General features: G+C 36.1%; 107 protein-coding genes (2 of these 107 cut by a window edge). 58 read left to right on the top strand and 49 right to left on the bottom strand.

Annotation, left to right across the window (positions count from 1 at the left end):
• Together DDY94_RS07955 and DDY94_RS07950 are read left to right on the top strand one after the other, a co-directional pair.
• Nucleotides 1-2,376, top strand: the 3' portion of a protein-coding gene (locus DDY94_RS07955) for an amidohydrolase family protein (RefSeq protein WP_232817840.1). Its footprint begins 603 nt before the window's first position; only the last 2,376 of its 2,979 coding nucleotides appear in the window; the start codon falls outside the window, past its left edge; the stop codon is at nt 2,374-2,376.
• 11 nt (nt 2,377-2,387) lie between these two features.
• On the top strand, nt 2,388-3,695 hold the full coding sequence (locus DDY94_RS07950) for an amidohydrolase family protein (protein ID WP_111683572.1): 1,308 nt from the start codon (nt 2,388-2,390) through the stop codon (nt 3,693-3,695).
• A gap of 52 nt (nt 3,696-3,747) precedes the next feature.
• Here the strand turns inward: DDY94_RS07950 and DDY94_RS07945 are convergent, their stop codons facing one another.
• Nucleotides 3,748-4,536: a DUF6503 family protein gene (locus tag DDY94_RS07945; protein WP_198658929.1), complete on the bottom strand. Its 789-nt coding sequence runs from the start codon at nt 4,534-4,536 to the stop codon at nt 3,748-3,750.
• A 69-nt stretch (nt 4,537-4,605) separates the two neighbouring features.
• On the opposite strand from DDY94_RS07945, the gene DDY94_RS07940 reads away from it, so the two are divergent.
• The 15 genes from DDY94_RS07940 (at nt 4,606) to DDY94_RS07870 (ending at nt 22,585) form a co-directional block, all read left to right on the top strand.
• A complete protein-coding gene (locus tag DDY94_RS07940; protein WP_111683571.1) occupies nt 4,606-5,406 on the top strand; it encodes a TrmH family RNA methyltransferase in 801 nt (266 codons plus the stop codon).
• 41 nt (nt 5,407-5,447) lie between these two features.
• Entirely contained in the window at nt 5,448-5,792 is a 345-nt protein-coding gene (locus DDY94_RS07935; protein WP_198658928.1) for a four helix bundle protein, read from the top strand.
• Nucleotides 5,793-5,830: 38 nt separating this feature from the next.
• Nucleotides 5,831-7,063, top strand: a complete 1,233-nt coding sequence (locus tag DDY94_RS07930; protein ID WP_111683569.1) for a M48 family metallopeptidase — start codon at nt 5,831-5,833, stop codon at nt 7,061-7,063.
• Between the two features lie 141 nt (nt 7,064-7,204).
• Nucleotides 7,205-8,407, top strand: a complete 1,203-nt coding sequence (locus DDY94_RS07925) for a hypothetical protein (RefSeq protein ID WP_111683568.1) — start codon at nt 7,205-7,207, stop codon at nt 8,405-8,407.
• Between the two features lie 257 nt (nt 8,408-8,664).
• On the top strand, nt 8,665-10,872 hold the full coding sequence (locus DDY94_RS07920; protein WP_111683567.1) for a RelA/SpoT family protein: 2,208 nt from the start codon (nt 8,665-8,667) through the stop codon (nt 10,870-10,872).
• Between the two features lie 103 nt (nt 10,873-10,975).
• Complete coding sequence (locus DDY94_RS07915; protein ID WP_111683566.1) at nt 10,976-11,428, top strand: Fur family transcriptional regulator; 453 nt, start codon at nt 10,976-10,978, stop codon at nt 11,426-11,428.
• A gap of 13 nt (nt 11,429-11,441) precedes the next feature.
• Nucleotides 11,442-12,722 (top strand): adenylosuccinate synthase, encoded by a 1,281-nt coding sequence (locus DDY94_RS07910; protein WP_111683565.1) that lies wholly within the window; start codon nt 11,442-11,444, stop codon nt 12,720-12,722.
• A gap of 84 nt (nt 12,723-12,806) precedes the next feature.
• Nucleotides 12,807-14,606, top strand: a complete 1,800-nt coding sequence (locus DDY94_RS07905; protein ID WP_232817839.1) for an OstA-like protein — start codon at nt 12,807-12,809, stop codon at nt 14,604-14,606.
• Nucleotides 14,607-15,782 carry an aspartate aminotransferase family protein gene (locus DDY94_RS07900; protein WP_111683563.1) on the top strand — a complete coding sequence of 392 codons (1,176 nt, stop codon included), beginning with the start codon at nt 14,607-14,609 and terminating at the stop codon, nt 15,780-15,782.
• A 243-nt stretch (nt 15,783-16,025) separates the two neighbouring features.
• Nucleotides 16,026-17,432 carry a tetratricopeptide repeat protein gene (locus DDY94_RS07895; RefSeq protein WP_111683562.1) on the top strand — a complete coding sequence of 469 codons (1,407 nt, stop codon included), beginning with the start codon at nt 16,026-16,028 and terminating at the stop codon, nt 17,430-17,432.
• A 36-nt stretch (nt 17,433-17,468) separates the two neighbouring features.
• Nucleotides 17,469-18,437: a DUF368 domain-containing protein gene (locus DDY94_RS07890; RefSeq protein WP_111683561.1), complete on the top strand. Its 969-nt coding sequence runs from the start codon at nt 17,469-17,471 to the stop codon at nt 18,435-18,437.
• Nucleotides 18,437-19,456 carry a DUF368 domain-containing protein gene (locus DDY94_RS07885; RefSeq protein ID WP_111683560.1) on the top strand — a complete coding sequence of 340 codons (1,020 nt, stop codon included), beginning with the start codon at nt 18,437-18,439 and terminating at the stop codon, nt 19,454-19,456. The genes DDY94_RS07890 and DDY94_RS07885 overlap by 1 nt, the downstream gene beginning before the upstream one ends.
• A complete protein-coding gene (locus DDY94_RS07880; RefSeq protein WP_111683559.1) occupies nt 19,425-20,186 on the top strand; it encodes a shikimate dehydrogenase family protein in 762 nt (253 codons plus the stop codon). Before DDY94_RS07885 ends, DDY94_RS07880 begins: the two co-directional genes overlap by 32 nt.
• Before the next feature lie 230 nt (nt 20,187-20,416).
• Complete coding sequence (locus DDY94_RS07875; RefSeq protein WP_111683558.1) at nt 20,417-22,396, top strand: DUF349 domain-containing protein; 1,980 nt, start codon at nt 20,417-20,419, stop codon at nt 22,394-22,396.
• A gap of 3 nt (nt 22,397-22,399) precedes the next feature.
• Nucleotides 22,400-22,585 carry a hypothetical protein gene (locus tag DDY94_RS07870; protein ID WP_111683557.1) on the top strand — a complete coding sequence of 62 codons (186 nt, stop codon included), beginning with the start codon at nt 22,400-22,402 and terminating at the stop codon, nt 22,583-22,585.
• 335 nt (nt 22,586-22,920) lie between these two features.
• Here the strand turns inward: DDY94_RS07870 and mazG are convergent, their stop codons facing one another.
• The 4 genes from mazG to ruvX are packed head-to-tail and all read right to left on the bottom strand — an operon-like array spanning nt 22,921 to nt 25,213.
• On the bottom strand, nt 22,921-23,694 hold the full coding sequence (gene mazG / locus DDY94_RS07865; protein ID WP_111683556.1) for a nucleoside triphosphate pyrophosphohydrolase: 774 nt from the start codon (nt 23,692-23,694) through the stop codon (nt 22,921-22,923).
• Between the two features lies 1 nt (nt 23,695).
• Nucleotides 23,696-24,127, bottom strand: a complete 432-nt coding sequence (locus tag DDY94_RS07860) for a DUF5606 family protein (RefSeq protein ID WP_111683555.1) — start codon at nt 24,125-24,127, stop codon at nt 23,696-23,698.
• A 42-nt stretch (nt 24,128-24,169) separates the two neighbouring features.
• Nucleotides 24,170-24,760, bottom strand: a complete 591-nt coding sequence (gene def / locus DDY94_RS07855; protein ID WP_111683554.1) for a peptide deformylase — start codon at nt 24,758-24,760, stop codon at nt 24,170-24,172.
• A 39-nt stretch (nt 24,761-24,799) separates the two neighbouring features.
• Nucleotides 24,800-25,213, bottom strand: a complete 414-nt coding sequence (ruvX, locus tag DDY94_RS07850; protein ID WP_111683553.1) for a Holliday junction resolvase RuvX — start codon at nt 25,211-25,213, stop codon at nt 24,800-24,802.
• 366 nt (nt 25,214-25,579) lie between these two features.
• Between ruvX and DDY94_RS07845 the strand changes: the two genes are divergently transcribed.
• Complete coding sequence (locus DDY94_RS07845) at nt 25,580-26,395, top strand: 2,3,4,5-tetrahydropyridine-2,6-dicarboxylate N-succinyltransferase (RefSeq protein ID WP_111683552.1); 816 nt, start codon at nt 25,580-25,582, stop codon at nt 26,393-26,395.
• 81 nt (nt 26,396-26,476) lie between these two features.
• Nucleotides 26,477-27,541, top strand: a complete 1,065-nt coding sequence (locus tag DDY94_RS07840) for a glycosyltransferase family 9 protein (RefSeq protein WP_111683551.1) — start codon at nt 26,477-26,479, stop codon at nt 27,539-27,541.
• Nucleotides 27,542-27,553: 12 nt separating this feature from the next.
• Here the strand turns inward: DDY94_RS07840 and DDY94_RS07835 are convergent, their stop codons facing one another.
• Together DDY94_RS07835 and DDY94_RS07830 are read right to left on the bottom strand one after the other, a co-directional pair.
• Nucleotides 27,554-28,375 (bottom strand): glycosyltransferase family 2 protein, encoded by an 822-nt coding sequence (locus tag DDY94_RS07835; RefSeq protein ID WP_111683550.1) that lies wholly within the window; start codon nt 28,373-28,375, stop codon nt 27,554-27,556.
• A 3-nt stretch (nt 28,376-28,378) separates the two neighbouring features.
• The gene (locus tag DDY94_RS07830) at nt 28,379-29,200 is read right to left on the bottom strand and encodes a glycosyltransferase family 2 protein (RefSeq protein WP_111683549.1); all 822 of its coding nucleotides are present in this window, start codon (nt 29,198-29,200) and stop codon (nt 28,379-28,381) included.
• 40 nt (nt 29,201-29,240) lie between these two features.
• Between DDY94_RS07830 and DDY94_RS07825 the strand changes: the two genes are divergently transcribed.
• Nucleotides 29,241-30,002, top strand: a complete 762-nt coding sequence (locus DDY94_RS07825) for a glycosyltransferase family 2 protein (protein WP_111683548.1) — start codon at nt 29,241-29,243, stop codon at nt 30,000-30,002.
• On the opposite strand, the gene DDY94_RS07820 is transcribed toward DDY94_RS07825, so the two are convergent.
• Nucleotides 29,999-30,772, bottom strand: a complete 774-nt coding sequence (locus DDY94_RS07820) for a lipopolysaccharide kinase InaA family protein (RefSeq protein ID WP_111683547.1) — start codon at nt 30,770-30,772, stop codon at nt 29,999-30,001. The two genes, DDY94_RS07825 and DDY94_RS07820, sit on opposite strands and share 4 nt — an antisense overlap.
• A 70-nt stretch (nt 30,773-30,842) precedes the next feature.
• On the opposite strand from DDY94_RS07820, the gene DDY94_RS07815 reads away from it, so the two are divergent.
• The gene (locus DDY94_RS07815; protein ID WP_111683546.1) at nt 30,843-31,694 is read left to right on the top strand and encodes a glycosyltransferase; all 852 of its coding nucleotides are present in this window, start codon (nt 30,843-30,845) and stop codon (nt 31,692-31,694) included.
• Between the two features lie 9 nt (nt 31,695-31,703).
• Here the strand turns inward: DDY94_RS07815 and DDY94_RS07810 are convergent, their stop codons facing one another.
• Both DDY94_RS07810 and DDY94_RS07805 read right to left on the bottom strand, forming a co-directional pair.
• Complete coding sequence (locus DDY94_RS07810) at nt 31,704-32,816, bottom strand: glycosyltransferase family 4 protein (protein WP_111683545.1); 1,113 nt, start codon at nt 32,814-32,816, stop codon at nt 31,704-31,706.
• Nucleotides 32,817-32,823: 7 nt separating this feature from the next.
• Nucleotides 32,824-33,711: an ATP-grasp fold amidoligase family protein gene (locus tag DDY94_RS07805; RefSeq protein WP_111683544.1), complete on the bottom strand. Its 888-nt coding sequence runs from the start codon at nt 33,709-33,711 to the stop codon at nt 32,824-32,826.
• 115 nt (nt 33,712-33,826) lie between these two features.
• On the opposite strand from DDY94_RS07805, the gene DDY94_RS07800 reads away from it, so the two are divergent.
• Genes DDY94_RS07800 through DDY94_RS07785 form a run of 4 tightly spaced genes read left to right on the top strand, consistent with a single transcriptional unit; the run spans nt 33,827 to nt 37,286 of the window.
• Nucleotides 33,827-35,245: a CCA tRNA nucleotidyltransferase gene (locus DDY94_RS07800; RefSeq protein WP_111683543.1), complete on the top strand. Its 1,419-nt coding sequence runs from the start codon at nt 33,827-33,829 to the stop codon at nt 35,243-35,245.
• Nucleotides 35,242-35,700 carry a GNAT family N-acetyltransferase gene (locus DDY94_RS07795; RefSeq protein ID WP_111683542.1) on the top strand — a complete coding sequence of 153 codons (459 nt, stop codon included), beginning with the start codon at nt 35,242-35,244 and terminating at the stop codon, nt 35,698-35,700. The genes DDY94_RS07800 and DDY94_RS07795 overlap by 4 nt, the downstream gene beginning before the upstream one ends.
• Nucleotides 35,697-36,740, top strand: a complete 1,044-nt coding sequence (locus DDY94_RS07790) for a COX15/CtaA family protein (protein ID WP_111683541.1) — start codon at nt 35,697-35,699, stop codon at nt 36,738-36,740. Before DDY94_RS07795 ends, DDY94_RS07790 begins: the two co-directional genes overlap by 4 nt.
• A gap of 30 nt (nt 36,741-36,770) precedes the next feature.
• A complete protein-coding gene (locus DDY94_RS07785) occupies nt 36,771-37,286 on the top strand; it encodes an IS1096 element passenger TnpR family protein (protein WP_111683540.1) in 516 nt (171 codons plus the stop codon).
• 3 nt (nt 37,287-37,289) lie between these two features.
• On the opposite strand, the gene DDY94_RS07780 is transcribed toward DDY94_RS07785, so the two are convergent.
• On the bottom strand, nt 37,290-38,345 hold the full coding sequence (locus DDY94_RS07780) for a hypothetical protein (protein ID WP_111683539.1): 1,056 nt from the start codon (nt 38,343-38,345) through the stop codon (nt 37,290-37,292).
• Nucleotides 38,346-38,468: 123 nt separating this feature from the next.
• Here DDY94_RS07780 and DDY94_RS07775 point away from each other — a divergent pair, with 123 nt between their 5' ends.
• The 6 genes from DDY94_RS07775 to uvrB all read left to right on the top strand — a co-directional run bounded on the left by DDY94_RS07775 (nt 38,469) and on the right by uvrB (nt 52,903).
• On the top strand, nt 38,469-39,371 hold the full coding sequence (locus DDY94_RS07775) for an ABC transporter ATP-binding protein (RefSeq protein ID WP_111683538.1): 903 nt from the start codon (nt 38,469-38,471) through the stop codon (nt 39,369-39,371).
• A gap of 74 nt (nt 39,372-39,445) precedes the next feature.
• Nucleotides 39,446-40,273: an ABC transporter permease gene (locus DDY94_RS07770; RefSeq protein WP_111683537.1), complete on the top strand. Its 828-nt coding sequence runs from the start codon at nt 39,446-39,448 to the stop codon at nt 40,271-40,273.
• A 106-nt stretch (nt 40,274-40,379) separates the two neighbouring features.
• Complete coding sequence (locus DDY94_RS07765; protein ID WP_111683536.1) at nt 40,380-43,772, top strand: T9SS type B sorting domain-containing protein; 3,393 nt, start codon at nt 40,380-40,382, stop codon at nt 43,770-43,772.
• Nucleotides 43,773-43,808: 36 nt separating this feature from the next.
• Complete coding sequence (locus DDY94_RS07760; RefSeq protein ID WP_232817838.1) at nt 43,809-45,590, top strand: T9SS type B sorting domain-containing protein; 1,782 nt, start codon at nt 43,809-43,811, stop codon at nt 45,588-45,590.
• A gap of 438 nt (nt 45,591-46,028) precedes the next feature.
• Complete coding sequence (locus tag DDY94_RS07755; protein WP_111683534.1) at nt 46,029-50,861, top strand: T9SS type B sorting domain-containing protein; 4,833 nt, start codon at nt 46,029-46,031, stop codon at nt 50,859-50,861.
• Between the two features lie 35 nt (nt 50,862-50,896).
• Entirely contained in the window at nt 50,897-52,903 is a 2,007-nt protein-coding gene (uvrB, locus tag DDY94_RS07750; protein WP_111683533.1) for an excinuclease ABC subunit UvrB, read from the top strand.
• A 93-nt stretch (nt 52,904-52,996) separates the two neighbouring features.
• Here uvrB and DDY94_RS07745 read toward each other — a convergent pair whose 3' ends face one another.
• Nucleotides 52,997-53,398: a TerB family tellurite resistance protein gene (locus tag DDY94_RS07745; RefSeq protein ID WP_111683532.1), complete on the bottom strand. Its 402-nt coding sequence runs from the start codon at nt 53,396-53,398 to the stop codon at nt 52,997-52,999.
• A gap of 141 nt (nt 53,399-53,539) precedes the next feature.
• On the opposite strand from DDY94_RS07745, the gene DDY94_RS07740 reads away from it, so the two are divergent.
• The 3 genes from DDY94_RS07740 to DDY94_RS07730 all read left to right on the top strand — a co-directional run bounded on the left by DDY94_RS07740 (nt 53,540) and on the right by DDY94_RS07730 (nt 55,381).
• Entirely contained in the window at nt 53,540-54,346 is an 807-nt protein-coding gene (locus DDY94_RS07740; RefSeq protein WP_111683531.1) for an alpha/beta hydrolase, read from the top strand.
• A gap of 8 nt (nt 54,347-54,354) precedes the next feature.
• Nucleotides 54,355-54,597 carry a DUF1456 family protein gene (locus tag DDY94_RS07735; RefSeq protein WP_111683530.1) on the top strand — a complete coding sequence of 81 codons (243 nt, stop codon included), beginning with the start codon at nt 54,355-54,357 and terminating at the stop codon, nt 54,595-54,597.
• Between the two features lie 82 nt (nt 54,598-54,679).
• Entirely contained in the window at nt 54,680-55,381 is a 702-nt protein-coding gene (locus DDY94_RS07730) for a phosphoadenylyl-sulfate reductase (protein WP_111683529.1), read from the top strand.
• A 49-nt stretch (nt 55,382-55,430) separates the two neighbouring features.
• Here DDY94_RS07730 and DDY94_RS07725 read toward each other — a convergent pair whose 3' ends face one another.
• The 4 genes from DDY94_RS07725 to DDY94_RS07710 form a co-directional block, all read right to left on the bottom strand.
• Complete coding sequence (locus DDY94_RS07725) at nt 55,431-55,772, bottom strand: hypothetical protein (protein ID WP_111683528.1); 342 nt, start codon at nt 55,770-55,772, stop codon at nt 55,431-55,433.
• Between the two features lie 159 nt (nt 55,773-55,931).
• The gene (locus DDY94_RS07720; protein ID WP_111683527.1) at nt 55,932-56,627 is read right to left on the bottom strand and encodes a hypothetical protein; all 696 of its coding nucleotides are present in this window, start codon (nt 56,625-56,627) and stop codon (nt 55,932-55,934) included.
• Between the two features lie 106 nt (nt 56,628-56,733).
• Nucleotides 56,734-57,924, bottom strand: coding sequence for an ADP-forming succinate--CoA ligase subunit beta (sucC, locus tag DDY94_RS07715; protein WP_111683526.1), 1,191 nt, complete (start codon nt 57,922-57,924; stop codon nt 56,734-56,736).
• Nucleotides 57,925-58,026: 102 nt separating this feature from the next.
• Complete coding sequence (locus tag DDY94_RS07710; RefSeq protein ID WP_111683525.1) at nt 58,027-58,689, bottom strand: hypothetical protein; 663 nt, start codon at nt 58,687-58,689, stop codon at nt 58,027-58,029.
• 105 nt (nt 58,690-58,794) lie between these two features.
• Here DDY94_RS07710 and lysA point away from each other — a divergent pair, with 105 nt between their 5' ends.
• From lysA to DDY94_RS07690, 4 genes are all read left to right on the top strand, one after another.
• The gene (gene lysA / locus DDY94_RS07705; RefSeq protein WP_111683524.1) at nt 58,795-60,000 is read left to right on the top strand and encodes a diaminopimelate decarboxylase; all 1,206 of its coding nucleotides are present in this window, start codon (nt 58,795-58,797) and stop codon (nt 59,998-60,000) included.
• 79 nt (nt 60,001-60,079) lie between these two features.
• On the top strand, nt 60,080-61,267 hold the full coding sequence (locus DDY94_RS07700) for a DUF1624 domain-containing protein (protein WP_111683523.1): 1,188 nt from the start codon (nt 60,080-60,082) through the stop codon (nt 61,265-61,267).
• A 39-nt stretch (nt 61,268-61,306) separates the two neighbouring features.
• A complete protein-coding gene (locus DDY94_RS07695; RefSeq protein ID WP_111683522.1) occupies nt 61,307-64,003 on the top strand; it encodes a S9 family peptidase in 2,697 nt (898 codons plus the stop codon).
• 121 nt (nt 64,004-64,124) lie between these two features.
• The gene (locus DDY94_RS07690; protein WP_111683521.1) at nt 64,125-64,847 is read left to right on the top strand and encodes a DUF6090 family protein; all 723 of its coding nucleotides are present in this window, start codon (nt 64,125-64,127) and stop codon (nt 64,845-64,847) included.
• Here the strand turns inward: DDY94_RS07690 and DDY94_RS07685 are convergent, their stop codons facing one another.
• Nucleotides 64,848-66,386, bottom strand: a complete 1,539-nt coding sequence (locus DDY94_RS07685; RefSeq protein ID WP_111683520.1) for a carboxypeptidase-like regulatory domain-containing protein — start codon at nt 66,384-66,386, stop codon at nt 64,848-64,850. It lies immediately after the preceding gene.
• A 55-nt stretch (nt 66,387-66,441) separates the two neighbouring features.
• A complete protein-coding gene (locus tag DDY94_RS07680; protein WP_111683518.1) occupies nt 66,442-66,819 on the bottom strand; it encodes a glyoxalase superfamily protein in 378 nt (125 codons plus the stop codon).
• Between the two features lie 52 nt (nt 66,820-66,871).
• Between DDY94_RS07680 and DDY94_RS07675 the strand changes: the two genes are divergently transcribed.
• Nucleotides 66,872-67,681 (top strand): M23 family metallopeptidase, encoded by an 810-nt coding sequence (locus tag DDY94_RS07675; RefSeq protein ID WP_111683516.1) that lies wholly within the window; start codon nt 66,872-66,874, stop codon nt 67,679-67,681.
• A gap of 16 nt (nt 67,682-67,697) precedes the next feature.
• Here DDY94_RS07675 and DDY94_RS07670 read toward each other — a convergent pair whose 3' ends face one another.
• The 10 genes from DDY94_RS07670 to DDY94_RS07625 all read right to left on the bottom strand — a co-directional run bounded on the left by DDY94_RS07670 (nt 67,698) and on the right by DDY94_RS07625 (nt 78,815).
• Nucleotides 67,698-69,263 carry a carboxypeptidase-like regulatory domain-containing protein gene (locus tag DDY94_RS07670; RefSeq protein ID WP_111683514.1) on the bottom strand — a complete coding sequence of 522 codons (1,566 nt, stop codon included), beginning with the start codon at nt 69,261-69,263 and terminating at the stop codon, nt 67,698-67,700.
• Nucleotides 69,264-69,273: 10 nt separating this feature from the next.
• Entirely contained in the window at nt 69,274-70,695 is a 1,422-nt protein-coding gene (locus DDY94_RS07665) for a M20/M25/M40 family metallo-hydrolase (RefSeq protein ID WP_111683512.1), read from the bottom strand.
• Entirely contained in the window at nt 70,688-71,566 is an 879-nt protein-coding gene (locus DDY94_RS07660; RefSeq protein ID WP_111683510.1) for a PPK2 family polyphosphate kinase, read from the bottom strand. The genes DDY94_RS07665 and DDY94_RS07660 overlap by 8 nt, the downstream gene beginning before the upstream one ends.
• Before the next feature lie 126 nt (nt 71,567-71,692).
• Nucleotides 71,693-72,856 carry a sigma-54-dependent transcriptional regulator gene (locus DDY94_RS07655; RefSeq protein WP_111683508.1) on the bottom strand — a complete coding sequence of 388 codons (1,164 nt, stop codon included), beginning with the start codon at nt 72,854-72,856 and terminating at the stop codon, nt 71,693-71,695.
• A gap of 1 nt (nt 72,857) precedes the next feature.
• A complete protein-coding gene (locus tag DDY94_RS07650; RefSeq protein ID WP_111683506.1) occupies nt 72,858-73,718 on the bottom strand; it encodes a DUF6268 family outer membrane beta-barrel protein in 861 nt (286 codons plus the stop codon).
• Between the two features lie 31 nt (nt 73,719-73,749).
• Nucleotides 73,750-74,628 carry a mechanosensitive ion channel family protein gene (locus DDY94_RS07645; RefSeq protein WP_111683505.1) on the bottom strand — a complete coding sequence of 293 codons (879 nt, stop codon included), beginning with the start codon at nt 74,626-74,628 and terminating at the stop codon, nt 73,750-73,752.
• A 3-nt stretch (nt 74,629-74,631) separates the two neighbouring features.
• Entirely contained in the window at nt 74,632-75,945 is a 1,314-nt protein-coding gene (locus tag DDY94_RS07640; RefSeq protein WP_111683503.1) for an ABC transporter permease, read from the bottom strand.
• A gap of 2 nt (nt 75,946-75,947) precedes the next feature.
• A complete protein-coding gene (locus tag DDY94_RS07635) occupies nt 75,948-76,874 on the bottom strand; it encodes an ABC transporter ATP-binding protein (RefSeq protein ID WP_111683501.1) in 927 nt (308 codons plus the stop codon).
• Nucleotides 76,875-77,120: 246 nt separating this feature from the next.
• Nucleotides 77,121-78,233, bottom strand: coding sequence for a molecular chaperone DnaJ (gene dnaJ / locus DDY94_RS07630; protein ID WP_111683499.1), 1,113 nt, complete (start codon nt 78,231-78,233; stop codon nt 77,121-77,123).
• 33 nt (nt 78,234-78,266) lie between these two features.
• Nucleotides 78,267-78,815 carry a nucleotide exchange factor GrpE gene (locus tag DDY94_RS07625; RefSeq protein WP_111683497.1) on the bottom strand — a complete coding sequence of 183 codons (549 nt, stop codon included), beginning with the start codon at nt 78,813-78,815 and terminating at the stop codon, nt 78,267-78,269.
• A 165-nt stretch (nt 78,816-78,980) separates the two neighbouring features.
• Here DDY94_RS07625 and DDY94_RS07620 point away from each other — a divergent pair, with 165 nt between their 5' ends.
• Nucleotides 78,981-79,634, top strand: a complete 654-nt coding sequence (locus DDY94_RS07620) for a YceI family protein (protein WP_111683495.1) — start codon at nt 78,981-78,983, stop codon at nt 79,632-79,634.
• A gap of 173 nt (nt 79,635-79,807) precedes the next feature.
• Here the strand turns inward: DDY94_RS07620 and DDY94_RS07615 are convergent, their stop codons facing one another.
• Nucleotides 79,808-80,320 carry a fasciclin domain-containing protein gene (locus tag DDY94_RS07615; RefSeq protein WP_111683493.1) on the bottom strand — a complete coding sequence of 171 codons (513 nt, stop codon included), beginning with the start codon at nt 80,318-80,320 and terminating at the stop codon, nt 79,808-79,810.
• 126 nt (nt 80,321-80,446) lie between these two features.
• On the opposite strand from DDY94_RS07615, the gene DDY94_RS07610 reads away from it, so the two are divergent.
• The 3 genes from DDY94_RS07610 to DDY94_RS07600 all read left to right on the top strand — a co-directional run bounded on the left by DDY94_RS07610 (nt 80,447) and on the right by DDY94_RS07600 (nt 82,911).
• Complete coding sequence (locus tag DDY94_RS07610) at nt 80,447-81,001, top strand: RNA polymerase sigma factor (RefSeq protein WP_111683734.1); 555 nt, start codon at nt 80,447-80,449, stop codon at nt 80,999-81,001.
• Nucleotides 81,001-81,786 (top strand): anti-sigma factor, encoded by a 786-nt coding sequence (locus tag DDY94_RS07605; RefSeq protein ID WP_111683491.1) that lies wholly within the window; start codon nt 81,001-81,003, stop codon nt 81,784-81,786. The genes DDY94_RS07610 and DDY94_RS07605 overlap by 1 nt, the downstream gene beginning before the upstream one ends.
• A 105-nt stretch (nt 81,787-81,891) precedes the next feature.
• Nucleotides 81,892-82,911, top strand: a complete 1,020-nt coding sequence (locus DDY94_RS07600; protein WP_111683490.1) for an SseB family protein — start codon at nt 81,892-81,894, stop codon at nt 82,909-82,911.
• Between the two features lie 5 nt (nt 82,912-82,916).
• On the opposite strand, the gene DDY94_RS07595 is transcribed toward DDY94_RS07600, so the two are convergent.
• The 4 genes from DDY94_RS07595 to DDY94_RS07580 all read right to left on the bottom strand — a co-directional run bounded on the left by DDY94_RS07595 (nt 82,917) and on the right by DDY94_RS07580 (nt 85,739).
• A complete protein-coding gene (locus tag DDY94_RS07595; protein WP_111683488.1) occupies nt 82,917-83,834 on the bottom strand; it encodes a TIGR01777 family oxidoreductase in 918 nt (305 codons plus the stop codon).
• A gap of 274 nt (nt 83,835-84,108) precedes the next feature.
• Nucleotides 84,109-84,792: a tRNA (5-methylaminomethyl-2-thiouridine)(34)-methyltransferase MnmD gene (gene mnmD / locus DDY94_RS07590; protein WP_111683486.1), complete on the bottom strand. Its 684-nt coding sequence runs from the start codon at nt 84,790-84,792 to the stop codon at nt 84,109-84,111.
• A 4-nt stretch (nt 84,793-84,796) separates the two neighbouring features.
• Nucleotides 84,797-85,258, bottom strand: coding sequence for a hypothetical protein (locus DDY94_RS07585; protein WP_111683484.1), 462 nt, complete (start codon nt 85,256-85,258; stop codon nt 84,797-84,799).
• Nucleotides 85,236-85,739, bottom strand: coding sequence for a DUF4920 domain-containing protein (locus DDY94_RS07580; RefSeq protein WP_111683482.1), 504 nt, complete (start codon nt 85,737-85,739; stop codon nt 85,236-85,238). Before DDY94_RS07580 ends, DDY94_RS07585 begins: the two co-directional genes overlap by 23 nt.
• A 117-nt stretch (nt 85,740-85,856) precedes the next feature.
• On the opposite strand from DDY94_RS07580, the gene DDY94_RS07575 reads away from it, so the two are divergent.
• Nucleotides 85,857-86,927, top strand: coding sequence for a branched-chain amino acid aminotransferase (locus DDY94_RS07575; RefSeq protein WP_111683480.1), 1,071 nt, complete (start codon nt 85,857-85,859; stop codon nt 86,925-86,927).
• A gap of 41 nt (nt 86,928-86,968) precedes the next feature.
• Here the strand turns inward: DDY94_RS07575 and DDY94_RS07570 are convergent, their stop codons facing one another.
• Nucleotides 86,969-87,355 (bottom strand): pyrophosphohydrolase domain-containing protein, encoded by a 387-nt coding sequence (locus DDY94_RS07570; RefSeq protein ID WP_111683478.1) that lies wholly within the window; start codon nt 87,353-87,355, stop codon nt 86,969-86,971.
• Nucleotides 87,356-87,532: 177 nt separating this feature from the next.
• Between DDY94_RS07570 and DDY94_RS07565 the strand changes: the two genes are divergently transcribed.
• Nucleotides 87,533-87,718, top strand: a complete 186-nt coding sequence (locus DDY94_RS07565) for a hypothetical protein (RefSeq protein WP_111683476.1) — start codon at nt 87,533-87,535, stop codon at nt 87,716-87,718.
• A 219-nt stretch (nt 87,719-87,937) separates the two neighbouring features.
• Here DDY94_RS07565 and DDY94_RS07560 read toward each other — a convergent pair whose 3' ends face one another.
• On the bottom strand, nt 87,938-89,977 hold the full coding sequence (locus DDY94_RS07560) for a dipeptidyl-peptidase 3 family protein (protein ID WP_111683474.1): 2,040 nt from the start codon (nt 89,975-89,977) through the stop codon (nt 87,938-87,940).
• A 102-nt stretch (nt 89,978-90,079) separates the two neighbouring features.
• Between DDY94_RS07560 and DDY94_RS07555 the strand changes: the two genes are divergently transcribed.
• The 3 genes from DDY94_RS07555 to DDY94_RS07545 are packed head-to-tail and all read left to right on the top strand — an operon-like array spanning nt 90,080 to nt 91,790.
• The gene (locus tag DDY94_RS07555) at nt 90,080-91,093 is read left to right on the top strand and encodes an SRPBCC family protein (RefSeq protein WP_111683472.1); all 1,014 of its coding nucleotides are present in this window, start codon (nt 90,080-90,082) and stop codon (nt 91,091-91,093) included.
• A complete protein-coding gene (crcB, locus tag DDY94_RS07550; protein WP_111683470.1) occupies nt 91,094-91,459 on the top strand; it encodes a fluoride efflux transporter CrcB in 366 nt (121 codons plus the stop codon).
• A 16-nt stretch (nt 91,460-91,475) separates the two neighbouring features.
• Complete coding sequence (locus DDY94_RS07545; protein WP_111683469.1) at nt 91,476-91,790, top strand: hypothetical protein; 315 nt, start codon at nt 91,476-91,478, stop codon at nt 91,788-91,790.
• A 7-nt stretch (nt 91,791-91,797) separates the two neighbouring features.
• Here the strand turns inward: DDY94_RS07545 and DDY94_RS07540 are convergent, their stop codons facing one another.
• Nucleotides 91,798-92,397, bottom strand: coding sequence for a DUF1684 domain-containing protein (locus DDY94_RS07540; protein ID WP_111683733.1), 600 nt, complete (start codon nt 92,395-92,397; stop codon nt 91,798-91,800).
• Nucleotides 92,398-92,632: 235 nt separating this feature from the next.
• Here DDY94_RS07540 and DDY94_RS07535 point away from each other — a divergent pair, with 235 nt between their 5' ends.
• Genes DDY94_RS07535 through DDY94_RS07525 form a run of 3 tightly spaced genes read left to right on the top strand, consistent with a single transcriptional unit; the run spans nt 92,633 to nt 94,987 of the window.
• Nucleotides 92,633-93,844, top strand: a complete 1,212-nt coding sequence (locus tag DDY94_RS07535; protein ID WP_111683467.1) for an MDR family MFS transporter — start codon at nt 92,633-92,635, stop codon at nt 93,842-93,844.
• Nucleotides 93,844-94,227 (top strand): VOC family protein, encoded by a 384-nt coding sequence (locus DDY94_RS07530; RefSeq protein WP_111683466.1) that lies wholly within the window; start codon nt 93,844-93,846, stop codon nt 94,225-94,227. Before DDY94_RS07535 ends, DDY94_RS07530 begins: the two co-directional genes overlap by 1 nt.
• Before the next feature lie 7 nt (nt 94,228-94,234).
• A complete protein-coding gene (locus DDY94_RS07525) occupies nt 94,235-94,987 on the top strand; it encodes a DJ-1/PfpI family protein (RefSeq protein ID WP_111683732.1) in 753 nt (250 codons plus the stop codon).
• Between the two features lie 4 nt (nt 94,988-94,991).
• On the opposite strand, the gene DDY94_RS07520 is transcribed toward DDY94_RS07525, so the two are convergent.
• Nucleotides 94,992-95,435 (bottom strand): Lrp/AsnC family transcriptional regulator, encoded by a 444-nt coding sequence (locus DDY94_RS07520; protein ID WP_111683465.1) that lies wholly within the window; start codon nt 95,433-95,435, stop codon nt 94,992-94,994.
• Nucleotides 95,436-95,550: 115 nt separating this feature from the next.
• On the opposite strand from DDY94_RS07520, the gene DDY94_RS07515 reads away from it, so the two are divergent.
• Nucleotides 95,551-95,946: a hypothetical protein gene (locus DDY94_RS07515; protein WP_111683464.1), complete on the top strand. Its 396-nt coding sequence runs from the start codon at nt 95,551-95,553 to the stop codon at nt 95,944-95,946.
• A gap of 55 nt (nt 95,947-96,001) precedes the next feature.
• Nucleotides 96,002-96,577: a hypothetical protein gene (locus DDY94_RS07510; protein WP_111683463.1), complete on the top strand. Its 576-nt coding sequence runs from the start codon at nt 96,002-96,004 to the stop codon at nt 96,575-96,577.
• A 7-nt stretch (nt 96,578-96,584) separates the two neighbouring features.
• Here DDY94_RS07510 and DDY94_RS07505 read toward each other — a convergent pair whose 3' ends face one another.
• Nucleotides 96,585-100,019, bottom strand: coding sequence for a methylmalonyl-CoA mutase family protein (locus DDY94_RS07505; protein WP_111683462.1), 3,435 nt, complete (start codon nt 100,017-100,019; stop codon nt 96,585-96,587).
• Between the two features lie 145 nt (nt 100,020-100,164).
• Here DDY94_RS07505 and purU point away from each other — a divergent pair, with 145 nt between their 5' ends.
• On the top strand, nt 100,165-101,019 hold the full coding sequence (gene purU, locus DDY94_RS07500) for a formyltetrahydrofolate deformylase (protein ID WP_111683461.1): 855 nt from the start codon (nt 100,165-100,167) through the stop codon (nt 101,017-101,019).
• A 2-nt stretch (nt 101,020-101,021) separates the two neighbouring features.
• Here purU and DDY94_RS07495 read toward each other — a convergent pair whose 3' ends face one another.
• The gene (locus DDY94_RS07495; protein WP_111683459.1) at nt 101,022-101,987 is read right to left on the bottom strand and encodes an MBL fold metallo-hydrolase; all 966 of its coding nucleotides are present in this window, start codon (nt 101,985-101,987) and stop codon (nt 101,022-101,024) included.
• 40 nt (nt 101,988-102,027) lie between these two features.
• Between DDY94_RS07495 and DDY94_RS07490 the strand changes: the two genes are divergently transcribed.
• Both DDY94_RS07490 and DDY94_RS07485 read left to right on the top strand, forming a co-directional pair.
• Nucleotides 102,028-102,732, top strand: coding sequence for a DUF4197 domain-containing protein (locus tag DDY94_RS07490; RefSeq protein WP_111683458.1), 705 nt, complete (start codon nt 102,028-102,030; stop codon nt 102,730-102,732).
• A 98-nt stretch (nt 102,733-102,830) separates the two neighbouring features.
• The gene (locus DDY94_RS07485) at nt 102,831-103,028 is read left to right on the top strand and encodes a Lacal_2735 family protein (RefSeq protein WP_111683456.1); all 198 of its coding nucleotides are present in this window, start codon (nt 102,831-102,833) and stop codon (nt 103,026-103,028) included.
• Here DDY94_RS07485 and DDY94_RS07480 read toward each other — a convergent pair whose 3' ends face one another.
• The 4 genes from DDY94_RS07480 to prfA all read right to left on the bottom strand — a co-directional run bounded on the left by DDY94_RS07480 (nt 103,029) and on the right by prfA (nt 106,508).
• The gene (locus DDY94_RS07480) at nt 103,029-103,535 is read right to left on the bottom strand and encodes a hypothetical protein (protein WP_111683454.1); all 507 of its coding nucleotides are present in this window, start codon (nt 103,533-103,535) and stop codon (nt 103,029-103,031) included.
• A gap of 176 nt (nt 103,536-103,711) precedes the next feature.
• The gene (locus DDY94_RS07475) at nt 103,712-104,497 is read right to left on the bottom strand and encodes an ABC transporter substrate-binding protein (RefSeq protein ID WP_111683452.1); all 786 of its coding nucleotides are present in this window, start codon (nt 104,495-104,497) and stop codon (nt 103,712-103,714) included.
• The gene (gene pyrF / locus DDY94_RS07470; RefSeq protein ID WP_111683450.1) at nt 104,497-105,321 is read right to left on the bottom strand and encodes an orotidine-5'-phosphate decarboxylase; all 825 of its coding nucleotides are present in this window, start codon (nt 105,319-105,321) and stop codon (nt 104,497-104,499) included. The genes DDY94_RS07475 and pyrF overlap by 1 nt, the downstream gene beginning before the upstream one ends.
• A gap of 110 nt (nt 105,322-105,431) precedes the next feature.
• A complete protein-coding gene (gene prfA, locus DDY94_RS07465) occupies nt 105,432-106,508 on the bottom strand; it encodes a peptide chain release factor 1 (RefSeq protein WP_111683448.1) in 1,077 nt (358 codons plus the stop codon).
• A gap of 692 nt (nt 106,509-107,200) precedes the next feature.
• On the opposite strand from prfA, the gene DDY94_RS07455 reads away from it, so the two are divergent.
• Complete coding sequence (locus DDY94_RS07455) at nt 107,201-107,848, top strand: ATP-binding cassette domain-containing protein (RefSeq protein WP_111683446.1); 648 nt, start codon at nt 107,201-107,203, stop codon at nt 107,846-107,848.
• Nucleotides 107,849-107,855: 7 nt separating this feature from the next.
• Here the strand turns inward: DDY94_RS07455 and DDY94_RS07450 are convergent, their stop codons facing one another.
• The 5 genes from DDY94_RS07450 to DDY94_RS07435 all read right to left on the bottom strand — a co-directional run bounded on the left by DDY94_RS07450 (nt 107,856) and on the right by DDY94_RS07435 (nt 113,490).
• On the bottom strand, nt 107,856-108,863 hold the full coding sequence (locus tag DDY94_RS07450) for a DUF3078 domain-containing protein (protein ID WP_111683444.1): 1,008 nt from the start codon (nt 108,861-108,863) through the stop codon (nt 107,856-107,858).
• A gap of 9 nt (nt 108,864-108,872) precedes the next feature.
• Nucleotides 108,873-110,051 carry an AIR synthase related protein gene (locus DDY94_RS07445; RefSeq protein ID WP_111683442.1) on the bottom strand — a complete coding sequence of 393 codons (1,179 nt, stop codon included), beginning with the start codon at nt 110,049-110,051 and terminating at the stop codon, nt 108,873-108,875.
• Nucleotides 110,052-110,099: 48 nt separating this feature from the next.
• Entirely contained in the window at nt 110,100-110,768 is a 669-nt protein-coding gene (locus tag DDY94_RS07440; RefSeq protein WP_111683440.1) for a porin family protein, read from the bottom strand.
• Nucleotides 110,769-110,950: 182 nt separating this feature from the next.
• On the bottom strand, nt 110,951-111,088 hold the full coding sequence (locus DDY94_RS16120) for a hypothetical protein (protein ID WP_157957276.1): 138 nt from the start codon (nt 111,086-111,088) through the stop codon (nt 110,951-110,953).
• Nucleotides 111,089-111,303: 215 nt separating this feature from the next.
• Nucleotides 111,304-113,490 carry a glutamine synthetase III family protein gene (locus DDY94_RS07435; RefSeq protein ID WP_111683438.1) on the bottom strand — a complete coding sequence of 729 codons (2,187 nt, stop codon included), beginning with the start codon at nt 113,488-113,490 and terminating at the stop codon, nt 111,304-111,306.
• 173 nt (nt 113,491-113,663) lie between these two features.
• Between DDY94_RS07435 and DDY94_RS07430 the strand changes: the two genes are divergently transcribed.
• A complete protein-coding gene (locus DDY94_RS07430) occupies nt 113,664-114,680 on the top strand; it encodes a glutamine synthetase beta-grasp domain-containing protein (protein ID WP_111683730.1) in 1,017 nt (338 codons plus the stop codon).
• A 45-nt stretch (nt 114,681-114,725) separates the two neighbouring features.
• On the opposite strand, the gene DDY94_RS07425 is transcribed toward DDY94_RS07430, so the two are convergent.
• Nucleotides 114,726-115,343 carry the 3' portion of a calcium/sodium antiporter gene (locus DDY94_RS07425; RefSeq protein ID WP_111683437.1) on the bottom strand. 333 nt of this gene lie beyond the right edge of the window, so the window shows 618 of its 951 coding nt (coding positions 334-951); its start codon lies off the right edge, out of view; it ends in the stop codon at nt 114,726-114,728.

Raw genomic sequence — 115,343 nt, 5'->3', positions numbered from 1 at the left:
TATCCGTCTTCAATTATGGGAAGTATGGCACTTTTGCGTCAGATGTATAATGATGCTAAATGGTATGCCGATGGAAATGTAAACACAAAAGATCTGTCTTTAGAAGCATTAAATGGAAATACCTCATTGCTTCAAATATTCGAAGCAGGAAGCAGAGCCAATCTGATGAGAGCAGATAAAGTTGGTGATGAAGCTAACGTACAATATACTATTGTAGGTGGCGGCGATGAATATGAACGTATTGATGAAGTTAAGCAGACCAATGCAACTCTCATTTTACCAATTGATTTTAGATTGGCTTATGACGTTGACAACGCTTTTCTAGCTTCAACACTATCATTAAGCGATATGCGTGCTTGGAATCAGGAACCGCATAATCCACGTTTGTTATCTGAAAATGGGATTCGGTTTGCACTTACAACGCATGGTTTGAAATCAAAAAAATCATTTAAGGCGAATCTGATGAAGGCTATTGAAAGTGGTTTATCTAAACAAACAGCACTTGAAGCTTTAACAACAGTCCCTGCTGAATTGCTAGGTATGTCTAACGAACTTGGCACACTGAAAGCAGGCAGTTATGCCAACTTCTTAATTACTTCTGGCGATATTTTCGATAAGAAAACTAAGCTTTTTGAAAACTGGGTACAAGGAACCGCTCATGTTTTGGAAAATATGAATGTCAAAGATATTGATGGGGATTATTCATTTAAGCTCGCAGGAAATGACTATAAACTGTCTATTTCAGGTAGTACGAGCAAACCAAAGGCTAAACTTGAAAGTGGTGATAAAAATCTCGGAACCAAAATCAGTTACGCAGATGATTGGGTTAATCTAACGTTCAAAACTGCTGATAGTACTAAGAAAGAATTCATAAGAGTGGTTGCCAATGCAGCTAGTGGTAATAGTTTAAATGGAAAGGCCATTATGCCAAATGGAAATGAGTTTACCTTTTACGCGCAAAATTCAGGAAAAATGGAATCTTCCAAACCAAACATGGCCGCGAAAGCAACTACTCCACCAATGATGTATCCAATAACCTATCCTAATTTGTCTTTTGGATTTACTGAAAAACCAAAATCTGAAACTTTACTCTTTAAAAATGCCACAATCTGGACTAATGAATCTGATGGCATATTAGAGAAGACAGATATTTTGATCAAAAACGGAAAAATTTCGCAGATCGGTAAGAATCTTTCTGACCGCGGTGCAAAAGTCATCGACGCCACAGGGAAACATATAACTGCAGGTATTATTGATGAGCACTCGCATATTGCTGCGGCCTCCATTAATGAAGGTGGGCAAAACTCATCTGCTGAAGTTACTATCGAAGATGTTTTAGATGATGAGGATATTGATATCTATAGAAATCTTGCCGGAGGCGTAACCTCTATCCAAATTTTACATGGTTCGGCAAATCCAATCGGTGGACGTTCGGCAATTATAAAGTTAAAATGGGGTGAAGCTGCCGAGGATTTAGTTTACGATAATTCGCCTAAATTCATCAAATTTGCCTTGGGTGAAAACGTTAAGCAGTCACGTTCAACCAGAAACGAGCGTTTTCCGCAGTCACGTATGGGTGTAGAGCAGGTTTTTATGGATTATTTCACAAGAGCTAAGGCCTATGACGAATTGAAGAAAAGCGGCAAACCTTACCGCAAGGATGCTGAAATGGAAGTATTAGCAGAAATTTTGAATAAAGAACGCTTCATTTCTTGTCACTCTTACGTTCAAAGTGAAATTAATATGTTGATGAAGGTTGCAGAGAAATTCGATTTTAATGTGAATACGTTCACACATATACTAGAAGGTTATAAAGTTGCAGATAAAATGGCTGAACATGGCGTAGCTGGTTCAACCTTTAGTGATTGGTGGGCCTATAAATACGAAGTAAATGATGCCATACCATACAATGCTGCTATTATGCACAATGCAGGTGTTGTAACTGCTATTAATAGTGACGATGCTGAAATGTCTCGTCGTCTAAATCAGGAGGCTGCAAAATCTGTAAAGTATGGTGGTGTTAGTGAAGAAGATGCCTTGAAATTTGTTACACTCAATCCAGCGAAAATGTTACACCTCGATGATCGTGTCGGTAGCCTTAAAGTTGGAAAAGATGCGGACATCGTTTTATGGTCTGATCATCCTTTATCTATTTATGCTAAGGCAGAAAAGACCATTATTGAAGGTGTGACCTATTTTGATATTGATCGCGACAGACAAATGCGTGAAGCCATCAAAAAGGAGAAAAGTGAACTTGTTAATCTCATGCTTCAAGAGAAAAATAAAGGCTTAAAAACACAGCCTGTGAAGAAGAAAGTCAAAGAATTGATGCATTGTGATACCATGGATAATCAAGAGTCAACACATAACCACTAAAATTACAAATCATGAAAACATTAAATAAATTTAATATCATCATATTGTTGTTGTGTGTTTCATTGAGTTTCGCGCAGCAAACACCCGCAGACCAACAAACTAAAGACTTTGCCATCATGGGTGCAACAGCACATTTGGGTAATGGCACAGTAATAGAGAATGCAGTTATCGTTGTAAGTAACGGAAAGATCACCACTATTGGTCCAGCTGATTCAACGCCATTAACTAAGCAGGCTATGGATTTTATAGATGCAAAAGGCAAACATGTGTATCCTGGATTTATCGTATCTAACGGTACCCTTGGTTTGGTTGAAGTTGATGCGGTTAAAGCATCGAATGACCTTTCGGAAATGGGAACTTACAACCCACATGTAAGAAGTATAATTGCCTATAATGCCGAATCTAAAGTCGTAGAATCGATGCGTCCTAATGGTGTACTGCTCGGTCAGGTTGTACCAAGAGGCGGACGTATAACTGGAACCTCATCGATCGTACAATACGACGCTTGGAATTGGGAAGATGCCACCATCAAGGCAGATGACGGAATTCATATCAATTGGCCTAGTAGTTTTTCACGTGGTCGCTGGTGGCTAGGTGAAGACCCAGGTTTAAAACCCAATAAAAATTATGCCAAACAGGTTAAGGAGTTGAATGATTATTTCAACGAATCTAAAAGTTATAATAACGGAAGCAAAGATGAACCTCATTTACCATACGAAGCCATGGCTGGACTTTTTGACGGTTCAAAACATCTTTATATTAATGCAGACGATGAAAAAAGCATTACTGATGCCGTAAATTTTGCAAAGGCTCAAGGAGTTTCTAAAGTAACTATTGTAGGAGGATATCAGGCGAGTAAAGTGGCTAATTTATTGAAACAGAATAATGTTTCTGTAATGCTACAGCGTGTTCATACAAGACCAGAATCGGAAGATCACGATTATGATTATACCTTTAAGCAAGCGAAGGCTTTAGTTGATGCCGGCGTATTAGTTTCACTAGAAACAAGCGGGCAAATGGAACGAATGAACTCGAGAAACTTACCCTTCTATGCTGGTACAACCGTGGCTTACGGATTAACCAAGGAACAAGCCTTGCAACTCATTACAGAGAACGCTGCCAAAATTATGGGTATCGACGACCAATATGGAACTCTTGAAGTTGGTAAAAGTGCTACGTTATTTATAAGCGAAGGCGATGCATTAGATATGCGCACCAATATAGTAACTCACGCTTTTATTGATGGTAGAAATGTGAGCTTAGAAACGCATCAAACCGAACTTTGGAAGCGTTATGCTAAAAAGTACGGACAGGAATAGAAATAAAAAAAGCGAGCTAAATAGCTCGCTTTTTTTATGTGATTTTCAAATTTTATTCCATCGGTTGAACGCCTTCAGGAATTTCAAACATCGCATCAGTAGGAGTTTCTTTTGATAGAATAATATCGTTAAACTCAACTGTATTTCGTTTCGCTACCGGTTTAGAATTTTCGTAGGTGTACCAATCAACACTTTTTGGCACCTTCAAACCTTCAACAGTTTGCCAATTGTTATAGCGAATAAAATGGAAATCTTTACTCTTTTCATTTTTTCCAAAAGTCACTGTATAACCCAGCCATTCCATTTGTCCTGTTTCAGCATCATAGTAAATTATGTACTGATCATCTGGTGAGACTCCTATCCCCGATTCATAAGAAATTAATATTCCAGAATAGGTTTTACCTTCAAAAGTTAAGGGCTCGGCATCCTCGTAATAAATGCCGTCGTCGCCAACAATAAATGGCATGGCGTAAAAATACATCATCAATCCTTTATAGAATTTAGCGTTACCCTTATATTCGCGTCCTTTTTTCTCTTGAACCCATAAATTTTCACCATCGAACCCTAAAGTATATGTAGGTGCATCAATGCGTTCAGCTCTTGTTTTAAGGTTAGTAGTAGTTACCTCTTTACCATTTGGTTTCTCCATGGTAAATGAAAGTGTTTTCATAGTATTCCATGTATCGATCCCACCATGAGCATCAAATACTTTGGTGATATTATCTGGATAAATACTTGTGGTTATTTCAAGATCATCATTTGAATAATCTGTTTTATTTTTTGCTTGTTGACAGGATATGGTAACAACAAGAATGATTAATAATCCGATTAAATTTTTCATGTTTAGGTGGTTTAGTTGATGGGTTGGACGTTTTACATCCTGTAAAATTACACTACTTTTGTTTTAATTATGTCAAAATTTATTTCAAGCTCACAAAATCCCTTAATAAAACGCCTCGTACTCTTGAAAGAAAAATCGAGAGAACGCAAAAAAAGTGGCACCTTTTTAATTGAAGGTAAGCGCGAATTATCTCTAGCAATCAAAGGTGGCTATTCTATTGATACCTTATTGTTTTATCCCGATTTATTTTCTGAAAGTGAAGCACAGGCTATGAGTCGTTACGGGATTGAAATCATAGAAATCTCGAAAGATGTATTTCAGAAATTAGCACATAGAGACACCACTGAAGGTGTAATTGCAGTTGTGAAATCTAAAGCACACGAGTTGGAAGACCTTAACTTAAGGTCTAAAAATCCGTTGATCTTAGTTGCCGAAGCCCCAGAAAAACCAGGCAACATTGGCGCGTTACTGAGAACTGCCGATGCCGCGAATTTAGATGCGGTAATTATTGCTAATCCAAAATCTGATCTTTACAACCCCAATATTATTAGATCTAGTGTTGGCTGTGTGTTTACGACTGAAATAGCCATGGCCAGTTCGGAACATGCTATTGCTTTTTTACAGAAATATAATTTCAATATTTTTTCAGCCATTCTTCAAGAATCAGAACCTTATCACACTCAAGATTACACGCTGCCAACCGCCATCGTTGTTGGTACAGAAGCTACTGGCCTAACTCAAATCTGGCGCGATTCAGCCAATAAAAATATTAGTATTCCTATGCAAGGTGTTATAGATTCTATGAATGTCTCAGTTGCTGCGGGAATTCTTATTTTTGAAGCCGTTCGTCAAAGACGAATTAATGAATAATGAACAATCTGTAATTAATAATTAAGAATTTGTAATTAATAATGAAGGAAAATATTATTGCCATCAAAAGTTATGATTTCGCAGTTAAAGTAGTTTGGTTGAGCAAGGAATTGATGGCAAAAAATGAATATGTTTTATCTCGTCAAATTTTAAAATCTGGCACTTCAATAGGAGCCAATGTTGAAGAAGCAATTGGTGGAATCTCAAAAAAAGATTTCAGAGCAAAAATGTCAATTTCATATAAAGAAGCACGAGAAACTCATTATTGGCTAAGAATCTTAAAGGATACGAAGTTCATCTCAGAAGAAAAATATAATGAACTTGACGCTGAATTATCGAGTATTTTGAAAATATTATTTAGAATCATTGAATCATCCAAAAATTAATTATTGTCAATTATTCATCACTAATTACAAATTAACCTATGACAGCAGAAGCTCTATTCTACATTATAATCGGGATAATTCTAATAAATTTTATCAAAGACAAAATCTTAAATGCCATAAATGCAAAGCATTTTAATGACCCAATTCCCGAGGAATTAAATGATGTTTACGACGCTGAAGCGTATAAAAAATCTCAGACCTATAAAGCCACTAATTACAAGTTTGGTATATGGTCTTCGTTATTTTCATTGTCATTAACCCTGGCATTTTTGTTCCTCGATGGCTTTGAATATGTCGATGATATTGCCAGAAGTTATTCAGATAAACCCGTGGTGGTTGCCCTTATTTTCTTCGGAATTATCATGCTAGCCAGTGATATTATCACAACACCCTTTGCCTATTATCGAACTTTCGTGATCGAAGAACGCTTCGGCTTCAATAAAACTACAAAGACCACTTTTATCCTCGACAAGTTCAAAGGCTTACTTATGATGGCCATAATTGGAGGTGGAATTATTGCACTGATCGTCTGGTTTTATCAAATCACAGGTCAACAATTTTGGTTATATGCCTGGGGGATTGTCACCGTTTTTACAGTTTTTATGAATATGTTCTATTCTCGTCTGATCGTACCCTTATTCAATAAGCAAACACCGCTGGAAGAAGGCGATTTACGCCATAAAATTTCTGAATATGCCAAGTCTGTTGGGTTTAGTTTAAACAAGATCTTCATTATAGATGGCTCAAAACGTAGTACGAAAGCAAATGCATACTTTTCTGGATTTGGAAGTGAAAAACGCGTCACACTTTACGACACACTAATAAACGATCTTGAAGACGAAGAAATTGTTGCCGTACTAGCTCATGAAGTTGGCCATTATAAACGAAAACATATTATATTCAATTTAGTAACCTCGATTTTACTGACCGGATTAACACTGTACGTTCTTTCAATTTTTATTTCAAATCCATTGCTTTCTAATGCTATTGGGGTTGAAATTCCCAGTTTTCATGTCGGATTGATTGCTTTTGGTCTCCTCTACTCACCAATTTCTGAAGTCACTGGCTTAGTGATGAACTATGTGTCTCGCGTATTTGAATACCAGGCCGATGATTACGCCAAGAGCACCTATAAGGCAGAACCTTTAGTGAGTTCGTTAAAAAAATTATCTAAGAATAGCCTGAGTAACCTTACGCCGCATAAGGCTTATGTATTTATGCACTATTCTCATCCTACACTATTAGACCGTGTTAAAAATCTTTTGAGTTAGTTCGTAACTCTTCATTTGATTAACTTAACTAACCGACTACTGTCCTTTACTCATTGGTTATTTGGTGTAATTTTTGATGATTTTACTTTTATATCACAATAATTGAACCTCTTCTTTCATTATTAATATAAATCAATCATCATGAAAACGATCATCACCTCTTTCATTTTTATCCTTTATGGGTTACAGGTTAACGCACAATACAATGAATTCAAAACCCACTCTAACGGACTGATATACGATGAACAGACCGTAGCGCAATTAAGGTTTATTGTTGATTCTCTCAATCTGAAATTCAAAGCCTGTGAAATCACAGAAACCTATTACGCCTTACCTCAAGCTAAGGTTTTGGTAATTGATATAAATTCGAGATCGGTAAGACGCGATATTAAAAATGGTATCACACTCGAAGCCTTCAAAGAAAAATATCCAAATCGAAGTTTTAGCAAACCAGAATTGCTTGTTTATGATGTTTATGAAAATTACCAAGATAAAATGGTTACAAGATTTAGTACTAAATCTCTGGCTAATGAATACGATCGAGTTCTTACTATTGAGAAAGAATTAGATCCAATGACTCTTTATTCTAAAGGAAGCTGGATTTACGACAAGGATAGTGACAGAATATTTTATCTACTCGAAGACTTCAAAAAAGAGCCTCTAAAAGACGAATACGCTCATATGATCCAATATGCAGATTGTATGATCGATACAACCTCAACAAAAATTTATGAAAAGGCAGAACACGGATATATTGGTATGCCAGAAGATTATAGGAAACTCTCAAAACAGAAGAAAGAAGAACTGTTAGAAAAGATGAGAAATACTAGAGTTGTTGGTAGTTGTAGTATGGATAGTAGCCCTAGAGTTCACGCCATGAATATTGCAAAACTTTCGGCCGAAACTGTTAACTGGGAAGTCTTCTTAAAAGCGCATCTCGATATTATGAATGACAGATTCGATCGTGTATCAGATGGTAGTTATGCCTATGCTGCAAGAAAGACCTACCTCAAAGAACTAGAGACCTTAGATATTGACATCAACAGCCTAATTTTTGGTATCAGTTTTAGAGCTGAGAATGTACATGAAAATCACTATTACGGATCCATTAGTAGAATCGGAAGAGCCATCGCCGATGCCGAAGACAAAGCATCGATAGAGCGTAAACTTATAAGTTTAATCTCAGATTCAGAGTTAGATGATTATAATAGATATCTCATGTATTGGCTATATGCTAACTATCTTTACTATCTCAATGAAGACCCAAAAGACACTTCCGAAATCAATGAAAAGCTAAAAATAGCTAAGGATAGTCTACCAGATTATTTAGTTGGAAACAGCTGATTAATTGATTGACATAACACATTAAAAGCATCCTTGAGATTTTATAAGTATCTTTCGTTATGCAATTTTTCATGATTAATACATTTTGATGAAAAGAGGGAAAAATCGATCTCGATTTTACACCACGAGGTAAACCAGCCTCCAAAATTATTGCTAAAAGATTTACAGAATAATCTCATTTCCTGACAAAAAATCACTCCCTCCTTTATCTATAAATTCGCTTGCAGGTTAAAACTCTATTGACTACTTTAGTTCTTATGACTGAAGTGGATATTGAAAAAGAAAACGCTGCTATTGCTAAGGCTTATAAAGAGCTACTTAGAGTGAGCTATCAGACCTTAACCAAAGACGATAAAAAGCTAATTCGTCAGGCGTTTGAGGTGGCTTTAGATGCGCATAAAGATCAGCGGCGAAAATCTGGCGAAGCCTATATTTTTCATCCTATTGCAGTTGCAAAAATTGTGGCGCAAGAAATTGGTTTAGATGCAACTTCCATTGCTTCTGCTCTACTTCATGATGTGGTTGAGGACAATCCGAGTTATACCATTGCAGACATTGAACGACTTTTTGGTGAAACCGTTGCCAGAATTGTAGATGGGCTCACAAAAATTTCCTCTTTAAAAAAGGATATGGATGTCTCGCTTCAAGCAGAAAACTTCCGCAAGATGTTACTCACACTAAATGAGGATGTTCGGGTAATCATTATTAAAATCGCCGACCGTTTGCACAATATGCAAACGATGGATTCTATGCGTGACGATAAGCAGGTTAAAATCGCTTCTGAAACCTTATACATCTATGCACCTTTAGCCCATAGAATTGGGCTTTACAATATTAAGACAGAGCTCGAAGACTTAGGTTTAAAATATACTGAACCTGAAGTCTATAATGACATTGAGGAGAAAATGCAGGAAAGTAAGGAAGAACAAGACGCTTACATTAAAGCATTTTCTGAGGTCATTGAAAAGTCCTTGAATAAGGAAGGCCTTAATTACGAAATTAAGGGACGCCCAAAGTCCATTTTCAGTATCCGTCGGAAGATGGTAAAACAAGGCGTTGCATTTGATGAAGTTTACGATAAGTTTGCTGTTAGAATTATCTATAAGTCCGATATTGAAAATGAAAAATTCCTCGCTTGGAAGATCTATTCGATCGTAACAGATCACTTTACACCAAACCCAATACGATTGCGCGATTGGATTTCATCGCCCAAATCTACAGGATATGAAGCCTTGCACATCACTGTAGTTGGACCAAAAAGTCGCTGGGTTGAAGTTCAAATTCGTAGCGAACGCATGAATGAGATTGCCGAAAAAGGTTATGCGGCGCATTATAAATACAAAAATGCCAATGATAAGGAAGATAACCTAGATCTGTGGATCAATAAACTCCAGGAGGCATTAGAAAATAATGAAGCTGATGCTGTAGATTTCGTAGAGCAATTCAAACTCAACCTTTATTCAAAAGAGATATTTGTCTTTTCACCAAAGGGCGATTTAAAATCGCTTCCAAAAGGTGCAACGCCTCTCGATTTTGCGTTTAGTATTCACACTGAGGTCGGGATGACCACGCGAGGTGCTAAAGTAAATGGCAAACTTGTCCCATTAAGTTACGAACTACAAAGTGGAGATCGGGTAGAGATATTAACTTCAGAAAATTCTAAGCCCAATGCTAACTGGTTAGATTATGCCACAACAGCAAGAGCACGAAGTAAGATCAAATCGGCCTTAAATGCCCATACTAAAGAGATTGCCGAAGAAGGTAAGGAAATATTAAGACGCAAATTAAAGCAGCTGAAGATTACTTTAAATGAAAAAGCGGTTAATGAATTGGTGAATTACTTCAAACTAAAAACCTCTTTAGATCTTTTTTATCGCGTTGGAATAGGAACTATCGACAATGCAAAACTCAAAGCTTTTGCGTCTTCGCGCAGCAATGCTTTTATGAGTTACATTAAAAACCGAATTCGTAAGCCCGAAGTACCGAAGGATATCGACAAAGAAGAAATCACTTCTAAGTACGATATGTTGGTTTTTGGTAAGGAGGAAGAGCGCCTAAGCTACACTTTAGCGAACTGCTGTAACCCAATACCTGGAGATAAAGTGTTTGGATTTCTAACGGTTAATGATGGCATAAAGGTGCATAAAAAGAATTGTCCAAATGCAGTAAGTCTTCAGTCTAATTATGCCTACCGAATCATGTCGGCCAAGTGGATAGATTCGTCGCAACGCACCTATACATCTAGCATTAAGCTGTCTGGTATTGACAACCTTGGATTAGTTAACGATATTACAAAGCTGATTTCTGAAAACCTTCATGTAAATATGAAAAGTATCAGTTTTTCTAGTGAAGATGGGATTTTTAATGGCGATATTACTGTTGAAGTGAAGAATCAGAACATGCTTAAAAACCTTATCGATAAACTCAAAAAAATAAACGGGATAGATAAAGTGACTAGGGTATAGTTTAATAAGATTTAGAATCTTGAAAACTTGTTGATTTCTTTCAACTTAAAACACAAGGCTCGCTTATTAATTCCTTAAATTTTACGTAAATTTGCACCTTATTATGAATGCAACAACAGAAGAAAGTAATCAGGAAATCGTAAAGCGTGTGTTTACACAATTCCTTGAAGAAAAAGGACATAGAAAAACACCTGAACGCTATGCTATACTTCAAGAAATTTACGATAGTGAAGAGCATTTTGATATCGAATCCTTGTATATCAAAATGAAGAATAAAAACTATCGTGTAAGTAGAGCAACGCTCTATAACACCATAGAATTACTCTTAGATTGTAATTTGGTAAGAAAGCATCAATTCGGACAGAATCAGGCACATTACGAGAAGTCTTATTTCGATAAGCAGCACGATCACGTTATATTGACAGACACTGGAGAAGTTATAGAATTCTGTGATCCTCGCATTCAATCTATTAAAAAAACCATCGAAGAGGTTTTTGACATTGAGATAACTAATCATTCACTATACTTTTACGGCAACCGTAAAGCAGACGACTAACTAACTTTTTAACATGGCGGTAGATTTACTACTAGGTTTACAATGGGGTGACGAAGGCAAAGGAAAAATTGTTGATGTATTCACCTCCAAATACGACATTATTGCAAGATTTCAAGGTGGCCCTAATGCAGGTCATACCTTGGTATTCAACGGACGAAAACACGTCTTACATACAATTCCTTCTGGGATTTTTCACGATAACACAATTAACCTTGTAGGTAATGGTGTTGTCATTGATCCTGTGATCTTTAAGAAAGAACTTGATAAGCTCGACGAGCAAAATGTAGATTATAAAAAATCCCTTTACATTTCTCGTAAAGCTCATATCATTCTGCCAACACATCGCCTTTTAGATGCAGCAAGCGAGGCTTCAAAAGGGAAGGCAAAAATTGGTTCGACTTTAAAAGGAATCGGACCAACTTATATGGACAAAACAGGAAGAAACGGCATAAGAGTTGGTGATATTGAATTGTCTAATTGGAAAACAAAATACAGAGCATTAGCTGACAAGCACGAAGCTATGATCGATTTCTACAATGTAGATATCCAGTATGATTTAGGAGAGCTTGAAACAGACTTCTTCGAGGCCATCGAAACTTTGAAAACTCTCAAATTTATTGATTCAGAAGAATATATTCATAAGGCACAGACCTCGGGAAAATCTATACTAGCGGAAGGTGCCCAAGGATCGCTTTTAGATATCGACTTCGGAACCTATCCGTATGTAACCTCATCGAATACAACTGCGGCTGGTGCCTGCACTGGTTTGGGTGTTGCACCTAGCAATATTGGTGATGTCTTCGGAATATTTAAGGCCTACACAACACGTGTTGGTTCTGGGCCATTCCCTACTGAGTTGTTTGATGAAGACGGCGAAACCATGGGACGTGTTGGTCACGAATTTGGAGCTACTACTGGTCGCCCAAGACGCTGTGGTTGGTTAGATCTAGTAGCTTTACGTTATGCATGCCAGGTGAACGGTGTTACCCAACTTATTATGATGAAAGGTGATGTGTTATCTGGTTTTGACACGCTAAAAGTGTGCACCGCGTACTATTATAAAGGGGAAACGATCCATCATCTTCCTTATAACATCGAAGAGGAAAACGTGTCTCCAATCTACACTGAAATGAAAGGTTGGTCTGAAGATCTCACAGGTATGACGGAGGCATCTCAATTACCTAAAGAATTTAATGACTATGTCGAGTTTCTAGAAAACGAATTACATATTCCTATTACAATCGTTTCTGTAGGACCAGATCGTAAGCAAACTATTGTGAGGAAGGAGCTTTAGCAGTTGATTTATTTACTGTTAAAAAAACTGTTAACCCATACTAAAGCAATTCTATAAATGTTAACTTGTAAAAAACATATAGTTTTGAATTCTAGTAAAAGTTTAATTTTTCTTCTCCTTGTTGTCTTTTCATTTTTAGGATTTTCACAAGAAAAACAAAGAATAACTGTTCAGTATTCGGGGAATACATCTTCTAGTCCAGAGATCGAAGAAGGTGCACTGGTTTTTCTCCGCGATGCTTCACAGCAAGTCCATTTTGTTCATAAAGGTGTGAACCTGTGGTGCGATAAAGCCATTTATTATCAAGATCAGGAGTATATAGAAGCCTTCAGCAATGTTGTACTGAAGCAAGGTGACTCCATCAATATGGTGGCCAAATATGTTGAATACAGTGGTAAAACCGAATTGGCCTTTGCGCAGGGTGATGTGGTTTTAACCGAACCAGAATCTGTACTTACCACCGACAAACTTTATTTCGACAGAACAAGGCAGTTGGCCTATTACGATACGAAAGGAAAGGTTGTTAAGGATTCTTCTGGAACGATTACAAGTCAGATCGGACGGTACTACATGAATGCCAAAAAATATCAGTTCACTAAAAATGTTGTACTCGTCGACCCAGAATATACATTAAACACAGAACGTCTTGACTTCTTCCCCGATAGTGGCCATGCACATTTGTTTGGACCTTCAACCATAGTTGGTGAAGAAAGTAAAATTTATACCGAACGTGGTTTCTATGATACTAATGCCAATGTTGGGTATTTTCAGCGCAATGCCCGAGTAGATTACGACAATCGAATCATTGAAGGTGATAGTATTTATTTCGACCGAAATCGCAGTTTTGCTTCTGCGAGTAACAACATCACGGTAACAGATACAATTAACAATAGTATAGTTCGAGGTCATTATGCGGAAGTGTGGCGCGATCGAGACTCGGTATTTATTACCAAACGAGCACTAGCGATCACTGTTCAAGAAAAGGATTCAGTGTATTTGCATGCCGATACACTCATGGTAACGGGTAAGCAAGACAATCGCATTACCAGAGCTTATTACAATGCCAAACTATATAAAAGTGACTTAGCTGGAAAAGCTGATTCTATCCATGTTAATCATAAAACCGGACTGACACAATTGATCAATCTGGCAAGGTATAGCTCTACTGATGCCTTTGCTACTGCCCGAAAACCTGTGCTCTGGAATCTCGGCAATCAAATGACAGGTGACACTATTCACTTAATTTCGAATGTAGAAACAGAAAAATTAGACTCGCTCAAAGTGTTCAACAATGCCTTCTTGGTGAGCAAAGACACCCTAAGTGAAGACGGATTTAATCAAATAAAAGGACAGCGTCTCATTGGATTGTTCAGAGATAATGAAATTTACAATGTAGATATTATTAAAAATGCTGAAACCATACGCTATATGCGTAATGACACCAACGAACTCATTGGTATTCAGAAATCGAAATCGGGTAGTATAAATATTCAACTCGTTGATCAAGAAATAGATGAAGTACGGTTTATCAATCAGATCGACGGTAACATTTTCCCGGAAGCAGATTTCCCCAATAGTTCGAAACGCCTCCGAGGCTTTGATTGGCGCGGCGAAGAACGACCAATTTCTGTTGAAGATCTCTTCAAAGACGATCCACCGTTGGTATTACCAGTCATTAAAGGCCTTGAGGACTATGTTCCTCCTGAAGATTTTGTAGATGAAAGTGTGAAAGAACGCATTGAAGAAGCTGGTAAGGCCACTCCGAACAAGCCAAATAAAGCAGCACGAAATTTACCGACAGACAACAAACTTCCGCCATTAAAAACCAATCAGGTAAAAAAGGACGGAACATCTAAAACGAAGAAAAAACAAGAAGGTCCATAATTGCACGAAGACTTTTTAAAATATCAGGCACAAACCACACCACATCCCTTGGCCATGGAAGTAAGTCATGCCAAAGGCTGTTATATTTATGACACTGCTGGCAAAGCTTGTCTCGATTTTGTAGCTGGAGTGTCAGCTTGTAGTTTAGGGCATTCCCATCCTAAAGTTGTTGAAGCAGTAAAAACCCAATTAGACAAGTATCTGCATGTTATGGTTTATGGGGAATATATTCAAAAACCAGCATTAGAGTTAGCACAACTTTTGGCCAAGCATTTACCCAATCCTTTAGAAACAACATATTTAGTCAATTCAGGCACTGAAGCCATTGAGGGAAGTATTAAACTGGCGCGGCGTTATACAGGACGTAGTGAGATCATTGCTGCTAAAAATGCCTACCATGGCAATACCATGGGCTCTTTAAGTCTAATGGATTATGAAGAGCGTAAAACACCTTTTGAACCCTTAATACCAGACATTAAACATATTGCGTTTAATTGTGAATGGTGCCTGCAAGAGATCACTGAAAATACAGCCGCGGTAATCTTAGAAACTATTCAAGGTGGTGCAGGATTTATTGAGCCGATAAATGACTTTTTAAAAAAAGTACAAGAACGATGCAATGAGGTTGGTGCGGTTTTCATTTTAGACGAAATTCAGCCAGGAATCGGCAGAACGGGCAAACTTTTCGGATTTGAAAATTACAATTGCCAGCCTGATATTGTTGTAACGGGTAAAGGTCTTGGCGGCGGTTTACCTATTGGTGCGTTTACCGCATCGAACGAGATGATGACCACATTAAGTGACCAACCAAAACTTGGACATATAACTACCTTTGGAGGTAATCCGGTAATTGCAGCGGCTGCATTAGCAACATTAAAGGAGATCACTGAAACAAATTTAATGGCTGAAGCCTTAGAAAAAGAACAACTCGTTCGTAAACATCTTCAACATAAGCATATTAAGGAAATTCGAGGAAGAGGCCTTATGCTAGCTGCTTTTACTGAAAGTGCGGAAATAACCAATCAAGTTATTCTTCGGGCACAGGATGAAGGTCTCATTTTATTCTGGCTACTTTTTGAACCGAGAGCCATAAGAATTACCCCGCCATTGACGATTTCAAACGAAGAAATCATTAAGGGTTGCCAAATTATTACTTCAATTTTAGATGGGATTTAGAAGTTAATTTGAGTCTAACCGTTTCTAAATCAATTCAAACTAAATTCAAACAACGCTTATCTGAATGTTAATTATTTTGTTAAAAACAAAAACTCAATTCTTTATGACCGTAAGCCGATAACTGTAATTTTAGATTAATGAATCACATCGGGTAAAACGTAATTTAACGGAACGCCCCTTGAATTTGAATGATCAAATTGGTGTATTTAAGTCTCGATAATCGAGTGAACCTATAAACCGCTTATGAATTACAGTCACGACGACGAAAACTTTCCGCTTACCAGATTTGAATCGATGTTAAAGACAAATGATATTTTGTTTTTCGATTCAAATGAATTTGAAAACATCATCCACCACTATCTCGAAAATGGTAAAATTTCTTTAGCGAAACGTGCCATTAAACTTGGGCTTTCACAGCATCCAAGCTCCGTTAACTTGAGATTATTTCAAGTGGAAATTTTGGTGATTGAAAACAAATTCACTGAAGCCGATGACATTCTAGATATGCTCCATGACCTCGAACCTAATAATGAGGAGATCTATATTCAGAAGGCGAATGTATTATCAAAACAAGATGAGCACGAAAAAGCTATCAACATCTTACTTACTGCAATAGATATATCGAGCACACCTGCAGAAGACTCCGATCTTTATGCCCTAATTGGGATGGAGTATTTGTTTTTAGATCAGTTTGATAATGCCGTGATCTATTTCAAAAAGTGTTTAGAATCAGACCCTTCAGACTATTCTGCCTTACATAATATTGTTTACTGTTATGACTTCTTAGATCTTAACCAAGATGCGATTTCGTACTTGAATAATTTCTTAGATTCTAATCCCTATTGCGAGGTAGCTTGGCACCAATTAGGTCGTCAGTATTTTGCAATTAAAGATTATAATAAAGCGAATGCAGCCTTCGATTTTGCGATTATATCAGATGATACATTTGTAGGTGCCTATATTGAAAAAGGAAAAGTTTTAGAGAAACTTAAACAGTATGAAGAAGCTATTGAAAACTATAAAATTACACTGGCCCTAGACGAACCAACTTCTTTTGCTCTGCTTCGTATAGGATACTGTTATGAAAAGCTTGGACAGGAAGACATGGCGTTGCAGTTCTTCAAGAAAACTGTAGAAGACGATGCCTTATTAGACAAAGGCTGGATTGCCATTACAAAATTCTACATGAAGCGCTTAAACTATCAGAAAGCGCTGCATTATATTAATAAAGCGGTACATATTGATGGTGAAAATGTGTTATACTGGAAACTATTTGCCACGATCAATAAGCGCTTAAACTTTTTAGAAGAAGCTGAAATTGGTTATAAGCGAACTCTAGAATTAGGTAATTACGAACTCGACACGTGGTTAGACCGTTCAGATATTTTAATCGCTTTGGGAGAATACGATGCTGCAATATTCAATCTCTTACAAGCAGCAGAATTTTATCCTGAAAACTCGGAGATCGAATATCGACTTGGTGGGTTATATTTTACAACTCTTCAAACGGAAAAAGGACGATTCCATCTTAAAAATGGTTTGCGTCTTAATATCGATTATTCCTTTATCATTACTGAGTTGTTTCCGAAGCTCATTGACCGACCAATTATTAAGGCTATAATTTCAGAGAGTAAAAAGACTTCCAACTAAAAAAATGCATACCTTAGCGTTTCTTATATCAATTAAATGCAGAGACGTTTATTAGACTATGTGATCATTGCTTTTAAAGGCGTTGCCATGGGCGCTGCTGATGTTGTTCCGGGTGTTTCTGGAGGAACAATTGCTTTCATTTCGGGCATCTATGAAGAGCTTATTGAAAGTATAGACAAAGTGTCTCTAGCTGTTTTCAAAATTTGGAAAAAAGAAGGGTTTAAAACCGCCTGGAAGTCTATAAATGGAACATTTTTATTGGCGCTTTTTTCAGGAATTGCCATAAGTATTTTGTCTCTCGCCAAGTTAATAAAATGGCTTTTGCACAATGAACCTATTTTACTATGGTCTTTCTTTTTTGGTTTGGTGCTGGCTAGCATCTTATACATTGCAAAGCAAATCTCGAATTGGTCTGTTAAAACCGTAGTAGCGATCATAGCCACCTCTGCCCTATCTTACTATATTACGCTTGCAGAACCTTTCGCCTCACCAGAAAGTCCTTTCTATCTTCTATTTTGTGGTTTCATAGCCATTATAGCAATGATATTGCCTGGTGTTTCAGGCGCTTTTATCTTGTTAATCCTTGGTGCTTATCAAACAGCAATTGATACCGTAAATAATCTTCGAGAAGGGTTAGTCAATGGTGATATGGAACTGTTCAAAGATGCACTTTTGAAATTTACACTTCTCGGGATTGGCGCCGTTGTTGGTTTGAAAGTTTTCTCTAAAGCTTTGAACTGGATGTTTAAACATCAAAAAAATCTAACGCTCGCCATTCTCACCGGATTTATGATTGGTTCGTTAAATAAGATTTGGCCTTGGAAACAGGTTTTAAAAACGCGTATAAATTCAGAAGGTGAAGAAGTCACTCTCCTCGATAAAAGCATATTACCGTCTAGCTATGAAGGCGATAATCAGTTAGTATTAGCCATCATTTTTATAGCCCTAGGCGTCATTGCCATATTAACTTTAGAATATTTCGGCCGCAATAAAAATAGAGCTTAATGCAAAGTACAAGAACTTTAAAAGATCGTATTTTTTTGGTCATTAAAGGGTTAGCTATGGGAGCTGCTAATAAGGTTCCAGGTGTTTCTGGTGGTGTGGTTGCCTTTGTTGCCGGATTCTATGAAGAATTCATATACTCCCTTCAACGTGTTAATAAAACCGCGTTCAAACTTCTTATTAACGGAAGATTCAGTAGTTTCTATAATTATATCAATGGCAGATTTATAGGGCTTTTGTTCTTAGGTATGGTGATCAGTTATTTTAGTGTTTCAAAACTATTAGACTATCTCATCGTAAATTATGAATTATACGTCTGGAGTGCTTTCTTCGGAATGATCCTAGGTTCTATTTATTATATCAGTAAAGATTTTAAAGCTTGGAATCGAAATACAATAATTGCTCTAATACTTGGTACCGCCATCGGAATAAGCATTAGCTTTTTAGATCCTGCCACAGAAAATGATAACCTTTGGTTTGTATTTATCTGCGGAATTGTAAGTGTATCTGGTATGACCCTACCAGGGTTTTCGGGATCATTTATTCTCATTTTACTCGGAAACTATGTGTTGCTTTTAGTAGATTCGGTTAACGCCCTATATGACTCCATTACTGATATTTTTTCAGGAAATTTTGATTTTGTAAACGATCCTGTTAGAGTAAGAATGCTGAAAGTTTTAAGTGTATTTACTCTGGGTTCAGTCACCGGATTAGTCACCTTTTCTCATATATTGAATTATATCTTAAAACACTATAAAAATATTACTCTGGCAACATTAGTTGGGTTTATCGTTGGATCACTCGGTTTAGTTTGGCCCTGGAAAAAAACTATATATAAAACCAATAGCGACGGTAGTTTTATTCTGGATTCTACTGGTTCACAGATCGTTGAAAATTACATACGTTTTTTCCCCGAACCAACCACCGAAACTTATATAGCAATTGCTTATATTGTCGTTGGAATCCTGATTGTTTTAGGGCTAGAATGGTATGGACAACGAACAAGACAAATCAAAGCTTAAATTCGGACTGGTAGGAAGAAATATTTCCTACTCATTTTCAAGAGGTTATTTCGCCAAAAAGTTTGAAAGCGAAGCATTACCACATTCGTACGTAAATTTTGATTTACAATCGATCTCAGAACTCGATGAGATTATTAAAAACACTCCCAATCTTAAGGGCCTGAATGTTACGATTCCTTACAAAGAGGAAGTGATGCCATTGTTAGATAACGTAGATAAACGCGCACGAAAAATTGGCGCCGTAAATACCATAAAAATTACGCGTTATCAAAATTTAATCGGCTATAATACCGACTATTACGGATTTAAAAAATCACTCGAACCGCACTTAAAAAAATATCACAAACGCGCTCTAATTCTAGGTACTGGCGGCGCTTCGAAAGCCATTGCTTATGCCTTAAAAAAACTAAAAATCCAGTTTGATTATGTATCACGTTCAGAAAAAGAGGGTGTTAAATTCCTATATTCAGATCTCACTGATGATATTATTTCATCGTATCCAATTATAATCAACTGTACACCTATCGGCACCTTTCCAAATGTCAATGAATGCCCTGATATTCCTTATGATGCTATTACCGAAAAACACATTTTATTCGACCTAATCTACAACCCTGAACAAACCAAATTTTTAAGCTGTGGTGATATAAAAGGTGCCACTACCATCAATGGTTTGGAGATGCTTGAACTTCAAGCTGAAAAATCCTGGAAAATTTGGAATAAGACTTGAGGTCCTTTAAGTGTAAAGTAGTAAGTGGTAAGTGGTAAGTGGTAAGTGGTAAGTGTAAAATAGTTTATGAATTGTAATTTAAACTCCTAAACGTCTAAACTTATAAACTCCCAAACTCCTAAACTTTTAAACTCATATACTCCTAATCTCCAAAACGAGCTCTATATGCAATTCCTTTGAAGTTCGAAGAGTTGTTAGTATCTTTAACATTCGAACAAAATTTTTGACACATGTCTGAGAATGATAACCTGCACGAAGCAGATGGAAAAAAAGAAGTAGAAATTAAAGCTACTCCAACAGAAGAAAGCACAGCCGAAGTGGAAACATCAACTGAAGCTGATAAGGCAACAACTGAATTAACCGAAGTAACAGAAACTAAAGTTGAAGCCGAAACTGCAGTTGAAAACGACTCTGAAGCTCATGCCGAAATTGAAGCATCAAACGCTGAGGATGCCGAAGACGAAACCAATGCCGAGCGTCATGAGGTTGAAGAGAAGGATTACCACGCCATGTCCTTGCAAGATCTGGCAACAGAATTAAACCGACTTCTGAAGCATCATAAAATTCAGACCATTTCTAAACAGGTAAATCAAATAAAAGCTGAATTTAATGCGAAGTTCAATCAACTATTAGAAGAGAAAAAAGAGGAATTTATCAATGATGGTGGCAAGGAGATGGACTTCTATTACACCAATGATTCAAAGAAGCTTTTCAATCAACTCTACAAAGATTACAAGCAAGCAATAAACGCTTATTACAAAGAGCGTGAACAAAATTTAAAGCAAAATCTTGAAAACAGATTAGCAATTATTGAAGAAATTAAAGGCTTGCTCAATGTTGAAGAAAACATCAACACCACCTACAAACACTTTAAGGATCTTCAGGAAAAATGGCGTAATGCCGGACCAATTCCTCGAGATAAATACAATAACGCCTGGAACACCTATCACCATCACGTAGAGCGTTTCTATGATTTCTTGCATCTCAATAACGATTTGCGAGATATGGATTTTAAACACAACTACGAACAAAAGTTAAAAATTATAGAACGTGCTGAAGAGTTAGTGAAGGACGATAACATTAATCGTACGTTTAGAGAACTTCAGGTATTACATAAACTCTGGAAAGAAGAGCTAGGCCCAGTTGCAAAAGAACACCGAGAAGAAATCTGGGAACGCTTTAGTAAGGCTACCAAAACCATACACGATAAGCGCCAGAATTACTATGCTGATCTCGACAAAGCTTACGAGAAAAACCTCGAAAAAAAGGAAGAGATCATAGGAAAAATTCAGACTATCGCTGAAGATATGGCCAATTCTCACGGTGCTTGGCAAAAAAAGATTAGAGAAGTTGAAGCCCTACGCGAAGCCTTTTTTAATGCAGGTAAAGTTCCACTTAAAGTCAATGAAGCTACTTGGGCAAAGTTTAAAGACGCGGTAAGAACATTTAATCGAGGTAAGAATAAATTTTACAAAGAACTTAAGAAAGATCAATACGAAAATCTTCAAAAGAAGCGCGAACTCATTAAAATAGCTGAAGAAAACAAGGATAGTGATGACTTCGCTGTAGTGACGCCGTTGATGAAGAAAATTCAAAGCGATTGGAAGAAAATAGGGCATGTACCGCGACGCGATAGCGATAAAATCTGGAAACAATTTAAAGATGCCTGCAATCACTATTTCGATCGCATGCACGCGCAGCGTAAGGCAGACAATCAGCATTTGTATGATGCCTTTGATAAAAAAGCAAAGCTTCTAGACGAACTTAAAGCCATGGAATTTAGTGGTGACAATAAGGCTGATATAGAAGCTCTAAAAACCCGGATTGTCGATTGGAAAGCCATTGGTCATGTACCACAGAACAAGCGTTACATTGATGGTAAGTTTTACAAGGCGATCGATGAGGCTTTCGATAAACTGAAAATGGATAAGTCTAAATTAGACATGGTAAAGTTTGAAAGTAAACTCGAAAATTTAGCTAGCAATGATAATGACACTCGACTTCTAGATAACGAGCAGAACTTTATTCGTAAAAAAATTGGCGAAGTGCAGTCAGAAATAAATCAGCTTGAAAACAACTTACTGTTTTTCTCTAATGTTGATGAATCCAACCCATTGGTTAAGGATGTTTTAAAGAATATTAATAAACATAAGAAAGACCTCGAAACCTGGAAAGCCAAACTCGCCAAAATCCGCGGCATGTACAGCTAGATTATGGACAATAAACTCTTAGGAAATTTTATTATTGCATTTCCACTTGCTGCTTTTGTAACCTATACGATGGTGATGAAAGAGCCCAACAGTGGCATCGATTGGCCAAACATAATTCTTGGAATGCTAATTGGCATGGTCAGTTACGCTATCGGAACTAGAATAAAAAATAAAGGTGAAGCTGAGTAAAAAATCAGACCACCAAAATATAATTTGAAATCAAAACCCATCTGTTACTAACAGATGGGTTTTGCCCTAACTAAACTAAATTAACCTTAATTACAACCGCTAAATAATAATTAAGATCCTACTAAGATTATAAAAACGCCTTGCTTTTATATATAGTATTTACGTGCGAAAATTCGTCTTGGATGTTTTAAATAAAGTTTTTTTTGAAACTTAACAGAATGCCACTATTTATAGCATATCAAACTGAGTGACAGAATGAGCTTAGTCGATGTTGAAACTAAGTATCGACTTTGCAGAGATTCTTCAGTCATTGCATTCCTTATGAATGACAACGATTATAATGATTTAGCTTCTTCCCAAAAGACATCCATTTCGGCTAAGGTCATGTCTTTTAAGGGTTTATTCAATGCCTTCGACTTGCTTTCAAGATATTGAAAGCGTTTCATGAATTTTTTATTCGTGCGTTCTAACGCATTTTCAGGATTGATCTTCAGAAAACGTGCATAATTGATCATGGAGAACAATACGTCTCCAAATTCATTTTCAATAGCATCGTTATTGCCTTTGGCAATTTCAGATTTCAACTCAGCCAGCTCCTCCTCTACTTTTTCAAATACTTGCTCGGGCTTTTCCCAGTCAAAACCAACACCAGCAACCTTATCCTGAATGCGGTTCGCCTTTACCATAGCTGGTAAACTTTTAGGTACACCTTCGAGAACACTCTTCTTTCCTTCCTTCAATTTGAGCTGTTCCCAATTGCGCTTTACATCCTCTTCATTCTCAACTTTCACATCACCATAGATATGCGGATGGCGTTCCACCAATTTATCACAAATGCTATGACAAACATCAGCAATGTCAAAATCATTGGTTTCACTACCTATTCTAGAGTAAAACACAATATGTAATAAAACATCACCAAGTTCTTTTTTAACCTCTTCAAGATCATTATCTAAGATCGCATCACCAAGTTCATAGACTTCCTCAATGGTTAAATGACGAAGCGATTCCATAGTCTGCTTTTTATCCCACGGACATTGCTCACGTAACTCATCCATAATAATGAGCAGGCGTTCAAAGGCTTTAAGCTGATGTGTTTTGTCGGACATCCTATTCTTCTTCGTCAGAGGTAACCGTTTCCTCTTCTTCCGTTTCTAATGCACCTAAGAGGTCATTTTTCTGAAGTAAATTATACCACTGTATCACTTTCTTTATATCTGAAGCATATACGCGGTCTTCATCATAATCTGGCAATACATTGAAGAAATATTCTTCCAAGGCATCTTTACCATCTTTATGACTAATAGAAGTCGGCCCGCCATTTTCCTTTTCCATAACTTTTTTAAGCACCTCGCGAAGCGGCACTTCTTCTGTTAGGGTATAAATGGCGATTTCACTAAGTATACTGATGTTACTGTGTGCACCAACTGTAATTCGTTTTTTATCGATTAGAGACTGTACCACCGCGCCAGTTCTGGTTTGTGTTACAATTTCGAAAAGTCCTGGTTTTCCAGAAATAGCTAAAATCTTATCTAATGTCATATCAATTTTTTTCTAAGGTTGAACACCTTTTAAATATTGTTATTAGCGTTTTCTGCTCATTGCAGGAAAACGCATTTTATAATCTATTTTAATTTTTCCTTTTGAAATATTAGTGAGTTTACCTTTGATTAAACGTTTTTTGAAAGACGATAGTTTATCCGTAAATAAAATACCTTCAATATGATCGTATTCGTGCTGAATAACTCGTGCAATTAGACCATCATATTCTTCAACATAAGTTTCAAAATTTTCATCCTGATACTGTATTTTAATCTTTGGTTGTCTGAAAACATCTTCACGCACATCAGGAATACTCAAACAGCCTTCATTGAAAGCCCATTCATCGCCATCTTCTTCTAAAATCTGCGCATTTATAAAGGTCTTTTTAAAGCCTTTTAATTGTTCTCTTTCTTCCTCTGAAAGCGAATCATCTTCAGCAAAAGGTTCAGTATCCACTAAAAACAAACGAATAGGTAAGCCTATTTGCGGAGCCGCCAACCCTACACCATATGCACCATACATGGTCTCGTACATATTAGCGATGAGTTCATCAAGATTAGGATAGTCCTTATTAATATCCTTAGCCTTTTTCTTTAAAACTGCATCACCGTAAGCGACAATTGGTAAAATCATAATCTTCTAATATTTCGGGAGCAAAAGTACAATTCTTATTTAAGATTTTGAAGCCAAATAGCTCTGTAGAATTAATGTGGCACTGATTTCATCTATCAGCGCTTTATTCTGGCGTTGCTTTTTCTTCAAGCCACTATCGATCATCGTTTGAAACGCCATTTTTGAAGTAAAGCGTTCATCAATGCGTTCAACTGGAATATCAGGCAATACTTTTGAAAGTTGATCTATAAATTTCTGTATATAAACTTCACTTTCAGAAGCGGTATTATCCATCTGCTTTGGTAAACCTACAACAAATAATTCTACATTTTCTGAAGCTACGTAGTCTTTCAAAAATGTAATGAGATCTTGAGTTTCAACTGTTGTCAAACCAGATGCAATAATTTGCATTTCATCTGTAACAGCTAAACCTGTTCGCTTCGTTCCGTAGTCTATGGCTAAAATTCTTCCCATGCGGCAAAGATAATGCAATAAAAAAACGCTACTCAAAAAAATGAGTGGCGTTTTAAAAAATTAGCTATTAATTAAGTCTATGATTTTATTACCCTCTATAAATAAATCACGTTAATTATCTATAAGACACCAATAATTAGAATTGGTCACATTGTTTTAAAAAAAAACTCCTCAATTTAAGGGGAGAGGAGTTTTCGAATAATTAGCTATTAATTAAATTCTCAGATAAACTTGTATATATAGATTATCCTTGCATTTAACAATTATAAGACACCAACTTTTTTCTTTGGTCACAATTTTTTCAAAATATTTTCATGAAGCCTTTTTAACGACTTATCTTTGACGTAAAAATTACAATTTACTAAGATGAAAGAACTGCAGTCTATTATAGAGAATGCTTGGAACGATCGTTCGCAATTAACAAATGAAGAAACTATAAATGCTATCAGAGCTGTAATCGATCTTATCGATTCGGGCAGCTTAAGAGTTGCCGAGCCAAAAGGTGATGGTTGGCAAGTAAATGAGTGGGTGAAGAAAGCTGTTGTACTTTATTTCCCTATTCAAAAAATGGAGACTTTTGAAGTTGGCATTTTTGAGTACCACGACAAGATTCCTCTGAAACGTAACTACAAGGAGAAAGGTATTAGAGTGGTTCCGCATGCTGTTGCGCGCCACGGTGCTTATATTTCTAAAAGCGTGATCATGATGCCTAGTTACGTGAATATCGGTGCTTATGTTGATGAAGGTACGATGGTAGACACATGGGCAACCGTTGGAAGCTGCGCACAGATTGGTAAGAATGTTCACCTTTCAGGAGGTGTTGGAATCGGCGGCGTTTTAGAGCCATTACAGGCTGCACCTGTAATCATAGAAGATGGCGCATTTATTGGCAGCCGTTGTATCGTTGTTGAAGGAGTTCGTGTTGAAAAAGAAGCTGTTTTAGGTGCCAATGTTGTACTTACGATGAGTACAAAGATCATCGACGTTACCGGTGATGAACCAATAGAAATGAAAGGTGTTGTACCTGCGCGTTCTGTAGTAATTCCTGGTAGTTACACCAAAAAATTTGCCGCTGGAGAATTTCAAGTACCTTGTGCCCTAATTATCGGAAAGCGTAAAGAAAGTACGGATAAGAAAACATCATTAAACGATGCTTTGCGCGAGTATGATGTAGCAGTGTAGCTCATAATTCAAATAGCAAATATCATATTTTATAGGTTTCATTTGGAATCATTAATGGGATGTTTGTAATTTTCTTTCAAAATGAAAGTTCTTATAATACAACAGAAAATGATTGGTGATGTTTTGGCAACAAGCATAATGTTTGAAGCCATCAAAAAACGTTATCCTGAAGCAGAATTGCATTATGTTTTAAATTCGCACACCTATCCTGTTGTAGAACAAAATCCATATATAGACCATTTTCACTTTTTCACACCTGAACACGAAAAAAGTAAACGGAAACTGTGGCAATTTGCTACTCAACTACGGCATGAAAACTTTGATGTTGTTATTGATGCCTATTCCAAATTATCGAGTAATATCATAACTTTTAGATCGAAAGCAAAAACTAAAATCTCTATTGATAAGGGTCACAATTCTTTAATCTATAACCATAGATTCAAAAATAAATCTACAGCTAGTACCAACGCCGGATTAGCCATTGAAAACCGCCTTCAACTTCTCACACCTCTGGATATAGATTCTGAAAAAATTATTAAACCTAAAATATTTCTTTCCAAAGAAGAAAAAAATAAAGCAGAAGCCTTTTTAAAATCGAATGGTTTAGATTTAGATCGACCTCTGTTTATGATCGGTGTTTTAGGAAGTGGCCCTGAAAAAACCTATCCTTTTGAATATATGGCTAAGGTGATTGATACCATTGTAAAACATCAATCTGAAAGTCAGATCTTATTCAATTATATTCCAAAACAAGAAGCTGATGCGCGAGCCATTTTCGACTTGTGTCAACCGGAAACCCAATCGCATATTTTCTTCGATGTATTTGGTAAAAGTTTGCGAGATTTCTTAGCCATTACTGCACATTGTGATGCATTAATAGGCAACGAAGGTGGAGCCATAAATATGGCCAAAGCCTTGGACATCCCGACTTTTACATTCTTTTCGCCGTGGATAAAAAAAGAAGCTTGGAATATGTTTGATGACGGAGAAAATCACGTCTCTGTTCACCTTCGTGATTATGAAACATCCTTTTATGAAAACACCAAACACCCAAAAGAACTAAAATCTAAGACAAACGAACTATATCAAGCCTTTAAGCCGGAATTGTTTGAAGCAGAACTCAAAAGATTTCTAAGTAAATTTTAAAAAAATAAGGGATCAATTTTTTACGATTCCGAAGTCAGTCCACTTAAGATTTTCCTTTTTTGTGGTTGCCCTAATGGCCAAGTTTTTATCAATAGACTCCTGAGTCTTGTAGCCTCTCGGATGATCTAAATGCAGGCAAACAGCGCTATAACGAATCTGCTTAGATTTCAAACCATAGTTAAATAACCGCTCTCCTAACTCTCTATCCTGACCACCATATTGCATGCGTTCGTCAAAACCATTAATGGCCATAATATCCTTTTTCCAACCAGATGCGTTATGTCCGTTCCAACTGGCATTCGTGGGAGTTACTGTATTTAAAAACTGACTTGTTAAACCTTTAGCTGTAAGCTTATTGTTTTTAAATGAAGACTTTAATCCATGAGATTTTAACCACTTCACATTAAAACAGCGTTGTGATAAAATATCCTCTTTTGTAATAAGCTTTGAAATTTGCATAGGAAGCATAAAGTAGCCTCCCGACAAAAAGTAACCTTCTTCGCGCTCATTGATATGCACTTCAACATAATCCTCTCTGGCCATGCAGTCGCCGTCGCTCATAAGAATGTAATCCGCATTACAAGCCAGTATGGCTTTATTCAGAATTTGGGATTTCTGAAATCCATTATCTTCATGCCATACGTGAATTATTGGGAAACTAAGCTCAGACTTCATTCTATCGATAAGATCGAAAGTTGGTTGTTTAGAACCATCATCAGCAATGACCATTTCAAAATTCTTAAACGTCTGCGCTTCATAACTCCACATGACTTTCTCGAGCCATTCTTCAGAATTATAAGTACTAATAACGACAGAAATTTCAGGTTTTTGCATGGTTTACTTCTTTATTCCGTAAGGGGTCCACTTGGTTCTATTTTGTTTTGTGGCCGATCTAATTTTTTCATTTTCAGCAAGCGACTCCGCTCGCTTATATGGTCTTTCGTGGTGCAAATGTACGCAAATCGTGCTATACCGTACTTGTAAAAATCGCACACCATTATTCATCATTCTTTCGCCCACTTCTCTATCTTCACCGCCATATTGCATCCGTTCATCAAAACCATTTACAGCCAGAATATCATTTTTGAAACATGACACATTCATACCATCAAAAGTAGCTTTTGTTGGTGTGAAATAGTTGAGTAATTTCGACTTGAATTTGATCTTGGTTAATTTATTCAGTTTGAAATTATCTGGCTGGCCTTTGGCTAATAACCAATGCTTATCAAAACATTTTTGTTCAGAAATGATTTCTTCGTTTATGGTCTGAGAAATTTTTTCCGTTAGTTTGAAATAACCTCCCGAGAGCGCACAATTAGGTTGCTTTAATTTAAGATGAGTTTCAACAAAATCCTTACGTGCTATACAATCCCCATCAGTAAAAATTAAATAATCAGTACTTGATGCAAGTATAGCTTTATTAAGAATTTTGGTTTTTTGAAAGCCATGATCTTCTTGCCACAAATGCTTCACATCTAGATCGCTTTCTTCAGTAAAACGATCGATCACTTGTTGTGTTTCACTAGTAGAACCGTCGTCTGCAACAACAATCTCAAAAGCCTTATCTGTCTGAATACCATAACTATACAGTACCAATTTCAACCATTCTGGTTGATTATAAGTACTAATAATTACTGAAGCTTTTAAAGGTGATTGCATGTCTACAAAAATACTATTTTTACAACAGTGAAATCAAATTATGCTTAAACTATCTGGTGTCATCATAACCTTTAATGAAGAACGAAACATTGAAAAATGTTTAGATTCTTTGGTAGATGTCGCGGATGAAATTATAGTAGTAGATTCGTTTTCAACCGACCGCACTAAAGCCATCTGTGAAAGTTATAATGTCAATTTTATTGAACAAGAATTTCTGGGCTACGTCGATCAGAAAAATTTCGCACTAGAACAGACTACCAACGACCATGTGGTTTCATTAGATGGTGACGAAGCCTTATCAGAAGCCCTTCAAAAATCAATAATTGACTTAAAAAATAACTGGCAATATGATGGTTATTATGCCAATAGATTTAATAATTTTTGCGGCCAATGGATAAAATATTCGGATTGGTATCCCAATAAAAAGTTACGTGTTTTTGATAAAACAAAAGCGAATTGGCAAGGTCATAAAATTCATGAAACTGTAAAATTACATGATCCAAATTCGAAGGTTGGTTATTTAAAAGGTGATATTCTTCATTACACCTATCAGACCTATGAAGAAATGGATCGTAAAACGGACTATTTTTCAACCATCTCGGCACAGTCTTACTATGAATTGGGTAAAAAAGCATCTGTTTTTCAACTAATTTTCAATCCGGCTTGGGCATTTTTTAAGGCCTTTATATTAAGACTTGGATTTTTGGATGGCAAAAACGGATTCAGAATTTGTTATCAAACAGGAAAGATCACCTACCTGAAATATGCTAAACTGAGAAGGCTCTATCGTGATGGTTCTTAGCTTTTCTTCTTCCGCCAGAAATAATATTTCTTTTTAAAGGCCTCACGTTTTTTAAAACTTGAAGAAAATTGTTGGGAGAAATGAAACATGCGTTCTCTAACCTCAGAATGTGGTTTACCGATAAGTTTTGCATACTCGTCACTGAGAATCTCTAACATCTCATCTTTTGGTGAAAGCCTAGCAAAATTGGCCAAACGTTCATCGTAACTCAAGGTTTTAAATTCCATTCGATTAAGATCTACCAAATAAAATTTATAACCATCGGCATCTTTTTTAATCAGTGTATTGCCGGGTGAATGATCTAAAAAATGTATGCCTTTTTCATGCAATTCAAAGGTAAACCTAGTGAACTGTCTCAAGATATTTTCATAATCATCCGTTGAAGGATCATCGACAATTTTTCTTATAGTAAAATCGTACTCTAATTGTTCGCTAATGTAGTAGCTCTTGCCAAAAACTATTAGGGACGTGTGCTCTACATAGGCAATAGGATTCGGTGTTAAAATACCAGAAGCCAATAATTTTTCAGCATATAAAAAGGAGCGTTCAGCTTTACTCTTTCTAAAAAATCGATAAACGATTTTGTTAACCAGGTTAGGCACTTTAAAGGCCTTTACATTATAACGCTGGCCATCAACATCTAAGATTCTAATAACATTTCGGTAACCAGTGCCAATCAATTCACCTTCAGCAGAAAAATTCTTCAACATGTGTTGAATTGATTCCCTGTTAAGGACAGATTCCTCATGAATATGAATTTTAATAGACATAAATAGCGATTAACTGGCTGCAAAAGTAGGTATTTAATTCTTTAAATTTGCCAATAACTAACTCACATCTATGTATAAGCATTATCTCATCACGCGTTTTAATCTCAGAAACAAAAACTGGGATGTAACTAAAAACAATGAAACTCTTTTAACGCGCGAATGGATGAATCATCGTATTGGTTTATTCAGAGATTTTTGCCTACCATCAGTAGCAGCACAAACTAATTCAAATTTTCAGTGGTTATTATTTTTTGATGTGACTACGGATGATGATTTTAAAGATACTCTAGAAAGTCTGCTGAAACCCTATTCACATTTTAAAGCTTTTTACATCGACGGAATGGATGCCTTTCATCCTGAAATTAAAAAGTTTATTTCTGAAGATAGTAAGAATTCAGAATTTATTATTACTTCTCGAATTGATAATGACGATTGCATTCACAGGGATTATATTGATACCATTCAGAGTGTATTTAAATCTCAAGAATTTATGGCCATTGATATTTTGAAAGGCTACTCACTTCAAATATCACCAGAGATCATGATTGGTAAAAAGGAACATATTTTCAATCCATTTATAAGTCTCATTGAAAAAAATGATGCACCAAAAACGGTTTGGTTTAGTGATCATAATATGTGGAAAAAAGAATCGAGACGTATCGAGATTGCTAACAAACGCCTATGGATGTCTATCATACACGAAAAAAATGCCGTTAATGAGTTTGATGGTTATGATGACGTAGATTGGAACTCAATAAAATCAGACTTTATCGTATCAGAAGCCATTGATAAAAAGGTGACGGAACATATCATACCACATGCACAGTGGCGTTACTTAAGTTTTAAAAATAAACTTTACGTAAACTATGTCTTGATGAGTAAGAAGTTTAAAAAAGCACTTGGTCTTTATAAAATCAAATGATCAGTCCGATTAATTACTGTGGTTTTCGAGCACATCATTGAGCTCATCGATCATTTCCTTTGCAATAACTTCCTTAGTATGATTGTCTACCAAAAATTGGTATCCATTTTTGATGAATTTTTCTTGAAGTACTTTATCGTTAATCAGAGTCTGAACTTTATCAGCAAAATCCTGAGCATTTCCGACCTCAGCCAAAAACCCAGTTTCATTATGCATTACAAGCTCTGGAATACCACCTGCATTTGCCGCAACAACCGGAACTTTACAAGCATAAGCTTCTAGGATTACGCCACCGGCTGGTTCGTTATTTGAGGTAAATAAAAAGAGATCAAACTCTGGTAGTATCTCAGGAATATCTTTCCTAAACCCAGCAAATACCACGCGATCTTCTAATCCTTTAGAGGCAACATAGGCCTTAATTTCATCTTCCAAAACACCTTTACCTACTAAAACGAAGGTTGCCTTTAGATCTGTTTTAGCCAAAATTTCAACCGTATCAATCCAAGTGTAGTGATCTTTAAATCCGGTGAAAGCTGCAACGTTTCCAATAATCTTATGGTCTGATGGAATATTGAATTCTTTATGAAGCATTCCATTTTTCTCAGTCTTCTTAAACTTATTAATGTCGGTTAATATCCCAACAATTCTCAGTTTACTGTGATCTTTCACTGCGTATTTGAGCTCATCAACAACAGGCTGGGTAATACAGAGAATCCGTTTGATTCCCTTGTAGTTATATTTCCACTTTCTGAAGAAATTAGTATCCACGCGCTTAATAAGTGTTCTACATAAAACCAGTGGGATTTTTAGTCCATAGAAAAGGGATGAAAGCACAGCAATGGTATGCGATTGACTATTATGAATAAAAACGAGGTCAGCCTTATTTTCATCGGCAATACGTTTTAAAGATTTGGCAAATTTCAGATCGTATTCTGACTTAAAATCTAATCCAATAACCTGCATATTCTTCTCCTTCGCGATCTTATGAACTTCAGAATCTTTTGTGCAAACAATCCATTGGTCTTCAACATAACCAAAATCACGGAAGGCTTCATACAGATAAATTATTTTCTGCTCGTGCCCTCGCCAACCTCTTGATGCTGTAACTTGTATTAATCTCATGCGATAATTAGTGTTGTTCGATTGGCAATTTAATAAGATCTCCCATAATTTTATTCAAGGGTTCAACATAATTTCGTTTCATTCCGCCTTTGTGTAAAAAGGTGAGTTCCCCGAAATACACCTGTTGTTCAATCTCATACAGATCAACCCTAACGAATGCAAATTCCTTTGATAATGTTTTTGCAATGCGCACCATTTCATCGAAAGTTGCTGGTTTTCCAATGTCTTGTTTCAGATGATTTTCTCCAATAATGGCAGGGTTTTGCTTTTGCCAATTCATATCGTAATAGGCCTCTTTGATCCTATCGTTTTCAAAAGTTTTAACATGAATATAATGCGGCTCTCCATGAAAACACATGAATTTATAATCGATAATATGATCACTCCCCAACTGATCTAAAAATTTCTCAGCCACAATTCTAGGCTGAATATCTTTATAAATGACCTCTTTATACTTATCGTAATAATTTTGAGACATAAATTTCTTTAACTCTGCCTTAGCCTTTGGCCAATCGAGTTTTTTCACATCGGGAACTATCACATTATAACCAGAACCATGAGTACCTTTAAGTACGAATTTCTCAGGCAGTTCTTTTAAGTCAATATCATCAACATCTTCATAAACCGCAATAAGCTCATTCAAATATTGTTCGCCAATGGTTTCCTTTATATGCGCTCTTACTTCGTACTTATCAATGTACTTTTTAAAAGACTCGTCATACAAATTGAGTCTGATCCACTGTATTTTCTCAGCGAATTCTTTAGGATTCTCTAAATCTAATTTCTTATTATTTTTTAAGTAGAACTGCGTCTTTACATAATCGATATGACGCTCTGGTCTATTCTTTAAATATTTAGCCAGTAATTGAAAGTACTTCCGTTTGAAAAATTTCATAAACAAAACAATTGCCCAAAAGTATGAATAGTTTTTCGAATTAATAAAGCCCTAGACAATTTTAAAACACCATTAGTAAATCGTATCTTTGCACAGCTAATTTTTCCTAGGTAATATGCACCATAAACAGGCCTTAAAACACAAGATTTTTTCAATTATTTCTCAGTCTGCGGAAGAACTCAATCTAGACTGTTTTGTGATCGGTGGTTTTGTACGCGATTATCTCCTAGAACGCGGTAATGCCAAAGATATTGACATAGTTGCCGTTGGAAGTGGAATAGAACTAGCTCAACAAGTTTCTAAGAACTTACCCAATCAACCTAAAGTACAAATCTTCAAAACTTATGGTACCGCCATGTTGCGATTTGAAGATATTGAGATTGAATTTGTTGGAGCTCGAAAAGAAAGTTACAACGAAAATAGCCGAAATCCGGTTGTTGAAAATGGCACCTTAGAAGACGATCAAAACCGACGCGATTTTACTATAAATGCATTGGCATTAAGTCTTAACGCTTCAAATTACGGCGAACTTTTAGATCCTTTCAATGGTATTGAGGATCTGGATAAGGGCATAATTAGAACACCGTTAAATCCTGATATTACCTATAGCGACGATCCGTTGCGCATGATGCGTGCTATAAGGTTTGCTACGCAATTAAACTTCCAAATTGAAAAGGAGTCTTTGAGTGCAATTAAAGCAAATAAGGACCGCATCAAAATAATTACTAAGGAGCGTATTGTTGTAGAATTGCACAAAATTCTTGAAAGTGATAAGCCTTCTATTGGTTTCAAACTTTTAGAAAAAACAGGGTTACTCGATTATATTCTTCCTGAGTTGACTGCATTAAAAGGCATAGATGAAGTTGAAGGTCAACGCCATAAAGACAATTTCTATCATACTTTAGAGGTTGTAGACAACATTACAAAAACGACTGATAATGTTTGGTTGCGTTGGGCAGGGCTGCTGCATGATATTGGTAAAGCACCCACGAAGAAGTTTCATCCAAAGATTGGTTGGACCTTCCACGGCCATGAATTTGTGGGATCGAAAATGGTGTATAAACTTTTCAAAAGGTTGAAAATGCCATTGAATGACAAAATGAAATTTGTTCAGAAAATGGTGCTAATGAGTTCTAGACCAATAGTATTATCTTCTGAAGTTACTGATTCTGCGGTTAGACGCTTGGTTTTTGATGCGGGTGATCATGTGGATGATCTTATGACCTTATGCGAAGCGGATATCACAACCAAAAATCCGAAGAAATTTAGAAAGTATAAGAACAATTTCAAACGTGTAAGAGAGAAAATTGTTGAAGTTGAAGAACGCGACAGAGTTAGAAATTTTCAGCCACCAGTTTCAGGTGAAGAGATTATGAAAACTTTCAATCTGAAGCCTTCAAAAGAAATTGGCCAAATAAAAGAAGCAATCAAAGAAGCGATTCTAGAAGGTGAAATACCAAATGAGCACGAGGCGGCTTTCCAACTTATGTTGAAAAAGGGGAAGGCGCTAGGATTAACAGCAGTGAAACTATGATAGAATTGTTAAGAACAGACTCTAGTCATCTTGATTTTGAAAAACTCGTCGCTCAGCTCGATGCGTATTTAAAGATCACTGATGGTGATGAACATGAGTTTTACAATCAATTTAATGGCATTGCGCACCTTAACCATGTAGTTTTGGCATATATCAATCAGAAACCTGCCGGATGTGGTGCTTTCAAAGCCTTTGATGAAGAGCGTGTAGAAGTTAAGCGCATGTTTACCTTACCAGAAGAAAGAGGTCGAGGTATCGCTTCAAAAATTTTGCTTGAGCTTGAACAATGGGCCAGTGAGCTTGGATATATGGCTAGTATTCTTGAAACGGGTAAACGGCAAGTTGAAGCTGTAAATTTTTACAAAAGATCGAATTACGAGCTCATTGAAAAATACGGTCAATATAAGGACATGGAAAATAGTTTATGTTTTCAAAAACAACTGATTAAAGTATGAAACAAAAGTTCAGAAATACAGCTAAAGTAGCATTAGTGCTTATCTATCTGGTCATAGTTGCTGGGGCTGTTGTTCGTATGACGGGATCTGGTATGGGCTGTCCAGATTGGCCAAAATGTTTTGGGTATTACATACCACCTACCGATGCTTCTGAAATTCAATTTCAGCCAAATCACGAGTATAAAAAAGGTTATGTTATTCAGATAGATGATATCTTCTATTACGCCAAATCAGATTTCACGAGTGGTTCAGAATTAAACCTAAGTAACTGGGAACCAAATACTACCCACGATTACAACACCTTCAACGCTAAGCACACTTGGATTGAATATATCAACCGACTTATCGGAGCATTATCTGGGATTCCTATTCTGATTTTTACAATAATGTCGTTCTGGCTATGGTCGCATAAAAAGCGTCTGTTATTTCTATCTATCCTCACGGTTTTTGGAATGGGATTTCAGGCGTGGTTAGGAAAGACCGTAGTAGACTCTAATCTGTTGCCGTACAAGATCACCATACACATGGTTATGGCTTTGGTTATTGTGGCACTTATACTCTATCTTATTCATGCATCGAGTTCAAAAATTAAAAGCCAAAAGTTTGATGGTTTGTTTAAAACGGGGATGATTATCGCAACAGTGCTAACCTTAATTCAGATTGTTATTGGCACACAAGTAAGGCAATTTGTGGATGAACAAAATACATTAAGTGGCTATTTAAATTGGGATATTACAGAACTGGCGCCTTTAGAATTTTATGTCCATCGTTCGCTTTCTATCTTAGTTTTATTACTTAACGCTTGGCTGTTCTATCGAAACAGATCACTTAATTTAGGTTTTAAAAAATTCAGGTTTATTATCATATTAATTGGACTAGAGATCGCAACAGGCATTGCGATGTATTATTTCAATTTCCCATTCAGTACTCAACCAATACATTTGGTACTTGCGGCACTGCTTATTGGTGTTCAGTTTTATATAATTTTAGAAAGTTCTCAAAGCAAGCGTTCTTTAAATTATAGGACAGAACCGAGTTAAATTTTATCTTTGCACTAATAAGATCAGATTATGATTTACAGATTTAGAGTCATCTTAGATAATGATACCGAAGACGATGTGTTTCGTGATTTAGAAATTCGTGAAACAGATACTATGGAAGATCTTCACAACATCATAACGCAATCTTTTGGGTTTGACGGCATGGAAATGGCATCCTTTTATATCAGTGACGAGCAATGGAATCAGGGCGAAGAGATTGCGATGTTTGATATGAGTGAAGCCGGCAATGAAGTGAGAGTAATGGGCGCAACGATCATTAAAGATGTGGTGCATGAAGCTTCTCCGAAACTCATTTATGTATACGATTTTCTGAACATGTGGACCTTTTTTGTAGAACTTGCAGAGATTGTTGATGAAGCCCAAGGAACAGATTATCCTAATTTGATGTTTGTACACGGCCAGATCCCAGATCAGGCTCCTGAAAAACAATTTAGTGCCGATGATGATCTTGATGATCCTGAATTTGACGACAATTTAGACCTTGATGATTACGATGAACTAGGTTTTGACGAAAATTGGAACTAAGCATTAACGAGCGCTGACACTTTCGTAATTACGTTTAACAAAATCAAGAGCATTTTTTAGAATTTCACCCATTGAATTGCTCTTCTTAAAATTGACATCAGAAGTATATTCAAAAATGTCCTTTTTGAGTTGGGCTATATTTTTCTTGTTTGAAATTTCATCAGACATCATGCATTTTAATAACGCCTTAATTCTGCTGTTAAAACTAATCATCCGCTTAGCAACGATTGAGCGTTCTTCAACCTTGTATTGAAGAACCGATTCCTCTTGAATTTTATCTCGAACCAATTCAACCATCTTATAGTTTTCTTTGAAAAACTGTGGACGATAGATCTTCAAATTACCCTCGTAGGACTGCTGATCAAAATCGATGGCTCTAATATTGAAGACCACATGATCGAAATCGTGTGTCGGTACAATCACGTAGTTATAAGATCGCATATCACCTAAAAGTCTAATCATACAACGTTCATTGAACTTTATAAACTCTTTGGCAATTTGAGCCTTTTCAGAAGACGTGCAATCGGGTAACATGTTTTTGATAAACTCATCGCCTGGAATGCCTGCAATATGTTCTTCGATCAATGTATTATCACAAACTAAAAAGTTCAGATTGTATGGCGATAGCATATGCTCTAACTCCAAACCATATATTCTCGAAGCATCTGCTTTTTTTACATAAAAATGGGTATAGTTATCATTGAGAATATTACGCACTTTAACTCTAAAAGGTTTAGAATTTCCGAAAGTGCAATAATCGATAGCATCGATATTCAAATATTTTAAGATCCCTTGACTTCCATCTGAAATTAAATGTGAATACACCTGTTTTAGATTATGATCGATTTCTTCTCGTTCAAATTCATTGTAATAAACTCTGATCCAAAGGGTATCTTCATCATTCTTATCATACACCACCACTGATCCTTGAAAACGTAATAAATCTGAATATAAAATGGGAAGATTAATGTTTCTTTTATAGTCAGATAAGTATTTGTTTAATTTATCTGAAACTAAATAGGACGGTTTCTTTTTCGATATTTTTAAGTCATCACTCATCGTTTAAAAATAAGATTTTATTTAAAAGTCTGTAACAAATTTTATTAGTTTTCGTCTTAAATACATATACTTAAATTTTTAAGTATTTTACACAACCAATCAATCTTTAAAACCCATCATATCTTGGAGCCAATCCTTACAATCAATAATCTTACGAAGAAATTTGGCTATTTAACGGCCGTAAAAGATTTAAGTTTTACCATTAACAAAGGAAATGTCTATGGCATTTTAGGACCTAATGGAAGTGGAAAATCTACTACTTTAGGTATCGTTCTTAATGTTGTAAATAAAACCAGTGGTGATTTCCATTGGTTTGACGGTAATACTACCACGCACGATGCCTTAAAACAAGTTGGAGCTATTATTGAGCGCCCAAATTTCTATCCCTACATGACCGCTGCAGAAAATTTAAAATTAGTTTGCCGAATTAAAGGTGTAGATCACAGTAAGATCGATGAGAAATTAGATGTTGTAGGCTTATTAGACAGAAAAAACCATAAGTTTAAAACCTACTCTTTAGGTATGAAACAGCGTTTAGCCATTGCATCTGCCTTGTTAAATGATCCTGAAATTTTAATTCTAGATGAACCTACGAACGGATTAGATCCACAGGGTATCCATCAAATTCGTCAAATTATAAAGGAGATCGCCGCCGACGGAACAACCATTCTTTTGGCTTCTCACCTTTTAGATGAAGTTGAAAAGGTTTGCTCGCATGTAGTCGTTTTAAGAAAAGGAGAGAAATTATATTCTGGCCGAGTCGATGAAATGATCAGTAGTCATGGCTTCTTTGAACTTAAAACCGACAAGCATAATGAGCTGCTGAAATTATTGGAAGCTGATACAAACTTCGGAAAAATTAAAATCGAAGAAGAACTGATCACAGCATTTTTGAATCAGCCAATGTCAGCTTCAGATTTCAATAAAATGATGTTCAATAAAGGAATCATATTATCACATTTGGTGAAACGAAAAGAAAGTCTTGAAGAGCAGTTCTTACAGTTAACCGATAATCAACAAAATTAAAATCAATCAACATTCCCTTCAAAGGGTAAAAACGCATAATTCATTTTAGAATTAGTCAAAACCAATCAATTTTTATGTTACGTCTCGTTAAATTAGAATTACAAAAACTCTGGCTCAATAAAGTGAGTCGCATACTCATTTTTGTTTCTTTTATACTGCCTTTCACCGTATTGGTACTTTCATCTATTAAGATCAATTTCTTTGGTTTTTTTACACTCGAATTAGGTGAGCTAGGAATTTTTAATTTCCCAATCATTTGGCATATTACCACATTCTTTGCGTCCTATTTTAAATTTTTCTTTGCCATTGTTGTGGTAAGTATGATTGGTAACGAATACAGCAACAAAACCTTAAAGCAAAATCTTATTGACGGACTCAGTAAAAAGGAGTTTATACTCTCTAAGTTCTATACAATCGTATTCTTTTCGATTTGTGCAACCCTTTTAATTGGGTTAGCATCATTTTTTATCGGATTGTATTATTCTAGCTATACCGAAGTCTCTATAATTTTTAGAGAGGTTGAGTTCTTACTGGCCTATTTTGTAAAACTTGTAGGATTCTTTAGCCTTTGTTTATTCTTCGGAATGTTGCTAAAACGTTCAGCATTCGCTTTAGGATTCTTATTCGTATTATATATTTTTGAATGGTTAATTTTCTGGGGTGCTTATGAAGCCCTTGGAAGTGGTGATCTGGCATTTAAGGTGAAGAACTACCTGCCATTAGAATCCATGTATAAACTTATCGATCAGCCTATTCAACGTATAGTAATGACCAAGTTTCCGGAGAAAACAGATATCGCATACGACTATGCTGTTCATTGGTACGAGATCGTGATCGTCTTAGGTTGGTCAGCACTATTCATCTTTTTATCGTATCGATTATTAAAAAAGAGAGATTTGTAATATCTTTGGTAGCTATCGCTATTTAACTTACCTATACTAAAACTGGGAAAATAAGAGTTCTGGTTGTTATATGTATTGAAAGTGGTAGTGACTCACTAAAGATGTTATGAAAAAGCTCGGTTTTGTATTTCTCTTACTCATTTTGTCTTGCCCAATTTTTGGGCAAAATGAAGCCTCATTTTGGTATTTTGGACAAAACGCTGGTGTACGCTTTAATGCTGAAACCGGAACAGTTACGGCCGTTACAGATGGACAAATAAACACGCTCGAAGGTTGTACCTCCATCTCGGACGCTGACGGAAATTTACTCTTTTACTCTGACGGAAGTACCGTTTGGAATCGCAATCATCAGATCATGCTTAATGGAACAGGGCTCCGTGGTGATGACTCTAGTACATCCTCTGGTGTCATTGTACCAAAACCGCAAGACCCAGACTTCTATTACATTTTTACCGTAGATGAACCTCATCATTTTAATACATTGAATTTCCCAGGCGACATTGCAAACGATGGCGTCAATGATGGATTAATGTATTCGCGTGTCAATATTCTTGATGCTGGCGGTCTTGGTGCGGTAGACGCAGTTGAGAAAAATGTTCCACTCATAACCTATGATACAACTAATCAATTAGCTTCAGAATTAAAATGTTCTGAAAAGATCACTGCTGTTAAGGCCGATGATTGTTTTTCATTTTGGGTTATTACACATTTTGGAGATACCTTTTATGCGTTCAAAATTGATGAAAACGGTGTAGATCCTGATCCTGTAACATCAGTAGTTGGACCTAATATTCCTTTAGAAGGCTACAGACGAAATGCGCTTGGCTATTTAAAAGCTTCACCCGATGGTACGAGATTAGTATCAGCTAATTTTGGAGAATCTACTCTTCCTGGTCAAGATGCTGGTGGTGGGATTTATTTATTCGATTTTGATAATGATACAGGAATTGTTTCAAACAGTGTAGAATTATACAGTGCACAGAATAATAATAGCCCTTATGGTGTAGAATTTTCTGCTGAAAACCAAAAAGTGTACGCAACAGTAGGATTCTCGCCATCTGGTAATGGAGCGAGTCAAGTACTTCAATGGGATTTAACCAGTGCTGATATTCCAAATAGCTTACAAGTGGTTCACACTTCCAGCACCATTAGTGCCGGAGCTTTACAATTAGGTATCGACAGACGTATTTATCGCGCACAATTCGAATTTGGTAATAATGGCACTGGCGCGAGTAGATATCTTGGGGTAATTGAAAATCCCGAAGCTGATGGCCCTGATATTATATATAATGAACAGGGTGTTCTGGTAGATGTTAATGGCTTTGAACAAAATACGAGTAGAATTGGTCTACCGCCATTTATTCAATCCTTGTTTAATTCTCAGACAGATATTATCAGAAATGGTATTAGCACAACAGAATTACGACTTTGTACTGGCGATGATTATACCTTAATTGCGGACGATATTGCTGGCGCTGATTATGTTTGGACTTTTGACGGAAATCCATTAGCAGAAACCTCGAATGAACTTTTTATCGACACACCAGGGTTTTATGAAGTCTTTATAGAACCAAATAACGGCGATTGCCCTATCGAAGGTAGTGCTGTTGTAGGTGTTTTTGATATCCCTGTTGCCAATCCCGTACAAGATGAATTTGTCTGTGACGACTCTGGAAATGACGGAATCTTTGAAGGTTTTGATTTTACTGCTAAAAATACTGAAGTCTTATTAGCACAGGATCCTGATCAATATACCGTGCGTTATTTTGAAAGCTTTGATGATGCCGATAATCTCGAAAATGAAATTACCTTTCCTTATACAAATAGCGTAAATCCTCAACCGATATTTGTTAGAGTGGATAATAACGACAATCCAAATTGTCGAGATATTACTTCTTTTGAAGTCACCGTGTATGATACACCTCAGATTGCACAGCTAAACAACATTGAATTTTGTGATAATGAAGGCGATCCTACAGATGGTTTTGCAACAGTAGAATTAGGTGATTTAGTCCCTATTATTCTGGGCAACCAAGATCCAAATGAAATTAATATCAGTTTTCACCCAACAGCAACTGACGCAGATAGCAATGGTAGTACCTTACCGCTCACATATACAAATGTAACACCTCTTAACGAAACGATATTTATCCGTGTAGAAAATGTAAATAACACAAGTTGTTTCAGTACTGGAAGTTTCGAATTTATCGTTAATGATGCACCTATAGCTAACGATATTTCAATAGTACAATGCGATGAAGATGGCATTCCTGAAGGGTTTACCACCTTCAATATAAGCTTATTTAATGACGATGTTGTCAATAATGAACCTGATCGCGATGTGACGTATCACCTTTCATTAACTGATGCCGAAAATGCTGCTAATCCTATTAATGCAGATGCGTTCGAGAATTTCTTCAACCCTCAAATAGTTTATGCAAGGGTTGCCAATTCAAACACAGGTTGTGTAAGTTACAGTGAAGTATCGCTTGAGGTAAGTACAACCGCTTCTAATAACGCCAGTTTGTTTGCATGTGACGACGATGGCGTTGAAGACGGTATCACACAATTTGACCTGAACACCACAGATGCTATAGTGCTTGCTGGTGCACCTGCCGGACTCGATCTTCAGTACTACGAAACCTATCTGGATGCCCTTTTGGAAAATAATCCTCTTGGAGATACATTTACCAATACAATCCCTTACAACCAAACCATTTATGCGCGTGTTGAAAATTCTAACGCTTGTTATGGCATTAGCCAGGTTGAACTCACCGTAAACAGGCTTCCAGACATCGTCACAGAATTTGAGACGCTTTATTGTTTGAATAGTTTCCCGCAAACTATAGTCCTTGATGCTGGCTTGGTTAATGATTCGCCTAGTAATTATTTCTTTGATTGGTCAACTGGTGAAGATACAGCCACGATTGAAGTAAATGCTCCTGGCACATACACCGTTAGAGTAACAAACACTGATGGTTGCTTTAAGGATCGTACAATTACTGTTCTTCCTTCGAACATTGCAACAATTGATAATGTTGAAATTAGAGATGCTTCAGAAAACAATTCGATTTCAGTAATTGTTAGTGGTGAAGGAGATTATGAATTTGCCCTCGACAATATAAATGGCCCTTACCAAGATTCAAACATTTTTGAAGATGTTCAGCCAGGTCTTTATACGGTATATGTTCGAGATAAAAACAATTGTGGCATCGTTGAGGAATTGGTTTCGGTTATAGGCTTCCCAAAATTCTTCACACCAAATAACGATAACACAAACGATTTCTGGCAAGTAAAAGGAATTAGTAGACAATTCCAGTCAGATTCGTCTATTCTCATTTTTGATCGCTTTGGTAAACTCCTAAAAGTCCTTGATCCTCTCGGACCAGGTTGGGATGGCACATACAACGGCGCTAAAATGCCAACCAGTGATTATTGGTTTAGAGTGCAACTCCAAGATGGCAGGACCTTCACAAGTCATTTTAGTTTGAAGCGATAGATAAAAATTGTAACTTAGTTTATCAAACTAAGTCATTTGAAAAGAGCCCACTACATACTTTACATGCTTATGTTTGGTATAAGCTATCCTCTGTTTGCGCAAGATGTTTCATTATTCCAGCAATTTAATGGGCGCTTTGATTATGTTGCTATTGGTAACACGCTCAATACCACAGAAAATGGCCCATTCGGACCCTGTGCAATTCTTACAACATCGTCTGCTGACCTAAATCTAAGTGCAACTCAAAATGTCACTGCCGCATACCTATATTGGGCAGGATCTGGTAATGGAGATTTCGACATTCAAGTGAATGGTATCGATGTAAGTGCCGAACGAACCTTCAGCGATAGCCTAGATGCACAACGCGTCTTTTTCGCGGCTTACGCGGATGTAACAGATATTATTACGGATCAAGGAAGTGGAACATATACCATATCCGAATTCGATCTTACCAATATAATTACGCCTTATTGCCCAACGGGAACTAACTTTGGTGGCTGGGCCATTACAATAATATATGAAGATGATAGCTTACCGCTCAATCAACTAAATGTTTACGACGGTCTGCAAAGTGTACCGACATTCTTAAGTATTACTTTAGATAATCTGAATGTTCTCGATAACGAAGATGCACGTATAGGTTTTATTGCCTGGGAAGGCGACAGTGCTTTAGCAGTGAATGAGCAATTAACCATCAATGGTAATGTGATAAGTAACCCTCCATTAAATCCGTCTAACAATGCTTTTAATGGCACTAATTCATTTACGGGCGCTACCAATTTGTATAATATGGATATTGATGTTTATAATATTCAGGATAACATTAGTATTGGTGACACTTCTGCCACGATCACTTTAACTTCCGGACAAGATTATGTGATGATCAATAATATTATTACAGTTTTGAATAGCCAATTACCAGATGCTACTATTGCCCTCGACGATTTTATTGTGAATTGTGGCGACAGCAGTGTTGAACTCTATTATACGGTAAACAATTTTAATAGCACCGCAACTTTGCCAGCTAATACGCCAATTGCTTTTTATATCGATGATTTATTATTAGGTCAGAGTCAAACACTCAACGCCGTCGAAATTGGCGAATCTGAGAATGGTACAATAACATTAATAATCCCTGAAGAAACAGACCCTAATCTTTCAATAACCGCTATGGTTGATGATGACGGCACTATGACTGGGACGGTCACTGAGATCAATGAAGATAATAATACTGATGCCGCAGAGATTGAACTTTTAGTTATCCCTGATATCATTATGTTACCAGATCTATTAGGTTGTAACGAAGGATTTGAAACCTCAACTTATAATCTATTTGAAGGATTAGAAAGTTTAGACTTTGAAGTCGAGAATGTTTCGTTTTATATCAGTTTGAATGACTTACAAACAGAAACAAATGCCATAGTTGATCCCTCGATATATAATAACAATTCTAATCCTGAAACCATTTTTGTAAGGCTCGAAAGTCCACCTTGTTATGTAGTTTATCAATTTGATCTAACCATAGAAAATTGCCCGCCATTTATTCCTGATGGTTTTTCACCAAATGATGATACTCGAAATGACTGGTTCAATATACAAGGCTTGTATGATGTATTTACAGATCATGAGCTTCAAATATATAATCGTTACGGCGATATGATTTTTGAAGGAAACAATGAAAAACCGTGGTTGGGTAAAATTAACCGAGGACTCAATAATCATGGAAAACGCGTTCCGGTTGGGACATATTTTTACGTTTTAAATCTCAATGATCCCAACTATCGACCAATGGTAGGTTGGGTGTACGTAAATTACTAAAAATGTTAATTTTTTGGTACGTTGGTCTTATTCATTTGGAACTCTAATGAAGTCATTATAATTTTAAAGAACAGGCCATTCGCCTGAAAAATTCCCTCTTTTTTTTAAGACATCTCCCTCAATATGCTTTTTGTTTTGCATTGATCAAAATTAGGTTAAGGATCAACCAAAATATAATGATATGGAGTTTCAGGTTAAGAAACATTATGTGTTGAGGCTATAATGTTTTCGAAATTTCAATTTGGGAAAAAGACCTCTTTATGAGGTCTTTTTTAGTCCAAAAATGTCTTTACTCCTTTAAAATGTTAACATTTTGTGTATTTCATCGTGTTTTTTTGTATTTAATCTTTATTCCAAGTACATTTCATCGCTAAACATACAAATATCAACTGTCCCAAATCTCGTGGTATTTGTATTATAAAAACTTAACCATACTTTATGGAGTGTATTAACCGCGCCCTCTTTATTTGCTTATGCTTTATTTGCAGCATTTTAAATGCCCAGCAAATCACAGTTGATAATACAATTTCTCCACAAAATTTAATTGAGAATAATTTAATACAAGGTTGCGTTGAAGTGTCTAATATTAGCTCGCCTTCAAACGGTAGTGTTGTTGGTTTAGGTAGTTTTGGATATTTCGATAGAGCGGCTTCAAATTTTCCATTTCAAAACGGTATTGTCCTAACTACGGGTAATGCAAATTCTGCAGGAAACACCGAGAACCCCGAGATTTTAAATGATGGAAATTCAAGCTGGACCACAGATCCTGATCTTGAAACAGCACTAGGTGTTACTGGCACATTGAATGCCACATCTATAGAATTCAATTTTGTCTCAATTTCAAATCAGATTCAATTTAATTACATATTAGCTTCTGAAGAATATTTCGGGAATTTCCCCTGTCAATATTCTGATGGATTTGCCTTCTTAATTCGAGAAGCAAATAGCGGAAATCCTTATGTAAATATTGCACTCGTTCCAGGAACAAGTACACCAGTTAACACTAACACGGTTCACGATGAAATTGTCGGTTTTTGCGATGCATCGAACGAACAGTACTTTGAAGGCTATAGTTTAGGCGATACAAATTATAATGGTAGAACAACGGTACTTTCTGCCTCTGCATCGATTCAACCTAATGTAGAATACCAGATCAAACTGATCATTGCTGATCAAACCGATGAAAACTATGATTCAGCAGTCTTTATTCAAGGAAATAGTTTTAATGCTAGTGTAGATTTAGGAGAAGATTTTTCCACTTGTGCAAGCCTAGTTACCTTAGATGGTGATATTGGTAACCCACAGGCCGCGTACACATGGTTTTTTAACGATGCTGAAATTCCTGGTGCTAACCAAACTACTTTTGATGCACAACAAACAGGAAATTACCGAGTAGAAATTGAAATTCCTTTAGCCAATGGAACTTGTACTATTGAGGATGATATCAATATTGTAATTAGTTCGACACAATCTTCAGGTCCAATTACTGATTTTCAAGTTTGTGACGATCCAAGTAATGATGGTGTAGAAACCTTCGATCTTTCAATTAAAGATGCCGAAGTTCTCGCCTCAGTGCCACCTTCAAGCTATGTGATCAGCTATCACTTTAGCAGTACTGCTGCACAAAATGGTATTAATCCGATTACTGGTCCGATTCAGAATATAAGCAATCCAGATACGATATTCGTAAGAATTGAAGACACTACAAATGGTTGTTTAGCATTTTCTTCTTTCGAACTTATAGTAAATGAGTTACCAAATATTACAGATCCAACACCTCTAGAGGTTTGCGATGATCAAACTCCTGACGGTTTTACAACCATAGATCTTAATATAAAGAATGATGAAATAACCAACGGTCAGACCAATCTGGTTGTAAATTATCATTCTACGGCATCTGATGCTGCGTCTGGCATTAATGCTTTGCCAATGCCATATGTTAATACTAACGCAAATGAGCAAGTTTTTGTTAGTGTTCAGAATCCTCAGACCGGATGTCTCACTACAACGACTCTGGACATATCTGTACTTGCGAATCCGGTGATTAATACCGATGAACATTTCATTGACGCCTGTGATTCTGACCATGATGGATTTGCAACCTTTGACTTGACTTCGATTATTCCTGACGTCCTTCAAGGATTAACAGGTGTTACAGTTACCTTTCATGAAAGTAATGACGACGCACTAGCAGGAATCAATGCAATTGCTAATAGTACTAATTATGCCAATACCATTTCGGACGAACAAATTGTATATATAAGAGTGGAGAGCGATGCAACTGGTTGCGCCTCAGTAACGCCAATCGAAATTCACACCAACCTTTTACTAACGGCCACGAATATCCATGATATTACAATCTGTGATATTGATAATGATGGAATAGAAGAATTCACGCTATCATCTATTGAAGCGAGTATTATAAATAATTTACCTTTTAATATTACGGTTGATTTCTATCTTACCGAAGACGATAGAGATAATCAGTTAAATGCATTAGATAAATCGGTTCCATTTATTCCAACGAGTAATCCTCAAACGCTTTACATTGGTTTAACAAGTCTAACCTGTTATGATGTGGCGCAAATCAATTTAATACTTGTGCCTATTCAAGAATTCAATGCGATTCAAAGTCAGACGGTATGCGACATCGATCAAGATGGATTTACCACAATAGACTTATCGCAATTTGATGCATTAGTGACTGATGGCACAGATGGATTTGTAGTGAGTTACTTCTTAACAGAATCTGACGCAGAAACCAACACGAATGAACTACCAACTTTATATACAAATGTAACTAACCCGTTTACTGTATTTACTAGAATTGAATCTACTGATTCGGGTTGTGCAGACACGAATAATTCTTTTGAAATTACGGTGCTTGAAGCTCCTGTAACTTCTCCTCCATCAGATATCATGATCTGTGATGATGATCAAGATGGATTTTTTACCATCAATCTGTTAGATGTAATTCCTGAAGTTGTCAGTAGCACCAATGAGAGAATCATTAGTTTTCATACTACTCAGGATGACGCTGATAATGCTGCGAATGCCATACTGAATGAAGGTACTTATAATGCTCAGACGGAATCTGTTTTCATTAGAGTTGAGAATAGTGTTACAGGTTGCCACTCTACCGAGACCTTGAATATTACTATTAATACTTTACCTGTATTTACTGCAATTAGTAATTATAGAATCTGTGAAGATAGTAGTGATGGATTTGGTGATTTTATTTTCAATACTAAAGATGCTGAAATTCTGAATGGACAAACAGGCAAACAAGTCTTATACTATCTTAATCAGAACGATGCTGATAATCGTACAAACGCCATAGATAAGGATAATGTATTTCAGAATACAAGTAATCCTCAAACCATATTTGTGCGTGTAGAAAATCTTACTGATCAGAATTGTTATGGCACTTCTAGTTTTACTATTGAAGTCGGTACAAATCCTGTTTATAATCAACCTAGCGATTGGTTTGTTTGCGATGATATTTCTAATGATGGTGTAGAGGAATTTGACTTGTCAACTAAAATTTCAGAAATAGAACAAGGCATTTCAGAAAACCTAACCATAACATTTTACACCTCTTTATTTAATGCCGAAAATAGTATTGACGCACTTCCGCTTCAATATACAAATACGGCGAACCCGCAGACGATCTTTGTACAGATCGATAATGGAACGATTTGTAACTCCATTACCTCTTTTGAATTGAACGTCATTCAAGTGCCAGACGTTAATGCATCTATTCCGCTGACCTCTTGTGATGCAGACTATGATGGTTTGACGGTATTCGATCTTACCCAAGCAGAATTTGATATTTTAGATGTTAGACAAGATGATATTGTAATTACCTACTTTGCAAATTTTGAAGATGCCGAGGCCGATGTAAATGTTATTGCAGACCCTGAAGCCTATACCAATACTAGTAATCCACAAACCGTATATATAAAGATCACAAATACGATTTCTAATTGTTATTCCTTAGTACCTATTGAATTAATTGTGAATACACCACCGGCTATTAATGATTTTCAATCTTATGATATCTGCGATAATGAATCAAATAGTTTTGACCTATTGACGATCAATGACATTTTAGTAGATGACGCAAATGGTATTATGTTCGAATATTATTCCAACGAGGCTGATGCTCTGGCTCAAGAGAATGCCCTGGATACAAATTATACATACATCACAAACAGCGATATTCTTTTTGTTCGAGTAACATCAGGAATTACGGCTTGCCATATTATTTATGAATTCAACCTGAATGTAAATCCAATTCCTGTTGCTAATCAACCTGAAAACCTAGAATCTTGTGATGATGATTTTGACGGATTATTAGAGTTTGATCTCTCTCAGCAAGATGCAAGTATTTTAGGCGGACAAAATCCTTTAAACTATAGTGTGAGCTATTTTAATTCGGCTCAAGATGCTAATGCAAATACCTCGGCAATTGATTTGAATTACTTCGCTTTCGATTCTGAGATCATCTATGCAAGGGTTGAAAACAATACCACAGGTTGTTATTCAACTACCCAATTCTCGGTAACTATACATCCGTTACCAGTTATAGATATTGAAGATCAGGTAATATGTTTAGATAACTTACCATTAATTGTTTCTGCCAACACTAACATTTCTAGTGACCAATATTTATGGTCTACTGGAGAAATTTCACCAGAAATTGAAATCACAGAAATTGGCACGTATTGGGTAACCGTAACTACTGAATTTGGATGTGAAGACACACGTGTTTTTGACGTGTCAGAATCTGAAGCAGCAACTATCGAAGCTACTGAGGTAATTGACTTTTCAGACCCAAATAATATTACGGTAACTATTAGCGGTATTGGAGACTATCTCTACCAATTAGATGATGGAGAACCACAAGAATCTAACGTTTTTGAAAACGTAGCTATGGGATATCACACCATTACAATCATTGACCTAAACGGTTGTTCGGAAGTGACTAGAGAAGTTCTTGTTATCGACATTCCGAAGCACATGACCCCTAATAACGACGGTCAATTTGATACATGGCACATTGTAGGTGTGGAAACGCTTCCTGGAACAATCATCCATATTTTTGATCGCTATGGCAAACTTCTAAAAGTCTTGGGCCATGACACACCAGGCTGGGACGGAACCTTCAATGGTCATAAGCTACCAGCAAGTGATTATTGGTTTGTTGCTGATGTGAGACGTGGCAGTCAATCATTTCAAGTTAAGGGGCATTTTGCAATACGCAGATAATTGATTTACGTTCTACTTTATCGTAACTTTGTAAGATGCGATTTAAGATAGAATCAGAATTTAAACCTACTGGAGATCAGCCAGAAGCCATTCAACAATTAGCAGAAGGAATTACACAAGGTGAACGCTACCAAACCTTACTTGGTGTAACAGGTTCGGGTAAAACATTTACTGTTGCCAATGTGATACAAGAAGTGCAAAGACCCACTTTAGTTCTAGCGCACAACAAAACACTTGCCGCTCAGTTATATTCTGAATTTAAGCAGTTCTTTCCGAATAATGCAGTTGAATATTTTGTGTCTTACTATGATTACTATCAGCCCGAAGCTTATATCCCGGTTTCTGGAGTTTATATTGAAAAGGATCTATCGATAAATGAAGAAATTGAGAAGATGCGATTAAGCACTACCTCTTCCCTCCTTTCTGGTCGACGCGATGTTTTAGTAGTCGCATCCGTTTCGTGTTTATATGGAATTGGAAATCCGGTTGAATTTCAAAAAAATGTCATTACCATTGAACGCGATCAGGTGATATCGCGCACCAAATTATTACATCAGTTAGTTCAAGGGCTCTATTCGAGAACTGAGGCTGAATTCAAAAATGGAAATTTCAGAATAAAAGGAGATACCGTCGATGTGTTTCCGGGTTATGCCAATAATGCTTTTAGAATTCACTTCTTTGGTGATGAAATTGAAGAAATTGAAGCCTTCGATGCCTATACCAATGAGATCATAGAACGCTATGATCGTTTGAATATATACCCAGCAAATATGTTTGTAACATCGCCAGATGTACTTCAAAATGCTATTAAAGACATACAAGATGATTTGGTGGTTCAGCACGATTATTTCAAAGATATTGGTAAGCATCTGGAAGCCAAGCGCCTAAAGGAAAGAACCGAATTTGATCTGGAAATGATCCGAGAATTGGGGTATTGCTCAGGTATTGAAAATTACTCGAGATATTTAGATGGAAGGGCTCCAGGTACGAGACCTTTCTGCCTACTTGACTACTTCCCCGAGGATTATTTGATGGTTGTTGATGAGAGCCATGTGACAATTTCGCAAGTACATGCCATGTATGGCGGCGACCGAAGCCGGAAGGAAAATCTGGTGGAATACGGTTTCAGATTACCAGCTGCAATGGACAACAGACCATTGAAATTTGAAGAGTTTGAAGCACTTCAGAATCAGGTGATCTATGTGTCTGCGACTCCTGCTGATTATGAAATGCAAAAAACTGGTGGCGTTTATGTAGAACAAGTGATCCGCCCAACGGGATTATTAGATCCGATCATAGAGGTTAAACCTAGTTTGAATCAGATTGATGATCTCATCGAAGAAATACAAGAGCGCGTTGAAAAAGACGAACGGACTTTAGTCACCACACTTACCAAACGAATGGCTGAAGAATTGGTAAAATACCTCACTCGAATTTCAATCCGATGCCGTTACATTCACAGTGATGTGGATACGCTAGAACGGGTAGAAATTATGCAAGACCTGCGAAAAGGAATTTTTGATGTTCTTGTTGGCGTTAACCTGCTTCGTGAAGGGTTGGACCTTCCGGAAGTGTCACTTGTTGCGATCTTAGATGCCGATAAAGAAGGGTTTTTACGTTCGAATAGGTCCTTAACTCAAACAGTAGGTAGAGCCGCTCGAAACCTGAATGGTAAAGCTATAATGTATGCGGATACCATCACCCAAAGTATGCAGAAAACCATCGATGAAACCAATTATCGTCGTGAAAAACAAATGGCATACAACACTAAAAATAATATTGTTCCAAAGGCATTAAATAAGAGTCTCGATAGTGCATTGGCAAAAAATTCAGTGAGCACTTATAAAACTGAGTTAGAAGCCAAACTCGCTGCTGAACCTGAAAGCGAATATCTTACCAAAAGTCAATTGGAGAAAAAGATCCGTGAAAAACGCAAGCAAATGGAGCAAGCTGCTAAAGCACTCGATTTTATGGAAGCCGCCAGATTTAGAGACGAGATCACTGCTTATCAGGAAAAATTAGAAAAACTAAAAGTTAAGTAGACACTTTTAGTAATAAGTATGAAGTGCAAAGTAATTAGTGGCTTTAGTTTCCCAAAGCGCCCGACTACTTAATTAGCTAATCGAAAAAACTTCCTAGTTATATTGTACCTTGAATATATCTATTAAGAAATCTGGTGGAACGATCTTATCTGGGAAACTATCCATAAGATCTAAGACCCGATTAATAGATTCGTGACTCAGTCCCATACGCAATCCAAAATTGTGAATTTTCACTAACTGCTTAGGAGAAACTTTATGGTCTAAGTTCATAAGAAGAACTAACCTATGGAATTGTACAATTCGTTCACTGTGCGACTTTAAATGCACATAAGTCACAGGATGCTCAAAGAGATACTCGAAATCTTCCTTAGAAATATCGAGCTGTTTAGCGATACTAAAAAGGAAATTGTATTCAATGGATTTTATGTTTTCATCTGTCTGAGCAAAAGCGATCATTTCAGAAAGCAAACTCAATTTTTCAGCACGGTTGATCATATAGAGGGGGAATTAATTAACATGGTAAAGTTAAATAGGTACATTATTTTATTGTCGTTGATATAATGTATCTTGTCGAAAAATTAAGGGTATTTAGTCGGTATTTTTAAACGTTTATCAATCAAGGAAACCAATAATAGCATGAGATTTGGCCATTTTTACACACTTTTTTTCATACTTTGTTTCAATTTAAATTACGCACAAAGCACTGCTTCTGAACAGGTTACAAAATTTACAATTGAAGCACCGCAACTAGATACAACGAAACAGATTTGGGTATATCTACCAAAAAATTATGAAAATTCTGAAAAACGCTATCCTGTAGTCTACATGCATGATGCACAGAATCTATTTGATAGAGCCACGTCCTATGTTGGTGAATGGAAAGTAGATGAATATTTGGACAATTTGAGCGACCAACAAAGTATTGTCATAGGTATTGAGCACGGTAATGAAAAACGAAAGGATGAATTGACGCCTTATGAACATGAGACATATGGTGGTGGTAATGGTAATGCTTACGTTACGTTTATAAAGAATACGCTGAAACCTCACATTGATATTGTATATCGTACAAAACCAGAGGCTGAAAATACTACTATTTTTGGTGCATCACTTGGCGGATTAATTTCGTTCTATGCGACTGTAAAATATCCCGATGTTTTTGGTAAAGCAGGTGTTTTTTCTGCGTCCTTCTGGTTTAGTGAGATGATCTACGACCTTGCCAAATCAACTGATATTCCTGACACTTCCAAATTCTATTTTTTGATCGGAGAAAAAGAAGGTGATTCTATGGTTCCTGATCAGGAGCGTATGGTTTCACTTTTAAAATCAAAAGGGGTCAAAGATGAACAAATAGAAAGTCATATTATTAAAGACGGTGAACACAATGAAGCCCTATGGTCTACCTATTTTGGGCAAGCCTATCTATGGCTGTATAATGATTAAAGAAACGCATGACAAATAACGACATATTCAAAAAGCTAAGAGTTGCTCATAAATTAAGAGACGAAGACATCGTTAATATTTTGGCCTTAGTTGACTTCAGAATTTCAAAAAGCGAGCTTAACGCATTCTTCAGACGTGAAGACCATCCAAAGTACAAAGAATGTGGTGATCAAATTCTAAGGAATTTCCTTAATGGATTAATCATTCATTTAAGGGGTCCGATGCCAAAAAAGCAAAAAAAGACCTCTTAAAATATCAACTTCGCAAAAATGATGCACTTATTTCCTCATTTATCGATAAGCGACTAACTTGCCATTGCTTAAAGACTAAATCATGTTCGAGACGACCCATCAGGTTAAACTGCTTAACGACTTTACCACTGAAGAAATTAAGGCACTGAATCAAAGGTATAAGCCTTTAACTGCCGAAGAGCGCATTAAACAATTATATATTGATTTTGACATCGCTGATATTATGCTCACAAGCTCTTTTGCAGCCACCTCGGCATTTTTATTGAAATTAGTCTCGGATGCCAATACAAAGCAAGAAGTGTTTTTTATTGACACCGGCTATCATTTTGAAGACACCCTGAAATATAAAGCCTTACTTGAAGAAAAGTATCATCTAAATGTTACTTCCGTTTCGGCTATTAAAGAAGAGCATGAGTTTACAACAAAGGATGAAACTTGGACAAAAAATCCTGATTTCTGTTGTAGCATTAATAAGGTGAAGCCCTTAGATATAATCAAGCAGAATTATAAGATCTGGATGTCTGGACTCATGGAATGGCAAAGTGACCACCGAGCTACCTTAGATATTTTTGAGCTGCGTGGAAACATTCTTAAGTTCTATCCATTATTAGACATTAACAAGGCAGATAGAGATGCGTATATAGAAAAGCATCAATTGCCTTTTCATCCAATGGTCGCAAAAGGGTATCATTCTATAGGCTGTAAGCATTGTACCTTACCAGGAGAAGATCGCAGCGGCCGATGGAATAACAATCCAAAGACTGAATGTGGGCTGCATCTATAAAAAAAAGAGCGACAATTAATGTCGCTCTATAATCATTACACTTAAATCATTAACTTGATTTCACCATTTTAACTGGTACCTTGTAAGACTTACTGTATCCAATTACTTCTTTTGATAATTTTTGGTAATTAAGACGATTCTTAATGTACTTTTCTACGACCTCATTATCTGTATCTACTGATAAAACAACGATTTCGTCTTCCTCGTTAATAAAAATACTAACGATGGCATTAACGTCTTCATTCAATTGAAATTCTGGATTTTTCAATAATTCTCCCACAGATTTACTTACTGTGTTTGGCTTGGTCTCTTCGATTGGCTCTGTGTTCGCTGACACGGCACTACTAAACGTAATTGCTACGATTAGTACTAACATTTTTAGTGCTTTCATAATTATTCGTTTTTATAAGATTGATACCTTATAGACGACCGTTACAAAAACATGTTACACTTATTAACACTCCTTAACACTGATTAATAGATCATTAACGTTTAAGTAAAATGAAAAAGCATCCCCATTAGCGATGCTTTTAAATATGAATTTTTGACTTTAGGAATTGACCTTTAAACTTTTAATGTAAGTTGCCAACTGCACAAGGTCGGCCTTATTCTTTGTTTTTAATTTGTTCTGTTTTATGTATTTGATTATGGCCTTTTTATGGTTGGGATAGTTCTTACGTATAAGAGATTTATTTGTTGTTAGGAAGTTTAATTTTTCATTAGCGTCTAACAAAATAAAATGATCCGTTACGATTAATTTCTTATTTTTTGTATCCTTATAACTTCCGTTATTTCTACCATAACCTAATTCATAAGACCGCTTTATAAAGATATTTTCGTTTTCTAATTTAGAATCTGCAATAAAGTAGCTTAATTCATCTTCGTCATCAAGATTAGAAAATGATTTTACAACGTAAGTCAATTTCGTGTCAATAAACAAAACCTTAACACCTTTCGTCTTTGCTAATTGATAATACTCTTGGTCACTTTTAATCTCAATCTCATCAATAAATGGATTATAACGCGCCGTTACATCTTCCAGATTCCCATTGGTCTCCAGTGTTGCCTTTTGCCATTGAAAATCAGTAGAAGATTCTATGGCTTTAGTTAATTGTTTTTTATACGTTTTTTGAGAGTCTCTTCCATTTTTTTGATTCTCAAAAAAATAGGCCGAATCTATGGTTTGCTGAGCGATACTAAATTGAATTGAAAATAAAACTAGGAAAAGTGCTTTGAAGGTTTTCATAAATTGATGGTTTTTGTTCTGTTTTAATTGCAACAAATTTTATACCAAAAAAAAAACTCCTAAGACTAAGTCGTCACAGGAGTTTTTAAAATTATTTTATTTAATTCTAGCTCAGTACTTCCTGTACTTTATCAGCTGCTTCTTGGAATTCAGTAGCACTTAAAACGTCTAAGCCAGAATTATCGATCAATTCTTTAGCAATATCAGCGTTAGTACCTTGTAAACGAACTATGATCGGTACGCTTATGTTTCCGATATTTTTGTAGGCATCAATAACACCCTGAGCTACGCGGTCACAACGCACAATTCCACCAAATATGTTAATCAAGATGGCCTTTACATTAGGATCTTTCAAGATGATTTTGAAGGCCGCTTCTACTCTTGCAGCATCTGCTGTACCACCAACATCTAAGAAATTGGCAGGATCACCACCAGCTTGCTTAATAAGATCCATGGTCGCCATTGCTAATCCGGCACCATTCACCATACATCCAACATTACCATCTAGATCTACATAGTTCAATCCTAATTCACCTGCTTCAACCTCAATTGGGTTTTCTTCGCGAATATCTCTTAGTTCGGCTAGATCTTTATGTCTGAATAAGGCATTACCATCTAAGGTTACCTTAGAGTCTACAGCCATGATTTTATCATCACTTGTCTTTAACACTGGGTTAATCTCGAATAAAGAAGCATCAGACTTCACATAAGCTGTATATAAAGCTGAAACGAATTTGGTCATTTCTTTAAATGCTGTTCCAGATAAGCCTAAATTGAAAGCTACACGACGTGCCTGAAATGGTAACAAACCTAAAGCAGGATTAATTTCTTCTGTAAAAATTAAATGTGGTGTTTCTTCAGCAACTTGCTCAATATCCATTCCACCTTCTGTAGAATACATGATCATGTTCTTACCTGTACCTCTGTTTAAAAGTACTGACATGTAGTATTCTTCTGGTTCGTTATCGCCAGGATAATAAACATCCTCGGCAATTAAAACTTGATGCACTTTCTTACCTTCTGCAGAGGTTTGTGGTGTAATGAGGTTCATTCCTATTATCTGACCTGCAAGCTCTTTTACCTCATCTAAGTTTTTGGCTAACTTTACACCGCCGCCTTTACCACGTCCACCAGCATGAACCTGAGCTTTAATAACATGCCAACCTGTGCCTGTTTCTTCAGTTAATTTCTTAGCTGCTTCAACAGCCTCATCAGCACTTTGAGCCACAATTCCTCGTTGAATGCGTACTCCAAAACTGCTTAATAATTCTTTTCCTTGATATTCGTGTAAATTCATTTATGATCAGAAATTTATTTCGTTGTGCAAAAATACATATACCCAAAGTTTAAACCAATATTTTTTTAAGCTGATTTTTCGGAGCCAAACTTATAATGCCAATTAATTTTTGTTGAGATTTTTAATAATGGAAAATGCACTATCTACAAACTCGTCTTCCACAACTATGGTAAATTCATTTGTAGTTGAGATCACCTCATAAAGCGATACATTCTGCCACGCCAATCGCTTTAATATCTGATAGTATAATCCAGCAACCTTAGTGTTATTTTTAGGTAGAATTAAACTAATAGCCGACAAATTTTCCTTAAGCGCAATGCGCTCTTCATTCTTAAAACTTTCATTAATCGCAGCATTTTCTGAACTTGAAATAATAATATTACTCTCTAAAATTCCTCTGGTGAATGTGTAGAAGATGTGACTTTTATCTTTGATCTTATTGAGTATGTCAGCCTGACTGTTAATTAAGGTGTTTGAATTTCTGAATGTAAAATCACTAAGATTTGAGCGCAGGGTAATATCTCCTAGTTGCTCGAGTAAAGTGCTTATTCCATAGTAAGGTTTGCTTATAGAAAGTCTATCCTTATAACGTCTTAAGGCCATCATTATAGCACCAGATTTAACAGGTTTCCCCAAGGCTAAAGACACCTCGTCCCTCAAAACATCTGCCAATGCCGAATAGTTTATAATTTCCTTTGACAAGGCCTCTTCCAAAAAGGGTTGCTCCAGAACAATAGCTTCCACACAAGATGCAATAGTTTTCATGTGTTAATTATTTAACAATATGTGCAAAATTAGTAAAAATATGACAATAAATTTCTAGTACTACCACTAAAGTCTAAGTTTGCCATTCAATTTTGAAGATGAACAATGGATAATACAACTTTATTACAGATTGCAAAGGAATATGGGAGTCCGGTGTATGTTTATGATGCCGATAAAATTACTGCGCAATACAAACGATTGACCAAAGCTTTTAAAAATGTGAATAGTTTAAGGCTGAATTATGCCGTAAAAGCACTTTCTAATATTTCAGTTTTGAAATTATTCAATTCCTTAGGATCTGGTTTAGATACAGTTTCCATTCAGGAGGTACAATTAGGTTTGAAAGCGGGTTTCAAGCCTGAAGATATCATATTCACACCAAATGGCGTATCACTTGAAGAAATAGAAAATGTCGCCAAGCTAGGTGTTCAGATCAATATCGACAACCTTTCGATCTTAGAACAATTCGGAACAAAACACCCTAAAATTCCTGTTTGCATAAGAATAAATCCTCATGTCATGGCAGGTGGTAATACCAATATTTCTGTTGGACATATCGATAGTAAATTTGGGATTTCCATTCATCAGATTCCGCTGTTACTTCGAATTGTTGAAAACACAGGAATGAACATTAACGGCATTCATATGCATACAGGTAGTGATATCTTAGATATCGACGTCTTTCTTTATGCAAGTGAGATCTTATTCGAAACGGCAAAAAATTTCCCCAATCTCGATTTCATTGATTTTGGATCTGGATTTAAAGTGCCTTACAAAGCAGGAGATATTGAAACCAATATTGAAGAATTAGGCAAAAAGCTTTCAAAACGATTTAATGAATTCAGCAAAGAATACGGTAAAGAATTGACCTTGGCTTTTGAACCTGGTAAGTTTTTAGTAAGTGAGGCAGGTGTATTTCTTGCAAAAGTGAATGTTGTTAAACAAACCACTTCTACTGTTTTTGCACAGGTCGATTCTGGATTTAATCATTTAATAAGACCAATGCTATACGGTTCTCAGCACGACATCGTTAATATTTCAAATCCAACCGGAAGAGAACGCTTCTATTCTGTTGTGGGCTACATCTGTGAAACAGACACTTTTGCAAACAACAGGCGTATTAACGAAATCAATGAAGGCGACATTTTATGTTTCAAAAATGCTGGCGCGTATTGCTTTACTATGGCAAGTAATTATAATTCGCGCTACCGACCCGCAGAAGTTCTTATATATAAAGGCAAATCACATCTCATAAGAAAAAGAGAAACCTTTGAGGATATTATTCATAATCAAGTAGAAATTGCTATTTAAAAGATAAGCGTTGCCGTGTGCAACGCTTTTTTTATACCTTTAGGCTAACCTCAAGTCTTTTAATTCTAAAAAAAGACACATGTCATCAATTAAATCAACCAGAATTGAATCTATAGATATTCTGAGAGGCTTGGTCATGGTAATAATGGCCTTAGATCACGTAAGGGATTATACAAATACAGGTTATATGTTTGTAGATCCTACCGATTTAGAAACCACGACTCCTTTTCTTTTCTTCACAAGATGGATCACTCATTTTTGTGCTCCGGTGTTTGTTTTTCTGGCTGGGACTTCAGCTTTTTTGTACGGAAGAAAAAAAACAAAAAAGCAATTATCAAAATTTCTATTTACCCGAGGGCTCTGGCTTATCTTTATAGAATTGACCGTTGTTAATTTTTCTTGGACCTTCGATATTTCACTTAGTGTCCACATATTTCAGGTGATATGGGCCATTGGCGTCTGTATGATCTTCTTATCGGCATTGATATTCCTACAAAAGAGAATCTTATTAGTACTAGGACTTATAATTGTATTTGGGCATAATATGTTGGACGGAATCACCCAATCAGGCACAGAACCTCTGGCCATGTTATGGTATTATGTACATCAATTTAATTTTCAGGTTATTAATAATGGGGAAGGAATGCTTGCTATAGCTTATCCATTTTTACCATGGTTAGGCCTTATGACCTTAGGCTATTGCTTCGGGCAACTTTATAACAAAGATTTTGACCCTGCGATAAGAAAAAAATGGTTGCTCAGACTGGGTCTTGGTGCTATAGTATTATTCTTCGTTTTACGTATGATCAATGTATACGGCAACTTAACACCTTGGGAAACTCAAGATAGCACAGCTTATACTGTTATTTCATTTTTCAATGCTACAAAATATCCACCATCACTCATATACATTTTAATGACGCTAGGACCTGCATTGATCTTTCTGTATGCCATAGAGTCTGTAAAGAATAAATTCACCAATATAATGGTCGTTTTTGGGCGTGTCCCGTTCTTCTATTACATCATTCATCTTTATGTTATTCACTTAATTGGCATGGTCGGACTTGTTATTCTGGGCGAAGACTGGAAAGAGTTAATATTAACCGTTGATCGTTTTAAAAGTGGGTACCTTTTTAATATCGGTTTCGATTTATGGGTATCATATCTCGTTTGGTTCGTCGTGATCATTTTATTATATCCTATTTGCAATAGATATATGAAATACAAACTCGGTAATAAAGACAAATGGTGGCTGAGTTATTTGTAAATTTAACCTCCAAAATTAATAATCCAAACAATCGTAATTATGACCAAACCAAAATTGCTCCTTTTTGTAGTCTCGATTTCATTTTTATTTTCACTTTCTGCACAAAATGCAACTGATCCGTCTAGGTGGACGCCAGAAGATATTATCAACACTGAATATGTGAGGTCTGCTTCATTTTCACCAGATAACACCATGGTGGTTTGGACTAAGCGCAAGGCAGTCAAAGACAAGGATCGATTTGTTTCAGATATTTATCTCACACGTTTAGATATTGTAAATGCGGGCAAGTATAAAACCATTCAACTTACAAATGGTAAAGACAATGATTACAGCCCGATCTTTTCAAAGGATGGCGAATATGTCTACTTTCTTTCAACTCGAGATAAAGGGAAAAAACTATGGAAGCTGAGCATCTACGGTGGTGAAGCCCAAGAGGTAAAAGAGTTTAAAAATGGAATTTCTGGCCTTCAATGGAAAGATGATAAAACGCTTTTGTTTCAATCTAACGATGGTAAGACCTTATATGACATAAAAAATGAAGAGAAAAAAGATAATGTAATAGTTGTTGAAGATTCACTGCACTGGAAACCGAATCATGTGTATGCATTTAGTCTAAAAGATAAATCGGTGAAGCGTCTTACAAACAATAAAAAACCATTATCGGGTTATCAAATTTCTAAAGATGGAAAGTGGTTGATCTATGGCGAACAGCGTAATATTGCATTTGCAACGGATGCCCAACTCGACCCTTATCAATATTTAAAAAATTTAGAAACTGGTGAAATCACCAGAATACTTACAGATTTTGGATATCCAACTTATGGTTTCAGATTTACTGAAGATCATAAAGGGTTTTATTTTTCATCTGAATTTGGTTCAAACCCAAAATATAACGGAGCAGGAATAAATGAATTGTACTATTTTGATTTGGCATCAATGCGCCATTCAAAAGTAAATCTAGATTGGGAACTTGGTCATGCCGGTGGCTATCATACGGTTGGCAATGATATCATTGTATCTCTTGCCAACAGAGCTACAAGACGATTAGCCTACTATAAAAAGAATGGAAATTCATGGACTAAAAAGAAGATTGACTTAGGTGAAAAAAATGATCATGTTTCAATAGGTACTGTTTCTGAAGATGGCAGTAAAGTATTATACACCTACTCAACAGCATCACGTTTACCAAGTTTTCTTGTTTCAGATCTAAAAGAGCACAAGTTTTCAAATGAAAATGAATTGATAAAGCTCAATACAGAGCTGGCCAAAAAGAGCATTACTAAGAGTGAAGTAATGGTTTGGAAAGGTTATAAAAATGAAGAAGTAACTGGTATTTTATACTATCCTGAAAATTATGTTGAAGGCAAAAAATATCCTTTAATGTTATCTATTCATGGCGGACCAGCCAGTCAGGATCTCGATTCATGGTCTGAGCGTTGGAGCACCTACCCTAATCTGTTGGCTCAGCGAGGAATGTTTGTACTAAAACCTAATTATCACGGTTCTGCAAATCACGGTTTATCTTATGTAGAAAGCATTAAAGAGAATTACTACGAACCAGAGATGGAAGACATCGTGAAAGGTATAGATGTATTAGTTAAGGACGGAAAGGTAGATAAAGAGCAATTGGGTACCATGGGTTGGTCTAATGGTGCCATTATTACCACCATGCTCACAGTACGCTACCCAGATATGTTCAAGGTGGCAGCACCCGGAGCCGGTGATGTGAACTGGACTTCAGATTATGGAACCTGTAGGTTTGGAGTAAGTTTTGATCAGCATTACTTTGGTGGCGCACCGTGGGATGATGTCGACGGAAAATCCTATAACGAAAACTATATATTGAAGTCGCCACTCTTCGAAATTGAAAAAATTAAAACACCGACAATTATTTTTCACGGTAGTGCAGATAGAGCTGTACCAAGAGATCAAGGTTGGGAATATTATAGAGGGCTACAACAAGTTGGAAAGACACCTGTACGTTTCTTATGGTTTCCTGGGCAACCACACGGTTTAGGAAAGATTACCCATCAATTACGTAAAATGAAGGAAGAAATTCAATGGATCGATACCTACTTACTAAATAAACCCAACACCGATAACGAAGCATTTAAAAAAGGAAGTCCGTTAGACCATATTATGAAGTTACAATCCATGAAACAGAATAATGGTCTTTATGGAGATATGCATAATAACACACTCATTCCTGAAACTGTATTGGTAAAAAAAGATTCGATTGCCATAGCACGTTTTGAAGTTACAAATGCACAGTATAAATCATACAAAAATAATCACACTTATGAGGCAGGAAAAGATAATCACCCTGCAGTTGTTTCACTAAACGATGCCCAAAACTACGTGAGTTGGTTGTCTCAATTAACGGGTAACACTTATAGATTACCTAATAGTAATGAAGGTAAATCATTTCATAAAAAGGCGCAGAAAATAGCGCCAAATGAAAACGTCCTTAACTATTGGGCGGGTTACAAAATGGTACCGAGCGACTATGAAAAGTTAAAAGTGAAGCTTCTCGATAAAAACCCTTATTTAATGCTTGAAGTAGGACACTTCAAATCTACAAAAATAGGCGATGCTGAAATTTATGACCTTGGAGGAAATGTTGCCGAATACTATGATGGCGGTACATATGGCTATTCGGCTTACGACTATGTTGATAGTGGTAATACGGCTGAAATAAAAAGTGATTACGCAGGTATAAGAGTAATTAAAGAATAATGACTGGATTTGATATAGTAATGGTCATTGCCGTAATTCTCTTTGCGAGATTAGGTGTACGCTTGGTGACCAAATACATTCAAATGAAGCAAAAAAATAAAGAAGAAAACGAAAACGGCCTATGATAAGCGTTCTAAGAAAAGTAAGGAGAAAGTTCTTCTCAAATAAGTGGAGTAGCTATTTAATTTATGCAATAGGTGAAATAGCCCTTGTAATGATAGGTATTTTATTGGCATTGCAAGTAAACAATTGGAATGAAGAACGCAAAAAGAATATGCAACTGCGTTCTATTCTGCAAACCGTAAAAACAGACCTCGCTGCCGATACCTTAAGAGCCCAGCCCATATTACAGTTTTACGACTCTATCAATAAATACAGCAACAAGATCATTAATAAAGATTATGATGCTAATACTATTGAATCTTGTATGCTTTGTAGAAGTATCACTACACTATATCAGCCGTTAGTGATTCAGGATAAGGGTTATAATATGCTAAAGAATTTTGAAGAATTAGACTCTAAAAAAACTGATACCCTTCAAAGTAATATTCTTCAGTTTTATAAAACCATGACAGATATGATAGATCAAAGTAATGACTTTGTAAAATCTGAAACCCTGAAAAATCTAGAGTATTTCAAAAATAAAACCTGGTTTGTAGATTGGATGCAAGGACGGTTTACCGATGAGATGAAATTTTATTTTGGTGAATCTGTAGATTACCGAAATCGTGTTGCTTCTAATTTTATTCTTGCAAGTCAGAATCATGCAAAATTCATTAGAACCCATAAGATCAATGCTGACGAGCTCATAAGACAAATAGACGAACGATTGTCTGCCGAGTAATTAAGGTCTAAGGGATTGCCGTGTTTGCTTCAACGGTGTGTTTAACCAATAATTCTTGGTCATTTCCAACTCATTTATTTTGGCCTCAGATAAAGGTCTAAACTTATTGATAAAGGTGACGTCTTCATTGAGCGCCTTGTCTTCAAAAACTTCCTGCACAAAAAACTCTCTAAATTGAAATCCAACGATTTTTGGCGAATCGTATAGTTTTCTGTTCGTAATATCATAGATGTTTTTAATCTTATAATTGAACTGTGACATATCTGTGTTCTCATCAACTTCAGGCAGTGACCATTCTTCAATAGCCACCTTTGCCGTGACAGAATCCTTAAGTTCAACACTTTTAACCATCATTTTTTTCTTGTTGAATCTGAATTTAAAATCCTTTCTATCTAGTGTTGCCGGATTAACTTCTCTATTAAAATGTACTAAAAAAGCTTGTTCAGTATTATCATATTCAATAGTATTTACATCGAATTTATAATTGTCATTTATTATGAATTGATTATTGAAAGTGATATAATTTAAGTACATAAGGTCGTTTTTCTTTTTGTACTCAATTTCTACTTCAAACAAAGGATCATCTATTTTTATTTCGAATACCTTGTAGGTGAATTTATGAATCGCATAATCTGATTGTGCAATGTAAATTTTACCAGAGGCCTTATGGCTTGCTTTGGTTAATGATTGTTTCGCCTTGAAGGTAATTTCGAAAAGAACATCATCGTTGAGATAGACTTTTTTAATATCTGTTAATTCATGATTATCTAAAAATTTCTTTTTAAACACATAGACGAACGAGAAACCAAGTTGCTCGAAATTTCTTATCGGGTTATGAATATTCAAAATGCCTAATTCATTGCCGCCCTGTGCTGAAAGGTCTGTATTATTAATAAACTTCCGTTTTCCATCATAAGGCAATAATAGGTTTGGGTCTCTTAAAAATTCCGTATTCTCTACATAACTATATAACGCACTTTGATTGTACTGACCCATTATCACATCGGTCTGAAATCCTGCATCAAAAGTCTCTATAATGGCTTCGTTAAGATTGTAATATCTCCCCCTCACAATCTGATAATCGCGGTAATAGCCTATCTTAGAATATTGTGAGGTAGGGTGGTTTTTTGGAATATTGATAATAGCTTTCTTTACGATACTGTAAGGCGAAATATTATAACGTTTTGCAGGTGTTGTAGATTTAATAAGTACCTGATCGAGCTCTTCAGTTTTGGCGGTAATTTCTATAATATTGAGTTCCGTTGGACTTAGCGTTTCAAGTTCAACTTCGAGGGTTTCATAACCTATACTACTAATGATGATCGTTTTCTTTTCTGCTCTAAATTTTAAGGGAATTCTAAAATCACCGTCAATATTGGCAATTGTTCCTTTGCTCGAATTTGAAATTTGTACCGTAGCATACGAAACCGGAAACTTTAATTCCTCATCTATAACTCGACAAATAATTTCTGAGGTTTCCTGACCAAACGAAATAAAACTCAGTAGGAAAACAAAAAGTAGAGTTGAAATTTTACGCATAAAATTCTGTGTTGGTTCTTACGGTTTTTACATCAAAAATTATTCCTTTTCCCGCTTATAAATCTTTATAAAATGTTAAACCATTTCCATACAGATCATAAAATGCAAATTCTTCGGTACCCCAAATCATTTTCTTCAATGAAGTCCGCTCATGAAAGACATTTTTGGTCTTGTACTCTTCAAATAATTGTTCAATATTTTCGACATAAATTCGCAACATTGGGCGATCTACCCCAATAACCCATTCTTTTTCATCATGCCATTGCAAATGAATTTCGATAGCATCTCTCGAAACCCCAGCATAACCATTATCACTTGTAGTATCGGTAAAGGCCAATTTAAAACCCAGATTATTTACATAATAATCAACAGCTTTTGTGACACTTTTAACGGGTAGAACAGGATGAATTTGTTTAAGGAATCCAGCATTCATAAACCTAAATAATTATCTTTATAAATGTAATTAAAAATGAAGCTATAACCCCATGAAAAAGCTATTATTTGTACTTATAATGGTGCTAACCATCGGTTGGTCTTATGGGCAAACGATAAAAACACATAAGGAAATTGCCAATGATTCGGTATACCTCGATTATATCAATCCATTCTATGCGCCTTTAGAGCTGAAATTAAATGCCTTAGATTCTACCAAATCCTATGTGAAAGTGAAGCCTTATGGTATACTACAACATCAAGATACTTTGAAACATGCGTTGGTAATTCCAATTGAAAAAGTTAAGGATACCTCGAAAGTAGACTCAAATTCCTTCATAAAATTTAAAGGCAATTTTGGTGACCCTACGACTGACTATGACAAAGATTTTCGTTATAATTTACCTTATCCAAAGGGGAAGAAATATAAGATCATTCAATCTTTCGGCGGGAAGTTTTCGCATAATCAACCACATTCACAATATGCCATTGATTTCGGTATGAAAGTCGGTGATACCATTACTGCTGTGAGAGATGGCATTGTATTTTTCGTTAAAGAAGATTCTAATGAATACTGCAAAACCCGAAAATGTGTTGATAAAGGAAACAAAGTCTTAATACTGCACGATGATGGTACCATGGCCCATTATGTTCATTTAGATTTTGAAGGTTCATTGGTAGAGGTAGGTGATAAAGTGACCATTGGTCAATCCATTGCTATCTCAGGTATGACCGGTTTTACGACGACACCACACCTTCATCTTGTAATGTATAAATCTGGTGGCAATTCCATCCCTTTTGTGTTCAAAGGTCAAAAACGAAAGAAACTCAAACAAGGTAAATATTATCTGAGGAAGCACTGAGTCTGAACCGCGATTCCTAATTTTTATCCTTTTTCATCCGTCTTTGCATTAATGGCGAATTAATGATATAAACGTCCATTTCCGTATTCTCATTGATCGGAGCCGACATAAGACCGCTATTCTTCGGAATAACCTTCAAGGACTCATCTTGTATTTTCCTTGGAATGACCTCTTGAACAAAAAACTCTCTAAACTGATAGCCCAATTTTTTTTGAGGTTCGTAAATAACCCGACCGTTAATATCACTTATGTTTCTAATATTGAAAGTAAACCCATCCATTTCTTCAAAGGTGAGTTCTTTGAGGCTATCATCAAAATCAGCGACTTGTAAACTAATGCGTTGAGGGTTTAATATTTCTAATTTCTGAATGAAAATTCGCTTGTCGTTATACCTTATTTTGAAATCTCGCCTTTGAACAGTTTTCACATCGAGATCTGTATCAAAATTCACATAGAAACGGTTTTGTTCTCTATTATAAATCACATTAGATTCTTGAAAAATTTTTCCGTCAGTGATAACAAATCGATTATTAAACGTAATGTAATTTAAATACATTGCGCCGTCTTGCCGACGATACTCTGTTTCAATATTGAATAAAGGATTCAGTTTATTAAAATCATAAACCGTATAACTGAAATTATGAATGGAAAAATCTTCGAGTGAGATAGATATCACTCCATAGGCTGTGTGAGCATAACTTACTTTTCCTTTTTTACTCTCTATAATAATGTTGATTACAGGCTCATCATCAATAAAGCGAACATCGCCCTTTACAAATTCGTGATTGAACAAAAAATCCCGAGTGATTTTATAAACAAATGAAAACGAACTGATGTCATAATTTCTAATGGCATCGTGGACATTCAAAAGGGTTAATTCGTTTCCGCCATAAGGCAATATATCTGCGTTTTGGATATATTTCGTTACTTCATTATAAGCCTTGGTATAGTACTCGTCTACATTGAAATTTCTATTCGTCTTAAAGGAATAAAACACAGATTGATTTACTGAATCTTGTACTTTATTTGAATAAATACCTCCGTCGTATTGTTCTAATATGCCTTCATTTAAATTGAAATATAGTTCATCGATTATTTGGTAATCTCTATAATACCCAATGTAAGAATGCGGTTTATCATCGAGATTTACAGGAATGGCGTAAACTGCTTTGCGTACAATATCACTGGCGAGTAATTTTTTATTTTTCTTTACCTCATTCAGAAAAACTCTTGGTTTTTTAGAGTTCAATATAACTGCATCTAAAGCTTCAGTTTGAGACTGCATCCGAAGGATGTTCAATTCATTTTTTAATAGTGAATTGATTTCAACTTTCAATTCCTGATAACCGATAGAAGTTATCACCAAAAACGAAATATCTTCTGCAGTAATGAATGGTAAACGAAATTGACCATTATAATCAGCGATGAGTCCGCGGTTAGAGCCATCAAATCTTATGGTAGCAAATGATACAGGCTCTTCGGTTGAGACGTCTCTGATTTCAATTTTATATTGGACTTGCGCAAAAACACCGCTAAAAACAAGGAAGCAGGTAATACAAAATAGACTTCTAAATATTCGCATAGAAATTTAGTTAGTCTTTGATCTCTTTTTCGTCTGTAATCGTCTCTGTCCCGTATTTATCAACGAGGTATACGAGGGCAGTCATGGTTGCTGCACCTAAAGCAAGTTCTCTTTTATTTACATGTTCGAAGGTATCGTTGGCCGCATGATGATGATCAAAATAACGCTGTGAATCTGGTCGTAAGCCTGCTAAAACAATATCGTCGTTCTTTAATGGCCCGATATCAGCACCACTACCTCCTTTTTCAAAAAAGTGAATTAAGTAAGGTTTAAATAAAGGTTTCCACGCTTCAATTTTTGAAAACATCAAATCTGAACAATCAAAACTAAAACCGCGAGGTGTAAATCCACCGGCATCACTTTCGAGAGCAAATACGTGCTTCTCCCCTTTTTCCTTAGCCACCTCAGCATACTTTCGACCGCCGCGTAATCCATTTTCCTCATTCATAAAAAGAACAACTCGAATACTTCGCTTTGGTCTAACTCCACTTTCTTTTAACAGACGTAAAACATCCATAGATTGAACCACACCGGCTCCGTCATCGTGGGCACCATCACCAAGATCCCAAGAATCTAAATGGCCTCCAACAATAATGTATTCGTCTGGTTTTTCGCTACCAGTTATTTCACCAATCACATTATATGAGAGAACGTCGTCGAACTTCTGACAACTCATTTCGAAGTGGAATTCAAGATTTTGGTCCTTTTTCAGAGCTTCGCTTAATTTTTCAGCATCGTTAGTTGAAATTGCAGCTGAAGGAATTCGTTGTTCAACTGGTAGATCACCATAACCCATGCTTCCTGTATGCGGATAATCGTCTTGTCTAGAACTCAATGAACGCACAACAGTACCAACTGCTCCGTATTTAGCAGCCTCAGCTGCGCCTCTGTAACGTTCGGCTGCACATCCACCATAGGCTTGAAACGTATTTACAAGTTCCTGTTCCCAAGACCTATTTATAAAAATAATTTTACCCTTTACTTTATCTGCCCCTAATTGTTCAATGTCTTTGTATGTCGCTACTTCTATAACCTGAGCTTTTAAACCGCCATTAGGTGTTGCAACAGAACCACCTAGCGCACAAATATTCACTTTTTGAATATCACCATTCGTTTCAAAATAACCCATTTCTTTTTGCCCTCTAACCCACTTCGGCACCATAACAGGTTGCAACCATACTTTGTCCAAGCCAAGTTTTTCAAGCTCCCTTTTTGTATACTGCACGGCGAGTTCAGCATTGGTCGACCCTGATAATCGCCCGCCAATTGAATTAGAAAGATGGTCTAGCCACTCGTAGCTTTTACCATTTGTTAAGGAGGTACTATATACTGTTTTTAAAACATCTTCATCGGTTTGAGCATTCAGCTGAAATGAAAGCAAAAACCCGAAAAGCATAGCCATTAGAGACAATGATTTTAAAGTATTATTCATTTTGTAATTGTTGTTTATAAAGGTCAATATTTTCTTTTTCTTTAGCAGGAAGCTGAGGCTCTTTTATATCGGTATATGTCTTTAATGTATCGTATAAAATTTTTGCCACAATATACCTTGCTGATGGTTTATCGTCTGCAGGAATGTTATACCAAGGCGCATTAGGTTTTGAACTTCTATTGAGAACATCCTCGTAACAAACCTGATATTTATCCCAGAGTTTTCGCTCTTTAAGATCATCTGACGAGAACTTCCATTGTTTATCTTTTCGATTTAGACGTCTCAATAGTCTATTCTTTTGTTCGTCTTTTGAGATATTCAAAAAGAATTTAAAAATGAGGGTTCCGTTTTCAGAAATGTGCTTTTCAAACGCATTTATTTCTCTAAAACGTTTATCCCAAAATGCGTCATTAACATCGTCTACGCTTTGAATATCTGGCATATTCTCATACATCAAGTAATTAGGATGAACCCGCGTTACTAATACATTTTCATAATGTGTTCGGTTGAAAATACCAAACTTACCACGTGCCGGTAATGCAATGTAATGGCGCCATAGATAATCGTGTTTTAATTCAAGATCGGTTGGTTTTTTGAAACTGTGTGCTACAATTCCTCTTACGTTAAACTCCTTGAACACTTCACGAATAAGGCTATCCTTACCCGCAGTATCCATCCCTTGAATACAAAACAAAACCGAATATTTACCATGAGCATACATGGTATTCTGAATTTCAGCGAGGTCTTTACTAACCTCTCTTAAGGCTTCTTTTAATTGTTTTTTATCGGCATTGAGATCTACCTGAGTTGGTAAATCCTTGATGTTCACTTGAGATGTAATCTTAAAATCTTCTATTACAATATCTTTCATATTTCAATAATATCAGATAAAGATAATGAACATTTTACAGATGTACAGATATGACTATTTAAGCTAAAACAGCTTTCAAAATTAAGCCAATAAAAGCCCTATGTTTAAATATGTTTTTCTAGAGTTTTATTTTGAAGCGAAGGCCTTTACATCGTCCTCACTTACTTCTTTACCTCCAAGAATTATTAATCGCTCTACAACATTTCTTAGCTCACGTATATTCCCCGTCCAATCGTAATTTTGAAGCAACTTAACGGCCTTAGTTGAGAATGTTTTTGGTGTACTTCCTTGTTCTTGTGAGATCTTATCAGCAAAGTAATCCACCAATAATGGAATATCTTCTCTACGATCGTTTAACGCTGGAACTTCAATCAAAATAACAGCAAGTCTGTGATACAGATCTTCCCTGAAATTACCTTCTTCAATCTCTTTTTTAAGATCCTTGTTTGTTGCGGCTACGACGCGTACATTTACCTTGATATCTTTATCGCTACCAACACGTTGAATACGACTTTCTTGTAGTGCTCTCAATACTTTTGCCTGAGCCGACAAACTCATATCACCAATTTCATCCAAGAAAATCGTACCGCCACTAGCGGCTTCAAACTTACCTGCTCTGTCTTTATTAGCGGAAGTAAATGCACCTTTAACATGACCGAACAATTCACTTTCAATAAGTTCGCTTGGGATGGCTGCACAATTTACTTCAATCATAGGTCCTTTTGAACGTTCACTCTTTTGATGTAGCCAATGTGCCACCAATTCTTTTCCTGTTCCATTTGGTCCGGTGACAAGTACCCGCGCATCGGTAGGTGCTACTTTATCGATCATATCTTTGATGCGCGCTATCGCAGCACTCTCTCCGATCATTTCGTAGTTTTTACTGACCTTCTTTTTAAGCATCTTATTTTCTACGACTAATTCTTTTCGATCTAGAGCAATTCGAACTGTATTTAATAATCGATTAAGATCTGGTGGTTTTGATATATAATCGAATGCACCCAGACGCATGGTATTGACTGCTGTATCTAAATCGCCATGCCCTGAAATCATTACCATAGGTGTTTCGGGTTTAAGCTTTTTAACCGCTTCAAGCACCTCAACACCATCCATTTTTGGCATTTTAATATCACAAAGTACGAGATCAAAATCTTCCTTTTTAATCTTCTCAATCCCGACTAATCCATCTTCAGCTTCATCAACCTGATAGGTATCATTTTCTTCAGATAATATTTTTACCAGTACACGGCGGATTGCCGCTTCATCTTCAATTATTAATATTTTTGACATCTTATATTCTAAATTTTAATCCTGTTCTTAAATAAAAGGCATTTAACTCATTCAACGCAAATATTTCATCTCTGTCATCATTACGCAAAACATTATTCAACCGAAACGTATATCCGATATAGGTATATGCCACTATATGTTTTGTAAAGCAATATTCGTACCCAAGTCCACCAACTGCTACAGAAAGTGAAATATGATCGGCCTGCCGTCCATCAATGACAATAGGTTCTTGAATATTTGCAAAATAGCCATCGAGTGTCGCAAAAGCCTGCAAGAAACTATGCGTATCGAACGAGTATTTCAAATTAGACTTGGGCACACCTAAATTAAACGACCATTTTTCATTGATTTGTCTAAAGTAACTGATATAAGGTAATGGAATAGGCAAACCTGCTGTTGTATTGTAAGTAAGACCTAAGACAAGTCTATAGGGTCTTTTAATATCTGTCGCATCGGTTCTATCTTTAATAGCAAAAATTCCACCATTCAGGAATAGATCGTCCTTAGTGATCGATTCGGTGAGTGTTGATGCAATTCTTGGATTAATATTAAGACCAAGGCGCCAATCGTTTTTACATTTGAAGGTATATCCCAGACTAAGATCAATGATATGCAATTGATTAAGATTATTTGTATTGAATGGGTAATCGTCTTCCAAATTCAAAATGATTCGGTTGTATTCACCACCAACAACGAGATAATCACCTTCCTTAATTTTTATAGGATAATTAAGGATTGCGCGCAACCTTGTATATTGATCCTCAGACTTACTGCTCGGTATAAAGGAATATTCAAATCGGACGAGATCTGTGAGCTGTGCTTTTACAGAATGAATGCAGCATATTGCAACAATTGCAAGCATAACATAACATTTTGAAAAGCGTAAAATCATATTATTTTTTTTCTATGATATGAACATCGCGTTGAGGGAATGGTATGGTAACGTTGTGCTCCCTAAATAACTTATCGATCTCAAATCTTATATCGCTCTTTGGAAAGGCAGCCATAAAACTATCATTAAGAGTAAATATTAATTTGAAGTTTAATGAACTATCTCCAAAATCAGTGAATAATACTTTAGGTTCTGGTATGTCAATGACATCCGGATGTGTGCTCGCAGCCTGTAATAATAACTTTTTAACCAATTGCACATCGCTGCCATACGCCACGCCTACAGAAACACTCTCTCGTGTTAACGTTCCATTTTGCGTCCAATTGTATAAAGAATTGGTTAAATACAAATGATTTGGGATTACCAGTACCTTATTGTCTATTGTGACGGCTCTAGTGGTTCTGAGTTTGATTTCTTCAACGCGACCTATTTTACCATCTAATTCAATAATATCTCCAACATGAACCGTTTGATCAATAAGAATAAAAACACCTGAAATTATATCTTGAAATAAGGTTTGTAGTGCCAAACCAACCCCGATAAGTAAAGCTGCGGAAGCTGCAAAAACCGCTGTTACATTAACACCAACAGAATGGAGTGTAATGAGGAAGATGACAATATAAACCAGCCATCTGAAATAGCCGTAGATCACATTGAATTTGCCTTTATCTCCTTCTGGCAAATTGCGAGTAATAATTCTGAAAACAATCTTAAGAATAATGGTTGTAATTACTATAGCCGTAATTACTATTATGAAATCTAAAATAGAAATGCTAATCTTTTCACCGAAGTCCACATGCTTATCAAGAAAACCAGAGATTTTCTCCCAAGTACTACTTTCCGTTATTTGCTCTTCTACCTGCCTTAAACCTTGATTCATATATTAATACTTCAACCATTTAAAAAGCTCTTTATACGTTGGCTTTTTACCATACATTAAGATTCCTACACGGTAAATTTTCGCTGCAAACCAAACGGCAAATATAAATGTCGCTACCAATAAAAGTAAGGAAAGTACTTGTTGCCACATTGGCACGCCAAATGGTATTCGCATTAGCATCACCACAGGAGACGTTAATGGTATAAATGAAAAAACCGTAGATACAGTTCCGTGAGGATCTTCGATTACTGTAAATACACCTACATAAACTGCCAAAATAAGCGGCATCAGAATAGGCAGCATAAACTGCTGAGTGTCAGTTTCATTATCTACAGCCGCACCTATGGCTGCATAAAGCGAACTATACAGCAAATAACCACCAATGAAGAAAAACATAAAAGCGATTACCAAATTTAAAATAGGTAGATTGCTAATACCATTCAGAAGGCTTTCTGCCATGGCTTGTGCACCTTCAGCTTGCATGGCCTGATTCATGAGTTCTTGCTGTTGACTTGATGCTTGAGTCATGTCTATTCCAAAAATTGCCGAGACCACTGTTAATAAAACGCCACCAAGCACCACCCAAATTGCAAATTGCGTGACACCAGCTAGAGAAGTGCCAATGATCTTACCCATCATTAATTGAATGGGTTTTACAGAAGAAATGATCACTTCTATAATTCTACTTGTCTTTTCTTCAATTACACTTCTCATAATCATATTGCCGTATATGATTATAAACATAAATAGCAGATAGCCCGCCAAGCCTCCGAAAGCGAGTTTAATAATATTGTCGATCTTAGAACTTTTTTGACCTTCAAAACTTTCTTGAGCAATGTCGATATTAATTTTAGAAGCTTCGATCTGTTCTAAACTCACGCCGTCTTTTTGAAGTTTCATTTCACGCAGTCGTTTTTCAATCTTTCGCTCAATCCCTGCAATAACGGTTAATGACGGTGATTCTTCAGAGTAGAATTTTATATTCTGAGCTACTTCATCTATTGAATCGACTTTAGAAATATGTAATAAACCGTAGTCATTCTTCTCTTTCACCAAGGCTTTAGCATCCTCTAAATTGAGGTCATTCAGTAAGGTATAGGTCGTGTTACTTGTATTTTGAAAAACATCACTTAAAAATTCTGTTTCGTCCAAAACAGAAATGAACCTTTTTTTATCGTTATTTAATTGCGATAAATAAGCAACTACGGCAATTAAAGCGATCATGATCAATGGACTTAAAAAAGTCATGATTATGAATGATTTATTCTTCACCTTCGTAAGGTACTCGCGCTTAATTATAAGTGGTAGATGATTCATTCTTAGTTATTTTTTACCGTTTCAATAAAAATGTCATTTGCCGTTGGAATCACTTCCACAAAGTGGTGGACTTCTGCTTTTGATGCCAGAAAAGACAGCAGGTCATTTGAGGAAATACTTTCGTCTATTTTTATATTCAATTTAATATCATCATTCAAGTTTTTGAAGGTCGCCGGAAGGACCTCAAACTTATCTTTTATTTCAGCTAAAACGGAATTGCTATTTTGTGACTGCAAACCAACTTCAAAAGTGTTGGTCTTGAACTCACGTTTGATATCATTCAGTTTACCGTCTAAGATTTTATTCGATTTATGAAGAAGTGCAATATGATCGCAAAGTTCTTCAACCGACTCCATACGATGCGTTGAAAAAATTACTGTGGCACCCTCATCCCTCAATTTTAATATTTCATCTTTAATTAGATTAGCATTGATTGGGTCGAAACCTGAAAACGGCTCATCAAAAATGAGAAGTTTAGGTCTATGGAGTACAGTCACCACGAACTGAATTTTTTGAGCTTGTCCTTTACTGAGTTCCTGAATTTTCTTGTTCCACCAATCCCCAATCTCTAATTTTTCAAACCAATATTTAAGTCGGCTTTTGGCTTCGGTTTTTGCCATACCTTTAAGCTGTGCCAAGTATAAAGCTTGTTCACCAACTTTCATAGATTTATAGAGCCCACGTTCTTCTGGCAAATAACCAATATCTCTAATGTGTTCAGGTCTTAATGGCTGACCATCTAGCTGCACCGTTCCTTCATCGGGCATTGTGATTTGATTAATAATACGAATTAAGGTGGTTTTACCAGCGCCATTAGGTCCTAACAAGCCAAAAATACTGCCTTTAGGGACGGCAATAGATACTTCATTTAGTGCTTTAAAATTTCCGAAGTTCTTTGAAACGGAATCAGCAACTAACAAGTCATTCATATACGTAGCGGTTTTCTTTTAGAGGTTAGTCTGTAAATATATTAAATGTAGAGCGTATATAAAGAATAATTTGAAGACTTATTAACTTATTTTTAAACGCCTAGGATGCAAGTAATTACATAAAAAACAAAACCCACCCTTATGGTTAGATAAGGATGGGAAAAAATTGCTATGAAAAAGAAAAATTACCGCTAATTAGCATTAGCGATAATTCAAAGATAGTATTTTTTATTAAACCTAAGGTTTTTAAGAGAACATATCTTTTACCTTTTCAAAAAAAGATTTATCCGAACTTTCGGGTTTAGGCTCGAAATGCTCGTCATCTCTCATGTTTTCAAAAAACTCCTTTTGTTTCTTGCTCAAAGTCTTTGGTGTCCAAACATTTACATGAACTAACAAATCGCCTTTACCATAACCATTAATACTTGGTATTCCCTTACCTCTAAGTCTCAATATTTTTCCTGATTGTACACCGGCATCAATTTTTATTCTCACCTTTCCTGAAACGGTGTCAATCTCTTTGGAAGTTCCTAAAACAGCATCGGGTAAACTTACATACATATCGTAATGTAAATTATCCCCTTCACGTTTAAGCGTAGGGTGTTCCTCTTCAGAAATAACGACTAATAAGTCTCCCGATATACCATTCCCAGGCGCATCATTACCCTTACTTGTAACTTTAAGTTGCATGCCATCAACAACACCAGCTGGTATTTTTACCGAAACTGTTTCTTCTGTTACTTTTAGTCCTTGTGCATCGGCATCTGAAGGTTTCTTATCAATTATTTGTCCGGCACCACCACAAGTCTGGCATGTCGTTGCCGTTTGCATTCTACCTAAAATAGTGTTGGTAACTCTGGTAACCTGACCCGTTCCGTTACAGGTTGTACAGGTTTTATATGTAGTACCCGGAGCCTGAACTTTACGTTTAACTTTTATCTTTTTTTCAACGCCATTGGCAACCTCTTCTAAATTCAATTTAACTCGAATTCTAAGGTTACTCCCTTTAACAACGCGTCTTCCGCCGCCACCAAAACCGCTAAATCCGCCACCGCCAAAAGCGCCTCCAAAAATATCACCAAATTGACTGAAGATGTCGTCCATATTCATGCCGCCACCTCCAAAGCCACCTGCACCATCAAATGCCTGATGACCAAACTGATCGTAGCGTGCTTTTTTATCTGGATTACTTAAAACTTCGTAAGCCTCTGCTGCTTTTTTAAATTTTTCCTCAGCTTCTTTATCATCTGGGTTTTTATCAGGATGATATTTTAAGGCCATCTTGCGATATGCCTTTTTGATTTCTGAGTCGGTAGCCCCTTTGCTTACTCCTAATATGTCGTAATAATCTTCTTTCATAATATAACTACACGATTAACCGTGATTAACTCTTTACTGACCAATGACAACTTTTGGGAAACGAATAACTTTATCACCAAGTTTATATCCACGTTCAATGACGTCAATTATTTTCCCTTTAAGGTCATCTGAAGGCGCTGGAATCTGCGTAACTGCTTCATGATCGTCTGCATTAAAGGCATCGCCTTTATTTACTTCGATTCTAGATAAGCCTTGTTGTTCTAGTGTATTTAAAAGCTTGTTGTAAATTAACAATACACCTTTGCGTAATTCTTCAGCTTCTTTATCGTCTTCAATATGCGTTAAAGCACGTTCAAAATCGTCAAGAACTGGAAGCATAGCAATCATTACCTTTTCACTTGCAGTCTTAAATAATTCTACACGTTCTTTGTTTGTGCGCTTCTTATAATTTTCGAACTCCGCGAACAAACGCATGAATTTATCTTTCTCGGCAGCTAACTGATCTTGTAATTGCTCCTCTGCTGATTTTTCTACTTTTTGCTCTTCCGCCTCTGCTGTTGCAGTTGCAGTATCTTCTACTTGTGGCTCTTCAACCTCTTTATTTTTATCTTTTTTACTCATTGTGAGTTATGTTTAAAAACTTATTTAAATCTTCGATTTAGAGGTGCAAAAGTACTGCCATTATCCGAAAAATGTCAAAATGTCATTAACATTTTTTTATAATTCTGAGGGCAAGGATATGTTTAACTTTGCGACTTACGAACAAATTCAAAAAAAAACAATTACATGAAAACTTCATTTTTAAAAATTTTCGCTTTAGTAGCAATCGTATCATTTTCGAGCTGTAATGACAAAGCGAAAGAAGCTGAAACTACAGAAGCAGAAGAAGCAGCCGTTGCTGAAGCTTCTGCCGTAATGTTCAAGGCAGACACTGAAAAATCTACTATTGAGTGGAAGGGATTTAAACCAACTGGATCTCACAATGGTACTATTGGAATAGCTAAAGGTGTAGTAAATGTTAATGATGGCACTATTGAAAGTGGTAATTTTATTATTGACATGAGCACTATTAAAGTAACTGACATTCCAGCGGAAGAAGAAGGAAATGCCAAATTAACTGGTCATTTAACGAGTGCTGACTTTTTTGATGTTGCGACTTACCCACAAGCAACATTCGAAGTTACAGGTATAGAAACTGTTGATGGCAAAGCTATGTTATCTGGTAACCTAACAATGAAAGATGCCACGAACAACATTAAAATTCCTGTATCCACATCAATCGATGGTGACAACATGACTTTAACAAGTGAAACATTCACAATTGATCGTTCTAAATGGAACATTAAGTACGGTTCTAAATCATTCTTCGATAGTTTAGGGGATAACTTCATTAATGATGATATTGAACTAAAAGTAAATTTAGTTGCTACTAAGGCTTAATTAAATTCAATATATATAAATCAAAAAGCACTTACATTTCTGTAAGTGCTTTTCTCTTTCATAACAATTTTATCTCTAAAATTGCCGCGCTATTAGTCAACCATCATCAACCAAAATTTTAACTAATAGCATTTTTGTGTAGTAATGCGTTTTAAATATTTACACTAAAACCATTATTTAGGCATTACTACGGTGTCAATTACATGAATCACACCATTACTTCCCGCTACATCTGTCGCAGTGATTTCGCTGTAATTGCCTGCTTGGTCTTTCAACCAGATCTTTCCGTCTTTTTGCATTACGGTTAATGTTTGTCCGGCAAGTGTTTCAACTTGTACTTTTCCTTTTCCTTTTTTCAAAGCAGCCACAACATCTTTCGCCATTAATTTACCAGATACTACGTGGTAAGTTAAGATCTTAGCTAAAGTTTCTTTGTTTTCTGGCTTTAATAAGTTACTTAAAGTTTCCTTGTCAATTTTTGCAAATGCGTCATTGGTTGGAGCGAATACTGTAAAAGGTCCGTCGCCTTGTAAAGCTTCTACTAAGTCACCAGCTTTTAAAGCTGCTACTAGCGTTGAGAAATTTTCATTTCCTACTGCTGCATCTACGATTGTTCCTTGCGCTGTTGAAGTTTGTGAGAATGCTAAAGCAACAACTGTTGTTAATACAAATACTAACTTTTTCATGATTTTTTTAAATTTATGGTTAAACTATTGCACTTATTTCGTTTTTGAAGTGCTTTCGTTTATATTTACACAGGCTTGTTTGTAATGGATGAGCAAGGCCTCACATTTGGGAAATCTTTAACATTAATGCACAACGATAATCGTCTTATTCAACAGCTTCAAAACAAGGATGAGTATGCATTATCATTACTCTACGACAAATACTCTGGTGCTATTTACAGCGTGATCTTAAAAATGATCAAAGATGAAGGTAAAGCCCAAAATTTACTTCAGGATACATTTATGACGGTATGGGAAAAAGCAGAAAAATACGATGCTAGTAAGGGTCGTTTTTACACCTGGGTCTATCGTATTGCAAAAAATAAAGTGTTAAATGTTCTAAGAAAAACCGACCCGCTCATCCAAACCGATGATTTTAGTGTATATACTCATAAAGAAGATGCTATTAGTATAGATTCTGAGTACTTAGAGCTTAATGGGGCAATTACAAAACTCGAAGCTCATCATAAGGAAGCTATAGAATTGGTTTACTTTAAAGGATTGACGCACAAGGAAGCACACCAGGAAATGGATGTGCCTTTAGGTACGTTTAAATCTTATGTTAGACAAGCTTTGAAACATTTGCGTGAAAGCTATGCGAAAACTTTAGGTTTACTATTACTAATACTAAATGCGCTGTGATGATGGATAAGAAAATGATATTAGACAATGGATTGTTAGAGCAGTATTTGCTTGGAGAACTCAACGCTACTGAATGCGAACAGATTGAGCAGGCCTTGGCATCCGATGCTGAACTTAAATCACATTTTGATCAACTGGAGGAAGATTTTGAATCACTTGGACTCGAAAATGCCATTACTCCACCCGCTTCGGTAAAATCGCAATTATTAGATCAGATAAAATCAGCATCTAATTCTCCAAAAGTTGTTGCCCTTCAGCAAAATAAACGTTCTAAATTTTATCTTGGCGTAGCTGCCAGTATTGCTGCATTATTACTTGTTGGAAGTTTTTGGATGTATAATCAATTAAATTCTGTCCAAGAGCAATTACAAACGGTAGAAACGAACAATTCTGAATTAAATTCCACCATTGAAAACCTCAATAAAGAATTAGAATCGAATAAAACACTTTATGCTGCAATTGTTCATCCCGATACCGAACAATATATTTTGAAAGGCAATACCCAGATGCCTGATGGTAAAGTTGTCAGTTATGTAAACCACAACACTAAATCCGTTGTGATAAATACGGAACGCCTTCCAAAGCTCGATGATGAGCACGACTACCAAATGTGGGCGGATGTTGAAGGTGAAATGATCAATATGGGTGTAATTTCAAAAGACACCAATCTTATGGCTATGAGCTATATTGACCATGCGGAGTCTTTAAATATTACCATAGAACCTGCTGGTGGTAACGACCATCCGACGGTTGAACGTTTGGTGACGAATGTTTATTTAGATTAACTACTAGAAAATAATTGACACTGCTGTACTTCATTTTATTACTTTTGAATACTACTGATTTTAGATCATGTCATTCTAAATAATAAATTTACACCGCTATTTTAAATGGGAATATTTGATTTATTCAAAAAAAAGAAACCTGATTCTACATTTCCTGAAAATGAACTTGAAGAATTATTGATGAAATCTGTTACCGATGCATCAGCACGCAAGTATTTTTATCAAAAATTAATTTGGAATCAATTATTTGTTATTACAGCAAACAACGGACAACAAGAAGGGACAACGGTTTTAGAAAAAGATACTACGGTTCAATTTGCAACCTTTGAAGGCGGACAAATTCCAGTTTTTACTTCAACAAATAGAATTTTCGATAAGGGTATTATTAAGGAGGAAGTTTCATACCTCAGTTTAAAGGGGCAAGATTTGTTCAGTATTGCCAAGGGCGCAACATTCATATTAAATCCTTACTCCGAATATGGTAAAGAATTAGTTCCAAAGGAGATCGAATCCTTAATGAATGGTACTATTTATGACGAATTAGATGAAGAAGAAATTCAGCATAAGGCAAATGAAGCGTTCAATAAAATTTATGAGGAGGCAGGAAAGAAACAAGAGGGATTAATTTATCTAGACGGCTATAAAAGTAAGTCACTTGGTGCAAGTGGTAAAGAACGACTTGAACAGTCCATAATTGGTTTTAAAAAATGTCTTGAGATGATTCCAGATTATTGGCAAAGTATGGTATTAATGGCAAAATCGTATCAGCGATTGGAACGTCATACCGAGGCCTTGGAACTTTTAGAACAGGCTTTTAAAATTGAATTAAAAAACCATTCCATACCCATGGAAGCTTCACTTGAAGCAATGCATATCAACGACATTGAAAAAGCTTTATTCTACTCTGAAGAGTCCATCAAGAGAAAACCAGATGATTATGCTTTAATGGGAAATCATGCTATGAATTTACTAATTGCAGAAAAAGATGATGAAGCAAAAGAAACTATTGATAAGGCGATAGAATTGAACCCGAAAGATGCAATAAACAAAAATATTCTATCGATTATTAAGGGTGTGATTTCTGGTAAAAGGAAGAGGCCAACCTTTAAAGATTCACTCAGATAATTGTATCACAGCAACAAATCCTCGAGCGCCGGACGTAGATTAGCAAAATTAAAATGAAAGCCTTTCTGTTCTATTTTTTGAGAGCTTACACGTTGACTTTCATAAAGAAGTATATGCATCTCTCCCAGAACTAACTTCATTGCAAACTTGGGGATATTAGGCAAGATGAGTGGTTTTTGTAACACATTAGCAGCCATTTTGGTTAATTCCTTATTTGACACTGCATTTGGTGCAACACCATTGTAAATACCTTCGAGTTGGTGTTTTAAAACATACATGAAAATACTTGCCAAATCCTTAACATGAATCCAGCTTTGCCACTGCTGACCGTCTCCAAAAGCCGCACCCGCACCCATTTTTATCGGTTTTACAATTTCGGGTAAAGCACCACCATCCTTGGCTAATACTAAACCAATTCTGATTTTTGCCAGTTTACTCCCTAAATCTTTAAAACCATCAACAGCCTGTTCCCATTGCTCTACGACCTCACCAAGAAATGAATTGGAAACTTCAGAATTAGATTCGTCATAAAAGTTGGTCTGGCTTGAAGGGTATATACCAATTGCACTTGCCGAGACTACATGATCGATTTTATAATTATTTGCCTTAATGGTATCTTGTAACAGTTGTGCTGTCTTGGTTCGACTTTCTAGAATCTCTTTTTTGTAAGCCGAAGTCCAACGTTTTGAAATAGACGCTCCTACCATATTAATAATTGCAGAAACACCTTCAAAGCAAGTATGATCGATCTCTTGAGTGGATGGATTCCAATAAAACCCTTTATAATTCGCCTCAGCACTTAACTTTGATTTCGAAGTTGTTAGATAGTGTACAGCAAGACCTTCAGCATGACATTGTTTTACAATTTCTTGCCCAATTAAGCCTGTTGCTCCTGTGATTAAAACGGTTTTTGGATATTCCATAAGGCAAAGATACGATAGCTACAAAGCGCTAAAAGAAACTTTAGTTTGGATTTAACGTTTGAGAGCTATTTGCAAATTCCAAAGAACTGAAGAAACCTTAGTGGATAAAATCTGTATCGCTAAATGATACGAGCAAGCTTTGTTTAAAATGATTTATGCCAAATTTAATTAAGCATTTTCCGCGCTTCAATTATTATTCAAAAGTTATATTTAGCTCACTTCGTTTCACCGAATACAACTTTAATACATTTGGCTCACTTCGTTTCACCGAATGTTACGATCGCATTTTGCGCGCTCGTAACATTTCTCTCTTTCCAGGTGGTCCGGGAAGACGTTCAACCTTAAAACCAACGGCTTCCATGGCACGCCTTACACTTCCTTTAGCAGAATAAGTCACCAATACACCATTGTTTTTCATGGCTTTAAACATTAATTTGAAAATATTTTCCGTCCAGAGATCGGGCTGAACACGAGCGCCGAAAGCATCAAAATAAATGATATCGAAAGTGTTTTCGTCATTAATATCCTTGAAGAATTTCTGCTGTTTTTCGAGCTTAAAAAAACTAGAAATTTGATGAGACGCTTCCCAAGACACCTTATGCATTGTATCAAATTCATACTTATGGTCTTCAGAAATTAGTTCAATATAATTCAGCTGTTGAATTTCGTGGGTGTCGACCGGATAAGCTTCAACACCGATATATTTAATGTGTTTCTTGACCTCTTCAGATTTAATTAAAGTAAGAAAGGCATTGAGACCTGTGCCAAAGCCAATTTCAAGAATATTAATAGGAGATTGCTCTGAATCATTTTCAAGAATAAAAAAAAGCAAACCATGTTTAATAAAAACATGATTTGCTTCTTGTATGGCACCATGAATGGAATGATATTGCTCATTCCAATCTTCGATCTGAATGGTTTTTGAACCATCGGACGTGGTGATGATCTTACGCTTCAATTCTTTATTGAATAAGTAATTTCTTGATCTTCGGAATTGGTCCAGTACATTCTGTTTTATGACAAGCTAGACAGTTATTTATAGCCGAATTATAACGCTCTTTCAACTGTACATTTGAAAGTGTATCAACCACGGATTGTTGCGATTCTATAAAAACATTAACAAAGCTATTCCATGTGGCTGTTCTGGCATGACCATTACTCATTTCAGCCGAGTGCAACCTCATAAGGTCTAACGGCATTGTCATGGGCTCTTCGCCATTAACAATCTGCTGCTTTAACTGTAAATTGTACGCATACATTGCATTCATTAATGTCGCCATCTCAGAAGGCTGGTACATTACCAATTCTGGCTTCTCTTTACTAGTGTTTTCAGCTTCCTTTGGTTCTGCTTTATCCTTGCAACCAAGGCATAACACAAGCACTAAACAAATGGTGAAATAGTTATTGTTTAAGTAAGACACCATCAGCTAAAAATTGATATTCAAATTTAGGCTCAGTGATCGCAGCAATTTCTTCTTCAGTTTTACCTCCATCTTCGGCAATATGTCTTAATTCATCAACTGAAGTCTCTGTAACGAAAGCTTTTCCGTTAACTACAACTTCCCCTTCAGCATTTAATGGCATAAAAAAACCGTAATCTTTAAATCTCACCATTACCTCTTGTTCGTTGCCCATATCGAGTTTCATCCAACACCCTTTCTTTGAGCAAACTTCAACAATAGTGCCTTTCATTTTGGCATTGATGGTATCACCTTCTTTTAGTCCTTGATAGTGAACCATCATTCGGTCAGAAGCCAAGGCATCGGCATCATTGATTTCCATACCAAATTTAGCATAAGCGATTTCTTGTGATACTTCTTCTGTAGTTTCTTCTGTGGTTTGTTTGTCATTTTTACATGAAAACACCAAGGTAACAACGGCCAATAAATAAAATATTTTCTTCATTTTTATATAATTTCAATTGATTTTTTCGAAATACAAATTTACAAAATTTAAGCCAATAATACCTTTCATTAGACGCTTTGATTTCGTAATTTTGCACAAAATAAAACCTCATTTTTGATGGCTGAAATCCAAACCAAAAAAATCACTATAGAAAAATCTCAAACCTCGAAAATTAACGATGTTGATTTTGAAAATTTAATGTTTGGTCGTGTTTTTACTGATCACATGTTTGTTTGTGATTTTGAAGACGGTAAATGGCAGAATCCTAAAATAATGCCATACCAACCTTTGACGATTGAGCCTTCAGCAAGAGTGTTTCATTATGGTCAGGCTGTATTTGAAGGAATGAAAGCGTATAAAGATGAAAACGGACAGATCTTTTTATTCAGACCTGACGAAAATTACAAACGTATAAACAAGTCGGCAGCACGACTGGCTATACCTGAGTTTCCAGAATCTTATTTCTTTGAAGGAATGGAAACTTTGTTAAAATTAGATAGGGAGTGGATTAAACCTGGCGTTGGCAACTCGCTATACATTCGCCCATTTGTCATCGCAACCGAACCAGCAATCTCTGCCTCACCAGCTGAAGCTTATCGCTTTATGATTATATGTTCACCTGCAAAAGCCTATTACAATGCGCCAGTGAGAGTATTGTTTGCAGAGAAATTTAGTCGTTCTGCTGATGGTGGTGTTGGATTTGCTAAAGCAGCTGGAAATTATGCTGCGCAATTTTATCCGACAAGCTTAGCACAAAAAAAAGGCTTTCAACAAATTATCTGGACAGACGCTTCAACACACGAATATTTGGAGGAAGCTGGTACCATGAATATTTTCTTTAGGGTTGGTGATAAATTGATCACGGCACCTAATAATGATAGAATTCTAGATGGGGTAACGCGTAAGAGCGTCATTCAACTCGCCGAAGATCTTGGGATAGAATGCGAAGTAAGACGTGTAAGTGTGAAGGAAATTAAAGCAGCGGCAAAAAATGGTAGTTTGAAAGAAATTTTTGGTGCCGGAACAGCAGCGGTTATTAGTCAGGTTTCAGCCTTTGAGCATGCTGGTGAAGTTTTTGAAATGCCTGAAATTGAAAATAATTATGCAAGCTTATTCAAAAAGTCATTAATGCATATTCAGCACAACTTATCTGAAGATAAACATGGTTGGCGCCATGAGATAAAATAAATGTAAACTAAAAAAAAAGCAGCCGTAATGGCTGCTTTTTTTTATGACTCTAGAATCTCTTTTATGTGTGGCTTAAAGTAATTAGGGCCTTTTAACACCTTGCCATCTTCCCTGTAAATAGGCTCACCATCTTCTCCTAATTTACTCATATTACTGCGTTGGATTTCTTCAAAAACCTCTTCGATTTTATATTGTAATCCGTGCTCAATAATGGTACCGCATAAAATATAAAGCATATCACCAAGTGCATCCGCCACCTCAACGAGGTCATTATCATTGGCGGCCTCGAGATATTCTTCATTTTCTTCACGCATTAGTTTATAGCGCAGCATGTTTTTTTCTAGTCCTAAATCGGCTTTTGGAGATTGGCGGTATCCTAACTTAAAAGCCGTATGAAATGCTTTAACAGCATCGATTTTGTCTTGCATAGCGTATAGTTTGTAAGTGCTTAAATTTTTATCTTTCCCGTTTAACTTCTAAATTTTGTGCAGAAACTACAAAATTTAAAAATACCCAAGGAAACGCTTTACTAATACAGCAATTATTTCATTTACTATAAATTTATAAATCAAATAATAGCCGTATTTTTGCATAAAAATACGCTAATGTTTTCTACAGGTCAATGGATTTTTGCAATTTTATTTTTTGTCGCTTTTGTGATCGCTATCGCCTATCAATATGGCAAAGACAAAAAGATTCATAAAGCCTACTATAAAGGTACAATTTGGATATTAATAGCCTTTATTAGCTTTATTGGTATGATCGCTGCGGTGAAGTTTTTATTGATGTAAGTCCACTTATTTTTCAAGTTCAATTTACTTCAACCTTAAACTTATTGGTAATATCTTATTGTACTATTCAGATTTATTTTGATGACGGTTTACAATCTCTTCGATGATACATTGAAATGAGATCACCTAGAAATTATGATACTACTAACACTTATATTCATTCTTAAAAAAAAGCAGCCTAAATAGGCTGCTCTTTATATTTTTAAAATTGAACTCTTATTAGTTCACCTCAGGTAAGAAACTATACTTCTTACTATAATTTAGCATCTGCTCTGGGAAACCTACTGGTTGGGAAACCTTAATAGCTGTGATCTCACCATTGTCGTCCATTTCTGGTACTAAAACCGGATTAACAAATCCGCTGTAAGGTGCCGATGTAAATTGCTTATTACGCTCAAGTACTTCTGCATGAATTTCCTGATCTACTTTCACACCATAACCTTCTACTAAGGCTTCAACAGCTGCATAATCACCTTCAGACTTAATACGTTGTGTTTCTCTCAGTAGTTGACCGAATAACTCATGTAACTTGTCGTAATCGTTAATATTGAAATAGGTCTTACCATCTCGAGTAACTTTTTCTATGACGTTGTCTTTTGCACCTTTCTCAAATACCCAAGCCGACACCCATTGTCTGTTTCTCATGTGTGCTTCTTCTACATCATCACCGAGATTAAGACGAATCAATTGGGTCATTAAACCATTTCTGATATAACCGTCATAAGCTGCCATACCAACTTTTTTCCAATCTTCCACAAGTCCAAGTTCTTGTAATTTCGAATCGTATAAATAATAGAGTCCAACTAAATCAGCACGTCCTTCTTCTAATGTAGATGCATAATTTTTTAGAGTTTCTTTAGTCTCACCAACGCCAGGATTTAATTGTCCTGAAGCATGCCCGATCACTTCGTGTAAAGCAGTATGAAGTTTATCTGCCAACTGGCCGTATTCTTCCTCGAGGGCGAGTTCTTCCTCATCATGGACAAACTCTTTTAAGCGACCTGTACTTCCTGCATTGTTATAAGCGTTGATGATATTACCAAGTGATACTGATTTACTTCCAACCTCTTTTCTAATCCAATTTGCGTTTGGTAGATTAACACCGATTGGCGTACTTGGTGAAGCATCGCCAGCTTCTCCAGCAACAGTAACCACTTTATAAGTAACACCAACAACATTATCTTTTTTATGCTCATCCATCAGAGGAGAATTATCTTCAAACCATTGTGCATTATCAGAGAGAACTTTCATTTTTTGAGACATATCAAAATCGTTAATCTGAACTATCGTCTCATAAGATCCTCTGTAGCCTAATGGATCGTTATAAACTTCAATAAAACTATTGATGTAGTCTACATTGCCATCCGTAGCTGCAGTCCAAGCCACATTATAATCATCCCAAGTTTGTAAATCACCTGTTTTGTAGTACTCAATGAGTAAGCCAATGGCATCACCCTGTGCTTTGTTTTCAGCTACACCTTGAGCCTTTTCTAACCATTTCACAATTTCATCTATGGCTGAACCATATAGTCCACCTGATTTGTAAACACGCTCTTTTAAAACACCGTCTTCTTTCACTAATTGAGAATTTAGACCAAAAGACAAAGGACGGTCTGGGTCTGGAGATTTCTTAGCTGCGTAAAAAGATTCAACATCAGCATTGGTAACATTAGAACCATAAAAATTAACGGCAGATAATGCAACATTATCTATGCCTTTTGCTTGATTGACCTTTTTTGCATCCTTATCGTTGAATATTACATCGAATGCTTCACCGTCTAATTTGGTGCTAGTTGCCTTAAATAGTTCGTTTAAATATTCCTTTGAAAAATCGGGTTTGATTTTATCATTTGAATAATGATGATGAATACCATTACTAAACCAAACACGCTTTAAATATACTTCAAAAGCTTTCCAATCCTCTGTTGATTTATCGCCGTCAAAATTCACATAGACATTCTCTAAGGCTTTTCTAATTTTTAGGTTATGTCTGTAATTCTGATCCCACATAATATCTCTACCTGCAAGTCCGGCTTCCGTCAGATAGTAAACTAATTTTTGTTCTTTAAGTGTAAGATTATCCCAACCTGGAATCTGATATCTTAGAATTTTAAGGTCAGCAAATTGCTCTACATTAAAATCGAATTCAGCTTCTGTTTTTTCAGTAGTTTCATCTGTCCCAGTGGTCTTATTATCGTCTTTACAAGACCATGTAAAAACTGCAATAAGACAGATAATAATTATTGATTTTAATTTCATGTGTTAGTAAGATTTTTAGATTACCACAAAAATAATACATCTCTGACATATCATAAAATTGCTATCTTTGAGTGGGCACTAACTAATTAATCAGGTTAAATAATGAAAGCATTTAAGTACATCTTATTATTGCTACTCGTTCTAATCATTGGCTTTTCAATTTATATTGCAGTTCAGCCTAATTCTTTTGAAGTAGAAAGGAGTAGAACCATGAAAGCACCAGCTTCAATGGTTTATGAAAATATCATCGATTTTAAAAATTGGGCCGCATGGTCATCTTGGGTTGAAGCCGATCCTGAAATGGTAATTACCTTACCTGAAAAAACTGAGGGCGTTGGAGGTTCTTATTCATGGGAAGATGAAAATGGGATTGGCACCATGAAGACATTAGAAGCAAAACCTTATACATCGATCGTTCAAGAAATGCAAATTGCAGATTTCCCAGCTTCAAGTGTAGTTTGGAATCTAAAATCTAATGACGATGGCACTACTGAAGTTACCTGGAATATCATAGGAAAAGATTTACCTTTCGGGTTTAAAGCTTACGCAACTGTGATGGGGGGCATGGATAAACAAATTGGCCCACATTACGAACGTAGTTTGGCAAAACTCGATAGTATTTTAACGGCCGACATGCAGCGTTATAATGTTGAAATAAAAGGTATTACCGAATATGGTGGTGGTTTCTTTTTGTACAAAACCACCAATGCCAATTCTACTAATATAAGTGCTAAAATGGCTGAAAATTTCGGAGCAGTTGCACAGTTTATGGGGCAGCAAGGTATCAGTCAATCTGGAATGCCGATGACCGTTTACAATGAAATGGCTGAAAATGTCATTATGAGCAATGGCATTCCTATCAATGAACGCATTGATGTACCAGCAGATGCTGATGTTTCAATCGGTTTTATCCCAAAAGTGAAAGTTCTAAAAACGACCTTAACAGGAAATTATACCAACCTCAGAGTGGCATGGGAGGTCACTATGAAGCACATAGAAGAAAAAGGCTTGGAATTATCGGAAGTTAAACCATTTGAGATCTACACAACCGACCCTGGTGATTATCCGAATCCGGCAGACTGGAAAACTGAGATCTACATTCCCTTAAAAGAATAAATGAAACAACTCCTACTTGTTTTTATCGGTGGTGGCTTTGGAAGCGTTCTAAGGTTTGCAATGGGTAAATGGCTCAATAGTTCGGGTGATGGTATTCCGTACGGAACCTTTGCAGCAAATATATTAGGTAGTTTAATAATCGGCATCATTCTGGGACTTGCCGCCAAGAATAATTCACTTTCTGAAAATCAAATTCTATTACTAGCAACAGGGTTTTGTGGAGGCTTTACCACATTCTCTACTTTTGCCTATGAGAATCATGTCTTTCTGAAATCTGGTGATTTCACCAGTTTCGCTATTTATACTATTGGAAGTTTTATTGTTGGTTTTCTCGCGGTATTTTTAGGGATTTTTTTAACGAAATAAGTTTCAATATTGGGCGATGATTAAAGTTTATCGAATTATTGCTTTGATGCTTTTAATTCTACTTGTTAGATGGATTATCACTATGATTATGGGACTGCTTAATATGGGTGACAATTTTAACCCTGAGCAAGTTAGACTTAATGAAGTCTTATCTTACATATTAGAATTTCCACTTGTACTAATTGAATCGCACTTCCCGAAAGTAATTAGTCATATTTACTTTTGGAGTTTTCAAAACTTACTCTTCATAGCAATCAATACCTTCATCCAAGCCTGCGGGCTTTATTTTTTCGGACAATGGGTTTACAATAAACCGAAAAATCCTAAATAGACTGTTTTTATTCCTTTTTAAAGTCCTTGATACCAGCTTCAACCTTAGTAGCTATGTAATTAGATCTCGGAACAATTGGGCAAGAATATTTATCATTATAAGCACAATAAGGGTTGTAGGCCGTATTAAAATCGATGGTTATTGTGTTTCCATCCGGAATGCGTAAATCAATGTAGCGCCCGCCGGCGTAGGTAGAATTTCCATTAGAATCATCTAAAAAGGGTAAAAAGAGGGCATCACGAGATCCTTCAGATTGTATTTCTTCCTTATTCTGATAAACATTCAATTGAAAAGTTTCGCCATTCAGCTCAAAACTTACCACACCGTATATCCGTTCAACATTAAAGTCGCCCGTTGTTGTTTTCATATTGAACCATTCAGAATCTGGTGTCTCTTTTAAATTAGCTTTTACGACATAGGTTGAATCAAACGGAAAAAAATCTAAAGTCTTAAAGCTTTTGAGATCCTTTTTCTTTAGTGGTGATTTCGAGGCATCCTTGAACATAATATTCATCTGCTTTTGCCAAGCCGTATCACCCAAAAGCTTTTCCTTTTTAGAGCAACTAAGTACACATAGTAAAAACAGACCAATTATATATCGATTCATTTTTTCATCTTTTTCAGTATTCAAAAATACAACATATCAAATTTTATTGTAAGTTTGAATCGTTAAACAAAAGAACAAATGTTAAAGTTAAATAGATATACAAAGCAAGTCGCAGTGATTTCTTCGGAAAACCTTCGGATGCATTATCTATTGTAGCTATATGAATATACTGTTAAACAATATTTAAAAGTCCGACGTTACCGTCGGACTTTTTATTTTTATAATATCAACCAAAATGAAAAAGCTTTATTTAAACTATGTTGAATCCTTCAAGGGATTATCTACCGAAATCTGGTACCTAGCACTAATAAGTTTGGTAAACAGAGCTGGTACTATGGTCATTCCCTTCTTGTCTTTATACCTTAAAAATGACCTAGGGTTTTCGGAAGTAGATATTGGTTCGATATTTGCCTGCTTCGGAATTGGTTCTTTTTTTGGTTCACTTTTAGGTGGTAAGCTGACTGACATTTTCGGATTTTATAAAGTAATGATCGCCAGTTTATTCTTAACCGGAGTTTGTTTTATCTCACTGCAGTTTATCGATTCATTTTGGGGATTGTGTTTGGGGATATTAATAACCATGACAATTGCAGACAGCTTTAGGCCTGCTATATTTGTTGCCATTAAAGCTTACAGTAAACCTGAGAATAGAACCCGTTCTGTTGGATTGATCCGTTTAGCGATCAATGCCGGAATGGGTATCGGACCAACATTAGCGGGTTTAATTATTGTGATGGAAGGTTATAACATCTTATTCTGGATCGATGGTGCTACTTGTATTTTAGCAATACTACTGTTTAGTTACTTGGTAAAAGACCCAAAAATTAAACCTTCAGAAGCTCGAGAAAAACATCAGAATTTAGATAAGAATGTGGTATACAAAGACAAATCGTTTTGGATCCACTCTGTTATTTGTTTTCTCTTTGGAATGGCATTCTTTCAGTTGTTTACAACAATGCCCTTGTATTACAATCAAATATTTCATCTCGATGAGTTCAAGGTAGGGATTTTATTATTCTTGAATGTTGCCATCATTGTAGTATTTGAAATGCCACTTTTGAATTATTTAGAAAAACGATTAATACCTGTTACCAAACACATTATTATGGCTTGTGTTTTGCTAAGTCTAGGTTTTTTGGTGCTTTATCAGAATTTCTGGATAGGTATTCTAATTGTAAATATGGTACTCCTCACCCTCAGTGAGATGCTAGGATTTCCGTATACCAACAAATTTGCCCTTCAACGTGCAAAAGAAGGATTAGAAGGAAGTTATATGGCTTTGTACGCCATGTCCTTTTCTATGGCTCATATTTTTAGTCCGAAAATCGGACTTAGTGTGGTGCATCATTTTGGATTTCAAATGAACTGGTTAATAACCTTCGGTTATGGTATTTTAGGAATTGCTTTAGCCATGTGGTTACATCAACGTGCAAAACAAAATTTATAATGAATTTAAATCAAATTACAATTCCGTCGTTAGACGTCGTTTCGGCGACGGAATACTATAAAACCCTCGGATTAGTACTTATCGTAGATGCTCTACCGAGATATGTAAGGTTTGAATGCCCTGAAGGTGACAGCACAATGTCTATCCATAAAGTTGAGGCACTGCCATCGGGTGATGATCCTATTACCATTTATTTTCAAAATGAGAATTTAGACGAAATCGTTTCTCAACTAAAACAAAAAGGTATTACTTTTACTAGTGACCCAGAGGACAAACCATGGCTCTGGCGAGAGGCGCACTTAAAAGATCCCGATGGCAATCGAATAATACTTTACAGCGCCGGTGAGAATAGAAAAAATCCGCCTTGGCGAATTAAAAATTAATACCCGAATGAAAAAAATAAAATTCATAGTTCTGGCTTTGTTGCTCATAACTTTTGCTTGCAGTGACAAAAAGGAAACTAAAGCATCTTCTAATGAATCGAAGGAGATTATTAGTAAAGAATTACCACAATTAGACCCAGATCGGTATAATGTGGCTTTCCTGATTATGGATGGCGTTTACAATACAGAACTTACAGCACCCTACGACATTTTTCAACATACGATTTTTAGAGAAGGTATAAAGGCGATGAATGTGTTTACTGTGGCAAATACCAATGAGCCCGTTGTAACCTTTGAAGGAATGCGCCTTCTGCCAGATTTCAATTACCTTGAAGATGATCTGCCAAAGATTGATATTTTAGTTGTTCCAAGTGCTGAACATCATTTAGACACAGATCTTGAAGACGAGGCCATGCTAAATTTTGTAAAAGATGTTGATAAACAGGCCCAATTCATTACCTCACATTGTGATGGCGCCTTTGTATTAGCCAAAGCAGGCTTGCTAGATGGAATCGTTTCTACAACCTTCCCAAGTGATATAGATAAAATGCGTGACATGTTCCCAGAACTCGAAATAAGAAAGGATGTTCTCTTCGTGCACGACGGTAAATATATTACTTCCGCTGGTGGTGCAAAATCCTTTGAAGCTGCATTATACTTGAGCGAATTCTTATACGGTAAAGAAATAGCAAAATCTTTGGCTGGAGGATTAGTTATTGATTGGGACCTCAACAAGGTACCTCACTTAGTGATCGATTAATCCGTTACTTTAACGGTTTAATTTCGCTGTGTTTTATTACATGCGATAGAACGATCTGAGTCCTTGTTTCACCATAAGAAATAAGTTGATCAATAAAGGTCTCCAGATGCTTCTGATTTTTTAAGACCACTTCCATAACAATATTATCGTTACCCGTAATTCTATAACAGTTGACGACCTCATCATAAGTTTTCACTTTCTCGAGAAAAGGTTTTAGCATTCCCATAAAAGCTCTTAAAGTTATAATAGCCTTAAGTTGATAACCCGTTTTGAAAGGTGATACAAAAGTGGTATATCCTTGAATAATTTCGGCATCCTCCATCTTTTTAATACGCTCACTTACAGCGGGTGAGCTTACGCCTACCCGCCTACTGATCTCTGCGTTAGACATGCGTGCATTCTCCTGTAGACACTTTAAAATCTTCCAATTTAGATTATCAACACTCATTTAAAATTTTTTACAAAAATTAACATCTATTCTAAAGTAAATATAAGGTTTTACTTTAATATTTAAAGCAAAATGTGATTTTTACTCCGTAATTTCGTAATAATTGCTATTGAAAATGAATTATAACCTACCATCACACTTATCGGAATTGCCTATATATCAGAAGGCACTAGATATTATTATGCTATCGCGAAGCATTTCTACTTACATAAATCACGACCTTTCGTACTTGAATGAAGACGGTTCTGAGGATAATGATATTTATTTCTCTGGTGATATAGTGCAGCAGTCGACTAATCTTGCGCCTGAGATTATCAATGCTGAACGCGAGCGCTTTTCTGAAAAGAAGCATAAACATCTTGAAAGTTTAGAGCGCCTCACTAACAAGTTATATAGCAATTGCAGACGTTTGGAGCGATCAAAAAGTAATGGTAGAGATTATCTTCCTATTCTTAAGGGTGAACTAAAAACGTTTAGAAAATTGCAACGCAGCTGGATGATGACTTTATAATTCAGTTACAATTTATTTTACTCATCAGATTTAATTTTATTAGTATATTCATTTCATGAGAATATACCTTTTGTCCCTGTTAGCCATATTATTTTGGGGTTGTAGTAGCCAAAAACCATCTAACCCTTTAACATCATCCATAAATTTTGAAAATTATAACTATAAGTTTGGACGTAAATATGCCAAGAATCGTCTTATTTATTCAGGAAAAGTAAAATCTGAGATCTTAGATGATTTGCAGCGTTTTGTGTCATCCATTTCAAGTGATTTTGATAAAAATAAAACACTTTTAATAAATTTTGAGTATGATGCTTATCACTGTATAAGTGCAAATCCTAAATACATAAAAAATGCAGATAAATTACTTCAGAATGTTTTCAATATTTCAAACAGACATGCTGTAAAATTCGATATTCAGCATTTGTGTGCCTATTCAAAATCATCACCTCTGGTTGACTATCTGTCTGAAAATCCAAACTGGGTTTTAGATAACGGAATCATTGAAAATACCTTTTTTAGTAATAGTCAGATATGCAGTGGATTTGTGATCATAGAACCAGACGGTTCCTTTTTATGTCACTTTGGAGAAGACTACTTTTCTGAAGTTAATGACTATTTTGAAAAAGAATAGATTAGCACTACATATTCCTTCTGTACTGACCGCCAACCTCAAACAATGCTGATGTAATCTGACCTAAAGAACACACTTTACACACTTCCATCAGAGCTTCAAAAATGTTTTTATTATTTACAGCTTTCATCTGAAGATCCTTCAACAATTCAGCAGTATCATTGGCCTTATGTAAGTTCTGAAGTGTTTTAATTTGAAACTCTTTTTCCTCTTCAGTTGCTCTAATAACTTCAGCCGGTTGTACCGTTGGAGACCCTTTACTACTGAGGAAGGTATTCACACCAATGATCGGGAATTGCCCATTGTGTTTTAAGGTCTCGTAGTACAAACTCTCTTCCTGAATTTTTGAACGCTGATACATGGTTTCCATAGCGCCAAGAACACCACCTCGCTCTGTAATTCTATCAAACTCTGCAAGTACAGCTTCTTCAACTAAATCAGTTAATTCTTCAATGATAAATGACCCTTGAATCGGGTTTTCATTCTTCGCCAATCCTAATTCTTTATTAATGATCAACTGAATTGCCATTGCACGACGCACCGATTCCTCAGTTGGGGTTGTAATCGCCTCATCATAAGCATTTGTATGCAAGGAATTACAGTTATCATAAATAGCATATAAAGCCTGAAGTGTTGTTCTGATGTCGTTGAAATCTATTTCCTGAGCATGTAGGCTTCGACCCGAAGTCTGAATGTGATACTTCAACATTTGTGCTCTAGGATTTGCACCGTATTTATGTTTTAAGGCCTTAGCCCAAATCTTTCGAGCTACGCGACCAATGACGGCATATTCAGGATCAATTCCGTTTGAAAAGAAGAAAGATAAATTCGGTCCAAATTTATTGATATCCATTCCTCTGCTTAAGTAGTATTCTACATAAGTAAACCCATTTGCTAACGTAAATGCCAATTGCGAAATGGGGTTAGCACCCGCTTCAGCAATATGATACCCAGAAATAGAGACAGAATAGAAATTACGGACATTATGATCTATGAAATACTCTTGAATATCTCCCATGAGACGTAAGGCAAATTCTGTTGAAAAAATACACGTATTTTGAGCTTGATCTTCTTTTAAAATATCCGCCTGAACCGTTCCTCTTACCTGAGCTATGGTCTTAGCTTTAATATCATTATAGACATCAGCTGGTAACACCTGATCTCCTGTAACACCCAAAAGCATAAGCCCCAAACCATCATTTCCTTCAGGAATATCGCCATTGTAAACTGGTCGCTCTTTGCCTTTGTAGATTGCTGCGATTTTTTTCTCGACCTCCTTCTCTAAACCATTTTCCTTGATGTAAATTTCGCATTGTTGGTCTATGGCGGCGTTCATAAAAAAGCCTAATAACATTGGCGCCGGACCATTAATCGTCATACTTACCGAGGTCATTGGGTCGGCTAGATTAAATCCGGAGTACAATTTTTTGGCATCGTCTAAACAACAAATGGAAACACCAGCATTTCCAATTTTACCATAAATATCTGGTCGGTAATCTGGATCGTTTCCGTATAGAGTAACGCTATCAAAAGCTGTAGATAATCGTTTCGCTGGCATCCCTAAACTTACGTAATGAAAACGTCTGTTGGTACGCTCTGGGCCACCTTCGCCTGCGAACATTCTGGTTGGATCTTCGCCTGTTCTTTTAAATGGATATAATCCTGAAGCATATGGAAACTCTCCAGGAACATTTTCTTGTAAAGACCATTTCAGAATATCGCCCCACGCCTGATATTTTGGTAAGGCTACCTTCGGAATATCAGAATGCGATAAGGACTTGGTATGCGTCTCAATTTTAATTTCTTTGTCTCGAACTTTGAACGAATAGATTGGCGCTTTATAACGGTTAACTTTATCTTCCCAACCGGTGATGATCTCCCAGTTATAAGGATCTAAATTCAGTTTTACACGATCGAATTCTGCAATGAGTAATTTCAAGAAATCACGATTGTCATCTTGAGCATTACCAAGAATTTCATCAAAGTCTAAACCATTCTTATTTAATAATGATTTCTCATTTTCATTTGAAACTTCAGCAACCGAGCAAATGGTTTTAAATATACCGTAAAGCTTTTGAGCTACCTCTACTTGTGCACTTGCTGTTTTATCATAAGCACGATTGTTCTCAGCAATTTCCGAAAGGTAACGCGTGCGCGCTGGATGAATCACAAAAATCTTCTCGCTCATTTCTTTAGAAATCTCAAATGAAGACTTGAGTTCTGCCTCGGTTTTCTCAACGATCTTATCCATGATCGCCTTGTACAAGGTATTCATTCCAGGATCATTGAATTGCGATGCGATGGTGCCGAATACCGGCATTGTATCAGGGTCAGCATGCCATAAATTATGGTTACGCATGTACTGTTTCTTCACATCTCGAAGTGCATCAAGCGCACCTCGTTTATCAAATTTATTGATGGCTACTAGATCTGCAAAGTCGAGCATATCGATCTTTTCAAGCTGAGTTGCCGCACCAAATTCAGGGGTCATTACATATAAGGACACATCACTGTGCTCGAGGATTTCGGTATCTGATTGTCCGATACCTGAAGTTTCCAAAATGATAAGATCGTACTCAGCAGCTTTCAAAACTTCAACAGCTTCATTCACATATTTCGATAATGCTAAGTTAGATTGACGCGTCGCTAAACTGCGCATGTAAACGCGTGGTGAATTGATGGCATTCATGCGAATTCTGTCGCCAAGTAAAGCGCCTCCCGTTTTTCTTTTTGAAGGATCAACAGAAATAAGTCCGACTGTTTTCTCAGGAAAATCTAAAAGGAAACGACGCACGAGCTCATCCACTAAGGACGATTTACCAGCACCACCAGTTCCTGTGATTCCTAAAACAGGCGTTTTTGAATCTTTATTTTTAGTATGAATAGTTTGAAGCGCATCCTTAGCAATTTCTGGGAAATTCTCAGCAGCTGAAATAACTCGGGCAATAGATTTTGGGTTTTTTTCGTGTAGAACCTTAACCTCACCATTCAGCTGATCGCCAATCGCAAAATCTGATTTTTGAACCAGATCATTGATCATACCTTGAAGTCCCATTTCTCTTCCATCATCGGGTGAATAAATTCTGGTAATTCCATAATTCATTAACTCTTCAATTTCTTCAGGAAGAATAACGCCGCCACCGCCGCCAAAAATCTTAATATGACCTGCGCCTTTTTCTTTCAGTAAGTCATACATGTATTTGAAATACTCATTATGTCCTCCTTGATATGAAGTCATAGCTATAGCATTGGCATCTTCTTGGATGGCCGTATTTACGACTTCTTCAACGCTTCGGTCGTGACCTAAATGAATCACTTCAACACCTGTAGATTGAATAATTCTTCGCATAATATTGATTGCGGCATCATGACCGTCAAATAGCGAAGCAGCTGTTACAATTCTGATTTTGTGTTTTGGCTTATAAGGTGCGACTTGTTCCATTCGTAAAAAAAAGACTTATTTGAATGGCAAATTTACGGAATATTCAAAAATATATGGCATTAATTAACAATAATCTAAAACTTTCGCAAAGTACGTCTGGCAAGGTATTTTGATTAAATTTATCCATTCATCAAAGTTCGTTTTTATGAACAAAATTACTTTGCTAATACATTGCGATGACCAGCCTAATATTATAGCTTCTGTTACAAATTTTATGGCTCATAATAGCGGTAACATCGTCTATATAGATCAACACGTTGATAGAGAGCAGAATATATTCTTTATGCGCCTTGAATGTGAGTTTGATTCAGCTACATTTTCCATAGAAGATTTCAAGACATCCTTCAGAAATACACTGGTAGATACATTCAATTTGAAATGGCGTATCTATGCTGCCGACAAAAAGCCACGTATGGCATTGTTCATTTCAAAATACGACCATTGTCTTTATGATATTTTAGGGCGCTATAATTCTGGCGAGCTTTTCCTTGATATTCCATTTATATTAAGTAATCATTTAGATCTTAAACCCATTGCTGATCGTTTTAAAATTCCTTTTTACCATGTGCCCGTCACCAAGGAAACCAAACCGGCGGCAGAGCAAAAACAATTAGAACTTTTGGAAGAACATCGTATTGATTTTATCGTTCTAGCAAGATATATGCAAATTGTCTCGGGTCGTTTAATTGATAAATATCCCAATAAGATCATAAATATTCATCACTCATTTTTACCGGCATTTATTGGTGCCAAACCTTATCATTCGGCATATAAACGAGGTGTAAAGATCATTGGTGCAACGAGTCATTATATCACTGAAGAATTAGATGCTGGTCCGATTATAGAGCAGGATGTTACGCGTGTATCGCATTCGCATTCTATAGAGGATCTTATCTCTAAAGGACGTGACTTAGAAAAGATTGTTTTGTCGAATGCTATTAAACTTCATGCTGATCGTAAAGTGATGGTTTACAATAATAAAACGGTAGTTTTTTCGTAAGTCTATAACCCAAAATTATCGCCTTCTTTAGCGAATCTGAAACCTAAATTTTGCAGACTGTCTTTTAGATGATGCTTATCTTTAATAGCAGGGTTTGTATGATTAAAGTGAATGAAATGAATTTTGTTCTTCGTCTCTGAGGTTTCGTTTTCAAATAAAGTTGTAGTCTCAGTCGTAAAGGGATGCGGAATTTTACTCATATCCCTTTCTAGTTCGCCATCTCTAAAAAATGAGGCATCTAAAAATGCATAATCTACCTTTTTTACTTCTTCAATTATGTTTCTTTTCCATTGGTGCCATTTATCGATATCTGGAATAAACAGTGCCGATTTTCTTTTACCTTCAATTTTATAACCAACAGTTTCTGAATACTCATCGCGATGAGGCACTAAAATTGGAGTAATCTTAAGGTTATCATTTAATGCTATAATTGAATCATTTTTCAATGCCTTGATATTAATATTTCTTAAGCTAACTAATTGACTCCATGGGCCATTAGATTCTAAAAATTGTTTCATTTTTGGCATTGCATAAACTGGTATTTCCTCGGAACCAAGAGCCTCTCTGCCAAGTTGCATCAATCCTGTGTAATGCCCAATGTGGGCGTGAGTTAAAAATATTCCATCAATTACTTTATCGGTCTGAATATGCCTTTCCTTAAGAATTTGAATCTGTTCAACTATATCTGGCGTAGCATCAAATAGCCACTTTTTATTGACATTTTTATCTACAAGACCTAAACATGAAATCAGTTTTTTGGACTCTTCACCATTATAATAAGCACTACAGCATTTCTTTTCACAATTAATTTGAGGATAACCTGCATCCTGAGCAATGCCTAATACGGTAATGTATTGTTCTGAATTAACGTCTGCTATTTCTTTAGTGTTACCAGCAACATTTGCTTGTTCATTGCAAGCAAACAAAAAACAAACAGAGATTAAGAGGAAAACTTGAAATCTTTTCATGCTTAAAAATTATATTTGTTAAAGATAAAAACCTAAATCCATGATAAAAAGAATTCTTAGCATACTTATAGTCATTAGTCTCTGCTCTTGTGCTGAACTTCAAAATGTAATTAACGATCTTCCTCAAGGTGGAGGACTTAGTAATGCAGATATGGCAGCCGGACTTCGGCAAGCACTCGACTTCGGAATTGATAAACAGGTTACTAAACTCACTCAAAAAGACGGTTTTTATAAGAATGAACTTGTTAAAATTTTGCTTCCTGAAGAATTGAAAAATGTGGACAAAGCTTTGCGAAAAATTGGCCTTAGCAGTTTGGCAGATGAAGGAATCAAAGCACTAAACAGAGCTGCTGAAGATGCCGTAAAAGAGGCCACTCCAATTTTTGTAAATGCTGTAAAGGACATTACTTTTAACGATGCAAAATCTATTCTACTTGGTAATGATAATGCCGCCACAGAATATTTAACTTCCAAGACACAAACAGCACTTTATAATAAGTTCAAACCTGTTATTGATAGGTCTTTTGGCAAGGTTGGTGCAGATCAGATCTGGACGAACCTCATCACTAAATATAATGATCTTCCTTTAACCAATGATGTTAATCCCGATCTTACAGATTATGTTACTACCGAAGCACTAGATGGTGTCTATACCATGATTGCAGTAGAAGAAAAAGAAATCAGAAATAAAGTTTCTTCGCGCACAACGGATCTATTAAAAAAGGTGTTTGCAATTCAAGATTAAATAACGACTGTTTAATTTATTTGTTAAAGTTTTAAACAATTTGTTAAAACGTATATGATTATTTATTAATTTAACATCATTAATTAATAACCATCGTTGTGTCTAATTCAGAGAAACTGCTCAGAAAGCAGTCAAAATTAAAACAAAAGTACCTCCAACTCATTGAAGATGCTTATAATCTGAGACAGTCAGATCATGCACTTAGTGATATCTCTGAATACAGAGCTACCATTGTATTACATGAATTGAACAAGTTAAAGTTTATTATTGGAGAATCGGCCATTCAGGCTAACTGATCACTCTTTACGTTTATATAACCCATCAAAGGCTATAGCAACTTCCTTACCTTCAGTTATGGTTTCCCACAATTGGCGTACGGTACCATCTTCATTGTCTGTCCATGTTACGCGATGATAAAAGGTTTTACCTTCAGCATTGGTCTCATCATCCGTTCTTAAAATCATTTGATTTCCAACCTTATTTCCTTTTAAATGAAGACTTTGCCCTTGATTATCAACCCAAATTTGTTCCCATTGTTTGGCCTTGTAATTGTAGAAATTATTACTGGTTCCGGTGTATCCTGGTGTAGCGCTCGTCCAGTTTTCTTGTAAAATACAATTATCCTGAACTTTCTCAATGACGTTTTCACCAGCCTTGGTTCCATTCGGATTAGTAACTTCCCATGTGCCTACCCAAAAATCGAATTCAGCGTGGGTTTCCGAACAACAATTACAGGCCTTATTCTGTGCAAGTGAGGAAACGGTAAATAGGAGCATTACGGCGAGCGTGTAAATTGATCTCATGATTGATATAGTTTCTACTAAAGTTATTAAACTATATTTAATTATATGCTAATATTAACATAACATTTAAGTGCCCGAAAGTCAACATCTTTGTAAAGCAAAAGAGATTAAGTCTTAAAAGAGATTAGAACAGTTAGTTAGATTAAGGTCGGTATTTTAGTTAGGTACCGACTTTTTTATTTTGAATGAATAGATTCAAAGTATTGAAAAGCTTTTTGAAGCCGACTGCCATACCACGAGAACATTTCGCCATCAACGATCTCAATAGTTTTATTTGGAAAGTGATTTCTCAATTCTTCTACGTGTTGTGATTTAAAAGGATAGGGCTCACTTGATAAAAAAATATGCGATGCCTCCTTCAAACATGAATGATCTAATTGAATCTCAGGGTAGCGCGTTTCATGTTCAAACACATTTAAGAAACCTGCTTCTTTTAGCATGGTGTTAATAAAGGTGTTAGATCCAACCACCATCCATGGTTTTTTCCAAATGAAATAGGCTACTTTTGGCCACAACCCTTTTGTGATTTTAGCTTGAAAACGCTCTCTTTCGTTTTGAATATTCGATATCATTTCTAAAGCTTTAGAAGTAACTTTAAATAATTCACCATAGCTATAAATAAGATCATAGCAATCTTCTAAAGAGTCAATATCGCTAACATGAACAGGTGCAATAGACTCTAATGCTTCTATCATCTCCTTGGTATTTTCTTCCTTATTGCAAAGAATGATATCTGGCTCTAGAGCTTTTATCTTATCAAGATGAACTTGCTTGGTGCCTCCTACTATTGATTTTTCCTTTCTAAGCTGGTGTGGATGAATACAGAACTTGGTAATCCCAACGAGCGCTTGTTCTATGCCAAGATCAACTAATAATTCTGTTTGTGAAGGAACAATGGAAATAATTCTTTTTGGAGTACCTTTTAAGCGTATTTCACGATTCAGCTGATCCTTGTAAATCATTATGAGAATTTACGCTTTAACTCTTCAGACATTTGAAGTTGTAATTCTTCTGCCTTCTTAGCTGAGGCAATCGCAAAATCTTCATCTTGAGATGTATAAATTATTCCTCTAGAAGAATTAATTAGTAAACCGACCGAGTCATTCATTCCATATTTGCATACATCTTGCAGATTACCACCTTGAGCGCCAACACCTGGAACTAGTAGAAAACTATCAGCAATAATTTTACGAATATCTGCTAAAAATTCAGCTTTAGTAGCACCTACTACATACATGAGATTTTCTGAATTATTCCAAGTTTTTGAGGTTTGCAAAACGCGTTTATAAAGCTCTTCGCCATCAAGCATTTTTGTTTGAAAATCAAAAGCACCCTGGTTAGAAGTCAGGGCTAATAGAATGGTATGCTTGTCCTTAAACGCCAGAAACGGTTCTACTGAATCTTTTCCCATATAGGGCGCCACTGTAACACTATCGAAACCTAAGTCTTCAAAAAAGGCCTTCGCATACATTGAACTCGTATTACCAATATCACCGCGTTTGGCGTCAGCAATGGTGTAGATCTCAGGATGATTGGTATTGAGATAATTGATTGTTTTCTCCAAAGCTTGCCAACCTTTAATACCATAGGCTTCATAAAACGCTGTGTTAGGTTTATAAGCAACACACAAATGGTGTGTGGCATCAATTATGGCTTTATTAAAAGCAAAAATTGGGTCATCCTCTTTTAAGAGATGCGTCGGAATTTTATTGAGATCAACATCTAAGCCTATACAAAGGAAAGATTGCTTTTTATGGATCTGTTCTACAAGTTGCTTTGTTGTCATATATATCATCCCTGTAAACACAGGAATCTCATTATTTTTTTATACTCTGTAATTAACTCTTGCTTCCGAAGAAATTTCAAAATAAAAAAGCCTCAACATGAGGCTTAAATTTAAATTATGTCTCCGCTAGCTTTCAACAATTCAGTGTTTTCTGCTAACATAAGTTCATCTATGATCTTTTGGATATCACCATTTATAATATTCTGAAGATCATATAATGTTAAACCTATTCTGTGATCCGTTACACGACCTTGAGGATAATTATAAGTTCTAATTTTTGCACTTCGATCTCCCGAGCTTACCATACTTTTACGCTTCTCTGAATCTGCTTCCTGACGCTTACGCATCTCTTCTTCATAAAGTCTAGAACGCAATACCTTAAGGGCTTTCTCTAAATTTTTGTGCGATGATTTTTGATCCTGGCAACTTACAATCATTCCGGTTGGCTCGTGATGTAATTTAATTGCCGAATAGGTTGTATTCACCGACTGACCACCTGGACCAGTGGATGTGGTGCGCTCTATTCGAACTTCGGTCATATCGAGTTCAAAATCGAATTCTTCAGCTTCAGGCAAAACGATAACCGTGGCTGCACTTGTATGCACACGACCTTGGGTTTCGGTTTGTGGTACACGCTGAACACGATGAACACCTGCTTCAAACTTTAGCGTTCCATAGACATCTTCACCAGTAACTTCGAAAATTATTTCTTTAAAACCACCTGAGGTACCTTCGTTCATACTTACAACACTAGTACTCCAACCTTTATCGCTACAGTATTTAGAATACATTCTGTAAAGGTCACCAGCAAAAATACTTGCTTCATCACCACCTGTACCTGCTCTGACCTCAACAACTACATTTTTGGCATCATCAGGATCTTTTGGAATTAGTAAAAATCTAATTTCCTCCTCTATCTTTGGCAGGGCTTCCTTGGCATCGTCGAGTTCCATTTTGGCCATTTCCACCATCTCAGCATCTGAACCATCAGAAATAATCTCTTCAGCTTCAGCGATATTATCTAAAAGGGTTTTGTAAATATTGCCTTTATCTACGATCTGCTTTAGATCTTTATATTCTTTATTAAGTTGAATATATCGTTTCTGATCGGCAATAATATCGGGCTGAATTATGAGATCATTAACCTCATCGAATCGTTGTTTTACTATCTGAATTTTCTCTAACATCGGTCTTCAAAAAATTGAAGTCAAAAGTACAATTTTTTATGGATTTTATGGCACTTGAAATTTGTAGAGCTGTTTGAAAAATATTTTTTATGGGTTGTACGTTGTATGTATATGCTAAGGCAGTTCACCTCTATACTAAACTATTATAAGCCGCTAGCATTATGGTCCTTTTTGGTGACCATTGCTATTACGGTTATTAATCCGGCATTGATTTTGGCGTTATGTACCAAATTATTTCTGGTGTTTTTGTTATGGATCATGGTAAGCGACAGACGACTGAGACAGCGCCTGAAGTTTTATAAGATCAGAGGTGTATCGCACTTTAAATTTTTTAGCACAATCTTTATTTTCGACAGCCTCATAACCTGCACATTCTTGCTACTCATAAAAGGATTCATATAATTATGAATCGTGCAGTAATTATTCTACAGTTTTACAGGCAATTTTTGGCTTGGTCCTTAGTATTAAACTTGCTATTCATCTGGCTTCAATCGCATTATATTTTAGCGCTTTTAACAAAGTTATTTCTCACGCTATTTACTTGGTACTTTATGAATGAAACGAGTAATAAACGGCAATTTACCTTCTATAAAAATCTGGGATTATCGCCATGGATTTTGTTTACGTCTATGTTCATTATTGATAGCTTTTTAACGCTTCTAATTTTATTTATTTTTTAAAACTATTACCCATTGATTTTTGAAATAGACAACGTAGAATTATCCTTTAAAAGCAAACGCATTTTAGGTGGAATTTACCTCAAGGCTGAAACGGGAAGAGTGACTTCTGTACTTGGCCGTAATGGCTGTGGTAAAAGTAGCCTGATGAACATCGCCTTTGGTAATTTAAGGCCAAAGTATAAGATGGTGAGAATTGATAAGAAACCTATTCAGATACCGCTTTATAAAACTAATCTTGTGAAGTTTTTACCACAATATAATTTTATCCCTTCAAGACTAAAATTGTCTTTTGCTTTTAAATTATACGGCGTTAACTGGACGGACTTTATTGAACATTTCGAGGGGTTTTTAAAATATAAAAATTCAAAGTTTAATCAACTTTCTGGTGGCGAACGCCGTGTTGTTGAGACTTTTATTATACTAAAGTCGAAAAGTAAAATTATTTTCTTAGACGAGCCGTTTTCACACATTGCTCCTCTATATGTTGAACGTATTAAAACACTTATTCTCGAAGAAAAAAAGGAGAAGGTCGTTATCCTTTCAGACCATATGTATGAACATGTGATAGACTGTTCTGATGATATTTATCTCATTAAAAATGGTGCGACCAAAAAAATCAATGAATTGACGGAACTTGAGGATTATAATTACCTAAATTGAAAGAAAACTAGAGTGCTTTATTCTCTTTATTAAAAATGGTATCTAAGTCTACAACAACACCAACACCAAGCAACTGCTTCCATTGCATTCTAGCACCTTCAACGACTACTTCTTCATTGGTCATTTCATTTCGTTCTACTTCAACTTTAATATCATTATCATAACGCAGATGGGATCCAAAAGTCGCCTGAACATACTTGTTGACCTTCATATCTAGATTAACTTCCCAGTCGAAATCAATATTTCCGAAACTATTGAGGTAATCTGTATATAATCGTACTCGAGTATTCAAATTCATATTTTCAAATACTTCGTCTTCAAATTGTCCTGTAAATAGTATTCCTAATTCCTGACGCGTTTTCTTGCCTTCTCTTATTATATTTCCTTCAAGATCAAAAATGGCAGGATCTACACCAAATGCACCTTGATTAGATAGCGTCTCGTCTAGAACAAAAGTGGTCTTCAAGGTAAACGGTGAGCCATAAAATGACAACCTTTCTATATGTCGACCATATTCCATTCCAATACCTAAAAAGACATAACCTGGCGCTAAAAATCTCGAAATAGGCTGCTCTGAATTGGGACTACTAAATCCATTGGCAAATTGGGTGTTAAAACTAAATCGCGCTGAATAAAACCAATTACTTTGTGGATTTTTTTCAATTCCAAAATTTGAAACCACTTCGATAACATCCTCGGTTTTAAAAATCGGCTCCGCTTCCTGTTTATTAAGACCATAGCGCAAGACTAAAGATGAATTCCAGAATAATTTTTCTTGTTTGTATCTAGCTACTGCCTTTCCACTAATTATTGCTGAAATTGAATTGGCACCACCGGCGTTCCAATTTGTAAAGGACACCTGATTTAGATAAAATCCGACATCTTTTTTCGTTGACCAGCCATAAATTACGTCTGGTTTTTTGTCTTCTTTGAAATACAGCGAATCGGGTTGAGCGTTAATATTAATGGCGAATAGAATTAATATAACGACAAGGATACATCTGGAAATTTTCATACCTATTTATTAATATTCGAAAGTACCGTATTCACTATTGATAGTTAGCTTTTTTGAGTCTGAAGCCTCTACCCTTCCAATAATTTGAGCATCGACATTGAAGGATTCTGAAATTGAAATAATATCTTCAGCGACTTCAGGTTTTACATAAAGCTCCATTCTGTGACCACAGTTGAATACCTGATACATTTCCTTCCAATCGGTCTTAGATTGCTCTTGAATAAGCTTAAATAACGGTGGAATTTCAAACATGTTATCCTTAATGACATGTAAGTTTTCGATAAAGTGAAGGATTTTGGTTTGAGCACCGCCACTACAATGAATCATCCCATGAATGGCATCGCTATTGTACTTGTTCAATATCGCCTTAATGATTGGTGCATAAGTTCTAGTCGGCGACAATACCAACTTCCCTGCATCTAAAGGAGAATTTTCTACAGGGTCTGTGAGCTTTACTTGTCCTGAGTACACTAAATCTTCAGGAACAGATGCATCAAAACTTTCAGGATATGTGCTAGCCAAATACTTGGAGAAGACATCGTGCCTAGCAGAGGTTAATCCGTTACTGCCCATTCCGCCATTATATTCCGTTTCATAGCTTGCTTTTCCGAAGGAAGCCAAACCAACAATTACATCACCTTCAGATATATTCACATTATCAATAACGTCGGTACGTTTCATGCGGGCTGTCACTGTAGAATCGACTATGATCGTACGAACCAGATCACCAACATCGGCAGTTTCTCCACCGGTAGAATGCACCGTAACTCCAAATTTCTTTAGATCTTCGATTAATTCTTCTGTACCGTTAATAATAGCAGAGATCACTTCGCCTGGAATTAGATTCTTATTTCTACCTATCGTAGAAGATAGCATTATGTTATCCGTAGCACCGACACATAGCAAGTCGTCAATATTCATAATTAAGGCATCTTGGGCAATACCTTTCCAGACAGAAAGATCGCCTGTTTCTTTCCAATACATATAGGCAAGAGATGACTTTGTGCCAGCACCATCGGCATGCATTATAAGGCAATACTGATCATCATTTGTTAAGTAGTCGGGAACGATTTTACAAAAAGCCTTGGGAAATAGGCCTTTGTCAATATTTTTAATGGCATTATGAACATCTTCCTTTGAGGCAGAAACGCCTCTCTGGGCATATCTTTTGCTAACCGAATTACTCATTATTATTTATTATGATATTGGTTTTGCAAAATTAAGAATAGTAATGAATTATTCGAGCAAATTAGAATTTATTACTGTTTCGATATTCTCCATCAAGCGGTTCTTTCTTTTTTCGCCGCCAAAGTAGTAGTTGATTCCTATGCCAGCTCTGATGAAGTATTCATCATTATCTGGTACGATCAGCCCTTCCATTTCATTTGAAAGTGCATAATTGAATTCTCCATACAATTTAACCCCTACTTTGTCGAACAACAAATATTCTACACCTAAACCAGCCTGCACTTTTGGTTGAGAGTTTTCAAAATCGGTCGTGGTATTATAGCCATAACCGGCGTAAATAAATGGTGACAATTCATCACAAGGAAGAATTAAATATTCTAAATTAAAATCGAAAGACATAAAACCCTGATGAAAAGTCTCGTTGAATGCCAAATTATATCTATTGAAGGAAAGATTAACATTCAAGGATTCAGTAAAATAGTGTTTAAATCCTATTCTTAAATGCATATCTATTTCAGGATCTGGATAATCGCTATTTATCAAAGCTAACCCGACACCCCCATCAATGACATTTGTGCCTCGCAGATTATAGAACTCAATTTTATAAAAGGGAAATGAATTATCCTCTTGGATAACTTCTTCGTCTTGTGCATGCCCGACAAAACAAAAAACGGCTAAAACTATAAGTAGTAAATGGTTCTTAGCAATAGTAAACATTTTACATAAATTAGTTGTAAGCTTATATCATATAGATTTGGAGTTGAGCAAATAAGCTAAATAAAATTTGAATTCCTTTAAAATATAGGATTAACGGTAATAAAAATAGGATAAAGCTAAAATTTTAGCTTTATCCTATTTATTTTAACTAGCCTATCGGCTTGATTATGTTTTACTTAAATTTAGGATTCCGTCTGTAGCTCGGGCTGTATATTCACAACCTCATCCTTAACAACATCTTTTATGTCTTCGGAATTGTCTTGAGAAAGAATTAGAGTCGCACCCACAAGAATAGCTACACTTAATAGTAACTTCTTCATTTTTACAAATATTGATTAATAGCACTACAAACATACTAAATAAACCTGTTGTGAAGTCCGCCAAGACTGGTTTTTTTGGTTTAATTAACAGGGTTTTCGATAACGCGACAATAGTCATCGACAAACGACACGAAAAATATTTTTAAAAATTATTTTCTACGTAGAATTACGTAGTTTAATACCAGTTTTAAAAGCACTTTGTTAAACCAAAACACCTATCTGGTAAACAAAAGTTCTCTGTATTTGGTCAATGGCCAGAGCTCATCATCAATCATTAATTCTAACTTATCACTGTGATATCTGATCTCCTCAAAAAACGGTTTTACCTTTTTACAGTAACCATTGGCTTTCTTCTCTAAATTGTTTTCTTTGTTCAATTTTTTCCGAACGTCGATCATCTTGGTCACCAATGAATTAATCGCCTCTATGTGTTTAGAAATCTGTTCGATCAATTCGAGTTGTTCTTGCGCAAGATCCTTGAATTTATCACCATATATTGCTTTTAAACCAGTAACATTTTCAATTAAAATATTTTGATATCTCACGGCAGTTGGTACCACATGATTTCGGGCAATATCACCAATAACTCTGCTTTCAATCTGTACATGGAGAATATATTCTTCCATTTCAATTTCATAACGTGCCTGTACCTCTACCGGATTCATAACTCCAAGGTTTTCAAAAAGGGCAATAGTTTCTTTAGACACCTTCACTTTCAAAGCTTCTGGAGTTGTTTTATTGTTACTTAAACCTCGTTTTTTAGCTTCCTTTTCCCAAGCTTCACTGTATCCATTCCCTTCAAACAAAATAGCCTTTGACGTTTTAATATATTCTCTTAATATATTGAATATGGCATCATCCTTTTTCATGGATTTTTCATCGATCAAAACATCAACCTCAGCTTTAAAATCAATAAGTTGCTTGGCAACAATGGTATTTAATACAGTCATGGGATTAGCACAATTTGCCTTTGATCCTACAGCTCTAAATTCAAACTTATTACCTGTAAATGCGAAAGGAGAAGTTCTATTTCGGTCTGTATTGTCGAGTAGAATTTCAGGAATTTTACCGACAACATTAAGTTTAAGATCTGTTTTTTCCTGTGGTGACAGCTTACCTTTAGTCACTGATTCTAATTCTTCCAGTACTTTTGTTAACTGGGCACCAATAAATACAGAAATTATCGCAGGTGGAGCTTCGTTAGCGCCTAGTCGATGATCATTACTTTCTGAGGCGATTGCCGCTCTAAGTAATTCTTCATAGGTCTGTACTGCCTTAATCGTATTGATAAAGAAGGTAAGAAATTGAAGATTGCTCATTGGCGTTTTACCAGGAGATAATAAATTAATTCCTGTATCGGTACTTAGACTCCAATTATTATGTTTACCTGATCCATTTACGCCAGCAAATGGTTTTTCATGCATTAATACTTTAAAATTATGACGTTGTGCTACCTTCTGCATCACATCCATTAATAAAGAATTGTGATCTACCGCTAAATTGGCCTCTTCGAAAATTGGGGCTAATTCAAACTGATTTGGTGCAACTTCATTATGGCGTGTTTTAACAGGAATACCTAACAACATACATTCGTTCTCGAGATCACGCATGTAGGCCATAGCTCTCGCTGGAATGGTGCCAAAATAATGATCATCTAGTTGTTGCCCCTTCGCAGGAGAATGACCCAATAAGGTTCTTCCTGTTAGAACGATGTCTGGTCTTGATGTTGCCAAAGCATTGTCTATTAGAAAGTATTCTTGCTCCCATCCTAAAGATGCGTTGACTTTTCTAACGTTTTTATCAAAGTATTTACATACAGCAACAGCAGCTTTATCAACGGCATGCAATGCTCTTAATAATGGTGTTTTATAATCTAAGGCTTCGCCTGTGTAGGAAACAAAAACTGTAGGAATACATAAGGTAGTTCCATAAATAAAAGCTGGTGAGGTTGGATCCCATGCGGTATACCCTCGAGCCTCAAAAGTATTTCGAATACCACCATGCGGAAAACTTGAAGCATCTGGCTCCTGCTGCACCAATTGGCTTCCTCCAAACTTTTCAATAGCCAATCCGTCTCCAATAGTTTCAAAAAATGCATCATGCTTTTCTGCGGTAGCTCCAGTTAACGGTTGAAACCAGTGCGTATAATGTGTGGCTCCTTTAGAAATAGCCCATTCTTTCATCGCAGTAGAAATATGATCTGCTAAAACCCTATCAATTTTAGATCCTTTATCAATGGCTTCCATGATACTTTTTAGGGCGTCCTTAGTTAAGTACTGGCGCATTGTTGTTTCATTGAAAACATTTGAACCAAAAACTTCTGACCGTCTTTTGGTCTCATCGACGGTTAATGGCCTCCGATTTAAGGATTCTTTTACAGCATGAAATCTTAATGTTGACATATTGATAAAATTTTGGGTCAAAAATACGAAATTATTAATTTTGACTAGTTGACCCTGCAAAAAATAGGGTTATTAACAATTATTAATAACATTTCATCTAAAACACCCTCTATTTTTTGACCAATTAAAAAAAAAGGTAATCTTTGCATGGTCAAATTATAAATTATATAATGATGAGTAAATCTAAATTAGAGTACATATGGCTGGATGGTTATAAGCCAACTCAAAACATGAGAAGTAAAACTAAAATTGAGGAGAATTTTAGTGGTAAATTAGAAGATTGTCCGATTTGGTCTTTTGATGGATCTTCTACCCGACAAGCATTAGGAGGTTCTTCAGATTGTTTATTGAAGCCTGTAGCGATCTATCCAGATCCTGCTAGAAAGGATGGTTATTTAGTAATGACTGAAGTTTTAAATGCCGATGGAACACCACACGAATCTAACGGACGAGCTACAATCGATGATGATGATAACGATTTCTGGTTTGGTTTTGAACAGGAGTACTTTATAATGGACAGAAAAACACAATTACCACTTGGTTTCCCTGTTGGTGGTTACCCTGCACCACAAGGAATGTATTATTGTTCTGTAGGTGGACGTAATACTCATGGTAGAGAGCTCGTTGAGCGCCATGCTGATTACTGTATTGCAGCCGGACTTAATTTTGAAGGTATTAATCAAGAGGTTGCTTCTGGTCAGTGGGAATTCCAATTATTTGCTAAAGGAGCTAAAAAAGCTGGGGATGAAATTTGGGTTGCACGTTACATGTTAGACCGTTTAACAGAAGAGTATGGTTACTATATAGAATACCATCCAAAACCACTAGGTAAAGATATGGACTGGAATGGATCTGGTATGCACGCCAACTTCTCTAATACTACATTAAGAACAGCGGGTAGCAAAGAAATATATGAAAAGATCTGTGAAGCCTTCAGACCAGTAGTTAAAGAACATATTGCTGTTTACGGTGAGTTTAACGACCAACGTTTAACAGGTGATCACGAAACACAATCTATAGACGAATTTAGCTATGGAGTTTCAGATAGAGGTGCTTCGATACGTATTCCTATTATTACTGTTGAAAAAGGATGGAAAGGATGGTTAGAAGATCGTCGTCCTGCTTCTAATGCAGACCCATATAAGGTTGCAGGAAGAATTGTTAAGACTGTAAAAAGTGCAAATGTATAATTTGCAATAAATGTTAAGATAGAAAGTCCGCAATTGCGGACTTTTTTATTTTAAAGCTAATACGATAAAAACGAGATAGGCTCCGAATAGCAAGAATCCTTTCAATCTATTTATTTGGAATCGCTTCGGAATTAAAATTAATGGTACCAAAACAGCTGCAAAGGCGATCATCCAAAAAATATTCGTTGATAATATTTCAGGTGTGTTTGGATTAACCTCAATAGGTTTAACAATAGCGGTTAAACCAAGCACTGAAGCAATATTAAAAATATTAGAGCCTATGAGATTACCGAGCGAAATAGCTTTTTCCTTTTTCAATGCAGCAATAACTGAAGCCGCTAATTCTGGCACACTTGTACCAATAGCAATTACCGTCACGGAAATAGCATAATCGCTAACACCGACCGTTTTGGCCAATTCTTTAGCGCCATCCACTAACCACTCCGACCCAAAATACAATCCTGCAGCACCTATTAATAGCCAGGCAACGATCTTAAAATTTGACACCACCGCTAAAGTATCGTCAACCTCTTCTAAATTAGCCTTAATCGTTTTTCTTGAACTTCTAATAAGTATAAATAGAAATAACATTAAAGCAACAAATAAGATTGCTCCTTCAATTGCTGATAATACCTGATCATTTTTCAAAAAGAAATAAAGAGC

Origin of the sequence: Winogradskyella tangerina, from assembly GCF_003260205.1 — a bacterium.
Taxonomy (GTDB): Bacteria; Bacteroidota; Bacteroidia; order Flavobacteriales; family Flavobacteriaceae; genus Winogradskyella; species Winogradskyella tangerina.
This window is presented reverse-complemented; position numbering and strand designations above follow the sequence as displayed.

Excerpts from the sequence above, each read along its gene's own strand:
- DDY94_RS07600 (WP_111683490.1), top strand. The coding sequence starts at position 81,892 with ATGGGAATATTTGATTTATTCAAAAAAAAGAAACCTGATTCTACATTT.
- DDY94_RS07790 (WP_111683541.1), top strand. The coding sequence starts at position 35,697 with ATGAAACAAAAGTTCAGAAATACAGCTAAAGTAGCATTAGTGCTTATC.
- crcB (WP_111683470.1), top strand. The coding sequence starts at position 91,094 with ATGAAACAACTCCTACTTGTTTTTATCGGTGGTGGCTTTGGAAGCGTT.
- DDY94_RS07620 (WP_111683495.1), top strand. The coding sequence starts at position 78,981 with ATGAAAACTTCATTTTTAAAAATTTTCGCTTTAGTAGCAATCGTATCA.
- DDY94_RS07740 (WP_111683531.1), top strand. The coding sequence starts at position 53,540 with ATGAGATTTGGCCATTTTTACACACTTTTTTTCATACTTTGTTTCAAT.
- DDY94_RS07655 (WP_111683508.1), bottom strand. The coding sequence starts at position 72,856 with ATGTCAAAAATATTAATAATTGAAGATGAAGCGGCAATCCGCCGTGTA.
- DDY94_RS07725 (WP_111683528.1), bottom strand. The coding sequence starts at position 55,772 with ATGAAAGCACTAAAAATGTTAGTACTAATCGTAGCAATTACGTTTAGT.
- DDY94_RS07675 (WP_111683516.1), top strand. The coding sequence starts at position 66,872 with ATGAAAAAGCTATTATTTGTACTTATAATGGTGCTAACCATCGGTTGG.
- DDY94_RS07930 (WP_111683569.1), top strand. The coding sequence starts at position 5,831 with ATGACAGCAGAAGCTCTATTCTACATTATAATCGGGATAATTCTAATA.
- DDY94_RS07875 (WP_111683558.1), top strand. The coding sequence starts at position 20,417 with ATGTCTGAGAATGATAACCTGCACGAAGCAGATGGAAAAAAAGAAGTA.
- DDY94_RS07860 (WP_111683555.1), bottom strand. The coding sequence starts at position 24,127 with ATGACATTAGATAAGATTTTAGCTATTTCTGGAAAACCAGGACTTTTC.
- DDY94_RS07435 (WP_111683438.1), bottom strand. The coding sequence starts at position 113,490 with ATGTCAACATTAAGATTTCATGCTGTAAAAGAATCCTTAAATCGGAGG.
- DDY94_RS16120 (WP_157957276.1), bottom strand. The coding sequence starts at position 111,088 with ATGAAGAAGTTACTATTAAGTGTAGCTATTCTTGTGGGTGCGACTCTA.
- DDY94_RS07685 (WP_111683520.1), bottom strand. The coding sequence starts at position 66,386 with ATGCGTAAAATTTCAACTCTACTTTTTGTTTTCCTACTGAGTTTTATT.
- DDY94_RS07895 (WP_111683562.1), top strand. The coding sequence starts at position 16,026 with ATGAATTACAGTCACGACGACGAAAACTTTCCGCTTACCAGATTTGAA.
- DDY94_RS07615 (WP_111683493.1), bottom strand. The coding sequence starts at position 80,320 with ATGAAAAAGTTAGTATTTGTATTAACAACAGTTGTTGCTTTAGCATTC.
- DDY94_RS07505 (WP_111683462.1), bottom strand. The coding sequence starts at position 100,019 with ATGGAACAAGTCGCACCTTATAAGCCAAAACACAAAATCAGAATTGTA.
- DDY94_RS07610 (WP_111683734.1), top strand. The coding sequence starts at position 80,447 with ATGCACAACGATAATCGTCTTATTCAACAGCTTCAAAACAAGGATGAG.
- DDY94_RS07580 (WP_111683482.1), bottom strand. The coding sequence starts at position 85,739 with ATGAAGAAAATATTTTATTTATTGGCCGTTGTTACCTTGGTGTTTTCA.
- DDY94_RS07770 (WP_111683537.1), top strand. The coding sequence starts at position 39,446 with ATGTTACGTCTCGTTAAATTAGAATTACAAAAACTCTGGCTCAATAAA.
- DDY94_RS07795 (WP_111683542.1), top strand. The coding sequence starts at position 35,242 with ATGATAGAATTGTTAAGAACAGACTCTAGTCATCTTGATTTTGAAAAA.
- DDY94_RS07680 (WP_111683518.1), bottom strand. The coding sequence starts at position 66,819 with ATGAATGCTGGATTCCTTAAACAAATTCATCCTGTTCTACCCGTTAAA.
- DDY94_RS07830 (WP_111683549.1), bottom strand. The coding sequence starts at position 29,200 with ATGCAATCACCTTTAAAAGCTTCAGTAATTATTAGTACTTATAATCAA.
- DDY94_RS07735 (WP_111683530.1), top strand. The coding sequence starts at position 54,355 with ATGACAAATAACGACATATTCAAAAAGCTAAGAGTTGCTCATAAATTA.
- DDY94_RS07430 (WP_111683730.1), top strand. The coding sequence starts at position 113,664 with ATGAGTAAATCTAAATTAGAGTACATATGGCTGGATGGTTATAAGCCA.
- DDY94_RS07570 (WP_111683478.1), bottom strand. The coding sequence starts at position 87,355 with ATGCAAGACAAAATCGATGCTGTTAAAGCATTTCATACGGCTTTTAAG.
- DDY94_RS07825 (WP_111683548.1), top strand. The coding sequence starts at position 29,241 with ATGCTTAAACTATCTGGTGTCATCATAACCTTTAATGAAGAACGAAAC.
- DDY94_RS07755 (WP_111683534.1), top strand. The coding sequence starts at position 46,029 with ATGGAGTGTATTAACCGCGCCCTCTTTATTTGCTTATGCTTTATTTGC.
- DDY94_RS07720 (WP_111683527.1), bottom strand. The coding sequence starts at position 56,627 with ATGAAAACCTTCAAAGCACTTTTCCTAGTTTTATTTTCAATTCAATTT.
- DDY94_RS07745 (WP_111683532.1), bottom strand. The coding sequence starts at position 53,398 with ATGATCAACCGTGCTGAAAAATTGAGTTTGCTTTCTGAAATGATCGCT.
- DDY94_RS07440 (WP_111683440.1), bottom strand. The coding sequence starts at position 110,768 with ATGTTTACTATTGCTAAGAACCATTTACTACTTATAGTTTTAGCCGTT.
- DDY94_RS07785 (WP_111683540.1), top strand. The coding sequence starts at position 36,771 with ATGATTTACAGATTTAGAGTCATCTTAGATAATGATACCGAAGACGAT.
- DDY94_RS07660 (WP_111683510.1), bottom strand. The coding sequence starts at position 71,566 with ATGAAAGATATTGTAATAGAAGATTTTAAGATTACATCTCAAGTGAAC.
- DDY94_RS07910 (WP_111683565.1), top strand. The coding sequence starts at position 11,442 with ATGGCGGTAGATTTACTACTAGGTTTACAATGGGGTGACGAAGGCAAA.
- DDY94_RS07515 (WP_111683464.1), top strand. The coding sequence starts at position 95,551 with ATGAATTATAACCTACCATCACACTTATCGGAATTGCCTATATATCAG.
- DDY94_RS07940 (WP_111683571.1), top strand. The coding sequence starts at position 4,606 with ATGTCAAAATTTATTTCAAGCTCACAAAATCCCTTAATAAAACGCCTC.
- pyrF (WP_111683450.1), bottom strand. The coding sequence starts at position 105,321 with ATGACAACAAAGCAACTTGTAGAACAGATCCATAAAAAGCAATCTTTC.
- DDY94_RS07635 (WP_111683501.1), bottom strand. The coding sequence starts at position 76,874 with ATGAATGACTTGTTAGTTGCTGATTCCGTTTCAAAGAACTTCGGAAAT.
- def (WP_111683554.1), bottom strand. The coding sequence starts at position 24,760 with ATGATTTTACCAATTGTCGCTTACGGTGATGCAGTTTTAAAGAAAAAG.
- DDY94_RS07650 (WP_111683506.1), bottom strand. The coding sequence starts at position 73,718 with ATGCTTGCAATTGTTGCAATATGCTGCATTCATTCTGTAAAAGCACAG.
- DDY94_RS07820 (WP_111683547.1), bottom strand. The coding sequence starts at position 30,772 with ATGTCTATTAAAATTCATATTCATGAGGAATCTGTCCTTAACAGGGAA.
- sucC (WP_111683526.1), bottom strand. The coding sequence starts at position 57,924 with ATGAATTTACACGAATATCAAGGAAAAGAATTATTAAGCAGTTTTGGA.
- DDY94_RS07950 (WP_111683572.1), top strand. The coding sequence starts at position 2,388 with ATGAAAACATTAAATAAATTTAATATCATCATATTGTTGTTGTGTGTT.
- DDY94_RS07690 (WP_111683521.1), top strand. The coding sequence starts at position 64,125 with ATGATAAGCGTTCTAAGAAAAGTAAGGAGAAAGTTCTTCTCAAATAAG.
- DDY94_RS07765 (WP_111683536.1), top strand. The coding sequence starts at position 40,380 with ATGAAAAAGCTCGGTTTTGTATTTCTCTTACTCATTTTGTCTTGCCCA.
- purU (WP_111683461.1), top strand. The coding sequence starts at position 100,165 with ATGAACAAAATTACTTTGCTAATACATTGCGATGACCAGCCTAATATT.
- dnaJ (WP_111683499.1), bottom strand. The coding sequence starts at position 78,233 with ATGAAAGAAGATTATTACGACATATTAGGAGTAAGCAAAGGGGCTACC.
- DDY94_RS07880 (WP_111683559.1), top strand. The coding sequence starts at position 19,425 with ATGGACAACGAACAAGACAAATCAAAGCTTAAATTCGGACTGGTAGGA.
- DDY94_RS07810 (WP_111683545.1), bottom strand. The coding sequence starts at position 32,816 with ATGAGATTAATACAAGTTACAGCATCAAGAGGTTGGCGAGGGCACGAG.
- DDY94_RS07545 (WP_111683469.1), top strand. The coding sequence starts at position 91,476 with ATGATTAAAGTTTATCGAATTATTGCTTTGATGCTTTTAATTCTACTT.
- DDY94_RS07935 (WP_198658928.1), top strand. The coding sequence starts at position 5,448 with ATGAAGGAAAATATTATTGCCATCAAAAGTTATGATTTCGCAGTTAAA.
- DDY94_RS07665 (WP_111683512.1), bottom strand. The coding sequence starts at position 70,695 with ATGAATAATACTTTAAAATCATTGTCTCTAATGGCTATGCTTTTCGGG.
- DDY94_RS07730 (WP_111683529.1), top strand. The coding sequence starts at position 54,680 with ATGTTCGAGACGACCCATCAGGTTAAACTGCTTAACGACTTTACCACT.
- DDY94_RS07815 (WP_111683546.1), top strand. The coding sequence starts at position 30,843 with ATGTATAAGCATTATCTCATCACGCGTTTTAATCTCAGAAACAAAAAC.
- DDY94_RS07490 (WP_111683458.1), top strand. The coding sequence starts at position 102,028 with ATGATAAAAAGAATTCTTAGCATACTTATAGTCATTAGTCTCTGCTCT.
- DDY94_RS07800 (WP_111683543.1), top strand. The coding sequence starts at position 33,827 with ATGCACCATAAACAGGCCTTAAAACACAAGATTTTTTCAATTATTTCT.
- DDY94_RS07555 (WP_111683472.1), top strand. The coding sequence starts at position 90,080 with ATGAAAGCATTTAAGTACATCTTATTATTGCTACTCGTTCTAATCATT.
- DDY94_RS07480 (WP_111683454.1), bottom strand. The coding sequence starts at position 103,535 with ATGAGATCAATTTACACGCTCGCCGTAATGCTCCTATTTACCGTTTCC.
- DDY94_RS07840 (WP_111683551.1), top strand. The coding sequence starts at position 26,477 with ATGAAAGTTCTTATAATACAACAGAAAATGATTGGTGATGTTTTGGCA.
- DDY94_RS07560 (WP_111683474.1), bottom strand. The coding sequence starts at position 89,977 with ATGAAATTAAAATCAATAATTATTATCTGTCTTATTGCAGTTTTTACA.
- DDY94_RS07780 (WP_111683539.1), bottom strand. The coding sequence starts at position 38,345 with ATGAGTGATGACTTAAAAATATCGAAAAAGAAACCGTCCTATTTAGTT.
- DDY94_RS07575 (WP_111683480.1), top strand. The coding sequence starts at position 85,857 with ATGGCTGAAATCCAAACCAAAAAAATCACTATAGAAAAATCTCAAACC.
- DDY94_RS07700 (WP_111683523.1), top strand. The coding sequence starts at position 60,080 with ATGTCATCAATTAAATCAACCAGAATTGAATCTATAGATATTCTGAGA.
- DDY94_RS07925 (WP_111683568.1), top strand. The coding sequence starts at position 7,205 with ATGAAAACGATCATCACCTCTTTCATTTTTATCCTTTATGGGTTACAG.
- uvrB (WP_111683533.1), top strand. The coding sequence starts at position 50,897 with ATGCGATTTAAGATAGAATCAGAATTTAAACCTACTGGAGATCAGCCA.
- DDY94_RS07805 (WP_111683544.1), bottom strand. The coding sequence starts at position 33,711 with ATGAAATTTTTCAAACGGAAGTACTTTCAATTACTGGCTAAATATTTA.
- DDY94_RS07845 (WP_111683552.1), top strand. The coding sequence starts at position 25,580 with ATGAAAGAACTGCAGTCTATTATAGAGAATGCTTGGAACGATCGTTCG.
- prfA (WP_111683448.1), bottom strand. The coding sequence starts at position 106,508 with ATGTTAGAGAAAATTCAGATAGTAAAACAACGATTCGATGAGGTTAAT.
- DDY94_RS07915 (WP_111683566.1), top strand. The coding sequence starts at position 10,976 with ATGAATGCAACAACAGAAGAAAGTAATCAGGAAATCGTAAAGCGTGTG.
- DDY94_RS07475 (WP_111683452.1), bottom strand. The coding sequence starts at position 104,497 with ATGATTTACAAGGATCAGCTGAATCGTGAAATACGCTTAAAAGGTACT.
- DDY94_RS07530 (WP_111683466.1), top strand. The coding sequence starts at position 93,844 with ATGAATTTAAATCAAATTACAATTCCGTCGTTAGACGTCGTTTCGGCG.
- DDY94_RS07445 (WP_111683442.1), bottom strand. The coding sequence starts at position 110,051 with ATGAGTAATTCGGTTAGCAAAAGATATGCCCAGAGAGGCGTTTCTGCC.
- DDY94_RS07535 (WP_111683467.1), top strand. The coding sequence starts at position 92,633 with ATGAAAAAGCTTTATTTAAACTATGTTGAATCCTTCAAGGGATTATCT.
- DDY94_RS07520 (WP_111683465.1), bottom strand. The coding sequence starts at position 95,435 with ATGAGTGTTGATAATCTAAATTGGAAGATTTTAAAGTGTCTACAGGAG.
- DDY94_RS07510 (WP_111683463.1), top strand. The coding sequence starts at position 96,002 with ATGAGAATATACCTTTTGTCCCTGTTAGCCATATTATTTTGGGGTTGT.
- DDY94_RS07525 (WP_111683732.1), top strand. The coding sequence starts at position 94,235 with ATGAAAAAAATAAAATTCATAGTTCTGGCTTTGTTGCTCATAACTTTT.
- DDY94_RS07595 (WP_111683488.1), bottom strand. The coding sequence starts at position 83,834 with ATGGAATATCCAAAAACCGTTTTAATCACAGGAGCAACAGGCTTAATT.
- lysA (WP_111683524.1), top strand. The coding sequence starts at position 58,795 with ATGGATAATACAACTTTATTACAGATTGCAAAGGAATATGGGAGTCCG.
- DDY94_RS07625 (WP_111683497.1), bottom strand. The coding sequence starts at position 78,815 with ATGAGTAAAAAAGATAAAAATAAAGAGGTTGAAGAGCCACAAGTAGAA.
- DDY94_RS07945 (WP_198658929.1), bottom strand. The coding sequence starts at position 4,536 with ATGAAAAATTTAATCGGATTATTAATCATTCTTGTTGTTACCATATCC.
- DDY94_RS07835 (WP_111683550.1), bottom strand. The coding sequence starts at position 28,375 with ATGCAAAAACCTGAAATTTCTGTCGTTATTAGTACTTATAATTCTGAA.
- DDY94_RS07645 (WP_111683505.1), bottom strand. The coding sequence starts at position 74,628 with ATGAATCAAGGTTTAAGGCAGGTAGAAGAGCAAATAACGGAAAGTAGT.
- DDY94_RS07585 (WP_111683484.1), bottom strand. The coding sequence starts at position 85,258 with ATGGTGTCTTACTTAAACAATAACTATTTCACCATTTGTTTAGTGCTT.
- DDY94_RS07885 (WP_111683560.1), top strand. The coding sequence starts at position 18,437 with ATGCAAAGTACAAGAACTTTAAAAGATCGTATTTTTTTGGTCATTAAA.
- DDY94_RS07540 (WP_111683733.1), bottom strand. The coding sequence starts at position 92,397 with ATGAATCGATATATAATTGGTCTGTTTTTACTATGTGTACTTAGTTGC.
- DDY94_RS07670 (WP_111683514.1), bottom strand. The coding sequence starts at position 69,263 with ATGCGAATATTTAGAAGTCTATTTTGTATTACCTGCTTCCTTGTTTTT.
- DDY94_RS07450 (WP_111683444.1), bottom strand. The coding sequence starts at position 108,863 with ATGAAAATTTCCAGATGTATCCTTGTCGTTATATTAATTCTATTCGCC.
- DDY94_RS07565 (WP_111683476.1), top strand. The coding sequence starts at position 87,533 with ATGTTTTCTACAGGTCAATGGATTTTTGCAATTTTATTTTTTGTCGCT.
- DDY94_RS07870 (WP_111683557.1), top strand. The coding sequence starts at position 22,400 with ATGGACAATAAACTCTTAGGAAATTTTATTATTGCATTTCCACTTGCT.
- DDY94_RS07640 (WP_111683503.1), bottom strand. The coding sequence starts at position 75,945 with ATGAATCATCTACCACTTATAATTAAGCGCGAGTACCTTACGAAGGTG.
- DDY94_RS07710 (WP_111683525.1), bottom strand. The coding sequence starts at position 58,689 with ATGAAAACTATTGCATCTTGTGTGGAAGCTATTGTTCTGGAGCAACCC.
- DDY94_RS07695 (WP_111683522.1), top strand. The coding sequence starts at position 61,307 with ATGACCAAACCAAAATTGCTCCTTTTTGTAGTCTCGATTTCATTTTTA.
- DDY94_RS07605 (WP_111683491.1), top strand. The coding sequence starts at position 81,001 with ATGATGGATAAGAAAATGATATTAGACAATGGATTGTTAGAGCAGTAT.
- DDY94_RS07890 (WP_111683561.1), top strand. The coding sequence starts at position 17,469 with ATGCAGAGACGTTTATTAGACTATGTGATCATTGCTTTTAAAGGCGTT.
- ruvX (WP_111683553.1), bottom strand. The coding sequence starts at position 25,213 with ATGGGAAGAATTTTAGCCATAGACTACGGAACGAAGCGAACAGGTTTA.
- DDY94_RS07495 (WP_111683459.1), bottom strand. The coding sequence starts at position 101,987 with ATGAAAAGATTTCAAGTTTTCCTCTTAATCTCTGTTTGTTTTTTGTTT.
- DDY94_RS07920 (WP_111683567.1), top strand. The coding sequence starts at position 8,665 with ATGACTGAAGTGGATATTGAAAAAGAAAACGCTGCTATTGCTAAGGCT.
- mazG (WP_111683556.1), bottom strand. The coding sequence starts at position 23,694 with ATGTCCGACAAAACACATCAGCTTAAAGCCTTTGAACGCCTGCTCATT.